Here is a 92,391-nt window from a genome sequence, read left to right as displayed (position 1 = left end):
GGGTACCCTTGGGAAATAAGACAACTAAGGAGGTAATATCAAATAAATGAGTTAACTTAACGACTGATACTTTTGGTCCAACATATGGGGAGTATTATATACCGCTTCGGATATCTATTCCCTAGGCGTGATATTATTCGAAATGCTGGTAGAAGACCATCCATTTGAGACCTTTTTCAAAGACCCATTGGCACTAAAAAATGCTATTTTGGCTGGGTATTCCTCCCCATTTCGGCTTTCAGGTAAATTTGGGTACGTTCATTTTGCTAAAGATATCGGGCTTATCTGCCAAAAGGCCATGGAAAGGGCTCCGAGAGATCGGTATGCTTCTGTAGACGAATTGATTCGGGACGTTCGTGATTTTCGAAACGACTACCCGGTTCTCGCCCGTCCAAAATCCTGGACCTATCACACCCAAAAATACCTGCGCAGAAACAGGACTGTCTTGTATGCAGTAGGGGTAGGCTTCCTTCTATTGGGGATCATGGGTATTTACTACACCTTTCAGCTTAAAGAGCAGCGCAATATTGCGTTGTCGGAAGCCAGGCGGGCAAACCAGATTACCGGACTTATAACAGACGTTTTTTCTGCAGCAGACCCCAATATTGGCGGTGCAGATACGATTACCGCTGTTCAGCTTTTAGACAAGGGGATGCAAAACCTTTCGAAGAATCTTGGGGATGATCCTGCTTTGTACGCAGACATGCTGAGTCGGATGACGGGCGTGTACCTGAGTTTGGGCCAATACGAGCAAGCGAAACAAATGGCGGCGGAGTCCTATGCGATCAACCTTAGCCTGGATGCCGTCTCTGAAGAACGGTTGGCCCAAAACGAGGTGCTGATTTCTTCCTCGTACTTTATGTTCGGGGAATTGGATTCGGCCTTTTCGTTTTCTCAAAAAGCCGTAAATCGCTTGTTGGCAGCCGGCATCCATAACGGTCCTGACCTGGCAGATGCATTGTTGGAATTGGGGAGTTGTCTGTACGATATGACCCGGTACGAGGCGGCAGATTCTACGCTTAGTGTAGGCTTGGAGCTGGCGCAAAAAGCCTACAGTGGGTCAACGATTGAAATTGCCTCTTTCCTTCACATGAAGGGAGCAACGGCAATGAAGCGGGACAACCTGCAGGAAGCCGAAAGGTACCTGGAGGAGGCATTGAAAATGAAAAAGGAGTTGTACGAAGAACCCCATCTTGAAATTGCCTATTCGTACAATTACTTCGGAAGCCTTTACCAAAACTTAGGTGACTACAAGAAGGCCTTAAGCTTCGTAAAGCATTCGCTCGAACAGCGCCGGGCTATTCTAGGTACCTATCACGTCGAAACGGTGGCAAGTATGGGAAATTTGGCTCGAACCTATATCGGCTTGGGTAAACCATTGGAAGCGATACCAATCTATCAAGACGCGATTTCGGTAATAGATTCCCTTTTTTGGGGGAGTCATTACTATTACGGAGCCTTGAACGGAAGCATGGGGAATGCGTACTTTGCCGCGGAATTGTTTACTAAAGCCAGGGATTGTTACCTGATATCGGTGGAAAGTTTTGATCGCCTCCTCTCTGCAGACGACCTACGCAGGGCAACACCAAGGATGCGCTTGGGAGAAATCGCTCAAAACGAAAAACGATTTGCAGCTGCGAGGGTGTATTATGAAGAAGCACTGGCCATTCGGGAGCGGTTGCTGAACGAAGGGGACGTAAAAATCGCCCAAAGCCAGCTGGGACTGGGTGCCTGCCTGCTGGCTTTGGGTGATCATGCTGCTGCGATATCGCTTTTTGAAAAGGCTCGTTTGATTGCCCAATCCGATCCCGAACAAAACACGGAACTGCTTCAAAAACTGAATGCCTCTTTAGCTTCTGCTCAGGAAAAACAACGAGCGTTGGAAAGCGCATCGGTCTACGAGGTGAAAATTTCGAAAGGCAAATAGTGGCAAAATTGGTGGTCTGCTGTATAGTTTAGCAATTGACCGATCTGACATTGACACTAATGATGTTGGGCTTAAAGACCTCCCAACATGCTTTTGACGGCCTGGAATAGACCCGATCCATAAGGGTCTTCCACGACAAATCCCAGATTTCCACTTTGAATTGAATATCGTAAGCACCTGCAGGAACTTGTTTGGTGACACTTTTTTTGAAGCCGATATTCCCGCTATTTATCACGCTTTGACCGGATCTCCCATAGGTACGATAGGTGATTGAGTAGCGTACGTTCGGGGCAGCAATGGTCCCCGCGTTGTTAGAAACACGTATATTTTGCGCCGGATGGAGCTTCACGTCACAATTTTCTACATCGTATTCGGTGGTGTATCCAAGTTTCGCAGTAGTATTGTCTTTTAAATAGTGTAGTTTGTAAGAAATGGGTACTCCCGGATTGTTCCTGGAATAGACGGCATTTTCTCCGGTAATGATGTAGTTCAGGTCGGCAAAATTTCTCGCATTTACAGCTTCGGAAGCCACCGACGCGTTACCTCCAATGGTCACAACCGTAATGCTAGACTTGTTAAGAATGGCTTTGTATTTCGCTTCCACTTGACCATCTACCGAAGTGAGTCCCGTGGCGTAGTTCATTGCTCCTTCGAGTTGCGCATCGGTGGCTGATTCCGTGGTGGTCATGCGAAATAAGATTATTCGCCCGTAGTTGACCGATTGGACGTAAGCGGGAGGTGTTTCAGCACCAAATTTTTGCTCGATTTCCTCGATGCTCGCTTCTGGACCGAAAACATCACCCGGATTATTTGGCGCATCCATCGTCACTGAATAAAATACCTGCTTAAAGGACATCATAGCGACACGCTGGGTAGTGCTGGACTGAAAGTTAAATTGGGTTTCAACATCCCCTCTGGCCCATTCCACATTTAATCCCAGCTCCATGCTTACCTGTTTGGAACTGTGAGCTGTCCGGGCAATGTAGCTGGAGTTAGCCGCATTGACATAGCCCTCCTGATAGGCATTTTCATTCCACCATTCCAGGGCTTCATCTATTTTAGTCTGTACCAATGAATTTGACGGTTTGTCAATCCGGAGCGAGCCGTTTTCTCCCATACCGGGGAGATCAATTCGCAAGCTCATGGGTGCCCGATCAATTCCAGCTGGGGTGGGAAGTCCTCCCAGCGTGGCCCGATCCGCTATGACCAAAGCTCCCGGATAGATGATCCCATTGGTTGGTCTCAGGATCGCCACCTCTTCAGCGTTTGTTTTTAGATCGTATTTGATCACCCGGCATTCCCTATTGCCGCCATTGATTGGAGTGGCATTTACCCGATTGCTGATTTCGGCTCTCTGAGTGCCTCCGTTAATGTTTTGCACATTTAGAAGATTGCCTGAATCGCTGCTTAACGAAGTAAGGAAGGCTGATATACTTTCGGCATCCGGAGAGATTTGTAAGGGGTCTTCGTTTCCCCCAATGAAGTCGCAAGACCCGATGGCTAGTGGAATGGCGACTATTGACATTACTTTCTGAAATTGTAGAAATTTTGTTTTCACGATGTGTAAAGTTGATCTTATAGACCAAGGCGACAAAAACAGACCGAAGTGGTAAACGTCTAAGAAAAAAATCAATAAAATCGCTTGACCAACGCAAAGGAAGAAGGGGATATGCAACCTTCTTTTTTTGCATCGGTTCGGGATTTCTAATCACCAACCTGCTGACAGGGCGTGGTTATGCATCCCTGCCAAGCGACAAGTGGAAAAATCTGTTTTTAAAAAAAATGTAGGCTTGGATCAACGGATTCAGAGGCGCTGGCACGCGTTTACCAGCCGCCGCCACCGCCGCCACCGCCACCGCCGCCGGAACTACCTCCTCCGCCGCTTCCGGACTTCGAACCGGGGGGGCTGGAAGAATTGCTAAGGGCGGAGCCAAAAGAATTTCCAAGACTGGACGAAAAGCCCGCCAACGATCCCGCCGTAAAGGCAGATCCGGCATACCAGGAGGGACGGTACCGGCGGGTAGCAGTTTTTTCTTCGGACAGCGACGCGAGCTTATTTTCCATGGCTTTGCCCCAGGCTTCGCCTACGTCCAATGCGATGGCATAGGGAAGGAATTTTTCAAACACCTCCGGCGTAACCCCAGGTGGATTGTAGGTTTCCAGCAAGGGTTTCTCGGCAGCATTTAAGTACATGCGAAAGCCTGCGATCTCGTCCATCACTTTTCTGCCTTTTTCGGTAGGGGCCTTCATCAGAAACATAAAGATTGCATTGATCAATCCCAGAACCAGCGCTAAAAGCAGAAAACCGTATGGGAGCCGGGCATCAAAAACAAAAATGAGCACGGCGGGAAAGGCAAGTAGGAATAATAAACTAACTATCTCTCCTATAATCGTTCCGATCTTCACGTATCCGTAGTCCAGGTAATGCATCACCGTCAGGAAGACCTTGCTGAGAAAAGTCAACAGGAAAATGGAAAAAATAAGGCCCATGATCAAAAACACATTTTCTTCTTCCAACGACTGATTGATTGTCGACCTTGCGCCAAGGAAGAGCATCAGTAGGGAGATGAGAATGCCTGGAATCAGCCAGGTAGTATTCGTTTTGAAATGGGATTTTTGGAATCGGTCGGATAAATCGTTTTTCAGGCCTTTGAGCGCGCCACCAATTTTTTTATGCTCTTTCTGATTCAAAGAAAGGGTGCGTTCTCCGCCGGAAAACAGGTTGGAGAGGATCGCCAGGTAGCCACTGTTGGTAGTCTCCGTTGCCTCACCTTTTTCCAGCACGTATTTTTTCCTTTTTTCTTCGATGATTTTCAAGTGACCTCCGGTTGCCAATTCGACGATTGCGGCCACGTAGGCTTTGGTATCGAACCCCATTTTGTACAAGTACCGCACAGCTGCTGCATCCAGTCCTTCCGGTACGTCAAAAATCGGATAAATCCCGCCCTTTTCCGGGTCTTTACCCACCCGGTTCCAGGCATAAAAGTAATAAAGCGATGCTGCGATGATGCCGAGTAGCAGCAATAAAATGCCCCCATTATCGCGCAGAAAATCCCCGGTCTTTTCCACCGTACCCGGGGGCTCGATGAGGCCTTTCTGCCAGGAAACCGCCAGGGTAAGCGGTTCACGAGGGCTGAGTGGTTCCGTCACCGCTACGTACAATTCGGTGTCAGATTCCTTTTCAATGTCGCAGGGGCAGTCGGTGCTTCCTACAGGACCCGCGTAGGCGGCAAACTGACCGATTTCGCCACCTTCCGGCAGCACGATTCTTGCCGAAGCCTGATTGATTCGAAAATCCCATTGGTCGCCGATGGCATTCCAGTACAGTTCATCGTAGGTATCAAAAAAGCCAATTTGCCGGTTTGTCGTGTATCGGATCGTATAGGTGTATTCGCCGGGGTCCAAAAAGGTATTTTCATCTCCGATCCGGACCACCTGATAATCGCCCTGCCGGATCACTTCGTAGGGTTCGTCCGTGCCGTCCTTCTTTACCTCCAGCACATCGAACCCCACCCGCACCTGATTTTCGTACCGGTCGCGGTAACGTACGGGGAAACTCCGGAAGATGCCCCGTTTGATGGCATTTCCTGTACTCCTTACCGTGATCTTTTCCGTAACGTCCAGGGAGCCGTCCAGTTGGATGTTGATTTCACTGTGGTACGAAAGGATCTCCTCCTGTTCCTGGGCCATCACCGGTGGATAAAAGGCCAGGCCAAGCAGCAATACCAGTACAAGCACGATGGGTTTTTTTCGCATATTAGTTGAGATTTATTTCGGGAACGGCCCTGTCGGACGCGTCTGTCAGTGCAAAAAAGTCAAATTTTTCAAAACTAAAAATCTTGGCTACAAGATTGGAAGGGAAAGACTCGATTTTGATGTTCAGTTCCCGAACGGTTCCATTGTAGTACCTTCTTGACTTTTGCAGCGTGTTTTCGATTTCCGAGAGTTGTTCCTGGAGTTTGAGGAAATTTTTGTCAGCCTTCAATTCGGGATACGCCTCTGCAATCACCAGCAGTCGCTGTAGGGAGCGCCCCAGTTCGGCGGCAGTTTTGGCCTGGTTGGGGATACTTTGGTCGGCGATGGTTTGGTTACGTAGTTTGGTGATATCTTCCAGAAGCTGCTGCTCATGGTTGGCATAGCCTTTTACGGTAGTGACCAGATTGGGAACCAGGTCAGCCCGGCGTTTCAACTGAACGTCAATGCCACTCCATCCTTCACGGGCATTATTTCGTAAGCGGATCAGTCGGTTATAAATGACGATGGTCTGTATCAGGAGAAGACCAAGGACTACTAAGGTAACAATCATGTACGGTGCGGGTAAGTCTCGGTTTCCAAATAATAAAGTAAAGTATAAAAAATTTTTCGGAAAGAAGAATGGGTAATTGATTTAAGGGGTAATTATTTTAATTAGTGCTCCTATTCCCTTTTAATGGTTCCCCTCACCAAATCTTCGGTTTGTTTGTTACCTGGGCTCGGTTGTCGCAGTAAATTAGCGCTGAGGCAATGGAAGGTGGTGGGGTTTGAGAGGCAGCGGTGCAACAAAAAGGCAGGAATTTTATTTCGGTGGGGAAGGATTAATCGGAAGTTTGGTTAATTTTGATCAACGACAATCACCTAAAGTAAACCATCAATGGACTTAGAGAAATTTGATATTCTGAAACGGAATTACGAAAAATTCATTCAGGAAGCGGAAAAGGCAATCAACCAGGAATCTGCGAAACGGCAGACGCGGTCAGTTTGGTTCGACAGGGAAACCATTGAAAAGCTTCTGGCGCAAACCGATCCAAAACAAGGAGGTATCAAGATTTACCTGGGTATGTACGACGAACGCACTGTATCCGAAAGAGACGATGCCGAACGCGCTTCCGACTATATCGGGAAATTGACGGTAGTTCTTACTGCCTCGAATGAGAACCAAGATCCGGGGCAGGAAACCATGATTGTAAATGGAGGTAAGGTATGTCCTCCTGACTGCTAGGAGGCCTCCAAGAACGAATTCAATTCAACGTTTCTTTCGCCATGACAATCGCTGTATACCTTTCCTGTATTGGGGTAGGATTGCTGTGCTCGCTCTTATACTTCCCTGTACGGAAGATACAAACCGAAGATAAGCGAGCCCATGCGTACATTTTTTTCATCATTTTATATGTGTTGACCTTTGAGTTATACGCCTATTACCTGGTGCAAAATGGGCAGAAAAACGTATTGGTATACAATATCTTCTTTGTTTGCGGAGAGACCTTGTTGATTTTGGTCTATTTGAAGTCGCTGGTGGATGTGCCCTTGGTGAAAAAGCGGATTGACCAATTCATGCTTTTATTTGTTGCATGGGCCCTTGTAAACAGTGTTTTTTTTCAAAACCCGTCTCAACTCTTTCAGCAATATACCCACTTGCTTGGAAGTTTTGGGATCGTAGTGGTGAGTTGTTACCTGCTGTACCGCATCTTTCTTTTGGAGGGTTTTTGGGACAAGCCCCTGCTTGGCGTACCTCATTTTTGGAACATTGCTGCCATTCTTCTTTTTTATTGCCCGAATTTTATTTATTTCGGAGCGTTGAATATTCTCTGGGATATTGACAAATGGTACCTGACCGTGTTGGCCTCCATGAACCGAATTTTTGCGGCCATGCTTTACCTGATTTTTGGCCTTTCGTTTTATTCTTCTTTTATCTTTTCGGCGAATCGAAATGGAAGATAATGCCTTGCCTACGTTTTTGGCCATCCTTACCGGAGTGGTGCTGATGGTGATCATGGCGGTATTTATCGTTACCATCGTCATTGTCCACCGGCAGCGGCAGATCAAAAATCGGCATCGAATCCAACTCCTCAAGGCGGACTACGAAAACACCATTCTGAATGCGGAAAAGGAGATGCGCGAACAGACCCTGCTTTTTGTCAGTCAGGAGTTGCACGACAATATCGGACAATTGCTCTCGCTTGCGAAATTGGTGTTGAATAATCCGGATGGGTCGGGACTGTACGAAGGGAAAAAATTGATTAATCAGATTATCCGGGAGGTTCGGAGCTTGTCCAGGTCCATTAATAAGGATTACCTCAACGCCTTAAAATTTGAAGATTTTCTGACCGATGAGCTGGGCAAGATCGAAAAAAGCGGTTTCTGTAAGACCGCTTTTGAAAAGACGAGCGATTACTTTGACAGGCTAGAGGGGGACAAGAAATTGGTTGTGATCCGGATGGTACAGGAATGCCTGAATAATGCCATGAAACACGCATCTCCTCAGTTGATTTCCATTCACCTTGTGGAGGAAGGCGGAATCCCCACGCTACTTATACGGGACGACGGCGTTGGGTTTGATACAGCCAATGCATCCTCCGGGTTGGGAATAAAAAACCTTAAATCCAGAATTAAAGCAATCAATGGTCAGGTGGAGGTGGTTTCGGCCAGCAACGAGGGGACCCAAATAAAAATCCAACTGGAGGAATCAATCGAGGCTAACGATGACAACTAAAACCAAAATCGTCCTGGCAGACGACCACAAGTTATTCGCAGCAGGTATCGAAAACCTGTTGTCCAGAGAGGAAGACTTTCAGGTAGAAGGGGTATACCATAACGGGAAGGAACTGTTGGAAGCCTTGGAAACGATCAAAGCAGATTTGCTCATTACGGATATGAACATGCCGGGGCTCAATGGGCTCGGAATTCTGCAACACATCAAGAAGAAGCGCTGGAAAATAAAAACCATCGTGCTTTCCATGTACGACGAAGAAGAAATTTTTAAAAAATGCATACAGCAGGGAGTAGACGCCTACGTGCTGAAAAATGCCGATCCCGACGAATTGATTTTTACCATCCGGGAAGTAATGGAAGAAAGGTACCTGGCGAATTTTGAGCAAGTATTGAAACAAGCGGAGGAAGACGAATTCGACCAATACGATCACTTCAAAACAGCCTTCAAGCTATCAAAACGCGAGTTGGAAATCCTTAAATGGATTGCCCGTGGGAAAAGTAATAAGGAAATCGCGGACCAGCTGTACCTGAGTGTGTTCACGGTCGAAACCCACCGAAAACACCTTCACCGGAAGCTGGAAGTGTCTTCCATGGCAGAATTGGTGAAAAAAGCCCTGGAAATGGGTCTGGGCTGAGGAATGCTTAGGATTTAAGACGGGCAATTGGGGTGATGCCAGCCTTTGTCTTTTGGTTTACCGTTACCAATATCTCAGCATCCAGCGGGAGAAACAGATCCACTCTGGAACCAAATTTTATAAAACCAAATTCGTGCCCCTGCACCACGGGATCGCCCTCATTTACGTACCACTTGATGCGCCTGGCCATGGCTCCGGCTATTTGCCGAACCATCAGTAGCAGCCCGGAGGGATGCTCCAATACCAGAGAGGTTCGTTCGTTTTCGGTGCTTGATTTCGGATGCCAGGCCACCAGGTACTTTCCCGGATGGTATTTAACGTATTTGACCAGGCCAGTCAAGGGAGACCGGTTGACGTGCACGTTTATGGGGGACATGAACACCGATACCTGAATCCGGTCTTCCTGTAGGTATTCGTCCTCGCGCGTTTTTTCGATGGTCACCACTTTTCCATCTGCAGCTGCATAAATCAACGCGGGGTCATCGGGCATGGGGATGGCCGGGTTTCGAAAAAACTGCAAAACAGCCAGGTAGCCAACAATGCTTCCCAGCATCGTCAGGTTTAACAGTAACTCTCTGTCGGGTAAAACCTGATGCAGCAGGATATTAACTGCGGCCAGTATAAAGAGTAGCCAAAATAATAGCGATCTTCCTTCTTTATGAATGGTCATGAGCGAGCAACTTTGATTCAACTGCGCCGGCGTCAGTCAGCAATTATTGGCTGCCAGCGAGCGCAGGGTATGGACTTACGTTTTACAATATTAGGATTTTTTCAGGTAAGAATTAAAATATTTTCAAAAATGCTACGATAAATGGCGTAGATAAAAGCAAACCATCAAATCGATCCATAAAGCCTCCGTGTCCGGGAAGCCCTTTTCCCGAGTCTTTGATGGCAATGCTCCGTTTAAAAAGGGATTCGATCAGGTCGCCATACGTACCTGCAATGATGATAATGGTCATGATACAAAACCACTGCCACTCCGGCAGGACAGTGAAATTTTTCGAAATGAAATAGGTGACGACAATCGCTGTAAAAGCCCCTCCAAGGCTCCCTTCCCAGGATTTTTTTGGTGACACCCGTTCAAAAAGCTTCGTTTTTCCAAATTTCGTTCCGGCAAAATACGCGCCTGAATCACTGGCCCATAAGATCAGCAAAGAACCGATAACAATTTCGAAATGAAACGTATTGTCTACCGAAAAGGCCGCAACCGTCAACAGAGAAAAGGGAATGGCCACGTAAAAGATCCCCAAAATCGTGTAGGCAATTCCCGTAAATGGCTTTTTGTCCGACTTTCGGTACAGTTTGATAAAAAAGATCATGGACAGCAGCGGAAATACCAGAAAGTAATAGGCAATGGGAATGATTTTCATTTCCTCCAAAAAGGTAAACGCAAAGATTAATAATCCCACAAAGGTCCCAAAACTTTTCAAGGGCAACATTCCGTCCAGGCCCGATAGCTTGTAAAACTCCATTTGTGTGAAGCCAAGCAGAATGGCAAACACGAAGAAATACGCCCATTCGCTAAAAATGGTGCTGCCGATAATCACCGCAGCGCCAATCAGCGCGGTAATGACTCGCTGTGCCAGGTTGCTATAATTGCTGATGCTAAAACGAGATCTCATTCTCAACGATAGTTATAGCCCGGATGGCTTCGTCAGCAGAAACCATCACCTCTATGCTGCCGTGAATTTTGTACACGGGATCCTTTTTATTCAGGATGACGGCCACGATGCCCTTTTCTTCCAAAACCCCCTTGACAATTTCAGCCCGGATCGGAGAATCAGATTCAAAAATTTTTTGCCATTTACGCATGTGTTTGGGTTTTTTGCCGGCTCAGAAACCGTTTCCAGGAAAGCAGAAAGACGACCCCGCCAATAAGGACGTATTCCCAGTGTAGTTCGGTCGCATTTTCCATGTCGTAGTCGATCAAATTCAATTTGTTGAAATAGACCAGAAATAGGGTAAAGGTATTGTTGAGTATATGGGCCAGAATGGGAAAAACCAACGTTCCGGAATACAGGTACAGGTAGCCAAACAATGCGCCGAGCATCATCCTGGGTAGGAACCCGTAAAACTGAAAGTGGATAGCCGAAAAGATAAGTGCTGTAAGCCAAACGGCAAGGTGCGCGTTTTGGGTATAGGCATGCATTTTTGGTTGGACGATTCCCCTAAAAAGATATTCTTCCCCAATGCCCGCCAATACACCGATCACCAAAATGCCCATGAGCAACTCCCCGGTACTGGCAAAATCGGTCAGGTAAAGGGTCAACTCCATCAACTGGTCCTCCTTTTCCCGAAGTAGGGTCTCCAAACCCTTCCATGCTTCCGGAAACTCCATGTTCATGTTGAGGTACACCCACAGGGAATTAAACAACACAAACCCAATCAGAATGGGAAACACCAACCCGATTTCGTGCAGTTTTTCCGGGCTAAACTGCCGGGAAAGCCGCATGGTTTTTTTGTCTACCAGCCGGATAAACAGCCAACCACCCAACCAGAAAGCCAAACCTCCCCCTAAGCCTTGTATGAACAGGAAGGCCATTCGCCCGTTTGGATGATCCAATGTTCCACTCAAAAGTGCGGGTAACTGATCAAAGCCAATTCCAAATAAGAAAGGAATCAGCCCGACAGCCAGGGTTTGAAGGATGGCGAGGGCGCCAAATACAAGTAAAACCAAAACCGAAAAGGAAAGCAACCAATGCTGCCTCACCTGATACCCCGGTTGATGTTCGTAGATTTCCATAGACAGCTTAAATTTACATGAAATAGCCTGTACCACAAGCCGGTTTAGTGATTTGCGTGTAAATTAAGTACCGGAAAAATGCCCGAATAACGGCTAACGGTATTGATTTTCAAGGAAAAACACTCATTTTTGCATAAAATTTTAGCGCGTGATTAAAATCGGAGATTTGAATCTGGGGGAATTCCCACTCTTGCTGGCCCCCATGGAGGATGTAAGCGATCCGCCGTTTCGGGCCGTGTGTAAAGCCAATGGGGCGGATCTCATGTATACGGAGTTTATAAGTTCGGAAGGACTGATTCGGGATGCAGCCAAATCCGTCCAAAAGTTAGATATTTACGACTACGAAAAACCTATAGGGATCCAAATATTTGGGAATGAAATCGCTTCCATGAGAGAGGCTGCGGCAATTGCAGAAGCAGCCGGACCCGACATATTGGATATCAACTATGGCTGCCCGGTAAATAAGGTAGCTTGCAAAGGGGCAGGGGCAGGGATTTTGCTGGACATCGACAAAATGGTGTCCATGACCGCCGAGATCGTAAAGGCCGTTTCCATTCCCGTCACTGTTAAAACCAGATTGGGCTGGGATGAAAACACCATTCGGATAGAGGAAGTTACCGAGCGATTGCAGGATGTGGGCATACAAGCCATCAGCATACACGCCCGGACGCGAAAGCAGATGTACAAAGGCGAAGCCAATTGGGAATACCTGTCAGCCGTCAAAAGCAATCCACGAATTACTATTCCGGTATTTGGTAATGGAGACGTAGACAGCCCGGAAAAAGCGAAAAGCTACCGCGAACGGTACGGTGTGGACGGTATCATGATCGGACGAGCGGCTATCGGCTATCCCTGGATTTTCAATGAAATCAAGCATTATTTTGCTACCGGTCAGCTGCTGGAAGGGCCGGATCTGGAAGAACGTGTCAGGGTAGCCAAAAGGCATTTGGATTTTTCCGTGGAATGGAAAGGCGAGAAATTAGGCTTGCTCGAAATGCGCAGGCATTATACGAATTATTTCAGGGGTCTTCCCCATTTCAAACCGTACCGCACCGCTTTGGTCACCAATGAATCCTATGCCGAGACCTGCGAACTTCTGGAAGAAATAGCACGGGTATTTACTGATGCAGAATTGTAAACCTACGTTTTCCTGAAAAATAGCTGCCCGTGAAATCGAACCCGCTTGTACATGCCTGATGCCACCAGTGAAAGCCAGTTAAAACAGTGGGCAATGCTGGTATTGCTGGCATTAATCTGGGGAAGTTCGTTTATTTTGATTAAAAAAGCCCTTTTGGTGTTTTCTGCCGGCGAAGTGGGGGCATTTCGGATCGTGATGGCGGGGACGGTGCTGCTTCCTTTTGCCATACCTCAGATCAAATTGTTACAAAAAAAGCAATTGACTTACCTACTGACCATTGGTTTTGTCGGTAGTTTTATTCCCGCATTTCTCTTTGCTACTGCCCAGACCAATCTTTCCAGTTCCCTGGCCGGTGTGATCAATGCCCTTACCCCCTTGATGGTGGTGGCGGTTGGTGCCTTTTTCTTTCAGGCACGGATTACGCTAAGAAATGCCATTGGCTTGCTGATCGCCTTCGTCGGAGTCGGAATCCTGGTCGTGGCGGGAGGCGAAGGTACCGGCACGGAACTGTTCTCGACCATGAATCTGTACGGATTACTCGTGGTAGCAGCCACCATTTGTTACGGACTCAATGTAAACATTATCAAATTTCGGGTTCAGGAAATCGAAGCGAAAGGGATTACTTCCGTTTCGCTCATGATGGTATTGCCCCTTGCGGCAATCTATTTGTGGGGGTTTACGGACTTTTCCTTCAAACTGCTACACGTCGAAGGGGCCTGGAAAGCGGCGGGATACGTCGCCGCATTGGGAATCGTTGGCACCGCCGCTGCCCTGGTGCTCTTTAACGCCATGGTGAAACTTGTTACCCCGGTTTTTGCCAGTTCGGTAACCTATCTGGTACCTATGGTAGCGCTGTTTTGGGGAGTCCTCGACGGGGAACGATTGTTTCCGTTCCATTACCTGGGAATTCTTGCCGTCATTCTGGGGGTATGGCTTGGCAACCGAAAACCCAAATCTCCAAAATAATTCCTTCCCAGGCGTTGAATTATTGCCATATATTTGCCTAGTTTGACTTTCTTTAGTGAACCGCCATGTTTGACAATTTCCTGAACTTTGATATTGACACCACGCTGCGAAACAGGATTCTCCAGACCCTGCTGATCGTATTTATCATGTGGCTCATCAACAAGGTTTCCGTACGGCTGATCTACCGGGGTGATGCCGTAGAACTCAGGAGGCAGTATCACTGGAGAAAAGTCATCGAATACACCTCCTTTATCATCGGGATTCTGATCATTGGCAACCTCTGGATCAATAATTTTCAGTCCGTTACCACGTTTTTTGGGCTATTGTCCGCAGGCATTGCCATCGCATTGAAAGATATATTTGTCAATATTGCCGGATGGGCCTTTATCTACCTGCGCAAGCCCTTTGATGTAGGTGACCGGATTCAAATAGGCGAGGTGCAGGGGGACGTGATCGATTTACGTCTTTTTCAGTTTTCATTGCTGGAAATCGGCAATTGGGTGGAAGCCGACCAAAGTACCGGCCGGGTGATCCACGTGCCCAATGGAAAAGTGTTTTTGGACGCCCAGGCCAATTATTCAACGGGTTTCAACTACATCTGGAACGAGCAAAAGATTTACATCACCCTTCGAAGTGATTTCAAAAAAGCAAAAGCCATTTTGCTGGACATTCTGAACGAGCACTTGAAAGAGGATCTACGGTTAGCAGAAAAAGTTTTTAAGAAAGCCAAGCAGGACCACCTCATCGTGTACAAGCAATTTACCCCCATGATCTTTACTAAAATCACCGAACGGGGAATTCAGCTTTCCATGCGCTACCTCTGCGACCCAAAAAAAAGGCGGATGTTTGAACACGCCATCACGGAAAGTATCCTCGAAAAACTCGGACCTGAGGACAATATACGCATTGCTTACCCCACATCCACGGTACTATTGCACCAGGATAAGGTACATCCCGACACCCATCCGGATTCCCGGAAACGCTAATCAATGCGTTACTTTTCTACGCCTGAAGGCGTTTGCTTTTTTTTCACGATATCCGCTATGATGGATTGGGCATGGACGATGGTGTTTTCAATAAAAAACTCCCGGGTATTTAATCCACCACACACCACTCCGGCAAGGTAAAGCCCGGGCACATTGGATTCCTGGCTCTCCGCATCGTAGCAAGGCTGACGCTTTTCGTCCAAGCTGAGTTGCACGCCCAATTGGTCCAATAGGGCAAAATTTGGTTTGTATCCCGTCATGGCCAATACAAAATCGTTTGCTACCGACACCTCTCCTTCAGGCGTCTGCAGGAGGACTTCATTTTCCCGAATTTCTTTGATCGTGGTACTGAAATACCCCTTAATGGAACCTTCCTTGATCCGGTTTTCGATATCTGGCAAGACCCAGTATTTAACTGTTTGATCAATTTGGGGCTTCATCACGACCATGGTTACCTCCGCACCTTTACGCCAGGTTTCCAGGGCAACGTCCACTGCAGAGTTTCCTCCTCCGACCACGATTATTTTCTGCCCGATATAGGGCCATGGTTCTTTGTAATAATGGGTTACTTTCGGAAGGTCTTCCCCGGGCACATTCATGGTATTGGGCAAATCGTAAAAACCGGTGGCTACCACCAGCTTTTCGGCCAAATAGGTTCCTTTCGAGGTATGTACCAAAAAGCTTTCCCCGGTTTTTTCCAATGTTTGCACCTCCTCATACAAGTGGATTAACAGCCCATAATGCCGGACGATTCGCCGGTAGTATTCCAGCGCCTCAGGCCGGGTAGGCTTGTTTGCGATGGACATAAAAGGAATATCTCCCATTTCCAGTTTTTCCGAGGTGGAAAAAAAAGTCATGTTCACCGGATAGTTAAAAATCGAATTGGTCAGCACCCCTTTTTCGATGATCAGGTAATTTAGGCCTTTTTTTTGGGCTTCAATCCCGCAGGCCAATCCGATCGGCCCGGCGCCGATTATCAGTAACTCCAACTTTTTCATATACATACAAACAGGAAATGGAACGCATAGTTCCGGTATACCACTAATAAAGGCGAAAGGCACATTCCGTTACCTCTCGTTCCGGAACGGTGCGCACCTCTCGTAACCGGACCTCGCCTAGCCGATCCCACAGCAAGGCCGAGGTATTGACCGTTCCGTAATAGTCGTCTACCCGGATAAACTGCGCCGAAACCGCCTTTTCCAATTCCTGCGTTAATCCCGTGGCAGGCAGCTGTTCCTCCGCTGCCAATTCGGTAGACTGCAGCAGCCCCTGCAAATCGTCCATTTCCGGCATCTTTTTTGCCAGCAACTCCTGAAACTGACTCCTGGCCTTCGTTACCTTCGGCCAGGGACTGTCAAGCAAGGCATTTGAAATCGCATGGACGCCAGGGTCTACCAGTTCAATGCCCTTGCCATAGTTGGACAATACGTACAGGTTTTCCATATCGGCTACGAGCAAGTTAAATCCGTTGTATTCGTCTTGAATCGCTTCTACCTTTTTCAAATAGTCTTTCGGACCTTCGCTACTAGTCAGAAACCCGGTAACCAATTCACCTCTGGATCGTTGGCGCGGAATCTCGTTACGAATATCCCGGTAATTGGTCAGGGCCGCAAACCTTCCGGAGGGATGAAAACCCAGCCAGGTACCGCCTTCCTTCAGGTCTTTGCCGGCATAGATGCCGCTTTCCCACTGATGCAGGGATTGCGTAGGGCGATTGAAGTACTCGTCACGATTGGCTACCAAAATCAATCGGTATTTTGGATGGGCATTCCAACTAAAAGATATCAGACACATGCCGCAAAATACGGAAGGACGACCTTAAGGAAAAATCAATTTGCAGGAATTTTTCATCTATTTCGCTACGAAAATAATTGTATGTCGTTCGAAATACGAGATGAGTTGTGTGTATTGCCTGCGAAATAAATCGTATAAAATGAGGCTAGACAGACCGAACGGTGCAGAACTGGAAGTTTTGGCTATAGTATGGGAGATGGAGACAGCCAGCGTCCGCCGGGTATACGAGCGAGTGGGCCGGGAAAAACAGACCGGATCCACCATCCCGAAGACCAGGCAAAACACGCATGCGAAAGTCCTGCTGGCCGGGGACAAAAAAAAGCGCAACGCAGAAAGGCCATTTCCCTAATTTTCAAAAAGGAAGCGCTACGCTAGCTCCCGAGATGCGCAAAAAACAAAGCTACAGGCGAAAAATCCAGGCAGGATAGCCCGATGAATGGTCAAGGGACAGTTCGGAGCAAGGGGGCACCAGGGCAAGGAATTGTTCTACCTCTGCCTGACCGACGCTGCCAAATCCTTCCAAGCCAAAGGTAAAATACGCACAGTCCCGCCAGCTTAGCGCAGTGTACTCCATCTGAATTCCCCGAGGCAGGTAGCTTTCATACGGATGCACTTCCCATGCGCCGGTTTCAGACAGGGTGAATTTTAGGGCCCATCGTTTTTTCCGGATGGAAATTGAATTCAGGTACCCCTCCTGCTCGATTCCATTTTCCACCACCCATTTGTCCCAAATTTCCAGGTAACCGGCCTGCGAATCGTGGAAAAAAAGAGGAAGTCCGGATTGCCTTCGTTTCTTTAGCTCGTTTTCACCCTCGCGGGTTTTTAATCCCAGATCCTCCCTGCCGGGAATGGGGTAGTACACATCCGTTCGTATTTCCGGCAGCGGCTTCAAACGAAAGGCTGCCAGCACAAAGGCCTTCAATTCGGGAACAGGTTTTGAAAAAAACCAACGTATTTCCAGGCTGGACGAATCGGGTGGCATGGCGGAAAGGGTATCGAGTTGCATGTGTTTCGGCGGCTGTTCTTACGTAAAACTTGAAGTCTCCACAAAATATTGTGGCTGCAGTGCCGCTTTTTCGGGTGCATCTGTTAAAGCCCTTTCCAGAGGGCTAGGATCGAAGCTTCGCAGAACCTTCAATACGCAAAAAACGAGGGGAAACCGGAAGGTGCTTTTCCCGTTTCCCCAGAAGAAAGATGCGTCCAATTGTTGATTTTGGAATTGGATTACTGAAATACCTTCCATTTCAATCCCACGTAGCCGGTCAAGCCGTCCATATCCGATTGGTCGAAATTCCGGTAGCTCATGTTTCCCAGCATCCGATAGCCCACACCCAGGTTCAAGCCGAGCAAGCGGTGCAGGTTGATCTCAAGCAAAGCAGTAGGTTCGATCTGAAAGAAATTTGCTTCGCCCAGCCCGGCGTTTCCGAGTTCGTTGTCCATTTGAACCTCACCGTATCCGAGGTAGAGGGGAAAGGTTACGTGCACGAGCTTGGATGCGTTCCAGGTATATTCCACAAAACCACCCAGGGACCAGTAGTCCATGTACACATCTGGTACTACCTCGCTTTGTGGGCGGATGTCATTGACAGAAGTAGCAAAATAGCCCCCCAGGGAGAAGGTGTTGCGAATGCTAACGCCACCCCTTAGATTCAAAAGGGTAGCGGTGCCACCGTCCATCTGCGTAAACCCCAGTGAGGGTGCGATAAAGACGCCCAGATTTTCTGTGTTCAGTGGGATTCCGTCTTTGAATACCGTTTGGGTTTCTTCGCTGTTTTGCGCAAACAGAAAGTCGGGGTAGAGAATCGCACTAAAAATGAAAGAAAGGGAAAGAAGGACTTTGTTCATGGTTCTGGTAGTAAAGATATAGTGGTTAATTAAACTGGTTGGAAGCAAGAAGCTAGTAGGCGATGCTTAGCTGATCACCGCTGTCGTCAAATTGGATGCCTTTTTCCGATTTGGCCCGGAAGTACCAGTCATCGGTCAATTCGTACAGGATGGAGTTTGCTGGAAAGGTCATCCGAAGTTCCGTTTTTCCGTCGTCGTGAAAGACCCGGTAGGTTCCGCTAATTACCTGGCTTTCGGAGGTAGCCACGACCGTACCGTCCGCATTAAAATTGAATACAAACTCCTCAAACCGGGAGGTTTTGTCCCGGCCATCTTCGATGAACCGGGTAATTTTGACGGCAGTGGAAGCTACCAATGTCTCCGTCAGCTCTGAGACAGTGATGGTTCCTTGAGACAATTGCTCATCCGGGCTGGATGAATCCACCCCGATGAGGTCACAGGAAAACAGGCCAACGATGAAAATAATTACAGGAAATTGTTTCATTGGATAGCTTCGTTTTGTTTTAAGTTTTGAATCGAGAACAGACCCATTTTCAGTCCGATCTGGAAGGTTAGGTTGTTACCTGCTTCGGGGACTCCTGCGGATTCCTGGAAGGTTGCACCCATTATTCGGTAGCCGAGGCCGGCATGCAGTCGTGCAAAACGGTGCAGGTTGATTTCGAGTTGTGCGCCGGGCTCTAAAAGCAGGGTTTTGGTTTCTTCGTAATCAAAATCCCTTCCCTCCTGATCAATTTCGAGTTCCACGACTCCTATTGAAAGCGGGAAGCTGAAGTGTACCAGTCTGCTGGAAAAAAGGGTGTATTCGATAAATCCACCGGCCTGGTAGGAGTCCATGTGTGCCTGTGCCGGAAGGACGTTTTCGAAGGAGGAAGGCCGTATATCGTTTAGCAGCTGCCCGTAGAATCCACCGAGTGTCAGTTTATCGTGGAGGGTGAGACCTGCCCGAAAGAGGGCATATCCCGCGCCCTCACCTGCAACCTGGGTCAGTTGAAAGCCCGGGTCTACCATAAATCCAATTTTTTCCACCGAGACCTTGTTACCGAAAAGGGTTTCCGGGCTGTCCTGTGCGCTGGCAATGCCGGCCGTAATTCCGACGAACCATAGTAATAGAAGTAACTTTTTCATGTAGTTGTTGATTTGGTTTCACTCGCATTACGCCGCTGGTTTCCCAAAGCGTTGCCTGAGGATTGAAATATTTTTGAGATTATTTTTACGAAACTCCCGGACAGCTTTGTGCGCCCCGGCGGTGGAGGTCAATGGCCTATTACCTGAATCTATTCTCCCTAACGAGATTGGCCAAAGGGAGCATTGATCCAGTTCGGTCAGGGGAGTATTTCCAGATAGATTTGATCCTACCAGTCGTACGAATTGACGTTGCCATGATTTTGCGTTGGCTTGTTTTGTTGCGTCGGTAAGGAGGATACTTTCGGTGTTTCCCAGTGCCCGAACCCGGGAAGTGGCAGCCCAACTAGCGATCGACTTCATCCAGTCTATTCGTGTGCGTTTTGAGGTATTTCAGTACCATGTACAGCAATCCGGTAAATAGGCATAGGGTGAGTAGGAAATAATTGTAGTTGCTATCTTGCCTTAGGTATTTTCCGAAAATATCGAAAAAGCAAAACAGGAGGAACAATGCGAAAAGCCCATTTTTTTCTTTTTTTAGCACTTTCTTCCAGCTAAACGGGTACACCGGTTTTCTGAACGTAGTGATGGCGGGAAGGAACGCTGGAACCCCGTCTGCCCAATCGGCATATGTTTTTCCGAACTTTTGCTGTAGAAATTTTTCTTCTGCGTACATGATTCGTTCGTAGTACAGCCAAAAAAGAAACACAAAAGAGACGGTAAACCAAAAGTTTGCGGTTAGCATGGCTGGCCCGAGCCACATCAAAAAGTTACCCAGGTATAGCGGATGGCGCACAATGGAATAGATTCCCGTTGTGTTCAGCGATTCCGCCACCTGCCCCCGTTTGGTATTTCTTCCGGAGGTGTTTTTTGGGGTATGTCCGACGGTATATACGCGAATAAGGAACCCGACTAGACTGGTGCATATGGCAGTAATTTCCAAAAGCGTGTTCGAAGATACATTTTTCACCAAAAATGAATCCGGATTGATTGCTGCCTGTACATGAATTAGTGTTCCGATAAATACAATTGCCAGAGGTAAAAAACTCCTGTACTTGAAAAGCCAGTTTCCTTGTTTCTCTAGTTCTTTTTTTAGTGACATTTCTTGTGGGTAGGTTAGGTAAATAAAACGAATGAACTAAGGAGTATTTCAACGGGTCTTTCTAGGGCATCCAAACGTGGTTTTCGGGCAATTTCACCAGACAGCGCGTATCTGCGACGCTGCTTTTTTCCAAAAAACCTGCGTTTTTTGCTCTACGAATGCTACCGTTTTTTTATCTTCCCCCCCGGATTACGCTGGATTCCGAGCATTTCGTTGCCTGGAGCAAGAATTTTTTTTGAGTAAGGCAACCTTTTCGGACGTTTCGAGCGTGATGTAATCAAGATGAACTTACCCGATTCCAAGGAACTACAGGAGCTGATTCGCCTTTGTTGCAAAAATGATCGAAAAGCACAGGAGCGCTTGTTCAAACTGGCTTACCCGCTGGCCTTGAATGTGTCCCGTCGCTACACGCCAGATCTGGACGAAGCCCGGTCAGTGGTCAACGAGGGCATGCTTAAAGTATTCCGGCAGCTTGAGACTTACAGTCCCGATTTGAGTTTTGGTGGCTGGGTACGCCGCATCATGGTCCATTCGGCTATAGATCATTTCCGCCGCAGGAAGCGCTACGAAGACAGGCACCCGGGTTACGAAGAGGCACCGCTTCGTTCTTCGTTTAACGATGATCTGCTGGACAAAATCAGCGCTGAAGAAATCCTGGCCCTCGTACAAAACCTTTCCCCCGCCTACCGCATGGTGTTTTCTCTGTATGCGGTAGAGGGATATACCCATCGGGAAATCGCCGAGCAACTGGGTATTTCAGAAGGGACATCCAAATCCAACTACGCGAAAGCCAAGGCAAGCATGCAAAAGGCATTGGCTGCTCTACACCAAGAAAAGCAAATCAATCATGGCTAAGCACGATCCATTCGAAAAAAAAATCAGGGACAAGCTCGAACAGCTTTCCGCCCCGGAAGAAGAGGGAGCATGGGAAAAATTTTCCCCGCTGTTGTATGCGTCTAGCACCCCCTTCTGGAAGCAATGGTTTTTTCCTTACCTGTACGCTACGGGCCTCTTTCTCGGGGGCCTGTGGTGGTATACGGAAACGCAAAAAAACACACCCGCTGAACGCTTCTATCAGGAAGGGGGTAGTGTAGGTGTCGATACGATTTACCGCAGCGATACGGTGTACCTCGTGGACACCGTGTACGTATACCGGGAAATATATGTAAAAGAGAAGACGGCCCTTGGGCCTCCAGCCGGTAATCCGGTATACGAGGACTTGGAAAATGGTGCAGAAACGCAAGGCTTCGTGGAAGTAAATACCGCTACCGGCTCAATGGGTCCGGGACTGGATCCATTGGCAACAGCTAACCCGGCCGGTGTCGAAACCCATTCAATGTCAAAAGCGTCCGTTGGCGGTTTCCGTTCCGATACCCGGAGCGGCGAGACGCGGAGTCAGGTGGATGATTCCCTTACCACAGGTAGGCAGGAAGTGGGAAAGGGTTCTATGAAAGGAAAGGTTGGCGGCAATCAACCCCGGAGAAGGTCCCTGGCTGCACCTGCTCCCGTCGGCCCGGAGGAGGAGTTTGTGATGCGAACGGACAAGGAGCTCGTCGTAGGAGACACCAGCAACCTAAACCAGATGCCCGTTGCCAGAAAAAGTCGTACCACGCTTCACCTGGAAGCCGGTACCTCCCTGGTTTTTCCGATCAGCCGCCTGATTGAATATTACACTCCCAATCAACAGGGTGTTCACCTGGGGCTGGAATGGGAAAGTGGATGGGGCCTATACCTTGGGGCCATACGAAACCGGGTAGAAGGGGAATTGGATGACGAGGAAATCATGGCGTTGGATCAGGCATTGGTGGATGGCCTGCCCGAAGTGCCCCAGGATATCAGCAGCCTGGACGAAATCTACCTGACCAATCGGCAGTGGTTTTTCCCGCTGGAACTGCGCTGGAGAAGCCCGAGTTTTGCGGGAGTGAGCTTTGAAAGTGGTTTCGGACTGCTGGGTAATTACCTATCCCGACAGGATTTTATCTACGAGTTTGAAAACAATTCCGAACTGGAGTATCAGTATGCTTCGGACCCTTTACGCCAATTTACAATCAGTCATTTACGACTGGGCATTGGGACCAATTACCTGTTGGCCAGGCGGTGGAAATTGTCTTTGCGAAGTCAATACTGGTTACCGGTGGCGCGTACGGGCCTTTTAGAAGATCGTACCCATGGAGTGGAAGTTGGAGTTGGCGTGAATTTTATGCTCAGAAAATGAATTAATCCCCTACCGCCTGGAATCTACAAGGAGTACCCGAGCGAGCTGAATTCGTACCCCCAGTGGCTTATCCAGGGGGAGTTGTCCGGTGCCAGTTTCTTCGGGTGCAGCCGCTTCAACGGCGCCTTAATGAATACCAGGGCTTGAAAAAAAAACACCCTGCACCGATGGGTACAGGGTGGTTGAGGCCTGGATGTGTCCCTGCTTCGTACTATTCGGAAATCATTTCCATGGATAAAAAGGCCAAATTTACCTTTTCCGCTTCATTCAGCGGTACCGTGACAAGGTATAGGTCCTGCATTTCCTCCTCCGGTACATTTTCAAACGATAGTTGGAAGTCGTATTGGCTTCTGCCTTGTTCGGGTTTTTTGCGAAGTATCGACTGACCGATCAGTGGGCCATCCGGACTTCCAACCCGGGCTTCTATCTGATAGCCAAAGGCAAACGGGTTTTGAGAACCGGCCGTAAAGTCGATGCCTTTCAGACCAGTAAGGTCGATTCCCTTGAGGGCAACATGCCCACGATCCGTAGGGGCAATCAAGATTTTTTGTCCCTCAAAATCGACATTGTCGAATCCGGATGTTTCGCTCAGTTCGTCAAAGCTAATCTTACTGTTCCGCAGGTAGGCGGTAGCGGAACTAGTCAGTGGTTTGATAGTTTCGCCACCCCGGTCGGTGAAACTGGCGTTCAGGATCATGACCCCATTGTTGGAAAGGGGTTTTCCCTGAAGCGGATCCAGGCTGCCAGCTGGCGGAAGGCTGGATTCCAGGCTTTCTAATTCTCCGAGCGAAAGCACCCAGGCGACAATTTTCCGGGCATCGCCTTCTTTTACGGAAGGATTGGCTGGCATCATCGTTTCTCCCCATACACCCGATCCACCTTTAATGATCTTATTGATCAGGTGATCGGCTGCTTCCGGATCGTCGGCGTATTTTTTGGCAACTTCCGTGTAGGCAGGGCCTACGGACGCCTCGTCTACCTGATGACAGGTTTTGCAGGTCAGGGATTCCATGATGCTCTTTCCGGCCATGGCCTCCGACATGATCTGATGCCCCATGGCCGCTTCTGCCTGGTCGAATCCCTCGATGTAGTCTGCTGACACATAAAGGGTGGATAGGTCATTTCCCGCTTCGGGATCATCGGGATCCGTGACGGTCACTTCGTAGTCAACGGATTTTCCTGGGAAATAAAAGGAGGAGTTGCCGGCAAACTGTATGTGTACTTCTGGCGCAACGTTTCCAGCATACACGTTCAGCACTGGGCTTTTGGCAGCTTCCTCTCCGGTATCCCGGACCGTTACCGAGATATCGTAATCGCCGACGGATTCGTAGGTGTAGGTCAATTGAGGTTCGGTGGTGTCGATGTATTCCCCGTTCCCCAGGTCCCAGGTATAGGTCAGCGCATCCTTTTCCGGATCGCTAGCCTTTACTTGCAGTTGCACCTGAAGCGGAAGGGTTCCAGATGTTTTGTCCGAGGTAATTCCGGTAACTACTGGCGCGCGGTTGCCGGGGTTGAACGCAATGACGGAAAGGGCAGCGTCCTCGTTGGCGCTGAACCAGCCGTTGCCGTATTCCAGCAGGTACAATTTTCCGTCGGGTCCCAATTCCAGGTCGATGAGGGCGTTTTGGCGCACGTCTGCCATAAATGGTTCCATTTTGACGTAGTCGCCATTTTCATCCATCGTCACGGCTTTGATCCAGCCGCGAATCCAATCGTAGATAAACAGCTTTCCGTCGTAATAGTCGGGTAATCCGCCTCCATTGGGATACAGGTCGGAGTAATACACCGGACCTGCCATTGCATTTCGGCCGCCCGTTCCGACTTGCGGGAATTCCGGCGATTCAACGTAGGGATAGTAGATAAATGCTGGTTGGGCTGGCGGCAATTCTTTCAATCCGGTATTGTTGCGGGACAGGTTTACCGGCTTGAGTGGATCGAACTGGATTCCAGATTCTCCGGTGTCAAAATCGTAGGCATTGTAGGGGTAGTTGTCTCCTACAAAGAAGGGCCAACCAAAAAAACCGGCTTCTTTTGCTTGATTTACTTCATCATAGCCCTTGGGACCACGCACACCCAGGCTGTCTGCCCGGGCATCGGGCCCCACCTCTCCCCAGTACAGGTAGCCGGTCTTTTGGTCCACGCTGATTCGGTAGGGGTTTCGATTGCCCTGCACGTAGATTTCGGGTTTGGTTCCCGCCATTCCTTCCGGGTACAAATTGCCCTTCGGAATGCTGTAGGAGCCGTCTTCATTCACTTTTATGCGGATAATTTTTCCGCGCAAGTCGTTGGTGTTTCCGGAAGACCTCGCCGCATCGTATTGTTCAAAACCCGGCCTTTCGTCCAGCGGGGCATACCCTCTCAACGTATGGGGTTGGTTGGGCTGGTTGAAGGGTGTGGAATTGTCTCCGGCCGATACATAGAGCAGCCCCTCGCTGTCAAAGGCGATGGATCCACCCGTATGGCAGCAAATATCCCGCTGGGAATAGAACTCCAGAATCACCTGCTCGGTATCCATTTTCCATTCATCGGATTCAAATTTAAACCGGGAGAGCCTGTTCACTGATTTTCCCGTGGGGCTATAAAAAACATAAACCCAGTGGTTGTTTTCATAGTCCGGGTCTGCCTTGATGCCCATAAGCCCTTCTTCGGCATTTACTCTTGGGGCATCCGTTTTCCAATACACGTCCAGGTGAGCTACCTGATTGGTGGTGGAATCTCCGTTTTTATACAACAGGATTTCGCCCCTACGTTGGGAGACCAATATATCCAGATTCGGAAGAATGGCCATTTCGGTCGGCTCGGTAAACTCCCCGCTCACCATGTTGATTTTTGCGAAACGATCGGCTTCGGGCACCCGCTTGCTACTCACCCGTGAATAGTCCAGTTTTTTATTGGCTCCGATGGCATAGCGAATACCTTCTGCCAGGTGGCGCAAGAAGAGCTCCTCCTGAAAGGATTCGCTGGTATGCCCTCCACCGGTGTAAAAGGCCCTGCCGCCATCGTATTCGTGGTACCAGGCAATGGGATGCTCGCCCATGTCCTCTCCTCCCTGATAGCTGCTTTCATCAAGGGTTATCAGTACGTTGACGTCTTCGTTCAGGTTTTTGTAGCTGTACCACTCGTCGGTACGGGTCCATTGGTCCGGTAAAAAGGAGGTGCTTCCATGGGATTTGTCCACTACGTCCAGGCTTCCTTCCTGTATATTGGGGTGCGGGTCGTTGATACCCGGATGGTCTGAAAAGTAGCCACCGGTCATTTTTCCATACCAGGGCCAATCGTATTCCGTATCTGCCGCAGCATGGATGCCCACAAAGCCTCCACCTGCCTGTATGTAGCGTTCAAAATCGGCTTCCTGATAGTGGTTGAGTACGTCTCCGGTCGTACTCAGAAAAACGACTGCGCTGTATTGTTGCAGGATTTCCTCGGTAAACATTTCGGCCTGAGTGGTGGTATCCACCGAAAAGCCGTTTTCCTGTCCCAACTTCATAATTGCCTGCAATCCATCTGGGATGGATTCGTGGTAATATCCTTCGGTTTTCGCAAAAACCAATACCCTGGGGTCGCCGGATCGCGTGGAACAGGCGCCAAGGAAGATCATTGCACTCAAAAGGGCGAGAAAGCCCTTCGTAATCGTGTTGCTATACATACCTGAAAATTAATTTTGGAGCAATATAAAGAATATCTTTTTTTTGGCAGCTTCCTTCATCAAAATTGTAGTTGAACGGCATCCCGATGCCGGAGACTGCAAGAAAAGCCTCCTTTTTTCTACCGTTCCGCACCGGGACCCCATGTACCTAAGGCCGTTCCATAATCCATCCCACCCTATCATGCCTCAAGGGATGGCTGCCTGCGATTGCCAGACCAGGTAGACAAAAAAGACATTCAAAGCCGTAGCAGAAATTTTGTTCATCCACATGCTCATGCTGTGGGAGACGTATCGTTCGGGATCTTTTTGGGCTAAAAAAAACCAAACCGAAAAATAGCATACGACCGGAAGCATGGCGAGTAAGAAAACCCAAACCGCCCAGGGTTGATTTGTGTAAAAGAAGTACCCGGCAAATGCAATCCCACCCAACAACAGCCAGATGGACGAAAATCCGAACGTTCCGGAAAGTCCTAGCTTTAGGCTGAGTGTTTCATCGCCCCGTTTACTATCCTCCTCGTGCTGGTAAATTTGTGTCAGTGGATAAGAACCCAACAGCAAGATGCTGGTTAGCGATGCCGGCATCCACAGGCTATCCGGAAGTGGCCAGGACCATTCCGAATCCCCCAGCCCTTCCACGCACATCCAGAAGGTAAAGGCTCCCTGAAAAAAGCCTGCCGTAAGCCAACTGACATAGGGATATTTTTTAAGCCGAATGGAGGGATGGCTGTACGCCATGGAAACCAGTCCGTAGACCAGCACCATCCAGAAAAAGGCAGTGCCCAATACCAGCGCAAGCCCAAGAGCTATCAGAAAAAACACCAGGGATAAGTAGTACAGGTCCAGACTGACCTTCTTGGGGTTCTTCAGGCCCCCGATGCTTTTTTCATCCTTATCAAAATAACTGTTGTATCCATTGCTGGACGGGTATAAAAAAAGGTGGAGAACCACCCACACCATCACAGCCCGGAAGAGTTCGATTTCGGGCAGGGTGGCGAGCGCAAACCAGTATACCGGCATCAGGTAATAGGAAAAGGGAATCCGCAAGTGTTCCCAACTTGATTTCTTAAACATAGTTAGAAAGCTTGATAACTTTTCGTCATGGCAACTGTTTTTTACTTATCTTGAAAATTACAATAAAAACAAGCTAAAATAAAATCCATGAATAGCCAAATCGTCAGCATAGGGCTGGCCAATCCGGGAGAACCCATTTCTCAAGAAAAGATCAGTCGCTTTATGCAATTGGCACATGGGTTGGACCCTCAGGAGAGCAGAAAATTGGGTTTTATTTACCGTAAATCGGGGATCCGGCAGCGATACAGTGCCCTGAATGACTTCAACTTCGAGGATCCGGCTAAGTTTGAATTTTTTCCAAATAACAGGAGTCTGGAGCCCTTTCCGGGCACGGCCAAGCGAATGGAGGTATTTCGGAACGTGGCTCCGGTTTTGGCCCAAACGGCCATTCGGCGATGCTTGCAGGAGGCGCAACTCCCGCCCTCGAAGGTGACACACCTGGTGTTGGTCTCCTGTACCGGCATGTACGCGCCTGGAGTGGAGATGGACATTATCCAAACGATTGGCTTTCCCAATACGATCGAGCGTTACGCCATTCATTTCATGGGTTGTTATGCCGCATTTAATGGAATCAAACTGGCCGATAGGATCTGCCGTAGCGAACCCAACGCCCGCGTATTGATTGTGGGTGTGGAACTATGCACGATCCACTTTCAAAAAGCGTACAACGAGGATAACGTCATCGCCAATGCACTTTTTGGGGATGGGGCCGCGGCTGTTTTGGTTAAAAACGCAGAACATGGTCTGGCCATCCGCCAATACCAGAGTAATATCCTGATCGAAGGAGAAACCGACATGGCATGGACGATCGGTGATTTTGGTTTCGAAATGAGACTTAGCAAATACATTCCCGATTTATTGAATCGAGGAATTTTGGAATTGCGAAAAAACCTGGAAAACAAATTTGACATCGCACAGATCCGCCAGTTTGCGATTCATCCGGGAGGCAAACAAATCCTGAAAAAAATTGAATCGGCTTTCGGCATTGAGGAACGACAAAATGGACACGCTCACCAGGTACTCGAAATGTTTGGCAACATGTCTTCCGTCACCATCTTATACGTACTCGCCGCCATCCTGGAAGATCCTGCCATAGAGGGAGAGGTCTTGGCCATGGGTTTTGGTCCGGGGCTTACCTTAGAAACCTTATTGCTCCAAAAGTCATGAGCAAATTTGCCCACAGAAGTTACACAAAGGAGTTGATGGACGACCTGCAATGCAGCGGCAAGGAGCTGGAGCAAACCCTTCGAGAGCTGCGCACCATCAACCGGCTATTGGGAGGAAATCGGGTGACCACCTCTGGCATACAGTACCTGATTGGGAAAAATCGTCAAAAAACGCACCGCATTGCCGATTTGGGATGTGGCAGGGGAGACATGGCTTTGGTGCTAAAAAAATGGGGAGACCGAAACCGCTACTCGCTGGAAATTACCGGCATCGATGCCAATCCCCACATCATTTCGCTGGCACGCGAGACCATCCAGTCCAGGTATCCTGAAATTCAGTTTAGGGTGGGAAATGTGTTTGAGAAGGACTTTTTGAAAACCCCGGCGGACATACAAACCTGCACCCTGTTTACCCATCATTTTACCGACGAGGAACTGGTCCAGATTCTTTGTAACCTCAAGGATACCACTAGAATCGGGTTGGTTATTAATGACCTGCATCGGCATTTTCTGGCCTACTATAGCATCAAATGGCTGACGGCGGTCTTTTCTCGCTCCCGCATGGTAAAAAACGATGCCCCGCTATCGGTTTTGCGCGCGTTTAGCAGAACGGATTGGGAGCGGATTTTAGCCGCGGCGGGAATCACTACCTATAAAATTTCGTGGCATTGGGCATTCCGATGGCAGGTTATTTGTTGGTTTTAAAAAAAAAATTCTATTTTGACATAATTTTAACCAAAATTTTAATTAGACTATGGAATTGGATAACCTTGATTTTGAGGGGCTTCTAGAAAATATTGTCCCACTGCTTTTAACGGCCGTAAAAAGCATACTTATTGCCTTACTCGTATATTTTATCGGTAAATGGGTGATCAACTTTACACTACGCGCTACCGATAGGATTTTTATCAAGTACGAGGTGGAGCCCTCCCTTGCGTCGTTTTTAAACAGTTTTTTGAAGGGCTTGCTGTATATCGTGCTGATTCTCGCCGTTCTTTCTACGCTGGGTGTGGAGGTGACCGCGTTTATTGCCGTATTGGGTGCCGCCGGTTTGGCCGTTGGCCTGGCGCTTCAGGGCTCACTGGCCAACTTCGCCGGGGGAATACTGATTCTAATCTTTAAACCGTTTAAAGTGGGCGACACCATCGAGGCGCAGGGCACCCTAGGCTCGGTCGAAAAAATTGCCATTCTTTATACCACGGTTCGGAATTTTGACAACAAGGTGGTAACCATTCCCAATGGCGCGCTTGCCAACAACAGCATCGTTAACTTTTCCATAAAACCAACCCGTCGGATTGACATGGCGGTAGGGGTAGCCTATGGTACCGATTTGAAAAAGACCAGACAGGTCATTCTGGATACCTTAAAAAAGGACGAACGGATACACGGTGATCCCGCACCCGCGGTTTACTTTACTAATTTTGGCGACAATTCGTTGGATCTCACCGTCCGGTGTTGGGCCAATGCCGACGATCTATGGCCGGTTTTTTGGGACAACATGGAGGCTATAAAGGAATCATTGGAAGCGAACGCCATTGAAGTTCCTTTTCCTCAGCGAGATGTGCACCATTTTTTCCCGGAGGGAAAGCCTGAAATAAAAGGGTAAAAAAGCCGGAGCCTCTGACACTACCAAGTTAAGAGGCTCCGGGTAAACCCTACATTAAAAAATTAACCAACTACCAAAATTAACCAACTTCTCTTCCAACCCACTCGTAATCAATCTTCAAAAAAATAAGCTCTTTTTCAACGCTTGTTGCTACAATTACCCGAGTCGAAGGTAAGTAGCACCTGTTGATTTCCTCCCCGGAGCTGCAAACTACCCTGAGAGGGGATGGGGTTTCCGGAAGCCATGCATTCCTGCAGGTATACTACCGGATGTATTATTTCAAACGACGTCTTTTCTCCCGCAATGGTCGATACCGTCCCGTATCCTTCCAGGTAAATCCGAAATCCTGTTTCCTCCGTAGAAAGATGCAAATCTTTGATTTGCGAGTGATCCAGGCGGTACGTTTCTCCTGTTAGGGAGGTAAATTGAAAATCACTGATAACGGAAGAAAACCGGATACGCCTTTTTTCGGACTGAAAGCCCAAATTTTCCAATTTTCTTGTTCCGTCCAACTTTCGTCCGTTCAAGGAAAAATTTTCAAAACCGATGGTAACACTGCTGCCTTTTATCAGAAAGGAATCGGTATAAGCGATGGTAACGACTCCTTTTTTCTGAAGACCTCTTTCGTCGACACAGCCACTACCGTAATCCACCTTTATCCGGCTGTTTTTCTCGTCCCGCATGATGACCGAGCCCGGGCAACTGGATACATCCAGAATAGGTGAAATTTTTCCTTGAGTCAAATCCTGCTGCATCATGGCTGAAAATACCAGCAGGTCCAACTCCTCCAACAAGCCCATCATGTTTGCCATCTCTTCGGAGGAAACCATGCCAGCGGCATTTTCCAATTCCACCTCTTCTGCGGAATGGCAGGAAAGTAGCAGAAACGGGATAGCCCACACAAACCACCTACCCAACGTAAATTTCGGTGTTCCCATTGTGATCGTAAATCAATGACCTTTTGTTTATGTACGAAATGTAGTATGGAAAAGGATTAAAAACCAAGCTTTTACAAATTATTTCACTTTGAAAATTAACAAAACATATATTTGATTTTGAAAAACAAAAATTAGGATATAGCCGCCGATATGGGCTAAAAACTGCCCTTTCCGGCTATAAAAATGACGTTGAAATCAATGGTGCTCCATTATGACTGCTTTATGGCTTGTTTGGACATAAAAAAACATAACGAAAACTAAAAAAAATTAAATTTACATCAAAGAAGGGGGGCTTTTGTTTTTGTGGGGGAGCTGATTCTCCGCAGGTTATGAGGGCAAAGATCCCCGGTTGTTTTTTTGCTTAGGTAACCCGGCGGAGATCTGCTATTTTGGTTTCCTTGCGCGGCGGGTGCGCGCAGCATGGTGCCCGTAAAATTCTTTTTATCTTTAGCCTTTCAACCATCCAATCATCTCGTTCATGAAGACCAATTTTGATTTAAAGGAGCCGGAAAAGTCGCTGAAAGATGCTCGGGAAAAAGCGCTACTGCTTTCTGCCGCAAGATTGGTGCTGTTCTTTGCCATGGCGGCGGTGCTGATTGTAGGGATTTCCGAAGTGCATTGGCTCGCCTTGCTGTTTTTGCCGATGAGTGCCCTGTTTGTGGGATTGATTTTTCGGTTTAATCGGCAGAAGGACCTGGAGCGCTTTTATCTTTCCGTGCTAGAAATGGAGGGTTTCCGGAAAAAGCGCAAGGAAAGACAATTTGCTGGATTCGATACCGGGGCTGATTTTATAGAGGCACGGCATCCGTATTCGAGCGACCTGGATCTTTTTGGAGACCATTCTCTTTTTCAATTGCTTAATCACACAGTTAGTCAGGGTGGGCGAAGCCTTCTGGCCCAGTGGATGAAGCATCCACTATCTCCGGCGGAGGCAAAGGAAAAGCGAGAGGCCTTGCTCGAATTGAGCGCAAATGGTGATTTTTTGACGGTGTTCGAAGCACTGGGAAAGGCTTTTTTGAAGCAAGAAAAATCCAAAGCGGGCTTTTACAACTGGTTGAAAAAGCCGATTTATTGGAAGGCATTTTTTTTCCTGCCACTGTGGATCGGTCCGATCCTGGGACTTGCCGTTCTTTTTGGTGTTTTGTTTGGTATGATTTCCAGTGCCTACTTGAGTTTTTTTATCGGAGTAGGGTTGCTGTTACTGGGAGCGGTATTCCGACCATTGATGGCGGCCATGAAAGCCCTTCCGAACGATAGTGATTTGAAAACGCTGCAGGCCTGGGCTGATTTGTTGGAGAGGCAGGAATTTCGTCATCCCTTGTTGTTGCGTTTTCAGCAGCCGGTAAGGGGTGATGGTTTTCTTGCTTCCAGGGCCCTGGCGCAGCTGGAAAGCATCACCTTCCTGGTCGAAAACCGAACCAATATGATGTACCTTATTTTTAATATCTTTTTTTGGACGGACTTTTATGTCCTATATCGCTTGGTTCAGTGGCAGAAGAATGTCGGGACGAAGATGAAAGAATGGGAGGAGACCTTTGAACACTGGGAAGGCCTGGTTTCCCTTGCTGCCTGTATTCGGGAGGAAGGGTTGGATGCGGCGGTGCATTGGTCTACCAAAGAGGAATTGCAATTTAAGGAGGTCAAACATCCCCTCATCAAACCCAGTGATTGCGTTGCCAATGATTTTGACTTCAACGTGGAGCATCAGGTGGTGTTGCTCACCGGATCAAATATGTCCGGGAAGACCACGTTTATGCGGACGGCGGGAATCAACGTGGTTTTGGCCGGAATGGGCATGCCGCCCTTTGCGGCGGCGATGGTCAGCGGTCCATTTCAATTGTACACCAGCATGCGAAATACCGATAGCCTGGGAGAGAGCGTAAGTTCTTTTTATGCCGAGCTTGCGCGGATCAAGGGATTGCTGGACCAGGCGGCATCTGGAAAGCCCGTATTTTATTTGTTGGACGAAATCCTGAAGGGGACCAACACAGCAGATCGGATTATGGGTAGCGAGGCCTTGATTCGGCAGTTGGCGGCAAGTTCTTCCAAGGGGATTATTTCGACCCATGATATCGAATTGAGCGAGATGGAAAGTGAGATGCCGGCCCTGGTGAATTATAGTTTTCACCACGATATACGAAAAGAGGAGATTGTTTTTGACTACCGGATCAAGCCCGGTCCCTGTCCCAATTTTAATGCACAAAAGCTGATGGAACTTATGGGTATTCGGCTCTCCAAACCAGCACCGGATAACGTGTGAAATTCTTTTTGGCACAACTATTGGTACTATTTGAATAAAATTTATAACCAATATTAACCAACACCACTATGAACTCGTTATTGTATATCATCGCCATCATCCTGGTCATCGGATGGATTTTTGGAGCTTTTGTGTATAGCGTCGGAGGATTGATCCACATTTTATTGGTCCTGGCTGTAATAGCCGTGCTGTTTCGCCTGATAGGCGGTAGATCGGTATAGTTATCCAGCTTACTATTGCGAACGAAAACCGCCTTTACCGGCGGTTTTTTTATTTCCATTCGGTATTTATCCCTATTTTTGGGAGGAAGAACCAATCAAAACCAGTTAAATGGGGCAAGCGAATTACCAGCAACAAGTACTTGGCATTTTAGGTGGGGGACAACTCGGGCGAATGCTCATCCAGTCCGCCATCAATTATAACCTAACTGTCCATATAATGGATCCGGATCCGGAGGCCCCCTGCAAAAATCTTTGCCGTACGTTTGTGCAGGGAGATTTGAAAGACTACGACACCGTCTATGCATTTGGGAAAACATGCGATGTGATTTCCATAGAAATAGAACATGTAAATACCGCTGCGTTGTACCAACTGGAGCAGGAAGGTAAGAAAGTTTTTCCCCAACCCCGTGTGATTGAATTGATTCAGGACAAACGAACCCAAAAGCAATTTTACCAGGATCAGGGCATTCCTACAGCGCCGTTTGTGCTGACGGAAAACAAAGCCGATGTGGCACGACACCTGGATTTTTTGCCGGCGGTGCATAAATTGGGAAAAGAAGGATACGATGGCCGGGGGGTACAAACCATTCCGGACGCTGGCGCGATTGGGAGGGCCTTTGATGTGCCGGGTCTGCTGGAAAAATTTGTAGATTTTGACAAAGAACTGGCGGTGATTGTAGCACGAAACGAACATGGAGCGGTAAAAACGTTCCCGTCGGTGGAGTGCGCCTTTCATCCCGTACACAATTTGGTAGAGTTTTTGTTTTCCCCTGCGGAAATCTCGCCGGAAACCGATCAGAAGGCACAGGCGCTGGCGCTGAAAGTAATCGAAAAATTAGACATGGTGGGGTTGCTTGCCGTGGAGTTATTTGTCACCAAATCTGGCGAAATCCTCGTGAATGAAATAGCCCCTCGTCCACACAATAGCGGGCATCATACCATCGAAGCCAATTTCACCTCTCAGTTTGAACAACACCTGCGGGCGGTCATGGGCATGCCTTTGGGGGATACGGGTATTCGCAGCGGCGCGGCCATGGTCAACCTGCTGGGTGAAGCCGGCTATACCGGTGAAGCGCTGGTGGAGGGGCTGGACGAAGCCATTCAGGAAAAGGGCGTGTACCTGCATCTCTACGGAAAAAAACTAACCAAGCCTTTTCGAAAAATGGGTCACGTGACCGTATTGGAAGCGGATATGGGTCGATTGAGAGAAAAAGCACAGCGAATCAAAGAACTAATCAAGATAAAAGCATGAGTAAGGTTCAGGTAGGAATCATCATGGGCAGTCAGTCCGATTTGCCGGTCATGGCAGAGGCGGCAAAATTTTTGGAAGAGATCGAGGTAGGTTACGAGTTGACGATCGTATCGGCCCACCGTACACCGGGGCGGATGATTGAGTATGCGGAGAAGGCGCGTGAACGGGGACTAAAGGTGATCATCGCCGGAGCTGGTGGGGCAGCCCATTTGCCGGGAATGGTGGCTTCGCTGACCACCTTACCGGTCATCGGTGTTCCGGTCAAGTCCTCCAACTCCATCGATGGCTGGGACAGCATTCTGTCCATTCTGCAGATGCCTTCGGGTATTCCTGTGGCCACCGTGGCACTAAATGGGGCAAAAAATGCCGGTATCCTGGCTGCTTCCATCGTCGGAGCCTTTGATGGGGCAGTAGGCGATCGCCTTGCCACTTTCAAAAACTCCCTGAAAACGAAAGTAGAGGCAAGCGCTCGGGAAATCGAGCAAAAGGGCTGGAAGGAAATTTTGGGGGAATAAATCCCGATTTAGGTCCGCGGTGCCTACGGACAAATGCGCTGTGAATACCGTGGCAGCCAAGCTTGAAATCACGTTTCCCGGAACTCAGTCGCGACGAATGGAAAAACGTTGCATCCGGTACCTGAAGCCTTCATTGAATATTTTTCAGCTTGGGTCTATTGGGAACGGTAGAAAGGTTAACGGGTTTTCAACCGGTATATCTAGTGTGATTCATGTAGCAATGTGGTGGTAATCGATTACTCCGAGTTGACAGCCCTAGGGACACTTTGAAAGAATGTTATTGGTTAAGCTTTCGAACTCAGTGTAGCTAAATTTAACCGCATATACATGAGCGCCTATTGCGCCATCAGCAGGCTTCAAAAGAAAAATGGGCTTGTGAGCTTCCATAGACATGGGGGCCAGACTTCTAAAATGTTTGAGCAGTCCGATGCAATTACTGTCTTCCTCTATGCTTAACGTATCCATTACGTGGATGCTCGTTACAAATTCTGAATAAACTTTGGGAATTCTATTTGCCCATTTTAAATAAGATTTTACCGGCTTGCTTTCTTTGGCTGAATATTGCATGACAATATACCCCGCAGGCAACATACCATTCTCTGGTATGGCAACCGTGAGATTTGTCGGTTTAAGCTCTTTACGCTGGCCCCATTGTCTTTTCCATGCATTAAGCGTGGTGCCCAGGTTTTTTATCCCCTGAATTGAAAATAGGTCAGAAGCAACGGGCATAACGATGTAGTCGGAACTAATGGTAACCGCTCTATTTATTGCTCCAAGGTTTGGCCCTACATCAATCAGTATGACGTCCGCTCCGAAGCGATTTGCTGCCTCATCCAAAATGGTTTTAAAAATACTGGTTATCCGGAAAGAATAGATTTCACTATTCAGACATTTCAGCCATGCATCACTGAGCGTATCCTCAAACGTCGAAAGGGCGAGGTTCCCCGGGATTAGTCGAAGATAATCATTGATTTCTTCTAGATGAACAGGGACAGCCGGATCTCCATTTACAATAGGGTTTATAGCGTCAAGTACAGTAACTGGAAGTGCGTTTTCATAGATTTCCTCAAGTCGCTCCCCGGTGAGAAACATTGAAGTCAGGTTGGATTGGGGGTCTAAATCAACAGCAATCGTTTTTATACCCATTTCCGATAGCATCCAGGCAACATGGTATACCGTGGTGGTTTTGCCTACTCCACCTTTGTTGTTGAAAAACGTTATCTTTCTCATATTACCATTCTTGGTTTATGGGTATTGTAACCTTGAACTTAGTTGTGAGACTTAAATCAAAATCTGGTTCGCCGTTACCATTTTTTTCTAATTCAATTTTAGCTCTCTTTACACCATAGTTAAAACGATTTACATAACCAAGTATTTTCAAAGCCTCCGCCAGGACCACATTTCTGTAGTCACTTGCATTTGGAAAATTTTGAGGAGTAACCTCGCCAAATAATCCCCCTGGATTTATGATCTCTATTCTGTCTGTAAATTCATAAACGTATATCGGTGCGTTGGATTCGTAATTTCGGTGAATAATCGCATTCATAGCCAATTCCCGGAGTGCCCAATACGGGTAATTGGTGATGGTTTGTTCTTGTAATGCATCTACTCTCCTCGGCTTACTTTTTAAAATGTTTGATTTGATAAAACCATCCAACAAGCCTAACTCCGTCGCCAGCGCACCGGAAAACTTTTTCTCAAACAGAACATCAGCTGTCATTTGGTCTCCATCGAATTTGACGTATTGAATATACGCCCCCGGTAAATAGAACTCGGGATTCAATCCGAAAAGTAGAATGCCCGCATTCGTAGGACATTGATGTTGTGCATCGAAAAATCGAAGCGAAGCAAGTTGTTCTTCAATCGTCCGCCCATTCTCCTCAAGGACGTCCTTATCAATTGCGTTTGGAAGGTAATTGATCTTGAAATGTTCCAAACTAATATCTCGCAATGTTGCGCCTAATGCAGGAACCAAATCGTACGTTTTTGCAAATGAAGCTCTCCGCTCTGTTAAAAGCCGCTCTTCTTCACTACTGGCAACCACTTTTCTCGGGCCTACGCGAATATGACATCGGCCATTAAACCTGACAGGAGGATAATTGGATGGCTTTACTTCCACTGCGACCACATCGCCACCACCTATAGAAAACACCGGACTCACCACCAGGGAAGGCTGTGGCAAAACATTGCCATTTGATTTTACACTTCCAATTTTCTGGAGTTCTTCATCTCCGATCCTAATGCCAGCAGTCTCCCCATTATCGTTTACCCCTAACAAAAGATAGCCCGATTTACGGTGATTTGGAAAATCATTGGCAAAAGCGCAAACTGCTGGGCCAAGCTTGTCTTCACGAAATGAAACGGTCCGCTCAATCCGGTCCGACTCCAGGTCCCTTATTAATGATTTTACTAATTCTATGTCCATATTCAACACGTCTTAAGCGCCGCTCGCACATCCTGTATTTGCAGCCCAGAAGTTATTGTAAACGGCTCGTTTCCTACAAACAGCTCGCCGGGTGACAGATCGTACATCTTTTGAAAATGAAGCGGTTTTTGGCATTTGGTATAAGAATGGTAGTTTTGATTTCTGCACAAAACGAGGTTTAGACAGCGGTAATCAGGTCGTTAGTTCCCAGGTTTTTCGTCGTCTGCTATTACTAATAAATGCCTTTTTTTACTATCCGACAAACCTCATGGCGAGGAATTACCGGGTGCAAGGTAAAACCCTAAGTTCGTTAATTTTTTTAAATGGAGGAATAAATTTCGTGCGGCAATTGGCGAATTGGGTATCTTTTTGATTGGGAATGAATTGGAACCAAAATTGATTCGGTTCCCTTCCCTATTTCTCCTGCGTCGTTTGACTTTCCAAAAAAACCCGAGTCCTACAACCATTGACCTGCTTTTTTCTCCTGTGGCAACATCCGCTTGGTTCTAGTGAGGTTTACAGCCCTCGGAAATTACCCACGCATCCGCAAACGCGAGGAATTTGAAGCCGGCAGGTCGATTCGGGGTACGAAAGTAATACCATACACGATTGTCCTTTAAGTCCATGCACTTGGTCTGCAGGGGAGGGGACCTATTTCGGGGTCAACTGAACAAATTGTGACGAATAAGCAATTCGTCGTTTCGCTTCCACTGTATCCAGCCGGTGCCCACTTTTTTAAAGTCTCCATTCATCAAAAATACCTCGGCCCAATCATCCTCGACTCGTATCGGCCGCAAATATTCGTAAGAGGTCTGTATGATTCCCGCTGTAGGAAGGGGACGGGCGCGAATGCTTGCATCGACACCCGGTAGGAACTCCACCGAATTTACCCGGAGCAAAAATTCCGGCCAGTACATCACCTTTCCCGCCTGTTTGCTCACGTACGCGGTTTGCCCGGTTTGTACATTTACAATCACTTCCACGAATTCTTCGGTAACACTCTTGATTTTAAAATAGAGGATATCGTAGTCCATTTTCAGGATTTCCGGAACCAGCCAGGGAGGGGCGGTCGCGATTTCAAACTGGTTGTATTCATTCTTAATAAACGTGACGCTGTCGTAGGGCGCATGCTCGAGAATGGATTTCTCCAAATTCGGGCGGCTGTAGAAATAAAGGGTGGGGTTGTCAAAGATATTGGGGCTAAAAAATCCCATACCTGCATCGGCATTTTGGTTTTGCGTGCGGGACATTCCGCTTACCAAAGAAGTCAGCATGCCCTGTTGATCGGGCTTTTGGATAGGAACAGTCGGTTTATCCCGGTAAGGTCCGCTTTCCTCTTCCCGGATTTCTTGTCGTTGCTGGTACCGGTAGTGGGTAATGCCATATCCCAAAAGCAGGCAACCCAACAACACCCAGTTTCCGATCACGATCTTTTTGTGAACAAGGTGGTAGGTGAGAAAAAACGAGACGATAAAGGCCAATCCTGCAAACAGGACTCCCCAACCCAAAACAATGGCGCCGGCGGCCAGTCCCTGGTTTTTTCCGGCTCCGATCCACCCCGCTATATATACTCCGACTAGAAAGAAGACCAGCAGGCTAAGGAGGTTAAATAACAGGCTGGCGGGTTTTAGTAGCTTTTTCATGATCAGAAGGTAAGTGTTTTTATTAGTTTTTCGGACGTTTTCACCTCCACGGTAAGGGTCTGGGGAGCGCGGTCCTTGTAGGCACCCATCGGAGCGACTTTTACCGTGTACGTACCAGGGTTAAGTAGAAAGTCTCTTCCCCGCTCGTAGGTGCGTCCCCCGGCTACGCTTTTGCCGGAGGAGGCTTCCCTGATCGTTACAATGCTGTCTATGGATTTGTCACCAACACGTGCATCGATAAAGGCGGTTCCTGTCTGAAAATCATAGGTAATCGGCGTGGTACCTCCTGAGGCAATCGCAATATTTTCCATTTCAGCAAAGGTTTCCAAACCATTCATCGCGAGGGCCTGAACGGTGATCGTGTACGAGCCTGGATTCACCTCTATCTCTTTGGCTGCATTGTACGTTCGAACAGAAGCGGCTACCTGCCCGGTTTGATCGATCACGTTTACCATGGCATCCCAGTACGCTCCGTTATTGGTGATAGAAATACCGATTTTGCCACCGTCAAAACTAATTTCTTCATGAACCAGACTATCTTCCCTACTTTTTATTCCGGAAACGGTGACGGTTTTCATGTCACTGCCTTCGAGGGGCCTCACCTCAAAATTGTACGTGCTCGGCGGCAAATAGAAATAGGCCGTATCGCCGTACGTACGGGCACGTATGGGATCTCGCTTTGCAACGATATCATAGGCCTCAACGAGCGCGTCAATGGGCTTCCCGTTTTTTACGGTATAGACCGAAACGTTATTTTTAGGTTGGTCAACGGTGGCCGCAGTCGCTTCATTCAAGACCGCCCCCAGGTCTGCGGCATCCGATGCCGGAAAATACCGTCCCTCACCGGCCTTTGCAGCACATTTCAATGGCTCCGTGTCTTCATCGACCAGCCCAAACCCGATAATATGCAAGCGAAAATCAATCCCTTCGTTTTTTGCTTTCGTTACTATTTCACAAATGTCACCGTCGCAGGATTCAATCCCGTCCGTAACCAGAATGACGGTTGCATTGGTTTTTGCTTCCCTTAAACTATCTATGACTACGGAAGCGGCATAGGCCAACGGCGTCATGCCCAGTGGTTTGATCGAGCGCAATGCAGCAATGAAAGCCGGTTTCGTTCCTTCGCGTACATCCACCAGGAACTCCACATCCCTGCAATCGCCTTTATTTCGGTGTCCGTAAGCTACGAGACCGATTTGTTGATTTTCGGGAAGCTCTTTTACGGCGTCGGTTAATACCTCAGAGGCAATATCCATTTTGGTTTTTCCAGTGAGTTGGCCCCACATGGAACCACTGGCGTCGTAAATAAAAATAATCGGAGGTCGCACATTGCTTTCCTGTGCTGATACTGAAGCAACTGGAAAAACGATCAGTAAAAGATAGTGAAGAAATTTCATAAGCACTGGGTTTTGAAGGGGTTAGAATAAATATAGAAAAAAAAACTATATTTATTGCAGACCTTGCTTCAGTGCGGTTGCCAATCCAACAGGCTAGCTTTACAGTCAGACAGAAGCCACCCCTTGTTCTGGGGTACGTGTAACCAAAAAGTAGCACCTACAGGGAATGATGGGGAAACACCCCTGACCAAGCTTGCCGAAGTACGTTCGCCATCGGAATCGGTGAAAAGTTTTTCGAATAAAGTCTTTTCCTGAAGGTAGTCCCGACGAAATCATTTGATCGGTATGCAGGACAACGGAACCTCCCCCGAAAAAATCAAGGAACGATTTATTTTTTATGGAAATTACCGATTGGATATCAGGACAGTTGTTTGGATCAATACGAATAATGATAAAAAGGCACCCACCCCAATGAAAACGCAACGTGCATATCTAATAATCGTAGTTTTTCTAACCCTTTTTGGATGTACCGATACGGAGCAGCTCCTACTTCCTGAAGCACTCAAGGGTACCTGGGAAGAAGACTACGACATCGAGCATGCTGGATTCTCTCTCGTTCAGGTGGAAAGCTTTACCTTCTTTGACAACGGTGACTACACCCGCTTTCTGGGTTACCGGGAACCCGGGGCGGATCGACTACTGGGCTACCGCTTCTTTGTGGAAGGGACCTACCAATTGGAGGGAAGGCGACTCCTACTTCAGGAAACCGATCGCAGGCTCCATGTGGGGCAACTCCTCTATGGAGATTTGGACCTTTTGAGCCAGGTCAATCCTTACCCGGAGTCTTGGGCGGACCTGTCGATCAACGAAAACAAAACGCTTCTGGAGATGTACCTTCCCTGCAACCTCCTGTCGTCTGCCCGTTGCCAACCTAAAAAAGTCTTTCGTAAACGGATGGTTGAATTTTCCGTCAGTAAGCCGGAATCCATTTTTTAGGATGGGCTGTACGAGGGTACATTAGCCAATGAATGCACCGATGCGCGTAACGCGTACATTGCCGGCATCAGAACGGCAAAATATCCCCTTCGCTGTCATCGCTGAAAGTACTGACATCAGGCTGGTCCTGCTTTTGGTTTCCGGAAGCCGCTCCACCACCTCCGGTACCGTTGTCCACATTGTTTACCCGCCATATCTTAACATCCGTGTACCAACGCCCGTTGTATTCACGGCTTTCCACTTCGATACTGGCCGTAATGTCCTGGCCGGGTTGGATATTAAACTGATCGATTTTATCTCCCCATACGGTCAGGCAGACCTTCTTCGGGTATTGGCCCGGGGTTTCCAGGATATAGTCGCGTTTTCTCCAGGTACCGTTGCGTCCGTTACCCGATTGCTCTTCCAGTGCCTGTATGATCTTTCCGGTTAGTTCCATGTGTCGTTGGTTGCTTGTTGAAAAAACGAAGGTAAATAAAAGGGGCCGGATTTAAAACACCGGAGCCTGATCCGGTTTTAATCTGGCCGAATTTGAAAAAAAATTTCGCTATAGAGTGTTTAAATTCGCTGGATTTAGGAAAGCCTACGACCGGTGCCAATTTTTTGTAATACCTTGGAGTAAACAAAAAAGCCGACGGCACCCGCAAGTCCCTGTCGGCTTTTTACATTTTCTGAAAAGGCTTCAAATTAGCCCATATTCTTCACGGCATGGTCCACCGCCCGGGCGGCAAAAGCCATATAGGTTAGTGAAGGATTTTGTGTACTGGTGGAAGTCATGCAGGCGCCGTCTGTCACGTAAACATTCGGGCAGGCATGAATCTGGTTCCATTTGTTAAGGACCGAGGTTTCGGGGTCTTTGCCCATCCGGGCTCCCCCCATTTCATGGATATCCAGACCTGGAGCTCGCTTGTCATCCCGGGTTCGGATATTGGTGAAGCCTGCGGCTTCAAACATCTCGGTCATTTGCTCCAGGTAATCCTTAATCATGGCTTCGTCATTGGCATCGTAGTCAAGAGAAACCCGCAGCTGCGGAATGCCCCAGGCGTCCTTTTTGTCCGGGTCCAGGCTTACCTGACTCGCTTCTTTGGGAATGGTCTCGCCCATCATGTGCGAACCCACCCGCCAGGGACCGTATTCCTCCCGGGTCATGGCCCGTTCCAGTTCTTCACCGATGCCGGAGTAATCGTTGACCATGCTACGACTTGCGCTGAATCCGGCGGCATAGCCCCTAAGAAAATCGGTTTCCTGCGTGTAGACGTTTCGGAAGCGGGGGAAATAGCCGGAAGTCGGCCTTCTGCCTTCGGTGGTGTACTCCTTCAGCCCGTCAAATTCTCCGGAAATCCCCGCCCGGTAGTTGTGGAAGGCCACGTATTTACCCAATACCCCGCTGTCATTGCCTAACCCCTGGGGGAAGCGACTTGAGGTGGAGTTCAACAGGATCAGATTGGTATTGAGTGCACTGGCATTCAAAAAGATTACCTTGGCATAATATTCTGTGGTTTCTTTGGTGTTGGCATCAACCACCCGGACACCCGTAGCTTTGCCTTTGGCCTCGTCGTAAATGATGGAATGAACCACGGCATGGTGCTGCATGCTGAGGTTTCCGGTTTTTGCCGCCCAGGGAAGGGTGGAGGAGTTGCTGCTGAAATAGCCGCCAAAGGGGCAGCCGCGCTGGCAAAGGGTTCGGTTTTGGCAAAGCGTTCTGCCCTGTTTGGCATAGAATTCGGCGTTGCCCGTGATGTGGGCACAGCGTGCCACAATGATTTCCCGTTCGGGGTAGTTTTTCCGCAGAAAGTCCTTGAAATACAGTTCTCCGGCGGTCAGTTCAAAGGGCGGTAAAAACTCCCCATCGGGCAGGTTGTCCCGTCCGTCCTTATTGCCGGACACGCCGATAAACTTTTCTACATGGCTGTACCAGGGCGCAAGGTCTTGGTAGCGGATGGGCCAATCCACGGCGAATCCATCCCTGGCGGGACCTTCGAAATCAAAGTCGCTCCACCGTTGCACCTGCCTGGCCCACAAAAGGGATTTGCCTCCGGTTTGGTAGCCTCGGATCCAGTCAAAGGGTTTTTCCTGCACGTAGGGGTGCTCGGTATCTTTGACAAAAAAATGCTGCGCGTCTTCCCGAAAGGCATAACAGCGGCTCACCACCGGATTTTCCTTTTTGATTTCTTCGGGAATGGTCCCCCGGTGTTCAAACTCCCAGGGCATTTTATTGGTGGTGGGGTAATCCTGCACGTGTTTTACTTCCCGTCCCCGCTCCAGGACCAGGGTTTTAAGGCCTTTTTCGCAAAGTTCCTTTGCGGCCCATCCCCCACTCATTCCCGAACCGATGACGATGGCATCGTAGCTGTTGTCTTTTTTACTTTTTATGGTCAAATTCGCCATGGCCTGCGTTTCTTTTATTTATGCGGTTTCAATTTTTTTGCTTCCGTAGAAGCGAGCCGGAACCAACTCGTACGGTTTGATTTCTGTCATGAAGTACTCGGAGTTCAGGTACCCTTGCAGGGCGAAGCGTTTGGTTGTGCTGATAAATGCGGTTGCATTCTTTTTTTCGTCCCCTTCTCCGTCCATTGCCAATGTAGCCCGCAGGCAGTCTTCCGCTTCCGTCGCATTCATTTGCGAAAACTTCTTTCCATATTGGTTGTTCGAAAACGCCTCCCACTGCTGCAAGCCTGCGACAAATGTTTCCTGTTGCCCCCTGTCCAGGCAATCGTTGCACATCACCAGGACAAAATCCTGAAGCTGCAGGTCCGGACCCGATTTCAGGACTTTTCCTGGAAATACCGTGGCGATGATTCGGGTCAACAGCTCTTTTTGAGAGGCGGTTATCTTTAGGTTTTGATAGGCTTGCAAGATGGATTCCTCACTGAAGTCGCAGGCCGGCATCAGTACCGCACCGCCAGTCAGGATAGCCAATTGCTTCATGGCGGATCTTCTATCCATAATTGATTGTAGATTTGATGATTTCTGAGGAACAAGTTATTGATTTTTTGATTACCTGCCACAGGTTTTTTTTATCGGTGGTTGATTCCGCTAAAAATCAATTAATTTTACCCCGGTATTCCATTAATTACTGTACCCATAAGGCATGTTTCGAAACCTACTGTTACTACTCGTAGTATTATTTCCATGTATCACCTTCGCACAGACAAGTATTCAGGTGCTTGATGCGCAATCCGGAGAAGCTGTTCCCTTCGTTTCATTGAAAGGAAACAACCTACCGTCGTTTGTGGCCGATGAAAACGGACAAGTCAATCTATCCCTGGAGGAGGCTGCTGAAATACGCTTTTCTCATGTGGCTTACGAGAGTCAGGAAGTTCTTGTTCCGGTTTCGGGCACTTTGGTCGTTTCCCTACAGCCTGCGGCAAATGCATTGGCAGAGGTGGTGGTCAGTTCGTTTGAAACCGAGCGTCCCCTCTTGGAGCAGGCAGCGGGAATCGTGCGCGTATCAGAGGCGGATTTGTTTCGCTTCAACGAGACGTCCGTGGTACATGCCTTCAATACCAAGCCGGGTATCCGGGTGGAAGAGCGGGCGCCTGCCAGTTACCGGATTTCGATCCGCGGAAGCTCGTTACGGGCGCCGTTTGGCGTACGGAACGTGAAAGTGTATTGGAACGGAATTCCCTTTACAGCCGCGGATGGCACCACCCCGCTCAACATGCTGGATGTGGCCAACCTGCAAAATACAGAAATCATCAAGGGACCTGCTGGAAGCATCTATGGGGCGGGAAATGGTGGCGTGATCAGTTTTAGCAGCAGTCCTGAAATTACGGAAAACAGGATCAGTACAGACCTGTCTTTTGGCGATTTTGGCATGACACGGTATCGCTTTGGCCTCAGCCAGCAAATGGAAGAAGGCGGGATCAAGGTATCGTATGTCCGGCAAAAAGCCGATGGCTACCGCGATCATACGGCCATGGACCGGGAAGTAGTGCAGCTTACCGGACATTTTAAGCCTTCCGAAAAGCAGCTTCTTACCACACAGCTGTTGTATTCGGATCTATTTTATGAACTACCCGGTGCGCTCACGGCCAGTCAGGTGGCCGAAAATCCCCAGCAGGCAAGACCGGGATCCGCGGCACAAAATGCATCCATTGACCAGCAGTCCATGTACGGGGTGGTTTCGCACGACTACCAGTTTCACCCCAAATTCAGCAACAAAACCTCCATCTACATCAACACGGTGGATTTCGAAAACCCATTTAATCTGGATTACAAAAAGGAAACCCAATTTAGCTACGGTGGAAGGACGAGTTTTACCTATGATGGCAATTGGGGGTCCATTCCGGTGCGTTTAATTGGGGGAGGCGAGTACCAGTTTTCCACCACAGCGGCGCAAAACTTCGGCAACCGGGGCGGACAGGCGGACACGGTACGGTTTAGCGACGAACTGCTTACCCGCACGGCTTTTCTTTTTCAGCAGCTGGAAGCCGAGTTATCCGAGCGGTTTTTGTTGACGTTGGGCTTGAGTGAAAATTTTTCCAGTTTTGATATTGCGCGAAACATCGATGCTATCCGGGGGATGCCTTCCCAAGCCAGGCGCACCTTCGACCCGGTGATTGTGCCCAGAATAGCCCTTTCCGGGAAGCTGAACGAACAATCTGCCGTTCACGGGAGCATCAGTTCGGGATTTTCACCGCCCACCATCGACGAGGTACGGACCAACGAAGGAACCATAAACCTGGATCTTGAGGCCGAAAAAGGCATCAATTACGAGGTTGGCTACCGGTCCAGCTTTCGGCAGGGAAGGGTGAATGTGGACGTCTCGGCCTTTTACTTCAAGCTGGATGAGACCATCACTACCTTTACCAATCCGGATGGCGTCGTTCTTTTCCGAAATGCCGGAGCGACCGATCAAAAGGGCATTGAAGCCTTGGTGGATTATGCCCTAATCCGAAAGCAACTGTCCTTTATCCAGGAGCTAAAGCTGACCCACACCTATACGGGGCATTTCTTTACCTTTGCGGACTTTATGAAAGGGGAAAACGATTTCTCCGGAAACGACCTTACCGGGGTGGCCCCGCATACTGTCGTGAATCAGGTGGATCTGCGTACGCGACCGGGATTTTACCTGAATTTCACCCATCAATTCGTGGACGATACCCCACTGAATGACGCCAATACGGTCTATCAAGAAGCCTACCACCTGCTGAATACCCGCCTTGGTTGGAGAGGCAGTGCAGGAACCAGCCTGGACCTGGAAGTGTTTGCCGGGGTAGAAAATCTGGGGAATGCCAATTACAGCCTGGGGAATGATCTCAACCCCTTTGGTGGCAGGTATTTTCAGCCTGCTGCACCAAGAAACTTTTACGGCGGAATAAAGGTTGGAGTAAAATACTAGTAAAAACATGAATAATCGACCCATATTTAATACCGAAGAAGTCAATAAGATCATCCGAAACAGAAGGTCTCAGTTTGTGGCGCAGTTCAAAGAGGACGATCCGGTGGAGGATCACATCGTTCTGGAAATGCTCGAGAATGCCAACTGGGCACCCACCCATAAATTGACAGAACCCTGGAGGTTTGTGGTCTTTTCTGGACAAGGACTACAGCGGCTGGCAGATTTTCAATCCAACCTGTACAAGGAGCGAAGTGAAAAGACCGGGAAATTTATCGAAGCTACCTACGCAAAATTTAAGGAAAACCCGCTGAAAGCCTCCCATATCATCGCCATCGGGATGAAGCGGGACCTTCGCGCCAATCTTCCCGAAATGGAGGAAATCGCGGCCGTTTCCATGGCGGTGCAAAACATGTACCTGACGGCGAGTGCCCACGGTCTGGCGGCCTATTGGGGCACCGGTGGACCCACCTTCTGGCCGGAAGCAAAGCCCTTTTTTGGCTTGGAAGAGGCCGACATGCTCATGGGCTTTTTCTACGTTGCCAAACCTGCCTCCGATCGTTGGCCGGAAGGCAAGCGGAAACCGATTTCTGAAAAAGTGACCTGGGTAAGGGAATAATGATGCGGAAAAAACACCGATCGGGAGATGCTGCCAGGCATCCGGCAATGGGAGGGATGGCGCTCCTTTTTCTATTGATTCTTGTTGCCTGCGGCGAAACTTACGTGCCCAGACCCATGGGATACAACCGAATCGATCTCCCCGAGCGGGAGTTTGAGGCATTGGAGATGGATCTTCCCTACACCTTTCAGCATTCCACACACTTACAGGTAGAGCCGGACTCCTTTAACATGGCCGAAAAAAACTGGATCAATCTCCACTATAGTTCCCTTGGCGCGCGGGTACACCTGACCTACAAACCGATAACTGGTGGGCAGCAAAACCTCAAGTCCTACCTAAACGATGCCCTGACGCTTACCTTCAAACACCAGATCAAGGCCTACGGAATCGACGAGAGCGTAGTCCGTACTCCAACCGGATATACGGGACTGGTGTCCGAACTGAGTGGTGAAGTGCCGACCCAGTTTCAGTTTTTTGTGACCGACTCCACCGCGCATTTTTTGCGGGGCGCGCTGTATTTTGAGACAGCCGTGAAAAACGATTCCCTGGCACCGGTCATCGAATACATCAAAACGGACATGATGCATTTGATAAATTCAGTCGAGTTTAATTGATACTACCGAAAACTTGTCGTACCTTACGACACGGAATGATGAAAACAATCGGTAATCGGTCATTTTTCTGAACTACGAATCCACCCCCTCCTCAGTCACGCTTACTATTCACCCCTAAAAACATTATTGTATGGCCACGCCAAAATTTTCCAAACCAACCCTAAACTTTCATCTGGATGTGAAGCAACGGGTAAGCGATTACTTTCGGGACTCAAATATCACCCGTTCGGGTAGCAAACCGCTTTACCTTAAGGCTGGTATCATGGTGGTCTCCTTTATTCTGGTTTACGTTCACTTGGTTTTCTTTACTCCCCATTGGGCAATTGCTCTCATGGAGTGTCTGTTATTGGGTGCGCTGACCGCATTTATCGGATTTAATGTCATGCACGACGGGGCACATGGCAGTTTCAGTGACCGGCCATGGGTCAACCGCCTGGCGGGCCTATCGATTAATTTTCTGGGAGCCAATGTATTCATGTGGAAAACCAAACACAACGTGGTGCATCATTCCTTTACGAATGTAGAGGGAGTAGACGACGACTTGAATGCCCGCCCCTTTTTACGGCTTTCTCCGAGCCAAAAGAAATTTAAAATCCACCAGTTTCAACACTACTATTTTATTTTTACCTACTCCTTGTTGTACTTGTATTGGGTATTTTTTACGGACTATAAAAAATACGTCACCAAAAAGGTGGGGATGGTGCCGATACAGAAGATGAAACTGTCGGACCACATCAGTTTTTGGGGGTTCAAAGCCATCCATTTGGTGCTGTTTGTGGCCATTCCCGTATTCATGCTCGGCTGGACGCAGTGGCTGATCGGGTTTTTTGTGTACAGTTTGTTTGCGGGAGTTCTGCTCACCCTGGTATTCCAGTTGGCACATAGCCTGGAGGAGACCGCCTTTCCCCTTCCTTCGCCGGAGACCAATAGTATGGAGGACGAGTGGATGATCCACCAAATCCGGACCACGGCTAATTTTGCTACCGGGTATAAATTGCTGACCTGGTTTTTGGGAGGCCTGAATTACCAGGTCGAACACCACCTGTTTCCAAAAATTTCGCACGTGCACTATCCCGCCATCAACAAGATACTCAGGCAAGTCTGCGCGGAATACAACATCCCGTACCTGGAACACCCAAAGTTGCGCTGGGCATTTCGCTCACATGTTCGTCATTTAAAAGTATTGGGAAGGGCCTAAGCAAGGGCTTTTCCGATTTGGCATTGCCATTTCTACCAGTTACATTTGCATCAAGATCATTAGGGGTGCCCCAATATACCGGGCTGAGATCATACCCATATTACCTGATCCGGGTAGTGCCGGCGAAGGGAAATGAGAAATAGCTAATCGTACGTAATGCTATTGGGTAAACAATGAAAAAAGGAATACCCCTTTATTCCTTTGATGTTTAACCGAACAAATTAATTGTTATGATTCGCATGTACCTGACCCTGGCAGCAATGCTTTGGTCCCAATGGGCTTTGTCCCAAAATCGTATCCAGGGAACAATCCAGGATGCAGAAACCGGAATTCCGCTACCTGGAGCTACCATAATGCTGGAGGGGACGAACAAAGGCACGGTCTCCGACCGGGAAGGAAGCTTTGAAATGGCCGGCCTGGCATCCGGAGAATGGAACCTGGTGGTTTCCTACGTGGGTTACGAAGCCGGGAGTTACCTGGTTCGGTTGCCTCAGGAAAGGCCCCTGGAAATTCGGCTCGAGCCCGCTACCCTAACCACCGAAGCCTTTATCGTTTCCGGTACGCGGGCCTCTGCCACCACGCCTACTACCTTTCAAATCATTGACAAATCGGATCTTTCCAAAAATAACCTCGGGCAGGATTTACCGTTGTTGCTAAATTATACCCCCTCCATGGTGACGCATTCCGATGCAGGCGCGGGAGTAGGCTACACCGGCTTGCGTATCCGGGGCACCGACCAAACACGGATCAACGTGACCGTAAACGGTATCCCATTGAATGACGCAGAGTCTCACGGTGTTTTTTGGGTGAATATGCCGGACTTTGCTTCTTCTGTAGAAAACATCCAAATTCAACGAGGCGTCGGTACCTCCACTAACGGAGCAGCAACATTCGGAGCCAGCCTCAATATACAAACCGATACCAAACGAGAAGAAGCCTATGCCGAGACAGATCATTCGGTGGGTTCATTTGCCACACGAAAGCATACCGTAAAAGCAGGCACCGGCCTGATTGACGATCGCTGGGCCGTAGATGCCCGCCTCTCCCGAATTACTTCTGACGGCTACGTGGACCGGGCGTTTTCGGACTTGAAGTCGTACTTTGTCTCCGGGGGCTATTACGGGGACAACCACGTGGTAAAGGTCAATATCTTTTCCGGTGCGGAACAGACCTACCAGGCCTGGAATGGCGTTCCGGAAAGCCTGCTTGCATCCGACCGAACCTTCAACAGCTATACCTACGAAAACGAAACCGACAATTACCAGCAGGATCACTACCAGTTTATCTATGCCGGGACCTGGGCGGCCAACCTGAAGGCCAACTTTTCCCTGCACTATACACAGGGCCAAGGATACTACGAGCAATTCAGACCGGAGGATAATCTCTTGGCCAACTACGGCATTGAACCCATTGCCATCGGCAGCGAACTGATCAGCGAAACCGATATTATCCGTCGACGATGGCTGGACAATGATTTTTACGGAGCGGTTTTCTCCCTAAACTACGTCTCGCAAAACGGACGCCTCGATGCCATTCTCGGGGGCGGGGCCAACCGATACGACGGCGATCATTTTGGGGAAATCATTTGGATGGGAGTAAGTGGCGACACGGATATTCGAGACCGTTATTACGACAACGTAGCCATCAAGGATGATCGGAACGTGTACCTCAAGTCTACGTACGAGGTGCAAGAGCGGCTGTACCTGTTTGGTGATTTCCAATGGAGAAATGTCTACTACCGCTTCGATGGCATTAACAACGACCTCCGAACCATTACGGGAAGCCAAAATTACAACTTCTTTAATCCCAAAATTGGGCTATCCTACGAAACGGAGCAGGGAAAGACCTGGTATGCCTCCTACGCAGTCGCTAATCGGGAGCCGGTGCGCAGGGATTTTACCGATTCACCGCTCACCGAAATACCACGACCGGAGACCCTTAACAATGTTGAGGCGGGAATCCGCGTGCGCAAAAACCGGTACCAATACAGCGCCAACCTGTACTACATGGGGTACCAAGATCAGTTGGTGCTTACGGGCCAGCTCAACGATGTGGGTGCCTACATCCGCGAAAATGTCGCCAGCAGCTACCGGGCAGGGATAGAATTGGACGGGGCATTGCAGCTGGACTCCCGCTGGACAATCGGAGGGAACCTGGCATTCAGTAGAAATAAAATCAATACGTTTACCGAGTACAACGATATTTACGACGAAAATTGGGATTTTGTCGGGCAGGAGGCCACCAGCTATCGCGATACCGACATCGCCTTCTCACCAGGCTTTGTGGGAGCTGCGGTGGTGGATTTCCGACCGATCAAAAACCTGGAAGTCAGCTTGCTCAACAAATACGTAGGGCGGCAATACCTCGATAATACCCAGCAGGAAAACCGAAGTTTGGATCCCTTTTGGACCACCGACCTGCGGCTCTCCTACAGTTGGTATCCCGGTTTTGTAGAGGAGATGGCATTTTCCGTAAAGGTTAATAACCTGTTTGACGAGCTGTACGAGCCCAACGGCTATACGTTCAGCTATTTCGTACCTTCGGAAGGAACTACCAGTCGGGAATTGGTCACAGAAAATTTTTACTACCCCATGGCGGGGACCAATTACCTGGCAGGGGTGTCCATTCGCTTCTAACAACTTCCCACACATCCGTTCCCAGAGGCAGCCGGTACGTCGCTGGGAACGGTTTATTGAATGGGGGTCCCGTGAGTCTGCCGGATAAGTAGCCGGGAAACATAAGCGGATCTTTTTAGTAGGTTGACAGCCAGCGAAGAAACCAGCGGCGCCCCAAAAAGCTGCTGGATTTGCCTTCCAAGCTTCAGTCGGCCCTGAAAATACCGGTTCCAATTTTTCTGATAGGCTTCCTGAATTTCCTCCAGACGCTGGTTTTCCTGAAAGGCGTCTGCGACCAGTTTTGCCGTATGTATGGCGATGGCCATGCCGTTGCCGCAGAGGGGGGTGATCATTCCCGCCGCATCTCCCAGCATCAGGATCTGGTTTTCTACTGGCCGTTTGGTGGCAAAGCTGATTTCATTGATCACTTCCGGCCGTTCCCATAGAAAATGCGCGTTTTCAAATAGTTCGCGTATGTGGGGGTTTTCGTACAAGTACCGCTCCTCCATGGCACCGATACTTCCGGCGGTTTTTAATTGCTCCCTACTCCCCAGGTAGCAGAGGTTGAAATGGCCGTTTTCCACTTTATTTACACCCAGGTAGCCACCTTTGTAATTGTGCAAGGCCACCGTGCGGTCGTCCATGCCTTCGATCGCGACGTGGTATTTGATGCCCACGTAGGGGCTTCTTTTTTGAATGAAACTGCGGTTTAGTTTTTTATCGATTTTGGATCGCTTGCCGTAGGCACCCAGCACAAATGCCGCCGGCAAGGAGGTACCATCGTCCGTTTGAACTAGAAAGTGCCGCCTTTCCGCTACGTGCTGAATATCGGTAACCTGCGTTTTTTGCAAAAAACGCACCCCATTTTCCAGGCATTTTTGATAAAAATGGTAATCCAGCACGTACCGGCTGATACCGAATCCGCCAAGGTCAAGGGGGAAATCGGCGTGCATGCCATTGACCGCACTCAACCGAAATTGGTCGATATGGGGCGGATCGTATGCATAAGGGAACAGATCTTCCCGAATCAGGAAATCTTTTACTTCGTTGGAAACGTATTCTCCGCAAACGCGATGGAAGGGATAGGCCTTTTTTTCGATGACCAGGACGCGTTTTCCCTGCCTGGCTAACAAATAGGCGGCGGTCAATCCGGACAAGCCACCACCAACAATAATGATTTCATTTTCGAACATGTCTGTCTTTTAAACGCCCCAGTCCTGGGATGGTTTGAAAAAGGAAGATCTTATTTTAACAGTAGATTTCCATTCGGGATAAAGAAAGGAATTGAAAATAATCGATTAATTTCGTCTTTCCATTAAATCCATTGAAATGAAAAATACCAATTTTCGCCTGAAAACAGGTATCTCGCTTGGCCTATTGTTGAGTTTTTTCCTGAACCTGAGTTTGCTCACCGAAGCAGAAGCCCAGCGGAGGAAACGAACCTATCCGAAAGAGAAGGCTACGCAAGCGGAAGAATCAGAGGCGCCGAAAAAAGAGGTATCCAAGGACGGCTTGAAACCCTACAAAGAAGTGATCAAAGACGGTGCACATAGTCGAGAAGGCCTTTTTGACGTGCACCTGGTAGACGGTGCCTATTTTTACGAGATTCCGGAAGAAATGCTGGGTCGGGAAATGCTCATGGTGACCACCATTGCCAAAACGGCCTCGGGGATTGGCTACGGAGGAGAGCGTACGAATACCCAAATGCTGCGTTGGGACAAGAAGGACAAAAACCTGCTACTGCGGGTGGTTTCCTATTCGAATACTGCTTCCGACTCCCTCCCCATCTACGAAGCAGTAAGGAATTCCAACCTGGAGCCCATTTTATACCGATTTGATATCAAGTCGAAAGGGAAAGAGGAAAAGGGCTGGGTCATCGAAGTGACGGATCTTTTCTCCAAGGACGTCCCCGCCCTGGGTTTGCAAAAAAGCCGTCGTACGCAATACAAGGTTTCCCGGCTGGATACCGATCGTTCCTACATCGATACCATCCGTTCGTTCCCCATGAATATTGAGGCCCGGTACGTCCTCACCTACGCGGCCGCTGCGCCCCCGTCCAACGCCAGCACGGGCTTAATCACCGTAGAAATGAATAGCAGCATGGTGCTATTGCCGGAAGAGCCCATGATGCAGCGATTAGCGGACCAACGGGTAGGATGGTTCAGTACGCGGGTTACGGATTACGGACTGGATGCCCAAAAAGCAAGCAGGCGTACCTACCTGGACCGATGGCGGCTGGAAGTTAAGGAAGAGGACATGGAAAAATTCAAGGCCGGGGAATTGGTAGAACCGAAAAAACAAATTGTGTACTACATCGATCCGGCAACGCCAAAAAAATGGGTGCCCTACCTGAAAGCTGGTGTGGAGGACTGGAATGCAGCGTTTGAAGAAGCAGGCTTTAAAAACGCGATCGTGGCAAAGGATGCTCCCAGTCCGGAAGAGGATCCGGAATGGCACCCCGAAGACGCCCGCTACTCCGTGATACGCTATTTTGCCTCCGATATCCAAAATGCCTACGGCCCGCACGTTTCGGATCCACGTTCGGGTGAAATCATCGAATCGGACATCGGCTGGTACCACAATGTCATGAACCTGTTGCGCAATTGGTTTTTTGTACAAACCGCAGCAATCAATCCGGATGCCCGTGGTGTCGCGTTCAAAGACGAAGTAATGGGCAGGTTGATCCGGTTTGTTTCGGCTCACGAAGTGGGGCATACGCTTGGCCTTCCCCATAATTTTGCCTCTTCTTTCGCCTATCCGGTAGATTCCCTGCGGTCGGCAACCTTTACCCGGGAGTTTGGGACCGCCCCATCCATCATGGATTATGCCCGATTTAACTACATCGCCCAACCCGAAGACGAAGGTGTTCACCTGTACCCGGAAGTGGGTCCCTACGACAAGTACGCCATCGCCTGGGGCTACCGACCCATCCCGGAAGCCAAGACTCCAGAGGAAGAACAGGCGATACTGGATCAATGGATCCGCGAAAAACAAGGAGATCCCGTATACCGATACGGGCGCCAGGGTAACCCGTATGACCCGAGCACCCAAAGCGAAGACCTCGGTAACGATGCCATGAAGGCCTCTGCTTACGGTATTGAAAACCTGAAACGTATCGTCCCCAATTTGATCGAATGGACCGCAGAGGAAGACAAGCCGTTTAAAGATTACAGCGACCTGCAGGAGCTGTACGGTCAGGTCCTCGCCCAATTTAGCCGGTACATGGGCCACGTGCGCACCAATATTGGAGGGATTTACGAGGTGTACAAAGCCACAGGTCAGGAGGAGGAAGCCGTCTATACCCATGTGGACAAGGCCCGGCAAAAAGAAGCCATGGACTTTCTGGTGGGAGAGTTGTTTGCTACGCAGGACTGGTGGACCGATGAGGCGATTACCCGTAGGACGCAGGAATTTGGGATAGTCGACCGGATTCGAACCTTGCAAGTAACCACGCTCAATGGAATTTTGGAATGGGGTCGCCTGGGCAGGATCATCGAAAACGAGGCCCTCAACGGAGATGCCGCCTACGGCCTCCTGGAAATGATGGATGACCTGAGCGAGGGCATCTGGTCGGAACTAGCGAAGGGAGAATCAATCCATGTGTACCGGAGGAGTCTGCAGCGGGCACATTTGGAGCGATTGGAGTTCTTGCTGTCCGAAGACGAAAGCGGGCGGGCGGCTTCCTCGTTAAACGCTTCTCAATCGGATATTCGGCCGGCTGCTCGGGCCAGCTTGAAGAATTTACAACAACGGATCCAGCGAGCCATTCCCCGGACCAATGATCGGATGAGCAAGCTACATCTGGAGGATTGTCTCGAACGCATCAAAAAGATTCTTGACCCCTCCTAAGTAAAGGCTGCCTCCATCCGGAAGGCAGCCTTTCATTTTACCGGGTGACGAAGATACCCTTCCCGGGGTAATCGTTCCGGTCCTACCTGAAAAAGGATAGGCTAACTTTCTTTGGTAGCACAGGTTTTTATCCCGAAGAGGGTATACAGCGGACAGAAGCTTACCAAGCTGGTTAGCAGAAAGACGGCCGCTATGGCAATAAATACCAGCCCCAGGGTGGCCGAAACCGCACCGGTGAAATACAGGTAAAGGGCGACAATGGCGATTAGCGTCCGCAATACCCGGTCGATGGTTCCCATATTCTTTTTCATGACACAATGGATTTTTGGTTTTTATAAAGGTTTTGAATCTACCGGAAATGCCAGCAGTTGGTTGACTATCAGGTCGATTGTTAGCTAAATTTAGGCAATTCTTTCGGTGCATTTGTGTGACACCGATCACTTTCAGCGATCAATTGTTACCCTGCACTACCAATGGCCGGATAGTTGAACAGGGTGTCGGTACGATTTTGGTCAATACCGCAAGGGACCAAACCCGACTAACCCGTTATTTAAACCGGGTTTCGATGAGGATATCGTCTTCCAGTGTCCGGTGAACCGGACACTTATTGGCAATTTCCAGCAAGCGGTTACGCTGTGCCTCATCCAAATCTCCGCTGATGAGCAAGCTTCGGGTAAAGCGACTTACTTTGGAGTTTTTGTCTTCCACATGATCCCCATCTTTTCGGTGCACTTTATCGTGATCCAGATACACGTTCACCTCCTCTAGCGACCAGTTTTTCCGTTGGGCGTACATCTGCAAGGTCATGGCGGTACAGGTGCCCAGGGCTGCCATCAGTAAATCGTAGGGTGTAGGTCCCAGATTATCCCCGCCTACCGATTCCGGCTCATCGGCCAGCAGGTGATGGTAGGGGGTCTTAACCTCTGAAGTATACCCCTGCCCGGCTAGCCGAACGGCTACTTCGTGGCCCTTGGTATCGTTGGGCACCACCGGTGCCGGGATGTATTTTTTTGCCCAGGTGCTAATTATTTCACCCACGTACGCGCTATCAGTGGAGTTTGATAGCAGGTGATCGGCTCCGTCCAGGGAAACAAAACTTTTGGGATGGAAGGCATGTTCGTAGAGTCTTGCCGCATGCTGTAGGGCGACAACGGTGTCTTGTGGTGAATGAAGAATCAAAATGGGTTTTCTGAGTTGGGCCAGAAATGCACCCAGGTCCTTCTCCTGAAGATCCGCTACAAATGACTTATGGATGCGAAAACCCCTTCCGCCAATATTCACCCGGGAAGCGCCCTCTGTCTCGATTGCCTCTAAATGATCGTCAAACAGGTGGGCGATGTGTTTGGGGTCGGAAGGACTTCCGATGGTGACCAGCGCTTTGACCGTCGGCAGGGACCCGGCAGCGAAAATAGCGGCAGCTCCGCCAAAGGAGTGTCCAATCAATAGGGAAGGCGCCTGATAGCGCGCTTTCAAATAGTCCGAGGCATCTAGCAGATCGCTGATATTGGAAGAAAAGTTGGTGTTTTCAAAGCTACCTTTACTGCTTCCCAGTCCGGTGAAGTCCAGGCTCATGACGGCTACCCCCATTTGTGATAGGGTGTTGCAGATGTTTTGTACGGCGTTCAGGTTCTTGTTACACGTAAAACAATGGGCAAACAAGGCAAAAAACCTGGGATGCCGATCCAGTGGGTGGTAGATAAAGGCAGCGAGTTCGATTCCCTCCCTGTTTTTAAACTGTACGCGTTCTTTTTTCATGCGTGTATCGTTAATTCGGATTACAAAAAAGGAAATTCCGGACAAGTAAAAGGATGCTTTCCGGAATTTCCGTTGCTGTTTCCTTGTTTTCAAGTAAAACTGAGGTTTTTTTCCCGAATAGGAAACAAATTCCTGTGGATAATGACATTATACGCAACGACAACTACCCCATATCGCAAAAGCAAACCGATTACATCGAACACCACCGTACCGATAATGCCGGAGATGATTGTGTTCTTCCAACCAAATGGTTGCATAAGGAATGGATTTATGTGAGGATGCTCTTGGACGTATCACAAGGGGGCTGCTTCCGGAAAATCCACGGGAACGTTGGTCACGTTATGAAGCATATTGGTAATTGCTTTTTCGCCAATGGCGACAATGGTATCTACCAGGTTTTCCTTGGTATATCCGGCCTCAAAGAAATTTTCCAGAACCGTGTCATCTATTTTTCCGGCGTTTTCCATGATCGATTTGGCCAGCTTTGCCAGGGCATCGAATTTCGGATGAAACGCAGCGGTCCCTTTTCGTAGTTCCAGGATTTCCGCTTCGGAAAATCCATTCATTTTACCGATGGCCGTGTGCGCGGCGAGGCAATAGGTGCAGCCGTTTACCTGGCTAACCACCAAGTTGACGACCTCTTTTTCCTTGTTATTCAGACTGGTTTTGCCATTGGCAAATGCCGTATACCTGCCCAGGGCAGTGCCCGACAGCGCATAGGTGGCGTAAATGTTGGGGATGAATCCCACACCGGCTTCAATTTTCTCCAAAATGGCCTTGTTTTCGAGACTCACAGTTGATTTAGTTGGTACGTCAAATTTAATGGTACGCATGGTTTTCTGTTGTTTTGTTTTTTTGATGCGACAAAGTTGACGTAAAGGGAGGGCGGGAAAAATGACAATACCGCCCTTTCACTTGTCAATTATTCCCAAAAAATGAAATAGCGGTTAAAAAAGGCCAGGAAAATGGTACAAGAGGCGAAAACACTTAGGGAGTTTGGGTAGTATCTAGCGTTGAAACGAAGCGGATGATTTCATCAATCATTGTTTCCCGTTCGGTGAAGGGGATCAGGTGTCCTTTATTTTCGATGGTTTTTACTTCCAGCCATTCGCTGGGGATCTTTTTTTGCGAAAAGGTTACATTTCCGTAGGGAACCAGGCCGTCCGCATCCCCGTGGATATGCAGCACCGGTTTATGAATTCGGTGCCAATCGTCTATAAACGAATGTAATTCTTCTTCGTGGCTGTATTTTTCGTCTGCGGCTACCCGGAGGGATCGTGGTGCCATCCACCGGGTAGCGGGATACAGTGCCAGTTTGCCAAACCAGAGGTATTTTTCCTGCTCGGGGTCAATGGCCGGTGCAATCATCACTGTTCCGGCCAACCAGTCGGGGTTGTGAATGGCGATGTACCCGGAAATGGTGCCGCCAAAAGAATGCCCAATGGTGACCACGTTGTCGGTAATTCCGGATAGTTCCAGGATACGTTGGATGGCCTGGTACTGTTTTGGAATGGGCCGGTAGCTCCCGTATTCCGAGTACCCATATCCTGGGCGGTCTACAACAAGCAGGGAATAGGCCTCCCGCAAGCGCTCGTTTTTCAGGTAGGATAAAAACGAGGAGGAGGAGCCCGGCGCTCCGTGAATAAAAAGTAACACAGGCGCCTCGGGTTTTTCATGCTTGTACCAAAGCCAGCGAAGCGAATCGGAGGGGTCGTAATGAATCTCGTAGGCCAGTCCTTCTCTTGCCATGGTACGGTGGAGGGTTCGGTCACTTTCCCGGAACGAGAAGCAACCGGTGCAGATGCCAAGCAATGCGATGACAAAGCCTGCCAGGCAGACGCGTGGATTCCTCATGTGCTAGTTTTATTATTCGTTAACGGTGTTTTACCGGCTGTGGTTTTGCTTCACTTTGGCCTTTTGTATGCCGAATACCGATTCGGCGGGAAAAGGGCGCAGAAGGAGGAAAGCATCGTGAAGCACCCTGGAAAGGCAAATAGCACAATCCATTGGCTTTTCGGTAAATACGGCAGGTAAGATTTCATTTCTGAACCTGTGGAAATTGGTTTTTTCTTGAAAGTTCGGTTTATTGCATCCCAACAAACCCGCGGAAATATGGTGTTTCGATGGATGGTACTGCTATTGCTTATGACTGGAACAAATCTACCGGCGCAGGAATATTTTAGAATGCAGTATGCCGACGTCTGGCAACGAAACCTGAACTATTCGAAAGCCGTGGCGGAAGCCATGCCCGAGGCTGCTTATGATTTTAGACCTACGGACGAAGCCATGTCTTTTCAGGAACAATGGCTACACGTGGTGGATAATATCAGCATGCTGACTTCGCGCATCACCGGCGACCGAAAAACCTTTTACCGGAAAGAGGATGCTATCGGCTTCAAAAAAGCAGATGTAATGGATGCTCTGGATCGGGCAAATGCCTATGTGTTGGACTTGATCCAAAATGCCTCCGATTCCCTATTACATGAAGCGATAGAATTTGGGGGCGTGTCCATGACCAAGGAGAATATTTTTTACCTGTTGCGGGACCACCAGGCCCATCACCGGGCACAATGTTTGGTCTACCTTCGGATGAAGGACGTGCCGGCTCCTGGCTACGTTGGTTGGTAAATTTTTCGGTAAAAAAGGTGCTTTCTCCCATGATTTGATGAATTTTTGACAGGAGACCGATGTTTAAATTGCATGTACAGTTCCTTCCCACGAATACTCGGTTTTCTGGCCCTGGTTTTTTTTGCGGCTCCGGTTTTTTCTCAGAGCCTTCCCTTTAGGGCCTTGCTGAAGACCACGTACGACAAGGATTTTCCCCTGGTCTATCCCGAGCAAAAAGACCTGCTGGAGGATGCGGTGCTATTGGATACCCGGGAACGGGAAGAATTTGCTGTCAGTCATCTGCCTTCCGCCCGTTGGGTTGGCTACGAAACCTTTTCGATGGAAGCGGTGTCGGAAGTTTCCAAGGGTGACACCATCGTCGTCTATTGCTCCATTGGAGCCCGAAGTCAGGAAATTGGCAAAAAACTGAAAGCCGCCGGTTACCAACATGTGTACAACCTCTATGGAGGCATTTTTCACTGGGTCAATGAGGAGAATTCCGTCGTCACGCCGGATGCTGTACCGACGGAGCGGGTACATACCTATAATAAGGTGTGGGGCATGTGGCTAACTAAAGGGGAGAAAGTGTATTGAACGATAAAAAGCGTTGCGAAGCAGTGCCAATCTGGTCCAAAGATCAACGGCCCGTATTCGTGAGATAAAGATGATTGTGACAAGATCAGTGCAAGTAAAATACACCTCTTTCGTTACAGCCAAAATCGAATACCGGATTGGGTTATCAAAGACGTTGACTTTTGCGAAGCTGACCACCTATAAAACCGACTACCATGAAACTCCTCCTATTCGCCCTTTTTCTCGTTAATGTAGCCTGTGGAAATTCCCAGTTGGGTGGAGAGAATACGCGCCCGCCCGCTCACGCGTCCTGGGATGCCTTGCTGAGGCAATACGTAAATGAAAAAGGAATCGTGGATTACCCGGGATTTATTTCGGATCGGGTCAAACTGGAAGATTACCTGCAGCTGCTTGCACAAAACCCGCCGGATAGAAAGACCTGGTCGCAGCAGGAGCAACTTGCGTATTGGATCAATGCGTACAATGCCTTTACGATCAAATTGATCATCGATCACTACCCCGTAAAGAGTATTCGGGATATCGGCCCCTCGTTGGAAATTCCCCTGGTCAATACGGTCTGGCACCTGAAGTTTTTTGAGATTGGTGGGAAGCCGGCTAGCCTGGATGAAATCGAACACAAGATTTTGCGCAAGGAGTTTGCGGAACCCCGAATACATTTCGCGATTAATTGCGCTTCTGTATCCTGTCCTAAACTACTTAATCGTGCGTTTACGGCGGAAAACCTGGAAGCACAGCTGGAGGAGGCCGCGCGGGATTTTATCAACGATCCCGGTCGTAACAAACTTGACGTCCAACGTTCGGAGATTTCACCGATCTTTTCCTGGTTTAAGGAAGATTTTACCCGGAGGGGCAGCTTGGTGGATTTTCTGAATCGCTATGCGCGTATAGGATTAAAATCCACTACCAAAATTACGTTTAGTGCGTACGATTGGCGCCTGAACGAGTAAGGATTTTCAGGCCAGAAAATCAATAAATGCCTACGGATACTGCAGCAGTGACGATCGAAGGCGTTCTCAAGAAAGGAGATGGACGGCCCTGCTTATTCCGTATAGGCGCTTTTTTCATCATTCGTTCGTTGGGTATCAAGCCGATGCCCGGACGCTGTGGTACATACAAATAGCCGTCGCTGAATTCAAGTCCGTTTTCAAAATAGGGATCCAATCCCAGTTCTGGACGGGTGCCTGCGTATTCCTGAACCCGTGCGGGGTTGAAGGTGGAGGCGATGAAATGCAGGGAGGCAGCGGTGGCCAGTGTCGGGCGGGCATTGTGGCACATAATCTCCCGGTCAAAGGCCTGGGCCAGCGCCGAGATCTTTTTTAATTCACTGATTCCTCCCGCTTTGATCGCATCTAAATTCAGCACATCCGCTTGCCCCTCCGTGATCAATTGCCTGTAATCCCAGCGATTGAAATCGTGTTCTCCAGCGGCGATTTTTACGGGACTTACAGCCACGCATTTTTGCAGCCCCTGGTAATCTTTGTAGTGCACCGGTTCTTCCACCAGCGCCACGTTGTACCTTTCGTGCAAGGCCCGTATCAGCGGAATGGCTGCCCCAGAGGTGTAGCCGTTGTTAAAGTCCACAAACAGGGTTACCTGATCGCCGATGGCTGCTCGTACTGCCTCGGCAAACTTCAGGGTGGGGTCGGGATCCGGGTTTCGATCAAGGACCCGTATCTGCATGCGCAGCTTGACGGTATCGTATCCTTTTTCAACAAATCCGGCCGCAATGGCGGCAGCCTTTGCAGGGGAAATGCGTTTCTTACCACTACCTACTCCAAAGCTTCCGTAAACCTTGACTTTGTCGATTTTAGCGCCTCCCAGCAACTTATAGACCGGCAATTGAGTAAGCTTACCCTTTAGGTCCCAAAGGGCATTGTCGATGCCGGCGAGTGCACCCGACAAGGCACCCGACAGGCCAAGGTCTTCGTTTTGGTATAGAATCTCGTGCCATAGGTATTCGCTGTCAAACGGGTCCTGACCCAGTAAGATGGGTTTGGCCAATTGCTGGATGATTTGAGCGATTACCCGGGTGTTGTCGTGGTCTCCTTCACCCCAACCCGATACGCCGTCACTCGTGGTGATTTTTACAAAAAGTGCCTTGGGGTGAACAAAGGTCTCCACATCCGAAATGCGGGCGGACAATTGCGTACCAACGCGTTCTGCGGAACGACCAAATGCCGCTTCTCTGGATGCGGCAAAGCCCATGCCGGCAATCAGGCTTTGTTTAAGAAAGGTTTTCCGATTCATGGCTAATGAAAAGTTTATAGAATGGTATTATGTAAAAGTAGTTTTTCCTAACCGGGAAACAAATTTTTTTATTTTATTTAACAGGCTGATTTATAATGGAATGGCACCCAGGTTCCCTACACGGAATGCACGAAAGCTATCTGGCATAGCGTCAAAAAAGAGCCATTGGCTACTATTGGATGCCCTTGGGTTTTATTTAAACGCATAGGTAGAAAACTGCTCCCGAAATTGCCGGGGAGGCAGCTTGGTTTGTTTTTTAAAAAAGCGGTTGAATTGCGAGGGGTCTTCGAACCCCAGCTCCCAGCCAATCTCTTTGGAAGACTTTTCGGTATACAATAAAAGGCGCTTTGCTTCCAGAGCAATGCGGCCGTGAATGATTTCCAGCGGACTTTTGTCGCCTTGCTGGGCAAAAATATTGGCGAGGGTTTTTGGAGCGCGGTGCATCAGGTCTGCATAATCGTTTACCTGATGGTAGGTTTTGAAATGCTCCTCCACTAGTACATTGAAATGGCGGATCAATTCCAGTTCGTTCTCCGGAAGCTTCCGTTTGATTAGTTGCTTCCGCGCCAGTCGGGAAATCCGGATGATAAATCGCTTGAGAAGCAAACGAAGCATCTCCTCCTGGTTTTGGTCACGGGTATCGAATTCTTCCTGGAGTACGCTTACCAAGGTACGAAGCCGGCCGATTTCCGCGTCGTCTAATTCGACCATGGGGGTATAATTGGAACCGAAAAAAAGAAAGCCGTTGCAAGAAACTTCGGAATCGTGTGTATGGACGCAGTAAAAGCCCCGGTTAAACGCAAGCAAAAGCACTTCGGGAGCGCATTGCTTCTGGAGTACAGTAATTTTTTGAAGGTAGGTACAGCTCAATAGGCGATTTGCCTCGAGTACAATGGGTTGCTCGTCTACCAACAGATGCATGGGCAATCCGCCGTAATTCCAGATAAATTTCAGGTGTTTCTCGGTTTCTTTGAGTAGGACGGCGAAATCGTTGCCGTCGGCAAGATGGAAACTTCCGTCTAACGAGTCGATTTCAAAGATTTTGTGCATGACAGGATCTTTAAAAAGCCAAGCCTATCGTCAGCCCAATCCGTACATCATTTTTGTAGCCCTCATTGAGGGCATGCGCCGCTCCGGCAGGATCGGTGACTTCTGTGGACGTTAGCGGCAGGCCGTAGCCCAGAAACCCAGAAACTGCCAGTCGTTTGTAGTTGTACCGGTACCCGGCGTTCAGTCCGGAAAAAAGTGCCGTGTAGCGATGTAGTACAGGATTACCGCTGTTGGTAGCTTCTTCTCCCCAGCGATACTTGGCATACAAACCGGCAAAAAGGCCACTTGCCAGTTTTTCCTCGGAAAAGAAATAGTACCGGTATTCCAGGGCAATGGAATTGACCTGCTGGTCTTTTTCCTCGCTCAGTTGGTTGAGACGGTGCTCGAGTCCAAGCCATATTCCGCGATTTCTGAAACTATGCTCATACCCAAGCACGAGGTTTTCCGCAGGAAGCCCCAAGGAGTTGATACCGATCCGGTTTTTATAGGAGGGTCCGTCTTGTGAAAATGAGTTGGTAGGGAACAAACCCACTGCGGAAACGATTAAAAATAGCCATATAAGGGTATAATTCATTATTTAGGAGGATTCAGGGTTGCGCTGCATGCGGAATTTAATGGTGGAAGGTGCGACGCCAAAATGGGGGTCGATGAGATGGGATATTCCCTGCTCGAACAGGCCGATTTTTATCAATGCCTGATGATGTATGCTGTGCTCCAAACAATAGGCAAGTTCGCGCTGAAAGGAAGACGGAATGGTGCAGGTTTTATCCGCGTTGACGGCATAGGCGGCTACCAGGCTAACCTCTCCGGTAATAGGGGCCGATTCCAGCCAACGCCCCACCTGACGAATCAACGCGATGGCTGCCCGGGGGTCTTGCTCCAGTAGTAGGGTACGTTTTCGAAGATCGTAGTTTATTGCCCCACCCTCGCGGAATGCCTGTGACAAGCAGGTATAAAACTCTAGGATGTGTCGGATATGTTGGCCAATAGATGCGCCGGAAAGGTAGTAGGAAGGGAATTGGTAGTGTTCTGCACTCAGTTTCTCCAGCAAGGAGGCGATGCTATCAAGGTTTTCCTTACATTCGTGTTGCATGGGCTTAGGGGTTAAAGGTTTCTTTGATACGGGTATTGGCCAATTCATGAAATCCCATTACAGCTACCTCGGTGATGTTGGGTTTCCAGAAGGAACCGCCGTCGATTTCCAGGTAAATGTGTCTGATTTTCATCACGCGCTCGTTGATTTTGGCAAAAACACTGTAATTCCCGAAATGGTCTTTTTTTAGCGTGAATATTTTTTTATCATACGATACAAATTTGAAGGTCAACCGATCCCCTTCGTGGGAGAGAATTTCAACGTCGTAACCAAAATTTTTTTTGATCCAGTTGACCGGTACCAGTTGACCGGTTTTTTCATTGTCCAGCCACTTGAGACTGATTGGATTTTCTTTTCGAAGCAATCCATTTTCGTCCAGGTGAAGGAAATAGACTATCTGATCTTCGTTCAGACTGCGCTCGATGGTAAAGAGGATCAACGACTCTTGTGCCGATACCTGCGTGAGCATCAAAAAACCCAGGATGCCTAAGCCATTACGTATGCCATTCATGACGCTTGTACGTTTAATTTACACGATAAGAGTCGTCCCTTCCGACAAATCCTGACAAAAATTTAATAAAAAAATTTATTTCCTATTCTTCCAGACTTTAAAATGCTTCCAGGCTTGCTTTAGCGTAGCCGGTTTGATACCCAATTTTCTATTCTGCAGACTAATGGTGTAAATGAGTTGCCAATGGCGCAAAAGTGTCCGAACGCCTGTAAAAAACCGGGCATTGGGATCGTAAATATGTGCTGGCTCTGCATTAACTCCGTTTACCTCAAGAATTTTGATCCCTTCGGCGTTAGTGAATGCGACTTTGGACGGAGCTTTCAAATCAAATCTCCCATAGTGAAAATTCGGCAGCCGATAGCTTAAGGCATCAAAAAAATTCAGTAATTCCGAGCTAATCAGCCGATTTCCATCCAGAAAGGTGGTGCCTCGGTTGTGATTTCCGATGGGCTCCAGGATCTTTTTGGTTCCGGCTGGCAAAATTTCCGATGCATCCATATCCGATCGGTTAAGCAAGGCCTTGGCTACCAGTCGGGCCCGTGGAATGCGGAAAATGAGCTCTTCCACGGATGACAGGCCATCGCCGGTAACCGTCAAAAAGGCCTTTACGACCAAGGAAGGAATGGCTCCCGATGCTTCCTCGGGAAGGCGGTAATAAAATACGCCGGCCTCAAACGGGCTCTCAATGTATTCCTGCACCAGAAAATCCACCTGAGATTCCTGCAGGTATGCCGCCAGTTGTTTTGCATTCCGTAACAGGGCCACCCCCCTGCCCCGCTCGCCCCGGTCGGGTTTGGCAATCAGGGGGTAATCCAGTTTTTTTTCAGCGATTCGCGATTGTACCAGTGCCCAGGGACTGTTGGCAGCTACATAGAGTGTAATGGGTTTGAATGTGTCGGGGATTGATTTGAGTTGCTTGTATTTGCTGCAATTGTACAGCCCCCCCATTTCCATTTCCGGATTGGTGGCGGTAAAGAAAAAGAAACTCCGGGCTTTGATAGACAGAAAGAGGTAATAAAAAAACACCGGAAAATAAATGACCCAGGTAGGCCAGTATTCCCAATGGAGTAATTTGGTGGCAAAGGTGGAGCGGTTTGCGCAGCGCATGGTTGATTTTAAAAGGATTCTGCAAAATAAATATAAAAACCGGTAGAATCCGGGGTGATGCTGTAATCAAACCGAACATTGGTTCGGTCCTTTTTGCTAACACGTACACGTAATCCGGCCCCCACTGCCGGGTGCACGTTCTGGAGCAGGTCGGTTCGTATGTCCGGATACACCCTTCCCACCGACCCAAAGACGACGAATCCAAAACGGCCGATTACCTCCTGCCGAAATTCGGACTGTAGGATCATCAGGTGCTTGTCCCGAAATCGGCCCTGGTAATAGCCTCGATGTAGCAAAGGACCACCCAGGGTAGGCAGGACCCGGTAGGGAACTGCCCCCAGGGAGAATTGCGCGACAAATTGGTTGGCCCAGGTCGATCGTTCTCCCAATTTCCAATAATCCCGGATATCCAGGGAAGCCAGTCCAAAATAGACCGGGTTTTCATTGGCTTTACCCAGGCCAAATACGGGTGTAAATTCCAAATAACTTCCAGTCGATGGGGCAAGGATATGATCCCGGCGATCCCACATAAAGGAAGGCCCCAGGCTCAGGTACGAATAACCCATTTCTCCCGTTTCGGGGATGATGTCATCAAAAAGGGGTTCGTTTTCAGGAATTTCCGGCAACAGCCATTGTGCCTGCAGTGCTATCCCGAGGTAGGTGTCGTTTTCGAGTTTACTGTAGCTCTTACTGCTCAGCGTGAAGGCTGAAAATTCGTACAGCGCTCGCTGGGCTTCCGCTGTATCGTTTCCCAACCCGTAATAGTATTCGGGAAATTTTCGGTAGTCCAGGCTACCGTTTAAAAAGAACCGGTCATCGGCCGTGTATACCTGCCAGGGAACGGTGAGGAGGTATTGCCGATTTTGGGTATAGGTGGCAAAGAGCCGGATATTGGATTTTCTATGACTCCCTTTTGAATAATAGCTGTAGAAGGCAAAGGCTTCAAAAGCAATGCGGGTTTCTGGCGTGTAATAGGCCAGGGGTAGCGCTTTGAAAAGGGTGCTGTCTTCTTCGGCTTCCTGAGCCAAAGCCGGGTGTAAGCCACTTGCCAGTAGCAGGAGGCAGATGGCCAGGCAAACCCGTTTCGCTATGTTACCGTGTGGTGGCAAGCTTTGGTGTCATTTTTTTGGATCGTGTAGCCGGATTAAGGCGCTTTCCAGGCTTACTCCCGGGCCAAAAGCAGCGGCGTAAATGGACTTGGAAACTGCTGCTCCGTCGGTATTCGCGTAGCGGAGCATTCGTTCCAAAACAAATTGGATGGTGACAAAGGACATGTTGCCGTATTGGGCCAGGGTTTCGTGACTGTGTCGCAGTTGATCAGTGGAAAGGGCCGGGGCTTTTTCAAACGCGGTTAACATATTTTTTCCTCCCGTATGAATCCATTCATTTTTGTGATCCTTTTTTATCCGCATGCCTTACTTCGTAGATACCGGCCATCCGGTCGATGGATACCGAATGCGTTCCGGGAACGGAGACTATGGAAAGAATTTTTGCCATCAATTATGGTTAGTTTTCGACGTAAAGGTCCAGGTACACATCGTCGGACATGACCCAACTGCTACCTCCCACACCAAAGTCCCTCCGGTCAAGTTCTCCTGAAATGGAGAATTGGGTTTTTCCGCCAACTTCCTTCATTGCTACGGCCAATTCGACGGGAAGGGTTTTTCCCTTGATGGTCAAATCGCCTTTTACCGTCAGGCGGCTGGGATCGGGGGAGCTTACGCTGGTAGACTGAAAGGTAATGGTCGGGTATTTTTCCACATGAAAATACGCTTCCTGGCGCAGGTGATCGTCTCGTTTATTGATACCCGTATTGATGGAATTTGCCTGAATGGTTGCCGAGAATCTGCTGCTTGCCGGTTGAGCCTTGTTGTAATCCACCGTGGTGGTGAAGGAGTCAAACTGGCCTTCTACGGTTAGTCCCAGGTTTCGAATGGTAAATTTGATGAACGATTCTTCCTGCGTTCCTTCCCATGTGGCATGGGTTTCCCGGGGTTCCGGCGTTGCTATCCAGAACCAAAGCAATACAAGTAGTGTGATTTTCATGGTACTTACCGTTTCGGTTTATTTTGTGAATGGATTGTAGGAGATAGCCAGGAACACCAGTACCGGTTTTGCTCGAAAGCGATCGTTTGCATTGGTGAGCTCCTGAGCGGTGGTGTATTCCGAAAAGGTCATGTCCATCCCTCCCCTGAGCCAGGTTTTTTCGGAGAGCGCATAGGCAATGTAAAATTCCGACTTGAGCTGCCCAAGATCGTTGTCGCCGACCAAGAGTAAGTTAAAGGAGGACGGGGAGGATTCCAGCGTTTGGGGATACTGGCCGGTATTTTCGGAGGAAATAAAGGTGGCATCATTGCTGGACCCAAATCCCAATCCGATTACATCTATGTTGAATCCCAGTTTGAATTTGGAACTGAACTGGTACTGCAAATTTATCAGGGCACTCAAGCCCATGGTGTGGGGACTGTTCACCAGCAGGGTATCGATCGTGGTATCGTCGCCGGTAAGGTCCGCGGGGGCCGTGATGTAGTTCAGGTCACTTCCCGTAAATCCGGAAAACCGCAGGCCGTATCCCAGCCGAAATTTATTGGTGGAAAACATCCCGTAGCTGGTGTTCCAGGACAGTGCGTAGGAGAAGCTGCTATTTTCGCCCATGCCCAAGGCCAGGTCAATGTTGGATTCTTTTTTTGGCAGGGAAGTCGTTTGAGCCTGCACGCATGTGACTGCGAGGAAGAACGCAGTGAGGAACAAGTAGAATTTCAATAGATTTTTCATGGTTGATTGTTGATTATTGGTTAGCGTAGTTGAAGTGCTTCGGCGATATCCCCGGCCGAGGCACGGTTTTTATAATTTGGATCCACGTGCCTCCAGGTTATTTTTCCCGGAGCTTCGATGATGTACGTGGCTGGGATGGGCAAACGTGCGGTTTCATCGGCGATCGTTTTATTTCCGGAGAAGCGTCCGGTTTTTGTCTTCACCGGCTTTTCTGGCAAATACGCCACAGCAAACTTTTCGGCAATTTGATTTCCTTCGTCGTGCAGCAGGGTAAAACTGGCCCCGGTCTTTTTGATGGTTTTCTCCATTAGCTCGGGCTTTTCCGGTGACACGGCGATTACCCGGGCGCCTTCCTGGTAAATCAACTCCAGTTCGGCCTCCAGTTCGCTCAAATGCCGGTTGCAAACCGGGCACCAATTGCCCCGGTAGAAAAACAGCACCACCGGACCATCGACCAGTGCCTCGAACAGGTCAAACGCGTTTCCATCCTGATCATAGGCGGCGAAATTCTCAACGGTGGCGCCCAGTGGCAACCCTGTTGCCGCTTCGATGGAATTGATAGTTCCCTGCGCGCGTAGCGCAGGATAGCCGGTAAGAACTGAACATAGTATCAATAGAAGTCGAAAGATGTGCATGGGTTATTTATCAAAATTCTTGTGCTGCCCTTCTTTAAAGAAAACAAATGCTAGAGCTAGAAAGCCTATTCCTGTCAATGCGGGTGGAATCATAAAATTCCCAATACCCATTACGATCAAGACGATAGCAAGCAGGGACAATAGGATAGCGACTAATTTTTTCATGGTTTTACTGGTTTGGTTTATCTGTATTCAGGGTTGGGATGATCGGTGTTTTTTCGATCGTCCCAGGCGGTTCGTTGATTTCCGTATGCAGGGATGCCGGTGGTTTTGAGTAGCCGTGCCTGGTGCATGAGGTTCCAGGTCATAAACGTGGTATTGCGGTTGGTAAAGTCGTTTTCAGGACCGCCGGATCCGGTATCGAGGTAGGAGGGCCCGGGACCTGCCTCACCGATCCAGCCGGCATCTGCTTGTGGGGGAATGGAATATCCCAAGTGTTGCAAGGCGTACAATACCGACATGGCGCAGTGTTTCACCCCATCCTCGTTTCCCGTTACCAAACATCCGCCTACCTTGCCGTAATAGGCGTATTGCCCCTCCTCATTTAGTTCTCCAGAGAATCCATACAGGCGTTCGATTGCCAGCGTGGCAATGGATGATTTTTCACCCAGCCAAATGGGCGTACCCAGCACGAGGATATCTGCTTCCATGATTTTTTCCTGTATGGGAGGCCAGTCGTCTTCCTCCCAGCCTTTGGTGGTCATGTCGGGATAGACGCCAAAGGCGATCCGATGGTCCACCGGGCGGATAAGCTCCGTGGCAACTCCGTTTGCATCCATAATGGATTGGCTCATTGCTATAAGACCCTCAGTATGGGAGCGCTCGGGAGCGCGTTTCAAGGTACAGTTGAGGAATACGGCTCTCAACCCTGAAAAATCGTAGGGGCTTTCCTGATTTAGTTTTTGCTGGTAGGTACTCAGTTTCATGGTGGATCGCTTCATCTGCTCATCCTAAAACTGAAGGGGAGTTACCTGCCAGGTGGTATGCCCGTATGCCTGTAAAACTTCCATCAGCCAGGATAAAAATTTGTTACCTGATTTTACTGACAGAGTAGTCGGAATGGAAGGGGTTTCCTGACAAAAAAATTAATCTTCTTTTATTTTTTCTAAAATTTGTGCTTTTTTTTCTGCGGGCAAACGTTCTTCAGGAGCTCCTTCGAAGTTGATCCACTTGGAAAGGGCCTTTTCAATGGTCTGGCTTTGGTGTCGGTACAGGTTGCAGACCACGCACATCTTTACATGCACGTAGAGCCGGCATTTTTCTTTGAATGTAAGCGGGAAAACCGCCTTTTTTTCAATCAATGCGGTCGCTTCTTTGCAGGAAAGAAGCATGAAAGTCATGATTTTTTCTAGACTCATAGTCTTGTGATCAATTTGCGCCAAACCAGTTGACCTCCAGGCATTTTTTCAGGAGGAGTTTGGCCCTGTGTAACACCTGCCAATAATTAGACTTACTGATTTCCAATTCCTGACATATTTCCAGGGTTTCTTTGTCAAAAATATACTTGGAGATGACGGCGAGCCGCCACCTGGGAGGCAGGTCCTCCATGCATACATTCATCACGTCGTTAAACGCCGGGTCATCCAATAAATGGGTTTCATTGGACCAGGCTTCCTCCAGTCCATTGGCTTTCCAGTTGCCATTGGCGTTGAAAAAGCTGTCGGTAAATTGCAAGGCCTGGTCGTCGAGGTGTATGGTTTTTTTGGCAGCCTTCCGGTAGTGATCGATGATTTTATGATTTAGGATTTTGAGAAGCCAGGTTTTGGGACTGCTTTTTTCCTGAAACCCCTCAAAGTTTTTTACAGCGGCTAGAAATACCTCTTGCACCAGGTCTTCCGCTACTTCCCGGTTACCGGTTTTATGATAGGCCCAACTGAATAGATAGTCGCCGTGGGCTGCTACCCACTCACTAACGGTGGCCTGCCTGGATGCCTGTTTGGATTGGTTTTTCATGGACACACCTGGGGTGAATTGATTGATTGATACGTTCTTAAAGAAAAATAAAAATTTCCACTTATCAAGTTTTTTCACCTTTTAATTCTACTTTTTTGCCGAACAAACAGGAGTTTACCTAAACAAAAACGTGTAGGAAATGCGGTAAAAATCAGATCTATAGCTCAATAATCAGGATATATGAAAAATCGATAAAAAAAATGCCTAGGTTCCGAACATTTGGCAGTACTTTCTTATTTTAGCCTCACGATAACCGTAAAATAACGTGGATGGACAGTAAAAAACGATACGCCGATCAGGTAGCCGTGATTACCGGTGCGGCGGATGGCATTGGCAAGGCCATTGCGCAGCGCATGGCTGCCGAAGGGGCCAGCCTGGCCCTATGGGATCTCAAAGAAGCGCAACTAAAGACCCTGGAAGCCGAATGGCAGGCAAAAGGCATCACGGTTACAACCAGTGTCGTCAATATTTCCGAGGAGGAGGAGGTAGAAAAGGCCTTTCAGGAAACCATGGACGCCTATGGACGGCTCGATATTTTGGTGAATTCTGCCGGGATTGTTGGTCCCACGCAGACAAAAATTACCAATTACCCGACCGAAGCCTTCGATGAAATCTACCGGGTAAACTTGCGGGGCGCTTTCTTGACGAGTAAGTATGCGCTGAAATGGATGGAACCCTCCGGAACGGGTCGGATTCTTCTGATTGCTTCCATTGCCGGAAAAGAAGGAAACCCGAACATGGTCGGCTACTCGGCTACCAAGGCTGGGGTTATCGGGTTGGTGAAAGGCCTGGGTAAGGAATACGCCACTACGGGAATCACCATAAACGGATTGGCACCTGCTGTGATTCGGACACCGATGAATGCCGATACCGCCCCGGCTCAATTGGAATACATGGCCTCCAAAATTCCCATGCAGCGTCTGGGAACCGTAGAAGAGGCTGCTTCGATTGCCTGTTGGATTTGCTCAGCGGAGGCCAGTTTTACCACGGGTTTTATCTACGATCTATCTGGGGGTAGGGCTACCTATTGAGGGAAAGCGCATTCAGAAAACGCAGGAGGATGTCCTGGGTTTCGGCTTGTTTTTCAAACATGCCCATGTGACCGCAATTTTGCAGGATATTGAAATCCGTAATCGCCTGCTGGTGTTTCAGGCCGGCATCCAGGGGTACCGCCGGGTCTTTGTCTCCGCAGATCATTAGTTTCGGACCGGAAAATTTCCTTAAGGTATCCAGGTGTTCGTTTCGGTCTCGCATGGCCCGGGTGTAGCCAATAAGGCTTTCTTTCGGATGCAGCAGCCCCCTGGCAACCAGGTTTTCGATGGCTTGCCGACAGGCTTCTCGGTTTTCTGCCGCAAACAAGGGAGGCACAAAGGAACGAATAAAAGGGCCTACCCCGTGCTTTTCCAGAAAGGCAACCGTCTGGTCTCGACTTTCTTTTTTCGTAGGGGTGTCGGCAAAGGCCGTGGAATGAAACAAGCCAATGGCCGATAAAGATAGGTTTGGCAATGCAGCCATTTCCAAAACCAGGTAGCCTCCTAGCGAATGGCCTAGTAGGCAAGCGTTTGGGATGCCCTGCTGCTGTAACCATTGCCCCAGGAATTGGGCTACGGTCCGGAGGGAAAAACCGGCTTCCGCTGCCTTACTTTCTCCAAAGCCGGGTAGGTCCGGACACCAGACTTCATAGCGGTCAGACAGCGGCCTGGCAAAATCGGCCCACATTTCTTTGGTTTCGCCAAATCCTGGGAGCAATACCAGCGGCTTTCCTTTACCGGATTTCCAGTAGGCGATGTCAGGCATATTTGATCAAGAGGTTTAAGAGTTTGCGGTCCAGTTTTTCTCCGTGCCAATCCTCGTACGCCACATCTTCTCTGCCGGAGTTTAACACCCCAAAAGTACCCGAAAACTCCCAAAGGCCAAAGCCAATGCCGTGTGCATGCTGAATATCCAATATATCCTCAAACCAGGATAAAAACACCTCGTGGGGCGTTTTATTATAGCAGCCCAATTCCCCACAATGGACACCTACCCCTTGTTCCAGCAACGATATCCAGGGGGCGTAATGTTTTTCCAAATCCTCCCGGCTGTAGTATTTTTCATTGTGCATGCCGGGCCAAACCGGCTCTTTCAGGCTATCGGGATCCTTATATACCCAGGACGCCTTGTGATGGGAAATGTGCATGGGAAAATAACCGCGGCAACTCTGGTGCAGGTCCAGGTCTGCCAGTTCGGGTACCGCTATGCCGCCGCCCCCATTTCCATCGGCAATGACGAGTCGGTTTTTTTTGACGGATTTGATGGTATCCAGGGCTGCCTGAGCCACTTTCCGGTATTCTTCTACCGGTACCGGCCCTCCGGGAGAGTGCTGATCATTGGGATTATCCCGTTTAAAGGGCTCATTGACCAGATCGAAACTCAATTTTTTGGAGGAAATATTTTTATAACGCCTGGACCACATTTCCCAGTGGGCGCAGAAAGCATCCAGTGCTTCCGCGTCTTCCCAGAGATTATAGGGTTCCTGAAAACCCGCATTGATGCAGAAGCCCGGTGCACGGTGTAGGTTCAGGCTGACGTGTAACTTCTGCTCGTGGCACTTGTCGATCAGGGAGTCAATTTCCTGCAGCCTGCGTTCATCAAATTGCATCACTTCTTCTGGAGTAATGGGTTTGCTGCGGTCAAAATCCAGGTAACTGGGGTAGGATATGGGAATGCGTACAAAGTCAAATCCCCAATCCGCCATCCATTTGAAATAATCGTCTTTACTTTTGCGTCCCTTATCCGGATCCGGGTTAAAAAAATCCAGCAAATTAAACCCCCGCCAGCGGGGTAATTGGTTTTTTACCCTGGTTGCTGCGATGCTGCTTTGCTGAAGGGAGAGTCCTATCCCTGCGGTGAGGAGCGCGGACTTTTTGAGAAAATCTCTTCTGGAATTGGAGTGTGGTAGCATGGGCTTAACAGGTTATCTGGTTTACATTAGGTATTGAATTACCAGTAGCCAAAATAAAAAATTAATGCCAAAAAACCAGTGATCCTTTTTAATGGACATCCAATTTTCATGAATCTCCAGCATGGAAGGGTTTTACCACGTAGCGCACATAGGGCACATAGTTTTGTAGCGACACAAACCTGGAATTTGCTGAGGGGTCCTAATTCTGAGGGAAGCCCTCTATGTGAACTATGTAACTATGTGGTTAAAAAAATACCACGAAGATACCTCGAAGGGATATCCATTATTTCTGAATTTCCAGCAAGGGAAAAAATTAACCAGATAGCGCACATAGGACACATAGTTTTTTATAGCAAAGCCTGGAATTTGCTGAGGGGTCCTCATTCTGAATGAAACTCCCTGTAAATTATTGTGACTATGTGGTTAAAAAAATGCCACGAAGATACCTCGAAGGGATATCCATTATTTCTGAATTTCCAGCAAGGGAAAAAATTAACCACATAGCGCACATAGTTTTTTACAGCAAAACCTGGAATTTGTTGAGGGGTCCTCATTCTGAGGGAAGCCCTCTATGTGAACTATGTAACTATGTGGTTAAAAAATACAATGAAGATAGGAGGAATTGTGTGCCTTCGAGTACCTTATCTGGATGATTAACCTTGGCACCTTTGCCCAAATCTTAGTATCTTTAGCAATCATTTTTGGTTTGCAAAATATATGGAAAAGCCGCAAGATAAAGTCAAAGAACCGTTTTCCGCCTATGGGCGCTATTCCTATGCGGATTATCTTACCTGGCAGCTGGAGGACATGGTGGAGTTGATCCGGGGAAAAGTATTCCGGCAAGCGGCCGCAGCTCCTCGTAGAATCCACCAGGGACTTACAGTAGCCTTGGTTACGAGAATTCACGGGTTTTTAAAAGGAGGAAGCTGTAGGGTGTATACCGCCCCCTTTGATGTGCGCCTTCCGGTTTCTTCCAGAAAGCATGCAGACATCGATACCGTAGTACAGCCGGACCTGTGTGTGGTATGCGATCCGGAGAAGCTGGATGAGCTGGGCTGCGTAGGTGCTCCGGACCTGATTGTGGAGATTCTGTCGCCTGGAAATAATAAGAAAGAGTTGCAAGTGAAATATGAGGTGTACGAAGCCACTGGTGTAAAGGAATATTGGGTCATTCATCCCGACGAACGTACCTTGCTGATCTATACCCTGGAAGCTGGAAAATACCGACCTTCCCGTTTATTTACAATGGGAGACGAAGTCGAGTCTCAGGTTCTTTCAGGTTTTGTCCTGGATCTGGAGGAGGTATTTGGGGAGTTGTAAGTTCAGGTTTTTAGCACGTTGTCTCCGATTTTTAAAAACCTGACTTCGACTAGAAAACTTTACGAATTATATAGCCTATCGTTTTATAATAATAGTAATTATATGTCGAAGCAAACCTTATTTAGAATCGAACTCAGGTTCATAGCCTTGAAAAAATTAATTAGTACCATGATAATATCATTGTGGCCTATGGGACAGAAATAGGCTGACAATTAATAGCTTCTTTTCAATGTAACATCCGATTTCCGGGACAGATAATCAATGTTCTAGTACTTCAAATTTTCCGAAACGGTCGTTCCGAGCATTTCCTTTGCAGCGGCGATAATGCCATCGGGGTCAAACCCACACTCGCGATGCAACTCAATTTGCTCTCCGTGCTCAATGACGTCATCAGGTATTCCCAGTCTTTTTACTCTGGCCTGGTAGCCGTGGTCCACCATCCATTCCAGAACGGCGCTGCCAAATCCTCCCATCAAACAGCCGTCTTCGATGGTAATCACCTTGTCGAATTTACTAAAAACCTCATGAAGCAGGGCCTCGTCCAAAGGCTTGACAAATCGCATGTCGTAATGTGCCATATCGATGCCTTTGGCCTGGAGTTTTGCTGCTGCCTCAACGGCGTAATTGCCTATGTGGCCAATGCTCAAAAGGGCCAGGTCTTTTCCTTCCCTCACGATTCTACCTTGACCGGTAGGAATTTTCCGGAGCGGTTGCTTCCAGTCGGGCATTACGCCCTGCCCCCTCGGATACCGGATGGAATAGGGGCCGTTGTGCTCGGAGGCCGAAAACATAAGGTTTCGGAGCTCCTCTTCGTTCATGGGCGCACTCACCACCAGGTTGGGCAAACACCTGAAAAAAGCCAAATCGTAGGCACCGTGGTGCGTGGGCCCATCGGCTCCGGCAAAACCGGCCCGGTCCAGGCAAAATACCACCGGCAAATCCTGCAGGCAAACGTCGTGGATCACCTGATCGTAAGCCCGTTGCATGAAGGTACTGTATATATTGCAGAACGGCGTTAGCCCTTGTGTCGCCAACCCGGCCGAAAAGGTTACGGCATGCTGTTCGGCGATGCCGACATCAAAAGACCTTTCCGGATAGGCCTTCATCATCAGGTTCATGGAAGAACCGGAAGGCATGGCGGGAGTGACGCCTACAATTTTTTCATTTTCCCCGGCGAGTTCTACCAGCGTGTGTCCAAATACATCCTGGTATTTTGGGGCTTGGGGACTGGTGGGTATTTTTTTGGCAATTTCTCCGGTGATTTTATCAAATTTTCCGGGGGCATGCCATTTGGTCTGGTCTTTTTCCGCGGGCGCAAAACCCTTCCCTTTCACGGTAATGCAATGCAGAATTTTTGGTCCCGGTATGTCTTTCAGATCATTCAGGATCTCTACCAGGTGATTGACATCGTGTCCGTCCACCGGTCCGAAATACCGGAGGTTCAGGGATTCAAATAAATTGCTTTGTTTGAGCAGTGTCGATTTAATGGCGCCTTCTACCTTGGAGACCACCTCTTGCGCGCTGAAGCCAAACTTGCTGATCTTGCCCAGCAGGCTCCAGACTTCGTCCCGGACTTTGTTGTAGGTGTGGGAGGTGGTGATATCGGTTAAGTAGTCCTTCAATGCCCCCACGTTGGGGTCGATGGACATGCAGTTGTCATTCAGGATGATTAGCAGGTTCGTGTCGGATACACCCGCGTGATTCATGGCTTCGAAAGCCATCCCACCCGTCATGGCCCCGTCTCCGATCACGGCCACGTGCTGACGCTTGTCGGCTCCTTTGTATTTGGAGGCCATGGCCATTCCCAAAGCGGCTGAGATCGAGGTGCTGGAATGCCCCACACCAAAGGCATCGTAGGGGCTTTCTTTTCGTTTCGGAAAACCGGATAGGCCTTTGTAGAGACGATTGGTATGAAACGATTCTCTTCTACCGGTAAGGATTTTATGTCCGTAGGCCTGATGCCCCACGTCCCAGATCAACTGATCGTCTGGTGTATGTAACACATAATGCAAGGCGACTGTCAATTCTACCACGCCCAGACCGGCACCAAAATGCCCCCCAAAAACGGAGACATGATCGATGATAAATTGCCTCAATTCATCACAGATTTGAACCAATTGGTCTTTGCTGAAGTTTTTGAGGTCGTCCGGACTTTGGATTTCCCTGAGTAATTTTCCAGGTTCTACTTGCATATGCCAATTTTCTTTTCAAAAATTTATAACCCCGGCGGCTGTAGAATGTTTACAAGTACCACCATTTATTCAAACCTCACGGGCTTGAGGGAAATTATTCAGATGCCTATTGATTTAAAAAGATATATGATATCTTTGATCACAATAAGAAATACAAAAATAACAAAAAATAATCGTATCCAGTGAGTTTTGAAATCAAATTACCTTTATTCGAGGGGCCATTTGACCTGATGCTCTTTTTCATCGAAAGAGACGAGCTGGACATTTACGACATTCCCATTTCTAAAATTACCCGTGATTTTCTCGACTACATTCACCAGTTGGAGAAAATGGAGATTGAGGTGGCAAGCGAATTCATTCTGTTTGCCGCCACGCTAATGAAGATCAAGTCAAAAATGCTCCTTCCCCGGCCCGAGTTGAATGCCGAAGGAGAGGAAATCGATCCCCGGGAAGAATTGATCCGGCATTTGCTGGAATACAAGAAGTACAAATCGGTGATTGGAGAACTTGCGGAGATGGAAGGTCAGCGGATGAGTAAATTTGCCAGAGGTAATGTACTCGCTGAATTAAAACAATTGACGCCCGCGGATCAGGTAGATGCTGAGCTACAAGACCTGGATCTGTACCGGCTGCTAACCGTTTACCAAAAGGTACTGACCAAGTACGCGCATCGGAGTGATGAAACCAAGCATACGGTCATTCAGTATCCCTATACCATCGAACAGCAAAAAACCCTGGTACTGGACCGACTAAACGAAAAGCCGCGCATACCGTTTTCTGAGTTTATCCAGTTCAAGCCGGATAAAATCTTCGTGATTTATACCTTTTTGGCCATCTTGGAGCTACTTCAACTCGCATTGGTCACCATCAAAATAGGGGAGGGATTTAATAATTTTTGGGTTGAAAAACTGGATGCGATACCTGTAGAAAACTTATGAAATTAGACAATAGGGAAATTTTTAAAACCTTAAATCCGAATAAGGTTTGGGTTCCTGTATTGATCGGGATCGGGATCGTGTTCTTTATGTTTTACATGGACCCAACCGTTAATGCCCAAACATTGCGGGGAGTCTTTGATGCCTCCATTTGGTCCTTATTGTTGGCGTTGGTGTTTATCGTGATGCGGGATGCCGGTTACGTGTTCAGGATTCGGGAAATTACCGATAAGCACCTGACCTGGGGAAGGGCCATTTATGTGATTATCCTTTGGGAATTTGCCTCTGCTGTCACCCCCTCCATCGTAGGCGGAACCGCAGTTGCGGTGTTTATCTTGCACAAAGAGGGAATTCCCCTGGGCAAGGCGCTGGCTTTTACCATGCTGACAGCCATCATGGACAATTTGTTTTTTGTCTTGGGCGCTCCAATAATTCTCTATTTGGCGCAAGGCTATATTTTTCCGGAAAGCCGCATACTGGAAATGCGTCTTGGAAACAGCCTGGAATACCTGTTTTGGGTAAGCTACACGCTGTATACCTTGTACTCCCTGCTAATGGCCCTGGCGTTGTTTTACCGGCCCCGGGTGTTTAAGTGGATTTTGTTGAAATTATTTTCGATCAGATGGCTTAAAAAGTGGAAGTATCAAGCCAATGGCTACGGGGATCAAATCATCGAGGCCAGTAAAGAATTCAAGGGGAAAAATCTCACGTATTGGTTGGTAATTGTTGGGACGACGATCTTTATTTGGTCCTCCCGGTATTTCATGCTCAACGCGTTGATTTCGGCCTATGAGAGCCTCTCCTTGTTTGAGCACGTGGTGGTATTTGCCCGGCAGATTATCATGTGGATTGTGATGATGATCAGTCCTACTCCCGGCAGTAGCGGCACGGCGGAATTTTTCTTTGCCCAGTTTTTCAACGAATTCCTGACTGGATACACCTTTGTCACCAGCATTCTGTGGAGGATGTTCTCCTATTATCCTTACCTGCTACTGGGGGCGATGTTCCTTCCCCGATGGATACGGCAGGTGTTTTTTCGTAAGAAGTAATAAGACAACGGGTACTTAGAACGGGGGTGTAGCATCTAAAATCAATACCCAGTCTTGCCCGCTAACCGGGGGATGAATCCGACAATCGGGACCGCTGCTGATATGGCCGCCGGCGATTTGGTGTCCGGTCCTGGGATCGTACCAAGTAGCTCTCAGGGTTTTTGATCGCAAGGAGCGGGTATCGACGCCCATAACTTTGCCGGTTGGAAAGTAGACCATGGCATAGCTTCCCTCACTGTCTCGGGTAGCAACGACATGGTGTTCGTCGTCCTCTTGTGGATCCACGATCATCTCCTGTGCCGGGATGCGGCTCAAAAACGGCCGACTGAGCATGAGGTTTTTCAGGTATTTGACCTGATTGGCCATAGGTAAGTCCAGTGCTTCTTTCCAGGGGCGCAAGGGGCCGTTGATGCCTTCTCGTTCCGGGGTATACATTTGCCAGACGGCATGGCAGCCGTAGCTCTGCCCAAAGGCCCCGGCAAATACGTTCCAGTACATGATGCGGCGAATGTCTTCCGGGACGCTGTACCCCAGCTCTTTGGCATTAAAGCAATTGGGATGGTCTTCGTAGAGCGGTTCGGCATCCAGGGTGGGTTTGGCCGGCTGCAAGCGATAGTCGTGGCGGATTTTTTGGTAGGTGGGTTGATTCGCACAATGCCCGGTTTGGTGCATGTTGAAGTCCAGCCACTCGTCCTGATGAAACCAATTGCTGGACCCGCCCGGGGCTGCCGGCTGCGGGTGAAAGCTCATCAGTGCGCGGCTCTCAGAACCCATGCCCTCGGTTAGCCCCTGTGCCATGGCCCTCCAGATGGCTTCATCCGTACTGCCTTTCCTAGGGTTACGGTCTCCACCCAGCACCCAAATCAGGTGGGATTCATTCTTGTATCGGTTTCCCAGCCAGGCCCCAAAAGAGCGGGCGTTTTCGACGGTGAATACCTCGGGCCCTTTGCCCCAGGAATTGGTAAACACCTTATCTCCCCAGGTAGGTAGCAGGGCAACGTACATCCCAAACTCCGCGGCCATCTCCAAAACAGCATCCACGTGGGCAAAGTAGGCGGGGTTGGGCTGGTTGGGGTCCAGGTTTACCAGCGGTAGGTCGCCATAGGGGTTGGGATCGGCGAGTCCGTCAATTTCCGCCAATACCACGGCCTGAACCACGTTAAAGCCCTGATCGGCTCTTTTTTTCAGGTAATACGCCGCTTCTTCCATGTCGCAGCGGTGAAAGAGTTCCCAGGCAGTATCCGCCATCCAAAAAAAAGGATCCCCGTTTTCGGTTACCAAAAAGCGCTGGTTGGTAGCTACCTGCAAACGCGGTAAGGGCTGCTGCCCGTAGAGAAGGGATAGCGGGAGCAATGCCAGAAGGAAAGCAAGAAATGATTTTAAGTTCATGGAGACTGCAGGGTTAATGCCTGCATGCAAGATAGGAAAAAACGAAAACAGCGTAAAAAAAACCGGTTGGTCCGGCTGTAAATGTTAAAAAATCCTAAAATTTCTCCCTTCCTTTCGCTAGTTCTGCAAAAGGAAGGGAGCTTGGTTTACCCTATTTGGTCGAAAGCGCTAAAGAAAAAATTGCTTTCAATGAGGGCATTCTCGTCGGAATCCGATCCGTGGATTGCATTGGCTTCCAGGGAGGTGGCGAAGCGCTTCCGGATGGTGCCTTCGGCAGCATTTTCCGGATTGGTGGCTCCGATTAAGCTTCTGAAATCAGCTACGGCATTGCTTTTCTCCAGGATGGCGGCCACGATAGGTCCGGAGGACATGTATTGGCATAAATCGGCATAGAAGGGTCTTTCTTTGTGTACTTCGTAAAATTGGCCGGCAAGTTCAGGGCTAAGGCGGGTGGCTCTTAGGGCGATGATCCGAAAACCTGCGGATTCGATCATTTCTAAAATTGCACCGGTATTTCCTGCGCCGAAGGCATCCGGCTTGATCATGGTAAAGGTTCTGTTGGTAGCCATAAATGAATTGCTATTGATTGATTTGGGCGTAAAATTACGCCTTTTCCTGAAAAGACCGAAGGAAAGGTTCCATTTCCGCAGAAACAGCCTGCGCCCATGGAAAATGCCATTGGGAATTTCAGAAAATTATGTGGAACTTTGTCGTCCGTGTTTTTGAAAAATACGGCAGTCAACTATTACACATGCAGAAATTAGATCTATTTAAAGAACAGATTTCATCCGCTTCGTCCAAAAGAATTATCATCACCACCCATCATAAACCTGACGCAGATGCCCTGGGATCCTCCCTGGCGCTCGCGCTTTATTTGCAAAAGAAAAACCACCAGGTAACGGTGGTCACGCCGTCGGACTACCCTTCTTTTCTTCACTGGATGAAAGGAAACGAACACGTGGTAAATTATGAAGACGCACAGCAGGTGGAACGGGCCCGGGAACTGATACGGGAAGCGGATATTATCTTTTGCCTTGATTTTTCAAACCTCGGCCGCTTGCAAGGGATGGAAAAATCCGTGCGGGAGGCGGATGCATACATGGTAAACATCGACCATCACCAAGATCCCGACGATTTTGCGGATTTTTGTTTTAGCAGTACCAAAGCAGCTGCTACCTGCGAACTCCTGTACGACCTGATCGTGAAGGTAGGTGACAAGGAATTGATCGATAAAGACATTGCGGAGTGCCTTTACTCGGGCATCATGACCGATACTGGTGGCTTCAGGCATCCCAATACCACGAAAAACGTGCACCTGGTCACGGCTGAATTGATTGATCTGGGAGCCGATAATTCGAAAATTTCCCGGTTGATCTACGACACCTATTCGGTCAATCGACTCAAATTTCTTGGTTTTGCCCTTACCAGAAGGCTGACCATTTTGCCGGATTTAAACACCGCCTATTTCGGAATCAGTAAAAAGGACCTGAGGAAGTACCAGTCGCAAACCGGTGATACAGAGGGGCTGGTCAATTATGCCCTTTCCCTGGATGGAATCAAGATCGCCGCCCTCTTTACCGAGCGAAAAGATGGCGTGAAGATTTCCTTTCGCTCCTCCGAAGAGGTGGCTGTAAATAAGTTTGCCGCCACCTATTTTGAAGGCGGAGGGCATAAAAATGCCTCGGGGGGCATTTCCAAACTTCCCCTGGAGGAAACCATGCAGCGTTTTGAAAAATTAGTAAGCGAAAACAAACATATTTTATTCAATCAATTAGCATTAGTCGATGAGAAAAATCAATAATCTAGTTTTAGGTGCCCTTATGCTGGCCGCGAGTACCCTGATGTATTCGTGTAAAAAGACCGAAACGACTTCCGACGGTATTGAGTATACCTACGTGAAGCAAGGAGACAAAGTGACCAAAGATGGGGAATTTGTCGTGTACCATTTTACCGCCAAAACCGGCAGCGATTCGCTGTTTATATCCAGCTACGATCAGCCGGTACCTCCTTATTTGCAGCACCTGGACTCTGCCGAGGCAAGGACCGGAATTGACGAAATTTTCCTGAATCTCAATAACGGTGACAGTATTGTTGTAACCTCTACCGCGGAGAAAATCTTTACCCCGGAAGGCGTTCCCCCGTTTTTGGAAAATGACGAAACGGTGACCATTCATATTGGCGTCATTAACGTACTCGAAGAGGCCGTTTTTGAAGACTACTTCAACGACCTGGTGGCAGCGCAACAAAAAAAGCAAGCCGAAGAGGCGGGAGTAATGCTTGAAGAGGACGTAAAGACCATCGAATCCTACATTGAAGAAAATAATTTAGAGGCAAACAGGACGGAATCGGGTCTCTTTTACGTCATAGAAGAAGAGGGTTCCGGAGCGCAGGTAGAGCAGGGAGATAAAATCTCTGTAAACTATACCGGCTACGTACTGGACGGAACCGTATTTGACACCAGCGTGGAGAGCAAAGCAAAAGAGGCCAACACCTACGATGAAAACCGCCCTTACGAACCCTTTACCTTTAACGTAGGCGAAGGAATGGTGATTCCGGGATGGGACGAAGGATTGCAGCTACTGAAGAAGGGTTCCAAAGCCAAACTATTGATCCCTTCACCGTTGGCATACGGTCCCAGTCAGCGTGGAGCGGTCATTGTACCCAACTCCATCCTGGTTTTCGACGTAGAAGTAACAGACGTTGAAAAGCAATAAGGCAGCCGCTCCACAAAGCGAAGCCACTTAACCAAAATTACTACCATGAGAAAATTCCCATTCGTTTTGGCACTACTGGCCGCCCTGGGTTCCTGTATCTCCGACGAGGAAAACCTGGATGTACAATTTGAACAGGATCTTCAGAAAATCGAAGAATACATTCAAACAGTAGATACCGAGTATTCCCGTAGGGAGACGATCGAAGAAACCGGTATTGTGCTTTTATTTACCGAAGAGGTGGAGTCTGAGGAATTACCACAGGTACGGGATTCGCTCTTTGTGAATTACACGGGGAAGTTGCTGGACGGTACGGTATTCGATACCTCCGTTGAGCAGGTAGCTCAGGACAATGGGGTATTCAATGCCAATCGAACCTACGAGCCCTTCCAGCTCATTCTGGGGATCTCGAATGTTATCAACGGCTGGCATTGGTCACTTTCCCAAATGAAGGAAGGGGAAAAAGCAATCGCCTTGATCCCGTCGGCCTATGCCTATGGTAGTCAGGCCAATGGCCCGATTCCCGCTAACTCGGTGTTGGTGTTTGATCTTGAATTGGTCGAAGTACGACCCTATCAGCCCTAATTATCAGAAAGCATCCTTCCATGAGAAACGTATTTAAGTTAGTTAGTTTATTTTTTGTTGTTTTGCTGGGTTTTTCCTGTGAAGATCAGTTGAACCGCTTTGGTGGTCCGGTCTACGACCGGGAGGGAAATCTCGCGATTGATCGTGAAATCATCGCAGACTACCTGGAAACCGCACCGTACGATAGTCTGTATCGGATACATGATCCCTCCGGAGTAGTGGTGATCGTAACAGAGGAAGGAAACGGTTCCCGACCGGAATCCGGCAATGTGGTGTATGCAAACTATACCGGCTACTTGCTGGACGGTAGTGTGTTTGACTCAAATAGGGAAGATGTGGCTCAGGAAAACGGCATTTATGATGAAGAGCGGAATTATAGAATCTTTTCGTTTTTCGTCGATCTGCCTCCCTCTCAGGGGGGAGCGATCCAAGGCTTTAGTCTGGGCTTCAAACGCCTGCGAAGCGGCGCGAAGGGAAGCATCATCATTCCTTCTCCCTACGGCTACGAAGACAATGAAAATGTGCCCAGGGTACCGGCAAACTCCGTACTGGTATTCGATGTGGAATTTCTGGGAATGGATTAGCGAGCTGGCATACCTACACTAGCATGCAAAAGAACCCGGTTTATCTGGGTTCTTTTGGTTTATTCGAATCCCAACACCAGCCAGGGGTAGGCTGAAAACGTCGAATCCACGACGGAAAGCTTGAAGAATACCGCCGACTTGCCATGGAAAACAGGAGATTACCGGTGCAGCATGTGTTGACGGCGCACAAGGCCGCAGTGGCTGGGATTTTTCCCTGTTGCAGGAGTTTCTGAGACATAAAATCAACCGAACACCAAAAAAAGCGGCTGTCTCTCCCGATGAGACAGCCGATTGTTCGCCTTAACGGCTTTTCGCTTACATTTTTGCGCTATAGTTGGGCGCCTCTCGGGTGATGCTGACGTCGTGGGGATGGGATTCCCTGACACCAGCGGCGGTAATTTTGACAAACTTGCCCTTGTTCATCAGGTCTTCGATGGTGGCGGTTCCGCAATAGCCCATGCCGGCGCGCAGTCCTCCTACCAGCTGATACAGCACTTCGGAGACCAGCCCCTTGAACGCAACCCTTCCGACGATTCCTTCCGGAACAAGCTTCTTGACATTGTCCTCGGCATCCTGAAAATACCGGTCCTTCGACCCCGATTCCATGGCATCCAGGGAACCCATTCCCCGGTAGGATTTGAATTTTCTACCTTCGAAGATGATGATTTCTCCCGGAGCCTCTTCGGTACCGGCCAGAATGGAACCGATCATTACCGAACTGCCTCCTGCCGCCAGGGCTTTTACCACGTCTCCGGAATAGCGGATACCCCCGTCGGCGATTACCGGTACGCCTCTTTCTTTCAACGCCTTGGCGCATTCCATGACTGCGGACAATTGAGGCATGCCTACACCAGCGATTACCCGCGTGGTGCAGATACTACCGGGACCTACGCCCACCTTGACCGCATCTGCGCCGGCATCTGCCAGGGCGATCGCTGCCTCGGCAGTCGCGATGTTTCCAACGATCACCTCCAAATCCGGGAAGGTAGCTTTGATCCGTTTGCAGGTTTCGATCACACCTTTGGAGTGCCCGTGTGCGGTATCAATGGACACCACGTCTACACCGGCGGCTTTCAGGGCCTCCACCCGGTCCACGATGTCCGGCGTTACACCCACTGCTGCACCTACGCGCAGCCTCCCGAATTCGTCCTTACAGGCAAATGGCTTGTCCTTTCGTTTGAGAATGTCTTTGTAGGTGATCAGCCCGGTCAACTTGTAGTCTTCGTCTACGATGGGCAATTTTTCAATTTTGTATTCCTGAAGAATCTCTTCTGCCTGTTCCAGGCTTATACCGGCTTTTGCAGTAAAGAGATGGTCTTTGGTCATGATTTCCCGTACCGGTCGATTCAGGTCTTTGATAAAGCGCAGGTCCCGGTTGGTGATGATCCCCTTCAGGTAGCGGTCCTCATCGACTACCGGTATGCCTCCAATGTTGTATTCGCTCATGATCGCCTCCGCATCCCGAACCAGCGCATCAATATTCAAGGTGATGGGGTCCAGAATCATCCCGCTTTGCGAGCGTTTGACCTTGCGAACCTGAGCCGCTTGCATGTCAATGGACATGTTTTTATGGATAAAACCCAGTCCACCTTCGAGTGCAATGGCAATGGCTAACTCCGCTTCGGTGACGGTGTCCATAGCTGCTGAGACCAGCGGAATCTCCAGTCGGATATTTCTGGTAAGTTGTGTGGAGGTTTTGGTGTCGCGTGGGAGTACCTCGGAATATCCGGGTACAAGAAGCACGTCGTCATAGGTGAGTGCTTCGAAGAGGAATTTATCTGTATGTGGATTCATGGCAAATGGTTAGTAACCCTATTTGCCCGTCAAAGATACGCTGTTTTTTCCATGCAAATCAATACTTGAAAGAAAAAATATATACGAATGGTCCCGGATCGGGCCCGTTCGTGGAATTTTCTTTGGATTGTTGCCTCCGGCTTACGGATTCAGTATTTGCCGGGTCAGCCGCTGGGAGATGACGGCCATTCCCAGGTCATTGGGGTGCCTTCCCACACTTTCGGTGGAAAAGCCTCCCAAGGCCATGTAGCGCGCCTCTTGGCCCAGGTCCGAAAGTTCGACCACTTCCCAGCCTTGTTGGGAAGCGGCATGCCGCAAGTGTTGATTTACCTCCGGGTTGGGCCAGAAGGTAGTGGTGAGAATCACCCTGGCTTCTGAGGGGACCAGGTAGGCGGAAAAATCTTGCAAAGCTTCCGAAAAATTCCATTCCCGCAACGCGGATGGAGATACGTTTTCGCCCAGACGGATGACCAATAGGTCCGCATCAAACTCCCTGAGCTCCTGGTACTGGGACTGGTCCAGGCTGGCAAACGATCGTTCAAAGGGGAATACGTTTTCACGAATCATTTCCAAATCAGGCATATGGAGCTGGAGGCTGTCCTTCAGCCTGGAAAAATAGTCCCTTTCCGGCGAGCTGGCCGCCATTCCCCAGTCGGCATTCCAGCCAATGGCCGGTTCGGGTGGGTGATAGGTGATGCTGTTGCCGATGACCAGAATTCGTTCGATGGCAACAGGTGGCGCTTCATCCGATTCGCAGCCTGCCAATCCTACTGCCAGTACCAGGAAGTAACGAAAAACACACCTCATTCCCTTTTCCTCAGTTTGGCGATGTAAAAGCCATCAAAACCACTTTCCTGTGCCAGTACCTGATTCTCTTCCAACAGCTCAAAGGCAACTCCGGCAGGGCTTTGTAAAAATGCCTGCACCTGCTCGTTGTTTTCTGCCGGCAAGATGCTACAGGTGGCATAGACCAACAGTCCCCCGGGCTTCAACATGGAGGGGTATTGGGCCAGGATGTTGCGCTGTACTTCCCGAACGCTGGCAATGGATTCGGGGCTCACCTTCCATTTGGTGTCCGGGTTGCGCCGAAGCACCCCCAATCCCGAACAAGGAACATCCAGTAAGAGACGGTCGGCACTTTCCTGAAGACGCTTGATGGTTTTGCTACCTTCGATGAGTCGGGTTTCGATGATGGAAACCCCGGCTCGGCGCGCCCGAAGTTTGGTGTTTTTAAGCTTCCATGCTTCGGTGTCCATCGATAAGATGCGGCCCTTGTTTTCCATAAGTGCTGCCAGGTGCAGGGATTTTCCTCCGGCTCCTGCACAGGCGTCAATTACCCGCATGCCCGGTTCGGCATCCAGGGCCCGGGCCACCAGCTGGGACGAAGCATCCTGTACCTCAAAGAGACCTTCTTTGAAAAGGGGGGTGCGGAACACGTTTTTTCGTTGCTGGAGGATCAGGGCATCCGGGTAACCCTTGGCGGGTTGGCTGCCGATATCCAGCGCCTCCAATTGCTCCCGTAGCTTGGATCGGCCGGTTTTTAGTGTGTTTACCCGCAGTACGACTTCCGCAACCTGGTTGAGAGCGGTAAGTTCATCCGCCCAGTTGTCTCCCAGTTGCTGCTGGCCCATTTCATCCAGCCAATCCGGTATGGATTGCAACAGGGCCCGACTGCTGATTTTTTCTTTTTTTCGGGCGATGGCTTGTGCATCGATTCCCTTGAATTCCTTCCAGTCCGGTAATGCCCTGCCTTGCTGTACCCAGTAGGTGCCAAACCACTGATAGTAATCCTTTCCCGGACTCAGGTGTTCAATCAACCGCTTCCAACGGACGATTTCGTAAACGCTTTCGGCGATAAATGCCCGATCTCTGGCGCCCCACTTGGGGTTTGATTTTAAAACACGTTCGATCACTTTGTCGGCATAGTGGTTATTGTCAAAAATATCTTCTAGCGCCCGGACTACTCCGTTGACCGTATTCGGAAAAAGCTTCATAAATCATCTTTGGTATGTGCTGGCAAATATACGTAAATTTACCAGGGAAAATGGGCGGCCCACCGCACAGAGCCTGGCGGGACTTTTAGAAATTGGCCTAATTTTGGTAGATTTGAGCCTATGGGAGAAAAGAAATGTCCTCATTGCGGTAAATGGTCCGACTGGAACCAGAATTATACCGATACCTGTACCCACTGTGGCAAACCATTGGGAGGCACCGACCTGGAATACCAGGAAAAGAGAGCCGCCCAGGAAAAGGCCAACGAAGAGCAATGGGTTTTTTACATAAAGGAAAGCGACAGTACCCTGGTAAAGCGATTAAAAACCGCAGGCAATTTTTTCTACACCATCTACATTGCCATCATCACCTTTATTGCCTGGCTAATCGCCGCCTTACCGGGATAATGCCTGTTTACAGCAATCCCTGGTTTTTACTTCCGGCCATAACGTTCTGGATCAACCAATACCTGGAACGGGTGCAAGGGATTTATTTTCCTCTGGTGCACAGTTACCTGGATGATTTGTTGGCCATGCCGGTAATTTTGGGTTTGACATTGCAGCTGTACCGCTGGATTCATCCCAGAAAGGAACGCCTGGTTTTTTCAATCAAGCAGGTGCTGGTGGGGTTTTTGTACATCAGTCTATTATTTGAAGTATTGCTACCGGCCTGGTCAGTCACCTATGTTCGCGATCCCTGGGATGTTGGCTGTTATTTCCTGGGTTCGGTGTATTTTTACGGACTGATCAATAAAAAACAGAACGAAACGTAATCATCCAGTTATGGCCATTAAGCTTAAAGCGATACATAAGCGCTATAGTGGAGAATTATCCACAACCTATCTTCCAGAGGAGGCGGGCAGTCTGGCAAGCTGGCTGATGGAGGCCTATCTTGGCACCAGGGCCACCGATCTGCTTTCTGACAGATCGGTAGAAACCATTCCCCCGGCCATGGAAGCGGCGCTCAATCGGCTAAAGCAGGGTGTCCCCATTCAATACATTCTTGGAAAGGCGCCTTTTTATGGGAGGGAATTTCTGGTGGGCCCTGAGGTGCTGATTCCCCGGCGGGAAACGGAGGAGCTGGTGCACCTGATTTTAAAAAGTGCGTCCGGAAAAATGAAGGTTCTGGACCTCGGTACCGGGTCGGGCTGCATCGGCATCAGCCTGGCGCTGGAATGGAAGGAAGCCAGTGTGACCGCGCTGGATAACTGTCCGGAGGCCCTGGCGCTGGCCCGGAAAAATGCCGCACTGCTGAACGCTTCCCTGGACTTTATTTTGGCGGATATGTTGGCCCCGCGTTTGCCGCTTGGAACCCTGGACCTGATGGTCAGTAACCCACCCTACGTTCGGAATCAGGAAAAGGCACTCATGCATCCCAACGTACTCGATCACGAGCCGCATGGGGCCCTGTTTGTTCCAGACGAGGATCCGCTGCGGTACTACCGGGCCCTGGTCCGTCATGCACGGAACCATCTCAAGACAGGGGGCCTATTTTATGTGGAAATCAACGAACAATTTGGAGCTGAGGTAGCCAGCCTGATGGAGGAGGCGGGGATGACGGCGATTCGTATCTACCAGGATTTACAGGGTAAAGACCGCATTGTCTGGGGGCAACTATCCTGAGTCGCTAGCAGCGGCGCCCAGCCAAAAAGGACGGTTGCTGGAAAAGGCATGCAGACCCTCTGTCAGCTCCAGGCTGGTAAGGTACCGAATGGGAAAGATTTCGCTGCCTTCGGGTGAACGGTGTTCGATAAGCTGTCCCTCTTCTCCAAGCACCTGAAGGGTGCAGGCAGGCAACCATTTTTTTAGACGACCGTCTTTGGCCGGGAAATACCGCACGCCACTGTTGAAGAAGACAAGATCCAGTTGGGCAAAATACGGCTCCAATTGGGAACAGTGCAGCGGGTCAAAGGGCAGGATATTGACCGCAGCATGCCCGGATCGGATCAGAAAATCCAGGGCGACAGGCAGGTAATGCGTTTTTTTGGCCGGAAGAAAACGCAGGGGGAACTGTTCCTCCGCCAGGTTGGGATGTTGTTTCGCAAAGTTGGGATCGGCCAGGACCACATCTACCTTGATGCCCGTTGAGCTTACTTCTTGCACGTTTTCTTCGGTGACGAGGATCGTCGGAACCCATTCCAACAATTGAGGAAGTTCCGCAATGTTCCAGTCCGCCGGACCGAGTAGCAACAAGGCCGGTTCCTGCTGTTCGCGTACTACGTGGTGGGAAGACATGGATGCATCATGGATTTTTACAGGGAGCGTGTCGATAGTCGGGGCAAAACTACGTAATTTTCCCTTATTTTCATCGGAGAGGGCG

92 protein-coding genes and 1 riboswitch (1 of these 93 cut by a window edge) are annotated in these 92,391 nt (G+C 48.9%); of the genes, 39 read left to right on the top strand and 53 right to left on the bottom strand.

All coding sequences use genetic code 11. The annotated features are described in order from the left end of the window. The first annotated feature begins 127 nt into the window (after positions 1–127). On the top strand, positions 128–1,927 hold the full coding sequence (locus GCU44_RS06690; RefSeq protein ID WP_154855317.1) for a tetratricopeptide repeat protein: 1,800 nt from the start codon (positions 128–130) through the stop codon (positions 1,925–1,927). Between the two features lie 28 nt (positions 1,928–1,955). On the opposite strand, the gene GCU44_RS06685 is transcribed toward GCU44_RS06690, so the two are convergent. The 3 genes from GCU44_RS06685 to GCU44_RS06675 all read right to left on the bottom strand — a co-directional run bounded on the left by GCU44_RS06685 (position 1,956) and on the right by GCU44_RS06675 (position 6,233). Continuing rightward, positions 1,956–3,485: a thiol-activated cytolysin family protein gene (locus GCU44_RS06685; protein WP_143057567.1), complete on the bottom strand. Its 1,530-nt coding sequence runs from the start codon at positions 3,483–3,485 to the stop codon at positions 1,956–1,958. 266 nt (positions 3,486–3,751) lie between these two features. Beyond that, the gene (locus GCU44_RS06680) at positions 3,752–5,683 is read right to left on the bottom strand and encodes a DUF2207 domain-containing protein (protein ID WP_154855315.1); all 1,932 of its coding nucleotides are present in this window, start codon (positions 5,681–5,683) and stop codon (positions 3,752–3,754) included. A 1-nt stretch (position 5,684) separates the two neighbouring features. Further along, positions 5,685–6,233, bottom strand: a complete 549-nt coding sequence (locus GCU44_RS06675; RefSeq protein ID WP_154855313.1) for a LemA family protein — start codon at positions 6,231–6,233, stop codon at positions 5,685–5,687. 324 nt (positions 6,234–6,557) lie between these two features. Here GCU44_RS06675 and GCU44_RS06670 point away from each other — a divergent pair, with 324 nt between their 5' ends. From GCU44_RS06670 to GCU44_RS06655, 4 genes are read left to right on the top strand one after another with little or no spacing between them, the layout of a single operon-like run. Next, the gene (locus tag GCU44_RS06670; protein ID WP_154855311.1) at positions 6,558–6,905 is read left to right on the top strand and encodes a hypothetical protein; all 348 of its coding nucleotides are present in this window, start codon (positions 6,558–6,560) and stop codon (positions 6,903–6,905) included. Positions 6,906–6,946: 41 nt separating this feature from the next. Then, positions 6,947–7,624, top strand: coding sequence for a hypothetical protein (locus GCU44_RS06665; protein ID WP_092171212.1), 678 nt, complete (start codon positions 6,947–6,949; stop codon positions 7,622–7,624). Then, on the top strand, positions 7,614–8,396 hold the full coding sequence (locus GCU44_RS06660) for a sensor histidine kinase (protein WP_154855309.1): 783 nt from the start codon (positions 7,614–7,616) through the stop codon (positions 8,394–8,396). Before GCU44_RS06665 ends, GCU44_RS06660 begins: the two co-directional genes overlap by 11 nt. Next, positions 8,386–9,030: a response regulator transcription factor gene (locus GCU44_RS06655; RefSeq protein ID WP_092171217.1), complete on the top strand. Its 645-nt coding sequence runs from the start codon at positions 8,386–8,388 to the stop codon at positions 9,028–9,030. Before GCU44_RS06660 ends, GCU44_RS06655 begins: the two co-directional genes overlap by 11 nt. 7 nt (positions 9,031–9,037) lie before the next feature. Here the strand turns inward: GCU44_RS06655 and GCU44_RS06650 are convergent, their stop codons facing one another. From GCU44_RS06650 to GCU44_RS06635, 4 genes are all read right to left on the bottom strand, one after another. Further along, positions 9,038–9,700, bottom strand: coding sequence for a phosphatidylserine decarboxylase family protein (locus tag GCU44_RS06650; RefSeq protein ID WP_154855307.1), 663 nt, complete (start codon positions 9,698–9,700; stop codon positions 9,038–9,040). Positions 9,701–9,812: 112 nt separating this feature from the next. Then, on the bottom strand, positions 9,813–10,652 hold the full coding sequence (locus GCU44_RS06645; RefSeq protein ID WP_092171223.1) for a phosphatidate cytidylyltransferase: 840 nt from the start codon (positions 10,650–10,652) through the stop codon (positions 9,813–9,815). Further along, entirely contained in the window at positions 10,636–10,842 is a 207-nt protein-coding gene (locus GCU44_RS06640) for a putative signal transducing protein (RefSeq protein ID WP_092171225.1), read from the bottom strand. Before GCU44_RS06640 ends, GCU44_RS06645 begins: the two co-directional genes overlap by 17 nt. Beyond that, positions 10,835–11,773 carry a CPBP family intramembrane glutamic endopeptidase gene (locus tag GCU44_RS06635; protein ID WP_154855305.1) on the bottom strand — a complete coding sequence of 313 codons (939 nt, stop codon included), beginning with the start codon at positions 11,771–11,773 and terminating at the stop codon, positions 10,835–10,837. The genes GCU44_RS06640 and GCU44_RS06635 overlap by 8 nt, the downstream gene beginning before the upstream one ends. 148 nt (positions 11,774–11,921) lie before the next feature. Here GCU44_RS06635 and dusB point away from each other — a divergent pair, with 148 nt between their 5' ends. The 3 genes from dusB to GCU44_RS06620 all read left to right on the top strand — a co-directional run bounded on the left by dusB (position 11,922) and on the right by GCU44_RS06620 (position 14,863). Beyond that, the gene (dusB, locus tag GCU44_RS06630; protein WP_154855303.1) at positions 11,922–12,911 is read left to right on the top strand and encodes a tRNA dihydrouridine synthase DusB; all 990 of its coding nucleotides are present in this window, start codon (positions 11,922–11,924) and stop codon (positions 12,909–12,911) included. A gap of 51 nt (positions 12,912–12,962) precedes the next feature. Continuing rightward, positions 12,963–13,877 (top strand): DMT family transporter, encoded by a 915-nt coding sequence (locus GCU44_RS06625; RefSeq protein ID WP_241684862.1) that lies wholly within the window; start codon positions 12,963–12,965, stop codon positions 13,875–13,877. A gap of 65 nt (positions 13,878–13,942) precedes the next feature. Continuing rightward, on the top strand, positions 13,943–14,863 hold the full coding sequence (locus GCU44_RS06620) for a mechanosensitive ion channel family protein (RefSeq protein WP_092171233.1): 921 nt from the start codon (positions 13,943–13,945) through the stop codon (positions 14,861–14,863). Between the two features lie 8 nt (positions 14,864–14,871). Here GCU44_RS06620 and GCU44_RS06615 read toward each other — a convergent pair whose 3' ends face one another. Together GCU44_RS06615 and GCU44_RS06610 are read right to left on the bottom strand one after the other, a co-directional pair. Next, entirely contained in the window at positions 14,872–15,861 is a 990-nt protein-coding gene (locus GCU44_RS06615; protein ID WP_154855300.1) for a YpdA family putative bacillithiol disulfide reductase, read from the bottom strand. 43 nt (positions 15,862–15,904) lie between these two features. Continuing rightward, on the bottom strand, positions 15,905–16,657 hold the full coding sequence (locus GCU44_RS06610) for an NRDE family protein (RefSeq protein ID WP_154855298.1): 753 nt from the start codon (positions 16,655–16,657) through the stop codon (positions 15,905–15,907). Positions 16,658–16,796: 139 nt separating this feature from the next. Here GCU44_RS06610 and GCU44_RS06605 point away from each other — a divergent pair, with 139 nt between their 5' ends. Next, positions 16,797–17,006, top strand: a complete 210-nt coding sequence (locus GCU44_RS06605; protein ID WP_154855296.1) for a hypothetical protein — start codon at positions 16,797–16,799, stop codon at positions 17,004–17,006. A gap of 51 nt (positions 17,007–17,057) precedes the next feature. Here the strand turns inward: GCU44_RS06605 and GCU44_RS06600 are convergent, their stop codons facing one another. The 5 genes from GCU44_RS06600 to GCU44_RS06580 all read right to left on the bottom strand — a co-directional run bounded on the left by GCU44_RS06600 (position 17,058) and on the right by GCU44_RS06580 (position 20,726). After that, complete coding sequence (locus GCU44_RS06600) at positions 17,058–17,663, bottom strand: hypothetical protein (RefSeq protein ID WP_154855294.1); 606 nt, start codon at positions 17,661–17,663, stop codon at positions 17,058–17,060. Between the two features lie 218 nt (positions 17,664–17,881). Next, positions 17,882–18,502: a hypothetical protein gene (locus tag GCU44_RS06595; protein ID WP_154855292.1), complete on the bottom strand. Its 621-nt coding sequence runs from the start codon at positions 18,500–18,502 to the stop codon at positions 17,882–17,884. 52 nt (positions 18,503–18,554) lie between these two features. Further along, positions 18,555–18,986: a hypothetical protein gene (locus tag GCU44_RS06590; RefSeq protein ID WP_154855290.1), complete on the bottom strand. Its 432-nt coding sequence runs from the start codon at positions 18,984–18,986 to the stop codon at positions 18,555–18,557. Next, positions 18,983–19,627 (bottom strand): hypothetical protein, encoded by a 645-nt coding sequence (locus tag GCU44_RS06585; RefSeq protein ID WP_154855288.1) that lies wholly within the window; start codon positions 19,625–19,627, stop codon positions 18,983–18,985. Before GCU44_RS06585 ends, GCU44_RS06590 begins: the two co-directional genes overlap by 4 nt. A gap of 343 nt (positions 19,628–19,970) precedes the next feature. Continuing rightward, positions 19,971–20,726 carry a methyltransferase family protein gene (locus tag GCU44_RS06580; RefSeq protein ID WP_154855286.1) on the bottom strand — a complete coding sequence of 252 codons (756 nt, stop codon included), beginning with the start codon at positions 20,724–20,726 and terminating at the stop codon, positions 19,971–19,973. 282 nt (positions 20,727–21,008) lie between these two features. Between GCU44_RS06580 and GCU44_RS06575 the strand changes: the two genes are divergently transcribed. Together GCU44_RS06575 and GCU44_RS06570 are read left to right on the top strand one after the other, a co-directional pair. Then, entirely contained in the window at positions 21,009–21,581 is a 573-nt protein-coding gene (locus GCU44_RS06575) for an RNA polymerase sigma factor (protein WP_154855284.1), read from the top strand. Beyond that, the gene (locus GCU44_RS06570; RefSeq protein ID WP_154855281.1) at positions 21,574–22,941 is read left to right on the top strand and encodes a hypothetical protein; all 1,368 of its coding nucleotides are present in this window, start codon (positions 21,574–21,576) and stop codon (positions 22,939–22,941) included. The genes GCU44_RS06575 and GCU44_RS06570 overlap by 8 nt, the downstream gene beginning before the upstream one ends. Positions 22,942–23,152: 211 nt before the next feature. On the opposite strand, the gene GCU44_RS06565 is transcribed toward GCU44_RS06570, so the two are convergent. After that, a complete protein-coding gene (locus GCU44_RS06565) occupies positions 23,153–26,587 on the bottom strand; it encodes a ThuA domain-containing protein (protein ID WP_154855279.1) in 3,435 nt (1,144 codons plus the stop codon). Positions 26,588–26,773: 186 nt separating this feature from the next. Next, on the bottom strand, positions 26,774–27,658 hold the full coding sequence (locus GCU44_RS06560) for a UbiA family prenyltransferase (RefSeq protein ID WP_154855277.1): 885 nt from the start codon (positions 27,656–27,658) through the stop codon (positions 26,774–26,776). Between the two features lie 87 nt (positions 27,659–27,745). Here GCU44_RS06560 and GCU44_RS06555 point away from each other — a divergent pair, with 87 nt between their 5' ends. From GCU44_RS06555 to GCU44_RS06545, 3 genes are read left to right on the top strand one after another with little or no spacing between them, the layout of a single operon-like run. Continuing rightward, positions 27,746–28,825: a type III polyketide synthase gene (locus GCU44_RS06555; protein WP_154855275.1), complete on the top strand. Its 1,080-nt coding sequence runs from the start codon at positions 27,746–27,748 to the stop codon at positions 28,823–28,825. Further along, complete coding sequence (locus GCU44_RS06550; RefSeq protein ID WP_154855273.1) at positions 28,822–29,529, top strand: methyltransferase domain-containing protein; 708 nt, start codon at positions 28,822–28,824, stop codon at positions 29,527–29,529. The genes GCU44_RS06555 and GCU44_RS06550 overlap by 4 nt, the downstream gene beginning before the upstream one ends. Positions 29,530–29,578: 49 nt before the next feature. Continuing rightward, complete coding sequence (locus GCU44_RS06545) at positions 29,579–30,430, top strand: mechanosensitive ion channel family protein (RefSeq protein WP_154855271.1); 852 nt, start codon at positions 29,579–29,581, stop codon at positions 30,428–30,430. Positions 30,431–30,567: 137 nt separating this feature from the next. Here the strand turns inward: GCU44_RS06545 and GCU44_RS06540 are convergent, their stop codons facing one another. Further along, positions 30,568–31,368 carry a hypothetical protein gene (locus tag GCU44_RS06540; RefSeq protein ID WP_154855269.1) on the bottom strand — a complete coding sequence of 267 codons (801 nt, stop codon included), beginning with the start codon at positions 31,366–31,368 and terminating at the stop codon, positions 30,568–30,570. Positions 31,369–31,846: 478 nt separating this feature from the next. On the opposite strand from GCU44_RS06540, the gene GCU44_RS06535 reads away from it, so the two are divergent. The 4 genes from GCU44_RS06535 (at position 31,847) to purE (ending at position 35,616) form a co-directional block, all read left to right on the top strand. Next, positions 31,847–33,628 carry a MutS family DNA mismatch repair protein gene (locus GCU44_RS06535; protein ID WP_154855267.1) on the top strand — a complete coding sequence of 594 codons (1,782 nt, stop codon included), beginning with the start codon at positions 31,847–31,849 and terminating at the stop codon, positions 33,626–33,628. Positions 33,629–33,696: 68 nt separating this feature from the next. Then, complete coding sequence (locus tag GCU44_RS06530; protein WP_143057568.1) at positions 33,697–33,849, top strand: lmo0937 family membrane protein; 153 nt, start codon at positions 33,697–33,699, stop codon at positions 33,847–33,849. 109 nt (positions 33,850–33,958) lie between these two features. Beyond that, positions 33,959–35,101 carry a 5-(carboxyamino)imidazole ribonucleotide synthase gene (locus tag GCU44_RS06525; protein ID WP_154855265.1) on the top strand — a complete coding sequence of 381 codons (1,143 nt, stop codon included), beginning with the start codon at positions 33,959–33,961 and terminating at the stop codon, positions 35,099–35,101. Then, a complete protein-coding gene (gene purE, locus GCU44_RS06520; RefSeq protein ID WP_154855263.1) occupies positions 35,098–35,616 on the top strand; it encodes a 5-(carboxyamino)imidazole ribonucleotide mutase in 519 nt (172 codons plus the stop codon). The genes GCU44_RS06525 and purE overlap by 4 nt, the downstream gene beginning before the upstream one ends. Positions 35,617–35,871: 255 nt before the next feature. Here the strand turns inward: purE and GCU44_RS06515 are convergent, their stop codons facing one another. From GCU44_RS06515 to GCU44_RS06500, 4 genes are all read right to left on the bottom strand, one after another. Beyond that, a complete protein-coding gene (locus GCU44_RS06515) occupies positions 35,872–36,846 on the bottom strand; it encodes a ParA family protein (RefSeq protein ID WP_154855260.1) in 975 nt (324 codons plus the stop codon). A 1-nt stretch (position 36,847) separates the two neighbouring features. Then, positions 36,848–38,041, bottom strand: a complete 1,194-nt coding sequence (locus tag GCU44_RS06510) for an ATP-binding protein (RefSeq protein ID WP_154855258.1) — start codon at positions 38,039–38,041, stop codon at positions 36,848–36,850. A gap of 662 nt (positions 38,042–38,703) precedes the next feature. Beyond that, positions 38,704–39,684, bottom strand: a complete 981-nt coding sequence (locus GCU44_RS06505) for a hypothetical protein (RefSeq protein WP_154855256.1) — start codon at positions 39,682–39,684, stop codon at positions 38,704–38,706. Positions 39,685–39,686: 2 nt separating this feature from the next. Then, positions 39,687–41,081 carry a vWA domain-containing protein gene (locus tag GCU44_RS06500; RefSeq protein WP_154855254.1) on the bottom strand — a complete coding sequence of 465 codons (1,395 nt, stop codon included), beginning with the start codon at positions 41,079–41,081 and terminating at the stop codon, positions 39,687–39,689. Between the two features lie 411 nt (positions 41,082–41,492). Between GCU44_RS06500 and GCU44_RS06495 the strand changes: the two genes are divergently transcribed. Further along, positions 41,493–42,017, top strand: a complete 525-nt coding sequence (locus GCU44_RS06495; protein WP_154855252.1) for a hypothetical protein — start codon at positions 41,493–41,495, stop codon at positions 42,015–42,017. A gap of 67 nt (positions 42,018–42,084) precedes the next feature. Here the strand turns inward: GCU44_RS06495 and GCU44_RS06490 are convergent, their stop codons facing one another. The 3 genes from GCU44_RS06490 to GCU44_RS06480 all read right to left on the bottom strand — a co-directional run bounded on the left by GCU44_RS06490 (position 42,085) and on the right by GCU44_RS06480 (position 44,960). Next, the gene (locus tag GCU44_RS06490; protein WP_092171280.1) at positions 42,085–42,453 is read right to left on the bottom strand and encodes a DUF3127 domain-containing protein; all 369 of its coding nucleotides are present in this window, start codon (positions 42,451–42,453) and stop codon (positions 42,085–42,087) included. Between the two features lie 248 nt (positions 42,454–42,701). Further along, the gene (locus GCU44_RS06485; RefSeq protein ID WP_092171283.1) at positions 42,702–44,402 is read right to left on the bottom strand and encodes a GMC oxidoreductase; all 1,701 of its coding nucleotides are present in this window, start codon (positions 44,400–44,402) and stop codon (positions 42,702–42,704) included. 18 nt (positions 44,403–44,420) lie between these two features. Then, on the bottom strand, positions 44,421–44,960 hold the full coding sequence (locus GCU44_RS06480; protein WP_154855250.1) for a gluconate 2-dehydrogenase subunit 3 family protein: 540 nt from the start codon (positions 44,958–44,960) through the stop codon (positions 44,421–44,423). Between the two features lie 145 nt (positions 44,961–45,105). Here GCU44_RS06480 and GCU44_RS06475 point away from each other — a divergent pair, with 145 nt between their 5' ends. From GCU44_RS06475 to GCU44_RS06455, 5 genes are all read left to right on the top strand, one after another. Beyond that, the gene (locus tag GCU44_RS06475) at positions 45,106–47,358 is read left to right on the top strand and encodes a TonB-dependent receptor domain-containing protein (RefSeq protein ID WP_154855248.1); all 2,253 of its coding nucleotides are present in this window, start codon (positions 45,106–45,108) and stop codon (positions 47,356–47,358) included. Between the two features lie 7 nt (positions 47,359–47,365). Continuing rightward, positions 47,366–47,974 carry a nitroreductase family protein gene (locus tag GCU44_RS06470; protein WP_154855246.1) on the top strand — a complete coding sequence of 203 codons (609 nt, stop codon included), beginning with the start codon at positions 47,366–47,368 and terminating at the stop codon, positions 47,972–47,974. A gap of 47 nt (positions 47,975–48,021) precedes the next feature. Beyond that, entirely contained in the window at positions 48,022–48,588 is a 567-nt protein-coding gene (gene gldD / locus GCU44_RS06465; RefSeq protein ID WP_455423649.1) for a gliding motility lipoprotein GldD, read from the top strand. Positions 48,589–48,718: 130 nt separating this feature from the next. Then, positions 48,719–49,786 (top strand): fatty acid desaturase family protein, encoded by a 1,068-nt coding sequence (locus GCU44_RS06460; protein ID WP_154855244.1) that lies wholly within the window; start codon positions 48,719–48,721, stop codon positions 49,784–49,786. Between the two features lie 51 nt (positions 49,787–49,837). After that, positions 49,838–49,934, top strand: a riboswitch (TPP riboswitch). A gap of 82 nt (positions 49,935–50,016) precedes the next feature. After that, positions 50,017–52,422, top strand: a complete 2,406-nt coding sequence (locus tag GCU44_RS06455; protein WP_154855242.1) for a TonB-dependent receptor — start codon at positions 50,017–50,019, stop codon at positions 52,420–52,422. Between the two features lie 53 nt (positions 52,423–52,475). On the opposite strand, the gene GCU44_RS06450 is transcribed toward GCU44_RS06455, so the two are convergent. After that, complete coding sequence (locus tag GCU44_RS06450; RefSeq protein ID WP_154855240.1) at positions 52,476–53,594, bottom strand: NAD(P)/FAD-dependent oxidoreductase; 1,119 nt, start codon at positions 53,592–53,594, stop codon at positions 52,476–52,478. Between the two features lie 136 nt (positions 53,595–53,730). On the opposite strand from GCU44_RS06450, the gene GCU44_RS06445 reads away from it, so the two are divergent. After that, positions 53,731–56,250 (top strand): zinc-dependent metalloprotease, encoded by a 2,520-nt coding sequence (locus GCU44_RS06445; RefSeq protein ID WP_154855238.1) that lies wholly within the window; start codon positions 53,731–53,733, stop codon positions 56,248–56,250. Between the two features lie 101 nt (positions 56,251–56,351). Here the strand turns inward: GCU44_RS06445 and GCU44_RS06440 are convergent, their stop codons facing one another. The 4 genes from GCU44_RS06440 to GCU44_RS06425 all read right to left on the bottom strand — a co-directional run bounded on the left by GCU44_RS06440 (position 56,352) and on the right by GCU44_RS06425 (position 59,859). Continuing rightward, positions 56,352–56,561, bottom strand: a complete 210-nt coding sequence (locus tag GCU44_RS06440; protein ID WP_154855236.1) for a YgaP family membrane protein — start codon at positions 56,559–56,561, stop codon at positions 56,352–56,354. A 235-nt stretch (positions 56,562–56,796) separates the two neighbouring features. Beyond that, positions 56,797–58,005: a bifunctional alpha/beta hydrolase/OsmC family protein gene (locus tag GCU44_RS06435; protein ID WP_154855234.1), complete on the bottom strand. Its 1,209-nt coding sequence runs from the start codon at positions 58,003–58,005 to the stop codon at positions 56,797–56,799. A gap of 293 nt (positions 58,006–58,298) precedes the next feature. After that, positions 58,299–58,838, bottom strand: coding sequence for a carboxymuconolactone decarboxylase family protein (locus GCU44_RS06430; RefSeq protein ID WP_154855232.1), 540 nt, complete (start codon positions 58,836–58,838; stop codon positions 58,299–58,301). 154 nt (positions 58,839–58,992) lie between these two features. Next, positions 58,993–59,859, bottom strand: a complete 867-nt coding sequence (locus GCU44_RS06425; RefSeq protein ID WP_154855230.1) for an alpha/beta fold hydrolase — start codon at positions 59,857–59,859, stop codon at positions 58,993–58,995. Between the two features lie 258 nt (positions 59,860–60,117). Between GCU44_RS06425 and GCU44_RS06420 the strand changes: the two genes are divergently transcribed. The 3 genes from GCU44_RS06420 to GCU44_RS06410 all read left to right on the top strand — a co-directional run bounded on the left by GCU44_RS06420 (position 60,118) and on the right by GCU44_RS06410 (position 62,153). Then, on the top strand, positions 60,118–60,633 hold the full coding sequence (locus GCU44_RS06420; protein WP_154855228.1) for a DinB family protein: 516 nt from the start codon (positions 60,118–60,120) through the stop codon (positions 60,631–60,633). Between the two features lie 72 nt (positions 60,634–60,705). Further along, entirely contained in the window at positions 60,706–61,206 is a 501-nt protein-coding gene (locus tag GCU44_RS06415; RefSeq protein ID WP_154855226.1) for a rhodanese-like domain-containing protein, read from the top strand. A 194-nt stretch (positions 61,207–61,400) separates the two neighbouring features. Continuing rightward, positions 61,401–62,153 (top strand): DUF547 domain-containing protein, encoded by a 753-nt coding sequence (locus GCU44_RS06410; protein ID WP_154855224.1) that lies wholly within the window; start codon positions 61,401–61,403, stop codon positions 62,151–62,153. Positions 62,154–62,172: 19 nt separating this feature from the next. On the opposite strand, the gene GCU44_RS06405 is transcribed toward GCU44_RS06410, so the two are convergent. The 15 genes from GCU44_RS06405 to GCU44_RS06340 all read right to left on the bottom strand — a co-directional run bounded on the left by GCU44_RS06405 (position 62,173) and on the right by GCU44_RS06340 (position 72,655). After that, the gene (locus tag GCU44_RS06405; RefSeq protein ID WP_154855222.1) at positions 62,173–63,453 is read right to left on the bottom strand and encodes a mandelate racemase/muconate lactonizing enzyme family protein; all 1,281 of its coding nucleotides are present in this window, start codon (positions 63,451–63,453) and stop codon (positions 62,173–62,175) included. A gap of 192 nt (positions 63,454–63,645) precedes the next feature. Next, positions 63,646–64,503: an AraC family transcriptional regulator gene (locus GCU44_RS06400; protein WP_154855220.1), complete on the bottom strand. Its 858-nt coding sequence runs from the start codon at positions 64,501–64,503 to the stop codon at positions 63,646–63,648. A gap of 10 nt (positions 64,504–64,513) precedes the next feature. Next, positions 64,514–65,077 carry a hypothetical protein gene (locus GCU44_RS06395; RefSeq protein WP_154855218.1) on the bottom strand — a complete coding sequence of 188 codons (564 nt, stop codon included), beginning with the start codon at positions 65,075–65,077 and terminating at the stop codon, positions 64,514–64,516. A gap of 3 nt (positions 65,078–65,080) precedes the next feature. Beyond that, positions 65,081–65,596 (bottom strand): hypothetical protein, encoded by a 516-nt coding sequence (locus tag GCU44_RS06390; RefSeq protein ID WP_154855216.1) that lies wholly within the window; start codon positions 65,594–65,596, stop codon positions 65,081–65,083. Positions 65,597–65,600: 4 nt separating this feature from the next. Continuing rightward, the gene (locus GCU44_RS06385; protein WP_154855214.1) at positions 65,601–66,107 is read right to left on the bottom strand and encodes a DUF4833 domain-containing protein; all 507 of its coding nucleotides are present in this window, start codon (positions 66,105–66,107) and stop codon (positions 65,601–65,603) included. A gap of 75 nt (positions 66,108–66,182) precedes the next feature. Further along, positions 66,183–67,214: a hypothetical protein gene (locus GCU44_RS06380; protein ID WP_154855212.1), complete on the bottom strand. Its 1,032-nt coding sequence runs from the start codon at positions 67,212–67,214 to the stop codon at positions 66,183–66,185. Positions 67,215–67,222: 8 nt separating this feature from the next. Further along, on the bottom strand, positions 67,223–68,323 hold the full coding sequence (locus GCU44_RS06375; protein ID WP_154855210.1) for a BamA/TamA family outer membrane protein: 1,101 nt from the start codon (positions 68,321–68,323) through the stop codon (positions 67,223–67,225). A gap of 9 nt (positions 68,324–68,332) precedes the next feature. Continuing rightward, positions 68,333–68,626 (bottom strand): polyketide synthase, encoded by a 294-nt coding sequence (locus tag GCU44_RS06370; protein WP_154855208.1) that lies wholly within the window; start codon positions 68,624–68,626, stop codon positions 68,333–68,335. A 94-nt stretch (positions 68,627–68,720) separates the two neighbouring features. Continuing rightward, positions 68,721–69,260, bottom strand: a complete 540-nt coding sequence (locus GCU44_RS06365) for a YceI family protein (RefSeq protein WP_154855206.1) — start codon at positions 69,258–69,260, stop codon at positions 68,721–68,723. An 18-nt stretch (positions 69,261–69,278) separates the two neighbouring features. Then, a complete protein-coding gene (locus GCU44_RS06360) occupies positions 69,279–69,989 on the bottom strand; it encodes a hypothetical protein (protein ID WP_154855204.1) in 711 nt (236 codons plus the stop codon). 20 nt (positions 69,990–70,009) lie between these two features. Next, positions 70,010–70,624: a peroxiredoxin-like family protein gene (locus tag GCU44_RS06355; RefSeq protein WP_154855202.1), complete on the bottom strand. Its 615-nt coding sequence runs from the start codon at positions 70,622–70,624 to the stop codon at positions 70,010–70,012. A 3-nt stretch (positions 70,625–70,627) separates the two neighbouring features. After that, entirely contained in the window at positions 70,628–70,789 is a 162-nt protein-coding gene (locus GCU44_RS23110; protein ID WP_174238236.1) for a hypothetical protein, read from the bottom strand. Between the two features lie 17 nt (positions 70,790–70,806). Next, a complete protein-coding gene (locus tag GCU44_RS06350; protein WP_241684861.1) occupies positions 70,807–71,565 on the bottom strand; it encodes a flavodoxin family protein in 759 nt (252 codons plus the stop codon). Positions 71,566–71,709: 144 nt separating this feature from the next. Next, positions 71,710–71,982 (bottom strand): hypothetical protein, encoded by a 273-nt coding sequence (locus GCU44_RS06345; RefSeq protein WP_154855198.1) that lies wholly within the window; start codon positions 71,980–71,982, stop codon positions 71,710–71,712. Between the two features lie 10 nt (positions 71,983–71,992). Then, positions 71,993–72,655: an RNA polymerase sigma factor gene (locus GCU44_RS06340; RefSeq protein ID WP_241684860.1), complete on the bottom strand. Its 663-nt coding sequence runs from the start codon at positions 72,653–72,655 to the stop codon at positions 71,993–71,995. A 191-nt stretch (positions 72,656–72,846) separates the two neighbouring features. On the opposite strand from GCU44_RS06340, the gene GCU44_RS06335 reads away from it, so the two are divergent. Continuing rightward, entirely contained in the window at positions 72,847–73,608 is a 762-nt protein-coding gene (locus GCU44_RS06335) for an SDR family NAD(P)-dependent oxidoreductase (protein ID WP_154855196.1), read from the top strand. Here GCU44_RS06335 and GCU44_RS06330 read toward each other — a convergent pair. Both GCU44_RS06330 and GCU44_RS06325 read right to left on the bottom strand, forming a co-directional pair. Beyond that, positions 73,598–74,374 (bottom strand): alpha/beta fold hydrolase, encoded by a 777-nt coding sequence (locus GCU44_RS06330; RefSeq protein WP_154855194.1) that lies wholly within the window; start codon positions 74,372–74,374, stop codon positions 73,598–73,600. The genes GCU44_RS06335 and GCU44_RS06330 overlap by 11 nt on opposite strands. Then, a complete protein-coding gene (locus GCU44_RS06325; protein WP_154855192.1) occupies positions 74,367–75,521 on the bottom strand; it encodes a cellulase family glycosylhydrolase in 1,155 nt (384 codons plus the stop codon). The genes GCU44_RS06330 and GCU44_RS06325 overlap by 8 nt, the downstream gene beginning before the upstream one ends. Before the next feature lie 717 nt (positions 75,522–76,238). Here GCU44_RS06325 and GCU44_RS06320 point away from each other — a divergent pair. Beyond that, positions 76,239–76,841 (top strand): Uma2 family endonuclease, encoded by a 603-nt coding sequence (locus GCU44_RS06320; RefSeq protein WP_154855190.1) that lies wholly within the window; start codon positions 76,239–76,241, stop codon positions 76,839–76,841. Between the two features lie 266 nt (positions 76,842–77,107). Here the strand turns inward: GCU44_RS06320 and dxs are convergent, their stop codons facing one another. Continuing rightward, positions 77,108–79,033 carry a 1-deoxy-D-xylulose-5-phosphate synthase gene (gene dxs, locus GCU44_RS06315; RefSeq protein ID WP_154855188.1) on the bottom strand — a complete coding sequence of 642 codons (1,926 nt, stop codon included), beginning with the start codon at positions 79,031–79,033 and terminating at the stop codon, positions 77,108–77,110. 182 nt (positions 79,034–79,215) lie between these two features. On the opposite strand from dxs, the gene GCU44_RS06310 reads away from it, so the two are divergent. Continuing rightward, positions 79,216–79,971, top strand: a complete 756-nt coding sequence (locus tag GCU44_RS06310) for a segregation and condensation protein A (protein ID WP_154855186.1) — start codon at positions 79,216–79,218, stop codon at positions 79,969–79,971. After that, on the top strand, positions 79,968–81,017 hold the full coding sequence (locus GCU44_RS06305; protein WP_154855184.1) for a lysylphosphatidylglycerol synthase transmembrane domain-containing protein: 1,050 nt from the start codon (positions 79,968–79,970) through the stop codon (positions 81,015–81,017). The genes GCU44_RS06310 and GCU44_RS06305 overlap by 4 nt, the downstream gene beginning before the upstream one ends. Positions 81,018–81,032: 15 nt before the next feature. Here GCU44_RS06305 and GCU44_RS06300 read toward each other — a convergent pair whose 3' ends face one another. Next, positions 81,033–82,406 (bottom strand): glycoside hydrolase family 140 protein, encoded by a 1,374-nt coding sequence (locus GCU44_RS06300; protein WP_154855182.1) that lies wholly within the window; start codon positions 82,404–82,406, stop codon positions 81,033–81,035. A gap of 146 nt (positions 82,407–82,552) precedes the next feature. Continuing rightward, a complete protein-coding gene (locus GCU44_RS06295) occupies positions 82,553–82,975 on the bottom strand; it encodes a nucleoside-diphosphate kinase (RefSeq protein WP_092171394.1) in 423 nt (140 codons plus the stop codon). 182 nt (positions 82,976–83,157) lie between these two features. Between GCU44_RS06295 and GCU44_RS06290 the strand changes: the two genes are divergently transcribed. The 4 genes from GCU44_RS06290 to GCU44_RS06275 are packed head-to-tail and all read left to right on the top strand — an operon-like array spanning position 83,158 to position 86,286. Then, positions 83,158–84,207 (top strand): DHH family phosphoesterase, encoded by a 1,050-nt coding sequence (locus GCU44_RS06290; protein ID WP_154855180.1) that lies wholly within the window; start codon positions 83,158–83,160, stop codon positions 84,205–84,207. Then, positions 84,191–85,120, top strand: coding sequence for an FKBP-type peptidyl-prolyl cis-trans isomerase (locus GCU44_RS06285; RefSeq protein WP_092171399.1), 930 nt, complete (start codon positions 84,191–84,193; stop codon positions 85,118–85,120). Before GCU44_RS06290 ends, GCU44_RS06285 begins: the two co-directional genes overlap by 17 nt. Before the next feature lie 45 nt (positions 85,121–85,165). Then, on the top strand, positions 85,166–85,702 hold the full coding sequence (locus GCU44_RS06280) for an FKBP-type peptidyl-prolyl cis-trans isomerase (RefSeq protein WP_241684859.1): 537 nt from the start codon (positions 85,166–85,168) through the stop codon (positions 85,700–85,702). A 20-nt stretch (positions 85,703–85,722) separates the two neighbouring features. Next, positions 85,723–86,286: an FKBP-type peptidyl-prolyl cis-trans isomerase gene (locus tag GCU44_RS06275; protein WP_092171401.1), complete on the top strand. Its 564-nt coding sequence runs from the start codon at positions 85,723–85,725 to the stop codon at positions 86,284–86,286. Between the two features lie 315 nt (positions 86,287–86,601). Here GCU44_RS06275 and guaB read toward each other — a convergent pair whose 3' ends face one another. The 3 genes from guaB to GCU44_RS06260 all read right to left on the bottom strand — a co-directional run bounded on the left by guaB (position 86,602) and on the right by GCU44_RS06260 (position 90,074). Next, positions 86,602–88,080: an IMP dehydrogenase gene (gene guaB / locus GCU44_RS06270; RefSeq protein ID WP_154855178.1), complete on the bottom strand. Its 1,479-nt coding sequence runs from the start codon at positions 88,078–88,080 to the stop codon at positions 86,602–86,604. Positions 88,081–88,221: 141 nt separating this feature from the next. Then, positions 88,222–88,887, bottom strand: a complete 666-nt coding sequence (locus GCU44_RS06265; RefSeq protein ID WP_154855176.1) for an SGNH/GDSL hydrolase family protein — start codon at positions 88,885–88,887, stop codon at positions 88,222–88,224. After that, entirely contained in the window at positions 88,884–90,074 is a 1,191-nt protein-coding gene (locus GCU44_RS06260) for an RsmB/NOP family class I SAM-dependent RNA methyltransferase (RefSeq protein ID WP_092171410.1), read from the bottom strand. Before GCU44_RS06260 ends, GCU44_RS06265 begins: the two co-directional genes overlap by 4 nt. Positions 90,075–90,194: 120 nt before the next feature. On the opposite strand from GCU44_RS06260, the gene GCU44_RS06255 reads away from it, so the two are divergent. Genes GCU44_RS06255 through prmC form a run of 3 tightly spaced genes read left to right on the top strand, consistent with a single transcriptional unit; the run spans position 90,195 to position 91,694 of the window. Then, the gene (locus GCU44_RS06255; RefSeq protein ID WP_154855174.1) at positions 90,195–90,479 is read left to right on the top strand and encodes a hypothetical protein; all 285 of its coding nucleotides are present in this window, start codon (positions 90,195–90,197) and stop codon (positions 90,477–90,479) included. After that, positions 90,479–90,844 (top strand): magnesium citrate secondary transporter, encoded by a 366-nt coding sequence (locus GCU44_RS06250; RefSeq protein WP_154855172.1) that lies wholly within the window; start codon positions 90,479–90,481, stop codon positions 90,842–90,844. Before GCU44_RS06255 ends, GCU44_RS06250 begins: the two co-directional genes overlap by 1 nt. Before the next feature lie 10 nt (positions 90,845–90,854). Then, a complete protein-coding gene (gene prmC, locus GCU44_RS06245; protein ID WP_154855170.1) occupies positions 90,855–91,694 on the top strand; it encodes a peptide chain release factor N(5)-glutamine methyltransferase in 840 nt (279 codons plus the stop codon). On the opposite strand, the gene GCU44_RS06240 is transcribed toward prmC, so the two are convergent. Then, on the bottom strand, positions 91,686–92,391 hold the 3' portion of the coding sequence (locus GCU44_RS06240) for a hypothetical protein (RefSeq protein ID WP_154855168.1). The gene runs 230 nt beyond the window's last position; only the last 706 of its 936 coding nucleotides appear in the window; its start codon lies off the right edge, out of view; its stop codon occupies positions 91,686–91,688. The two genes, prmC and GCU44_RS06240, sit on opposite strands and share 9 nt — an antisense overlap.

The organism is Cyclobacterium xiamenense, from assembly GCF_009467825.1.
In the GTDB taxonomy this organism is placed as follows: Bacteria; Bacteroidota; Bacteroidia; order Cytophagales; family Cyclobacteriaceae; genus Cyclobacterium; species Cyclobacterium xiamenense.
Note: the sequence above shows the minus strand (reverse complement) of the source record. Positions and strands in the feature narration are given on the sequence as shown.

What these genes read in the sequence shown, in the direction of transcription:
- GCU44_RS06680 (WP_154855315.1), bottom strand. Translation starts at nt 5,683, where the DNA reads ATGCGAAAAAAACCCATCGTGCTTGTACTGGTATTGCTGCTTGGCCTG.
- GCU44_RS06675 (WP_154855313.1), bottom strand. Translation starts at nt 6,233, where the DNA reads ATGATTGTTACCTTAGTAGTCCTTGGTCTTCTCCTGATACAGACCATC.
- GCU44_RS06670 (WP_154855311.1), top strand. Translation starts at nt 6,558, where the DNA reads ATGGACTTAGAGAAATTTGATATTCTGAAACGGAATTACGAAAAATTC.
- GCU44_RS06665 (WP_092171212.1), top strand. Translation starts at nt 6,947, where the DNA reads ATGACAATCGCTGTATACCTTTCCTGTATTGGGGTAGGATTGCTGTGC.
- GCU44_RS06660 (WP_154855309.1), top strand. Translation starts at nt 7,614, where the DNA reads ATGGAAGATAATGCCTTGCCTACGTTTTTGGCCATCCTTACCGGAGTG.
- GCU44_RS06655 (WP_092171217.1), top strand. Translation starts at nt 8,386, where the DNA reads ATGACAACTAAAACCAAAATCGTCCTGGCAGACGACCACAAGTTATTC.
- GCU44_RS06650 (WP_154855307.1), bottom strand. Translation starts at nt 9,700, where the DNA reads ATGACCATTCATAAAGAAGGAAGATCGCTATTATTTTGGCTACTCTTT.
- GCU44_RS06645 (WP_092171223.1), bottom strand. Translation starts at nt 10,652, where the DNA reads ATGAGATCTCGTTTTAGCATCAGCAATTATAGCAACCTGGCACAGCGA.
- GCU44_RS06640 (WP_092171225.1), bottom strand. Translation starts at nt 10,842, where the DNA reads ATGCGTAAATGGCAAAAAATTTTTGAATCTGATTCTCCGATCCGGGCT.
- GCU44_RS06635 (WP_154855305.1), bottom strand. Translation starts at nt 11,773, where the DNA reads ATGGAAATCTACGAACATCAACCGGGGTATCAGGTGAGGCAGCATTGG.
- GCU44_RS06625 (WP_241684862.1), top strand. Translation starts at nt 12,963, where the DNA reads ATGCCTGATGCCACCAGTGAAAGCCAGTTAAAACAGTGGGCAATGCTG.
- GCU44_RS06620 (WP_092171233.1), top strand. Translation starts at nt 13,943, where the DNA reads ATGTTTGACAATTTCCTGAACTTTGATATTGACACCACGCTGCGAAAC.
- GCU44_RS06615 (WP_154855300.1), bottom strand. Translation starts at nt 15,861, where the DNA reads ATGAAAAAGTTGGAGTTACTGATAATCGGCGCCGGGCCGATCGGATTG.
- GCU44_RS06610 (WP_154855298.1), bottom strand. Translation starts at nt 16,657, where the DNA reads ATGTGTCTGATATCTTTTAGTTGGAATGCCCATCCAAAATACCGATTG.
- GCU44_RS06605 (WP_154855296.1), top strand. Translation starts at nt 16,797, where the DNA reads ATGAGGCTAGACAGACCGAACGGTGCAGAACTGGAAGTTTTGGCTATA.
- GCU44_RS06600 (WP_154855294.1), bottom strand. Translation starts at nt 17,663, where the DNA reads ATGCAACTCGATACCCTTTCCGCCATGCCACCCGATTCGTCCAGCCTG.
- GCU44_RS06595 (WP_154855292.1), bottom strand. Translation starts at nt 18,502, where the DNA reads ATGAACAAAGTCCTTCTTTCCCTTTCTTTCATTTTTAGTGCGATTCTC.
- GCU44_RS06590 (WP_154855290.1), bottom strand. Translation starts at nt 18,986, where the DNA reads ATGAAACAATTTCCTGTAATTATTTTCATCGTTGGCCTGTTTTCCTGT.
- GCU44_RS06585 (WP_154855288.1), bottom strand. Translation starts at nt 19,627, where the DNA reads ATGAAAAAGTTACTTCTATTACTATGGTTCGTCGGAATTACGGCCGGC.
- GCU44_RS06580 (WP_154855286.1), bottom strand. Translation starts at nt 20,726, where the DNA reads ATGTCACTAAAAAAAGAACTAGAGAAACAAGGAAACTGGCTTTTCAAG.
- GCU44_RS06575 (WP_154855284.1), top strand. Translation starts at nt 21,009, where the DNA reads ATGAACTTACCCGATTCCAAGGAACTACAGGAGCTGATTCGCCTTTGT.
- GCU44_RS06570 (WP_154855281.1), top strand. Translation starts at nt 21,574, where the DNA reads ATGGCTAAGCACGATCCATTCGAAAAAAAAATCAGGGACAAGCTCGAA.
- GCU44_RS06565 (WP_154855279.1), bottom strand. Translation starts at nt 26,587, where the DNA reads ATGTATAGCAACACGATTACGAAGGGCTTTCTCGCCCTTTTGAGTGCA.
- GCU44_RS06560 (WP_154855277.1), bottom strand. Translation starts at nt 27,658, where the DNA reads ATGTTTAAGAAATCAAGTTGGGAACACTTGCGGATTCCCTTTTCCTAT.
- GCU44_RS06555 (WP_154855275.1), top strand. Translation starts at nt 27,746, where the DNA reads ATGAATAGCCAAATCGTCAGCATAGGGCTGGCCAATCCGGGAGAACCC.
- GCU44_RS06550 (WP_154855273.1), top strand. Translation starts at nt 28,822, where the DNA reads ATGAGCAAATTTGCCCACAGAAGTTACACAAAGGAGTTGATGGACGAC.
- GCU44_RS06545 (WP_154855271.1), top strand. Translation starts at nt 29,579, where the DNA reads ATGGAATTGGATAACCTTGATTTTGAGGGGCTTCTAGAAAATATTGTC.
- GCU44_RS06540 (WP_154855269.1), bottom strand. Translation starts at nt 31,368, where the DNA reads ATGGGAACACCGAAATTTACGTTGGGTAGGTGGTTTGTGTGGGCTATC.
- GCU44_RS06535 (WP_154855267.1), top strand. Translation starts at nt 31,847, where the DNA reads ATGAAGACCAATTTTGATTTAAAGGAGCCGGAAAAGTCGCTGAAAGAT.
- GCU44_RS06530 (WP_143057568.1), top strand. Translation starts at nt 33,697, where the DNA reads ATGAACTCGTTATTGTATATCATCGCCATCATCCTGGTCATCGGATGG.
- GCU44_RS06525 (WP_154855265.1), top strand. Translation starts at nt 33,959, where the DNA reads ATGGGGCAAGCGAATTACCAGCAACAAGTACTTGGCATTTTAGGTGGG.
- purE (WP_154855263.1), top strand. Translation starts at nt 35,098, where the DNA reads ATGAGTAAGGTTCAGGTAGGAATCATCATGGGCAGTCAGTCCGATTTG.
- GCU44_RS06515 (WP_154855260.1), bottom strand. Translation starts at nt 36,846, where the DNA reads ATGAGAAAGATAACGTTTTTCAACAACAAAGGTGGAGTAGGCAAAACC.
- GCU44_RS06510 (WP_154855258.1), bottom strand. Translation starts at nt 38,041, where the DNA reads ATGGACATAGAATTAGTAAAATCATTAATAAGGGACCTGGAGTCGGAC.
- GCU44_RS06505 (WP_154855256.1), bottom strand. Translation starts at nt 39,684, where the DNA reads ATGAAAAAGCTACTAAAACCCGCCAGCCTGTTATTTAACCTCCTTAGC.
- GCU44_RS06500 (WP_154855254.1), bottom strand. Translation starts at nt 41,081, where the DNA reads ATGAAATTTCTTCACTATCTTTTACTGATCGTTTTTCCAGTTGCTTCA.
- GCU44_RS06495 (WP_154855252.1), top strand. Translation starts at nt 41,493, where the DNA reads ATGAAAACGCAACGTGCATATCTAATAATCGTAGTTTTTCTAACCCTT.
- GCU44_RS06490 (WP_092171280.1), bottom strand. Translation starts at nt 42,453, where the DNA reads ATGGAACTAACCGGAAAGATCATACAGGCACTGGAAGAGCAATCGGGT.
- GCU44_RS06485 (WP_092171283.1), bottom strand. Translation starts at nt 44,402, where the DNA reads ATGGCGAATTTGACCATAAAAAGTAAAAAAGACAACAGCTACGATGCC.
- GCU44_RS06480 (WP_154855250.1), bottom strand. Translation starts at nt 44,960, where the DNA reads ATGGATAGAAGATCCGCCATGAAGCAATTGGCTATCCTGACTGGCGGT.
- GCU44_RS06475 (WP_154855248.1), top strand. Translation starts at nt 45,106, where the DNA reads ATGTTTCGAAACCTACTGTTACTACTCGTAGTATTATTTCCATGTATC.
- GCU44_RS06470 (WP_154855246.1), top strand. Translation starts at nt 47,366, where the DNA reads ATGAATAATCGACCCATATTTAATACCGAAGAAGTCAATAAGATCATC.
- gldD (WP_455423649.1), top strand. Translation starts at nt 48,022, where the DNA reads ATGGGAGGGATGGCGCTCCTTTTTCTATTGATTCTTGTTGCCTGCGGC.
- GCU44_RS06460 (WP_154855244.1), top strand. Translation starts at nt 48,719, where the DNA reads ATGGCCACGCCAAAATTTTCCAAACCAACCCTAAACTTTCATCTGGAT.
- GCU44_RS06455 (WP_154855242.1), top strand. Translation starts at nt 50,017, where the DNA reads ATGATTCGCATGTACCTGACCCTGGCAGCAATGCTTTGGTCCCAATGG.
- GCU44_RS06450 (WP_154855240.1), bottom strand. Translation starts at nt 53,594, where the DNA reads ATGTTCGAAAATGAAATCATTATTGTTGGTGGTGGCTTGTCCGGATTG.
- GCU44_RS06445 (WP_154855238.1), top strand. Translation starts at nt 53,731, where the DNA reads ATGAAAAATACCAATTTTCGCCTGAAAACAGGTATCTCGCTTGGCCTA.
- GCU44_RS06440 (WP_154855236.1), bottom strand. Translation starts at nt 56,561, where the DNA reads ATGAAAAAGAATATGGGAACCATCGACCGGGTATTGCGGACGCTAATC.
- GCU44_RS06435 (WP_154855234.1), bottom strand. Translation starts at nt 58,005, where the DNA reads ATGAAAAAAGAACGCGTACAGTTTAAAAACAGGGAGGGAATCGAACTC.
- GCU44_RS06430 (WP_154855232.1), bottom strand. Translation starts at nt 58,838, where the DNA reads ATGCGTACCATTAAATTTGACGTACCAACTAAATCAACTGTGAGTCTC.
- GCU44_RS06425 (WP_154855230.1), bottom strand. Translation starts at nt 59,859, where the DNA reads ATGAGGAATCCACGCGTCTGCCTGGCAGGCTTTGTCATCGCATTGCTT.
- GCU44_RS06420 (WP_154855228.1), top strand. Translation starts at nt 60,118, where the DNA reads ATGGTGTTTCGATGGATGGTACTGCTATTGCTTATGACTGGAACAAAT.
- GCU44_RS06415 (WP_154855226.1), top strand. Translation starts at nt 60,706, where the DNA reads ATGTACAGTTCCTTCCCACGAATACTCGGTTTTCTGGCCCTGGTTTTT.
- GCU44_RS06410 (WP_154855224.1), top strand. Translation starts at nt 61,401, where the DNA reads ATGAAACTCCTCCTATTCGCCCTTTTTCTCGTTAATGTAGCCTGTGGA.
- GCU44_RS06405 (WP_154855222.1), bottom strand. Translation starts at nt 63,453, where the DNA reads ATGAATCGGAAAACCTTTCTTAAACAAAGCCTGATTGCCGGCATGGGC.
- GCU44_RS06400 (WP_154855220.1), bottom strand. Translation starts at nt 64,503, where the DNA reads ATGCACAAAATCTTTGAAATCGACTCGTTAGACGGAAGTTTCCATCTT.
- GCU44_RS06395 (WP_154855218.1), bottom strand. Translation starts at nt 65,077, where the DNA reads ATGAATTATACCCTTATATGGCTATTTTTAATCGTTTCCGCAGTGGGT.
- GCU44_RS06390 (WP_154855216.1), bottom strand. Translation starts at nt 65,596, where the DNA reads ATGCAACACGAATGTAAGGAAAACCTTGATAGCATCGCCTCCTTGCTG.
- GCU44_RS06385 (WP_154855214.1), bottom strand. Translation starts at nt 66,107, where the DNA reads ATGAATGGCATACGTAATGGCTTAGGCATCCTGGGTTTTTTGATGCTC.
- GCU44_RS06380 (WP_154855212.1), bottom strand. Translation starts at nt 67,214, where the DNA reads ATGCGCTGCGCAAACCGCTCCACCTTTGCCACCAAATTACTCCATTGG.
- GCU44_RS06370 (WP_154855208.1), bottom strand. Translation starts at nt 68,626, where the DNA reads ATGCGGATAAAAAAGGATCACAAAAATGAATGGATTCATACGGGAGGA.
- GCU44_RS06365 (WP_154855206.1), bottom strand. Translation starts at nt 69,260, where the DNA reads ATGAAAATCACACTACTTGTATTGCTTTGGTTCTGGATAGCAACGCCG.
- GCU44_RS06360 (WP_154855204.1), bottom strand. Translation starts at nt 69,989, where the DNA reads ATGAAAAATCTATTGAAATTCTACTTGTTCCTCACTGCGTTCTTCCTC.
- GCU44_RS06355 (WP_154855202.1), bottom strand. Translation starts at nt 70,624, where the DNA reads ATGCACATCTTTCGACTTCTATTGATACTATGTTCAGTTCTTACCGGC.
- GCU44_RS23110 (WP_174238236.1), bottom strand. Translation starts at nt 70,789, where the DNA reads ATGAAAAAATTAGTCGCTATCCTATTGTCCCTGCTTGCTATCGTCTTG.
- GCU44_RS06350 (WP_241684861.1), bottom strand. Translation starts at nt 71,565, where the DNA reads ATGAAGCGATCCACCATGAAACTGAGTACCTACCAGCAAAAACTAAAT.
- GCU44_RS06345 (WP_154855198.1), bottom strand. Translation starts at nt 71,982, where the DNA reads ATGAGTCTAGAAAAAATCATGACTTTCATGCTTCTTTCCTGCAAAGAA.
- GCU44_RS06335 (WP_154855196.1), top strand. Translation starts at nt 72,847, where the DNA reads ATGGACAGTAAAAAACGATACGCCGATCAGGTAGCCGTGATTACCGGT.
- GCU44_RS06330 (WP_154855194.1), bottom strand. Translation starts at nt 74,374, where the DNA reads ATGCCTGACATCGCCTACTGGAAATCCGGTAAAGGAAAGCCGCTGGTA.
- GCU44_RS06325 (WP_154855192.1), bottom strand. Translation starts at nt 75,521, where the DNA reads ATGCTACCACACTCCAATTCCAGAAGAGATTTTCTCAAAAAGTCCGCG.
- GCU44_RS06320 (WP_154855190.1), top strand. Translation starts at nt 76,239, where the DNA reads ATGGAAAAGCCGCAAGATAAAGTCAAAGAACCGTTTTCCGCCTATGGG.
- dxs (WP_154855188.1), bottom strand. Translation starts at nt 79,033, where the DNA reads ATGCAAGTAGAACCTGGAAAATTACTCAGGGAAATCCAAAGTCCGGAC.
- GCU44_RS06305 (WP_154855184.1), top strand. Translation starts at nt 79,968, where the DNA reads ATGAAATTAGACAATAGGGAAATTTTTAAAACCTTAAATCCGAATAAG.
- GCU44_RS06300 (WP_154855182.1), bottom strand. Translation starts at nt 82,406, where the DNA reads ATGAACTTAAAATCATTTCTTGCTTTCCTTCTGGCATTGCTCCCGCTA.
- GCU44_RS06295 (WP_092171394.1), bottom strand. Translation starts at nt 82,975, where the DNA reads ATGGCTACCAACAGAACCTTTACCATGATCAAGCCGGATGCCTTCGGC.
- GCU44_RS06290 (WP_154855180.1), top strand. Translation starts at nt 83,158, where the DNA reads ATGCAGAAATTAGATCTATTTAAAGAACAGATTTCATCCGCTTCGTCC.
- GCU44_RS06285 (WP_092171399.1), top strand. Translation starts at nt 84,191, where the DNA reads ATGAGAAAAATCAATAATCTAGTTTTAGGTGCCCTTATGCTGGCCGCG.
- GCU44_RS06280 (WP_241684859.1), top strand. Translation starts at nt 85,166, where the DNA reads ATGAGAAAATTCCCATTCGTTTTGGCACTACTGGCCGCCCTGGGTTCC.
- GCU44_RS06275 (WP_092171401.1), top strand. Translation starts at nt 85,723, where the DNA reads ATGAGAAACGTATTTAAGTTAGTTAGTTTATTTTTTGTTGTTTTGCTG.
- guaB (WP_154855178.1), bottom strand. Translation starts at nt 88,080, where the DNA reads ATGAATCCACATACAGATAAATTCCTCTTCGAAGCACTCACCTATGAC.
- GCU44_RS06265 (WP_154855176.1), bottom strand. Translation starts at nt 88,887, where the DNA reads ATGAGGTGTGTTTTTCGTTACTTCCTGGTACTGGCAGTAGGATTGGCA.
- GCU44_RS06260 (WP_092171410.1), bottom strand. Translation starts at nt 90,074, where the DNA reads ATGAAGCTTTTTCCGAATACGGTCAACGGAGTAGTCCGGGCGCTAGAA.
- GCU44_RS06255 (WP_154855174.1), top strand. Translation starts at nt 90,195, where the DNA reads ATGGGAGAAAAGAAATGTCCTCATTGCGGTAAATGGTCCGACTGGAAC.
- GCU44_RS06250 (WP_154855172.1), top strand. Translation starts at nt 90,479, where the DNA reads ATGCCTGTTTACAGCAATCCCTGGTTTTTACTTCCGGCCATAACGTTC.
- prmC (WP_154855170.1), top strand. Translation starts at nt 90,855, where the DNA reads ATGGCCATTAAGCTTAAAGCGATACATAAGCGCTATAGTGGAGAATTA.